Source organism: Paenibacillus sp. GCM10023250, assembly GCF_042653205.1.
In the GTDB taxonomy this organism is placed as follows: domain Bacteria; phylum Bacillota; class Bacilli; order Paenibacillales; family Paenibacillaceae; genus Paenibacillus_Z.
In genome coordinates, this window is sequence record NZ_JBHSHY010000012.1 from 56,640 (window position 1) to 145,910 (window position 89,271).

The 89,271-nt window shown below is 62.3% G+C and carries 80 protein-coding genes and 4 tRNA genes (1 of these 84 cut by a window edge); 12 read left to right on the forward strand and 72 right to left on the reverse strand.

What is annotated here, in order from left to right; genetic code table 11:
• The 7 genes from thrS to ACFPB1_RS12085 form a co-directional block, all read right to left on the reverse strand.
• Nucleotides 1–1,120 carry the 5' portion of a threonine--tRNA ligase gene (gene thrS, locus ACFPB1_RS12055; RefSeq protein WP_379225453.1) on the reverse strand. The gene continues 800 nt to the left of window position 1, outside the view, so 1,120 of the gene's 1,920 nt are visible here — the first part of the coding sequence; the start codon lies at nucleotides 1,118–1,120; its stop codon lies beyond the left edge, outside the window.
• Between the two features lie 476 nt (nucleotides 1,121–1,596).
• Nucleotides 1,597–3,594 carry a glycoside hydrolase family 15 protein gene (locus ACFPB1_RS12060; protein ID WP_379225455.1) on the reverse strand — a complete coding sequence of 666 codons (1,998 nt, stop codon included), beginning with the start codon at nucleotides 3,592–3,594 and terminating at the stop codon, nucleotides 1,597–1,599.
• Nucleotides 3,576–5,039, reverse strand: a complete 1,464-nt coding sequence (glgA, locus tag ACFPB1_RS12065) for a glycogen synthase GlgA (protein ID WP_379225458.1) — start codon at nucleotides 5,037–5,039, stop codon at nucleotides 3,576–3,578. Before glgA ends, ACFPB1_RS12060 begins: the two co-directional genes overlap by 19 nt.
• A gap of 63 nt (nucleotides 5,040–5,102) precedes the next feature.
• Complete coding sequence (glgD, locus tag ACFPB1_RS12070) at nucleotides 5,103–6,215, reverse strand: glucose-1-phosphate adenylyltransferase subunit GlgD (protein ID WP_379225460.1); 1,113 nt, start codon at nucleotides 6,213–6,215, stop codon at nucleotides 5,103–5,105.
• Nucleotides 6,212–7,378, reverse strand: coding sequence for a glucose-1-phosphate adenylyltransferase (locus ACFPB1_RS12075; protein ID WP_379225462.1), 1,167 nt, complete (start codon nucleotides 7,376–7,378; stop codon nucleotides 6,212–6,214). The genes glgD and ACFPB1_RS12075 overlap by 4 nt, the downstream gene beginning before the upstream one ends.
• A 53-nt stretch (nucleotides 7,379–7,431) precedes the next feature.
• Complete coding sequence (gene glgB / locus ACFPB1_RS12080) at nucleotides 7,432–9,381, reverse strand: 1,4-alpha-glucan branching protein GlgB (protein WP_379225464.1); 1,950 nt, start codon at nucleotides 9,379–9,381, stop codon at nucleotides 7,432–7,434.
• Between the two features lie 149 nt (nucleotides 9,382–9,530).
• Nucleotides 9,531–10,004: a MarR family winged helix-turn-helix transcriptional regulator gene (locus ACFPB1_RS12085; RefSeq protein WP_379225466.1), complete on the reverse strand. Its 474-nt coding sequence runs from the start codon at nucleotides 10,002–10,004 to the stop codon at nucleotides 9,531–9,533.
• Between the two features lie 222 nt (nucleotides 10,005–10,226).
• On the opposite strand from ACFPB1_RS12085, the gene ACFPB1_RS12090 reads away from it, so the two are divergent.
• Nucleotides 10,227–11,393: an iron-containing alcohol dehydrogenase gene (locus tag ACFPB1_RS12090; protein ID WP_379225468.1), complete on the forward strand. Its 1,167-nt coding sequence runs from the start codon at nucleotides 10,227–10,229 to the stop codon at nucleotides 11,391–11,393.
• 233 nt (nucleotides 11,394–11,626) lie between these two features.
• Here ACFPB1_RS12090 and ACFPB1_RS12095 read toward each other — a convergent pair whose 3' ends face one another.
• A complete protein-coding gene (locus ACFPB1_RS12095) occupies nucleotides 11,627–12,520 on the reverse strand; it encodes a helix-turn-helix transcriptional regulator (RefSeq protein WP_379225470.1) in 894 nt (297 codons plus the stop codon).
• A gap of 252 nt (nucleotides 12,521–12,772) precedes the next feature.
• Between ACFPB1_RS12095 and cysC the strand changes: the two genes are divergently transcribed.
• The gene (cysC, locus tag ACFPB1_RS12100) at nucleotides 12,773–13,384 is read left to right on the forward strand and encodes an adenylyl-sulfate kinase (protein ID WP_379225472.1); all 612 of its coding nucleotides are present in this window, start codon (nucleotides 12,773–12,775) and stop codon (nucleotides 13,382–13,384) included.
• Nucleotides 13,385–13,491: 107 nt separating this feature from the next.
• On the opposite strand, the gene ACFPB1_RS12105 is transcribed toward cysC, so the two are convergent.
• The 34 genes from ACFPB1_RS12105 to ACFPB1_RS12270 form a co-directional block, all read right to left on the reverse strand.
• Nucleotides 13,492–15,294 carry an ABC transporter ATP-binding protein gene (locus tag ACFPB1_RS12105; protein ID WP_379225475.1) on the reverse strand — a complete coding sequence of 601 codons (1,803 nt, stop codon included), beginning with the start codon at nucleotides 15,292–15,294 and terminating at the stop codon, nucleotides 13,492–13,494.
• Nucleotides 15,295–15,310: 16 nt separating this feature from the next.
• Nucleotides 15,311–16,249 carry an aldolase gene (locus tag ACFPB1_RS12110; protein ID WP_379225477.1) on the reverse strand — a complete coding sequence of 313 codons (939 nt, stop codon included), beginning with the start codon at nucleotides 16,247–16,249 and terminating at the stop codon, nucleotides 15,311–15,313.
• Nucleotides 16,250–16,351: 102 nt separating this feature from the next.
• On the reverse strand, nucleotides 16,352–16,489 hold the full coding sequence (locus ACFPB1_RS12115) for a paeninodin family lasso peptide (protein WP_379225479.1): 138 nt from the start codon (nucleotides 16,487–16,489) through the stop codon (nucleotides 16,352–16,354).
• Nucleotides 16,490–16,520: 31 nt separating this feature from the next.
• Nucleotides 16,521–18,461 (reverse strand): asparagine synthase-related protein, encoded by a 1,941-nt coding sequence (locus tag ACFPB1_RS12120; protein ID WP_379225481.1) that lies wholly within the window; start codon nucleotides 18,459–18,461, stop codon nucleotides 16,521–16,523.
• Nucleotides 18,462–18,701: 240 nt separating this feature from the next.
• Nucleotides 18,702–19,814 (reverse strand): nucleotidyltransferase family protein, encoded by a 1,113-nt coding sequence (locus tag ACFPB1_RS12125; protein ID WP_379225483.1) that lies wholly within the window; start codon nucleotides 19,812–19,814, stop codon nucleotides 18,702–18,704.
• Between the two features lie 55 nt (nucleotides 19,815–19,869).
• Nucleotides 19,870–20,307, reverse strand: a complete 438-nt coding sequence (locus tag ACFPB1_RS12130) for a lasso peptide biosynthesis B2 protein (protein WP_379225617.1) — start codon at nucleotides 20,305–20,307, stop codon at nucleotides 19,870–19,872.
• Nucleotides 20,308–20,326: 19 nt separating this feature from the next.
• Entirely contained in the window at nucleotides 20,327–20,623 is a 297-nt protein-coding gene (locus ACFPB1_RS12135) for a lasso peptide biosynthesis PqqD family chaperone (protein ID WP_379225485.1), read from the reverse strand.
• The gene (locus ACFPB1_RS12140; RefSeq protein ID WP_379225487.1) at nucleotides 20,620–21,576 is read right to left on the reverse strand and encodes an aldolase; all 957 of its coding nucleotides are present in this window, start codon (nucleotides 21,574–21,576) and stop codon (nucleotides 20,620–20,622) included. Before ACFPB1_RS12140 ends, ACFPB1_RS12135 begins: the two co-directional genes overlap by 4 nt.
• A gap of 104 nt (nucleotides 21,577–21,680) precedes the next feature.
• Nucleotides 21,681–21,809: a paeninodin family lasso peptide gene (locus tag ACFPB1_RS12145; RefSeq protein WP_143088857.1), complete on the reverse strand. Its 129-nt coding sequence runs from the start codon at nucleotides 21,807–21,809 to the stop codon at nucleotides 21,681–21,683.
• Between the two features lie 29 nt (nucleotides 21,810–21,838).
• Entirely contained in the window at nucleotides 21,839–23,779 is a 1,941-nt protein-coding gene (locus ACFPB1_RS12150) for an asparagine synthase-related protein (protein ID WP_379225490.1), read from the reverse strand.
• Nucleotides 23,776–25,023 carry a sulfotransferase family protein gene (locus ACFPB1_RS12155; RefSeq protein ID WP_379225492.1) on the reverse strand — a complete coding sequence of 416 codons (1,248 nt, stop codon included), beginning with the start codon at nucleotides 25,021–25,023 and terminating at the stop codon, nucleotides 23,776–23,778. Before ACFPB1_RS12155 ends, ACFPB1_RS12150 begins: the two co-directional genes overlap by 4 nt.
• 6 nt (nucleotides 25,024–25,029) lie before the next feature.
• Nucleotides 25,030–27,963 carry a chitobiase/beta-hexosaminidase C-terminal domain-containing protein gene (locus tag ACFPB1_RS12160; RefSeq protein ID WP_379225494.1) on the reverse strand — a complete coding sequence of 978 codons (2,934 nt, stop codon included), beginning with the start codon at nucleotides 27,961–27,963 and terminating at the stop codon, nucleotides 25,030–25,032.
• Between the two features lie 28 nt (nucleotides 27,964–27,991).
• On the reverse strand, nucleotides 27,992–29,332 hold the full coding sequence (locus ACFPB1_RS12165) for a UDP-glucose dehydrogenase family protein (protein WP_379225496.1): 1,341 nt from the start codon (nucleotides 29,330–29,332) through the stop codon (nucleotides 27,992–27,994).
• 139 nt (nucleotides 29,333–29,471) lie between these two features.
• The gene (locus ACFPB1_RS12170) at nucleotides 29,472–30,842 is read right to left on the reverse strand and encodes a sugar phosphate nucleotidyltransferase (RefSeq protein WP_379225498.1); all 1,371 of its coding nucleotides are present in this window, start codon (nucleotides 30,840–30,842) and stop codon (nucleotides 29,472–29,474) included.
• A gap of 17 nt (nucleotides 30,843–30,859) precedes the next feature.
• On the reverse strand, nucleotides 30,860–31,816 hold the full coding sequence (locus ACFPB1_RS12175; protein WP_379225500.1) for a polysaccharide pyruvyl transferase family protein: 957 nt from the start codon (nucleotides 31,814–31,816) through the stop codon (nucleotides 30,860–30,862).
• A gap of 55 nt (nucleotides 31,817–31,871) precedes the next feature.
• Entirely contained in the window at nucleotides 31,872–32,429 is a 558-nt protein-coding gene (locus tag ACFPB1_RS12180) for an acyltransferase (RefSeq protein ID WP_379225502.1), read from the reverse strand.
• Nucleotides 32,430–32,460: 31 nt separating this feature from the next.
• On the reverse strand, nucleotides 32,461–33,804 hold the full coding sequence (locus tag ACFPB1_RS12185) for an oligosaccharide flippase family protein (protein ID WP_379225504.1): 1,344 nt from the start codon (nucleotides 33,802–33,804) through the stop codon (nucleotides 32,461–32,463).
• 30 nt (nucleotides 33,805–33,834) lie between these two features.
• Entirely contained in the window at nucleotides 33,835–34,722 is an 888-nt protein-coding gene (locus ACFPB1_RS12190) for a glycosyltransferase (protein ID WP_379225506.1), read from the reverse strand.
• The gene (locus ACFPB1_RS12195; protein WP_379225508.1) at nucleotides 34,719–35,762 is read right to left on the reverse strand and encodes a glycosyltransferase family 4 protein; all 1,044 of its coding nucleotides are present in this window, start codon (nucleotides 35,760–35,762) and stop codon (nucleotides 34,719–34,721) included. Before ACFPB1_RS12195 ends, ACFPB1_RS12190 begins: the two co-directional genes overlap by 4 nt.
• Nucleotides 35,763–35,768: 6 nt before the next feature.
• The gene (locus ACFPB1_RS12200) at nucleotides 35,769–36,986 is read right to left on the reverse strand and encodes a glycosyltransferase family 4 protein (protein ID WP_379225510.1); all 1,218 of its coding nucleotides are present in this window, start codon (nucleotides 36,984–36,986) and stop codon (nucleotides 35,769–35,771) included.
• Nucleotides 36,983–38,293 carry an O-antigen ligase family protein gene (locus tag ACFPB1_RS12205; RefSeq protein WP_379225512.1) on the reverse strand — a complete coding sequence of 437 codons (1,311 nt, stop codon included), beginning with the start codon at nucleotides 38,291–38,293 and terminating at the stop codon, nucleotides 36,983–36,985. The genes ACFPB1_RS12200 and ACFPB1_RS12205 overlap by 4 nt, the downstream gene beginning before the upstream one ends.
• 32 nt (nucleotides 38,294–38,325) lie before the next feature.
• Nucleotides 38,326–39,582, reverse strand: a complete 1,257-nt coding sequence (locus ACFPB1_RS12210; RefSeq protein WP_379225514.1) for a glycosyltransferase — start codon at nucleotides 39,580–39,582, stop codon at nucleotides 38,326–38,328.
• Between the two features lie 21 nt (nucleotides 39,583–39,603).
• Entirely contained in the window at nucleotides 39,604–40,287 is a 684-nt protein-coding gene (locus ACFPB1_RS12215; RefSeq protein WP_379225516.1) for a sugar transferase, read from the reverse strand.
• Entirely contained in the window at nucleotides 40,271–41,170 is a 900-nt protein-coding gene (gene galU, locus ACFPB1_RS12220; RefSeq protein WP_379225518.1) for a UTP--glucose-1-phosphate uridylyltransferase GalU, read from the reverse strand. The genes ACFPB1_RS12215 and galU overlap by 17 nt, the downstream gene beginning before the upstream one ends.
• 271 nt (nucleotides 41,171–41,441) lie before the next feature.
• Complete coding sequence (locus tag ACFPB1_RS12225) at nucleotides 41,442–42,086, reverse strand: CpsD/CapB family tyrosine-protein kinase (RefSeq protein WP_379225521.1); 645 nt, start codon at nucleotides 42,084–42,086, stop codon at nucleotides 41,442–41,444.
• The gene (locus ACFPB1_RS12230; protein ID WP_379225523.1) at nucleotides 42,067–42,822 is read right to left on the reverse strand and encodes a YveK family protein; all 756 of its coding nucleotides are present in this window, start codon (nucleotides 42,820–42,822) and stop codon (nucleotides 42,067–42,069) included. The genes ACFPB1_RS12225 and ACFPB1_RS12230 overlap by 20 nt, the downstream gene beginning before the upstream one ends.
• Nucleotides 42,823–43,075: 253 nt before the next feature.
• A complete protein-coding gene (locus ACFPB1_RS12235; RefSeq protein WP_379225525.1) occupies nucleotides 43,076–43,744 on the reverse strand; it encodes a response regulator in 669 nt (222 codons plus the stop codon).
• A 5-nt stretch (nucleotides 43,745–43,749) separates the two neighbouring features.
• Nucleotides 43,750–44,445, reverse strand: coding sequence for a sensor histidine kinase (locus tag ACFPB1_RS12240; RefSeq protein WP_379225527.1), 696 nt, complete (start codon nucleotides 44,443–44,445; stop codon nucleotides 43,750–43,752).
• 747 nt (nucleotides 44,446–45,192) lie between these two features.
• Complete coding sequence (locus ACFPB1_RS12245; protein WP_379225529.1) at nucleotides 45,193–45,738, reverse strand: acyltransferase; 546 nt, start codon at nucleotides 45,736–45,738, stop codon at nucleotides 45,193–45,195.
• Nucleotides 45,739–46,139: 401 nt separating this feature from the next.
• Complete coding sequence (gene lplT, locus ACFPB1_RS12250) at nucleotides 46,140–47,360, reverse strand: lysophospholipid transporter LplT (RefSeq protein WP_379225531.1); 1,221 nt, start codon at nucleotides 47,358–47,360, stop codon at nucleotides 46,140–46,142.
• A 192-nt stretch (nucleotides 47,361–47,552) separates the two neighbouring features.
• Nucleotides 47,553–48,290 (reverse strand): DUF4247 domain-containing protein, encoded by a 738-nt coding sequence (locus ACFPB1_RS12255; RefSeq protein WP_379225533.1) that lies wholly within the window; start codon nucleotides 48,288–48,290, stop codon nucleotides 47,553–47,555.
• Between the two features lie 15 nt (nucleotides 48,291–48,305).
• Nucleotides 48,306–48,812, reverse strand: coding sequence for a DUF4178 domain-containing protein (locus ACFPB1_RS12260; RefSeq protein WP_379225535.1), 507 nt, complete (start codon nucleotides 48,810–48,812; stop codon nucleotides 48,306–48,308).
• A gap of 26 nt (nucleotides 48,813–48,838) precedes the next feature.
• Nucleotides 48,839–49,243, reverse strand: a complete 405-nt coding sequence (locus tag ACFPB1_RS12265; protein WP_379225537.1) for a DUF350 domain-containing protein — start codon at nucleotides 49,241–49,243, stop codon at nucleotides 48,839–48,841.
• A gap of 158 nt (nucleotides 49,244–49,401) precedes the next feature.
• Nucleotides 49,402–50,073: a PspA/IM30 family protein gene (locus tag ACFPB1_RS12270; RefSeq protein ID WP_379225539.1), complete on the reverse strand. Its 672-nt coding sequence runs from the start codon at nucleotides 50,071–50,073 to the stop codon at nucleotides 49,402–49,404.
• 416 nt (nucleotides 50,074–50,489) lie between these two features.
• Between ACFPB1_RS12270 and ACFPB1_RS12275 the strand changes: the two genes are divergently transcribed.
• The 3 genes from ACFPB1_RS12275 (at nucleotide 50,490) to rbsK (ending at nucleotide 52,300) form a co-directional block, all read left to right on the forward strand.
• Complete coding sequence (locus ACFPB1_RS12275; protein ID WP_379225541.1) at nucleotides 50,490–51,023, forward strand: hypothetical protein; 534 nt, start codon at nucleotides 50,490–50,492, stop codon at nucleotides 51,021–51,023.
• A gap of 61 nt (nucleotides 51,024–51,084) precedes the next feature.
• A tRNA-Pro gene (locus ACFPB1_RS12280) sits at nucleotides 51,085–51,161 on the forward strand.
• Nucleotides 51,162–51,385: 224 nt separating this feature from the next.
• On the forward strand, nucleotides 51,386–52,300 hold the full coding sequence (gene rbsK, locus ACFPB1_RS12285) for a ribokinase (RefSeq protein WP_379225543.1): 915 nt from the start codon (nucleotides 51,386–51,388) through the stop codon (nucleotides 52,298–52,300).
• Nucleotides 52,301–52,563: 263 nt separating this feature from the next.
• Here rbsK and ACFPB1_RS12290 read toward each other — a convergent pair whose 3' ends face one another.
• Nucleotides 52,564–53,964 carry a HEAT repeat domain-containing protein gene (locus ACFPB1_RS12290; protein ID WP_379225545.1) on the reverse strand — a complete coding sequence of 467 codons (1,401 nt, stop codon included), beginning with the start codon at nucleotides 53,962–53,964 and terminating at the stop codon, nucleotides 52,564–52,566.
• A gap of 180 nt (nucleotides 53,965–54,144) precedes the next feature.
• On the opposite strand from ACFPB1_RS12290, the gene ACFPB1_RS12295 reads away from it, so the two are divergent.
• On the forward strand, nucleotides 54,145–54,990 hold the full coding sequence (locus tag ACFPB1_RS12295; protein ID WP_379225547.1) for an AraC family transcriptional regulator: 846 nt from the start codon (nucleotides 54,145–54,147) through the stop codon (nucleotides 54,988–54,990).
• 107 nt (nucleotides 54,991–55,097) lie between these two features.
• On the opposite strand, the gene ACFPB1_RS12300 is transcribed toward ACFPB1_RS12295, so the two are convergent.
• From ACFPB1_RS12300 to ACFPB1_RS12330, 7 genes are all read right to left on the reverse strand, one after another.
• On the reverse strand, nucleotides 55,098–56,249 hold the full coding sequence (locus ACFPB1_RS12300; protein ID WP_379225549.1) for a stalk domain-containing protein: 1,152 nt from the start codon (nucleotides 56,247–56,249) through the stop codon (nucleotides 55,098–55,100).
• A 166-nt stretch (nucleotides 56,250–56,415) separates the two neighbouring features.
• Nucleotides 56,416–57,276 carry a cation diffusion facilitator family transporter gene (locus ACFPB1_RS12305; RefSeq protein ID WP_379225619.1) on the reverse strand — a complete coding sequence of 287 codons (861 nt, stop codon included), beginning with the start codon at nucleotides 57,274–57,276 and terminating at the stop codon, nucleotides 56,416–56,418.
• A 279-nt stretch (nucleotides 57,277–57,555) separates the two neighbouring features.
• Nucleotides 57,556–57,978 carry a DUF1284 domain-containing protein gene (locus tag ACFPB1_RS12310; protein ID WP_379225551.1) on the reverse strand — a complete coding sequence of 141 codons (423 nt, stop codon included), beginning with the start codon at nucleotides 57,976–57,978 and terminating at the stop codon, nucleotides 57,556–57,558.
• A 50-nt stretch (nucleotides 57,979–58,028) separates the two neighbouring features.
• On the reverse strand, nucleotides 58,029–58,796 hold the full coding sequence (locus tag ACFPB1_RS12315) for a GNAT family N-acetyltransferase (RefSeq protein ID WP_379225553.1): 768 nt from the start codon (nucleotides 58,794–58,796) through the stop codon (nucleotides 58,029–58,031).
• A 115-nt stretch (nucleotides 58,797–58,911) separates the two neighbouring features.
• Nucleotides 58,912–60,174: an alkaline phosphatase gene (locus tag ACFPB1_RS12320; protein WP_379225555.1), complete on the reverse strand. Its 1,263-nt coding sequence runs from the start codon at nucleotides 60,172–60,174 to the stop codon at nucleotides 58,912–58,914.
• A gap of 125 nt (nucleotides 60,175–60,299) precedes the next feature.
• Complete coding sequence (locus tag ACFPB1_RS12325; protein WP_379225557.1) at nucleotides 60,300–60,824, reverse strand: hypothetical protein; 525 nt, start codon at nucleotides 60,822–60,824, stop codon at nucleotides 60,300–60,302.
• Between the two features lie 131 nt (nucleotides 60,825–60,955).
• Nucleotides 60,956–61,723, reverse strand: coding sequence for a hypothetical protein (locus ACFPB1_RS12330; RefSeq protein ID WP_379225559.1), 768 nt, complete (start codon nucleotides 61,721–61,723; stop codon nucleotides 60,956–60,958).
• A 360-nt stretch (nucleotides 61,724–62,083) separates the two neighbouring features.
• Between ACFPB1_RS12330 and ACFPB1_RS12335 the strand changes: the two genes are divergently transcribed.
• The 3 genes from ACFPB1_RS12335 to ACFPB1_RS12345 all read left to right on the forward strand — a co-directional run bounded on the left by ACFPB1_RS12335 (nucleotide 62,084) and on the right by ACFPB1_RS12345 (nucleotide 65,918).
• Nucleotides 62,084–63,916, forward strand: a complete 1,833-nt coding sequence (locus tag ACFPB1_RS12335) for a DEAD/DEAH box helicase (protein ID WP_379225561.1) — start codon at nucleotides 62,084–62,086, stop codon at nucleotides 63,914–63,916.
• A complete protein-coding gene (locus ACFPB1_RS12340) occupies nucleotides 63,913–64,848 on the forward strand; it encodes a YqhG family protein (protein ID WP_379225563.1) in 936 nt (311 codons plus the stop codon). Before ACFPB1_RS12335 ends, ACFPB1_RS12340 begins: the two co-directional genes overlap by 4 nt.
• Before the next feature lie 149 nt (nucleotides 64,849–64,997).
• On the forward strand, nucleotides 64,998–65,918 hold the full coding sequence (locus ACFPB1_RS12345) for a hypothetical protein (RefSeq protein ID WP_379225565.1): 921 nt from the start codon (nucleotides 64,998–65,000) through the stop codon (nucleotides 65,916–65,918).
• 35 nt (nucleotides 65,919–65,953) lie between these two features.
• Here ACFPB1_RS12345 and ACFPB1_RS12350 read toward each other — a convergent pair whose 3' ends face one another.
• The gene (locus ACFPB1_RS12350) at nucleotides 65,954–66,142 is read right to left on the reverse strand and encodes a YqzE family protein (protein ID WP_379225567.1); all 189 of its coding nucleotides are present in this window, start codon (nucleotides 66,140–66,142) and stop codon (nucleotides 65,954–65,956) included.
• 137 nt (nucleotides 66,143–66,279) lie between these two features.
• Here ACFPB1_RS12350 and ACFPB1_RS12355 point away from each other — a divergent pair, with 137 nt between their 5' ends.
• Entirely contained in the window at nucleotides 66,280–67,047 is a 768-nt protein-coding gene (locus tag ACFPB1_RS12355) for an N-acetylmuramoyl-L-alanine amidase family protein (protein WP_379225569.1), read from the forward strand.
• Here the strand turns inward: ACFPB1_RS12355 and ACFPB1_RS12360 are convergent.
• From ACFPB1_RS12360 to ACFPB1_RS12455, 20 genes are all read right to left on the reverse strand, one after another.
• Nucleotides 67,015–67,830 carry a divergent polysaccharide deacetylase family protein gene (locus ACFPB1_RS12360; protein ID WP_379225571.1) on the reverse strand — a complete coding sequence of 272 codons (816 nt, stop codon included), beginning with the start codon at nucleotides 67,828–67,830 and terminating at the stop codon, nucleotides 67,015–67,017. The genes ACFPB1_RS12355 and ACFPB1_RS12360 overlap by 33 nt on opposite strands.
• Before the next feature lie 153 nt (nucleotides 67,831–67,983).
• The gene (locus ACFPB1_RS12365; RefSeq protein WP_379225573.1) at nucleotides 67,984–68,400 is read right to left on the reverse strand and encodes an exosporium protein C; all 417 of its coding nucleotides are present in this window, start codon (nucleotides 68,398–68,400) and stop codon (nucleotides 67,984–67,986) included.
• Between the two features lie 158 nt (nucleotides 68,401–68,558).
• Nucleotides 68,559–69,113: an HAD family hydrolase gene (locus ACFPB1_RS12370; protein ID WP_379225575.1), complete on the reverse strand. Its 555-nt coding sequence runs from the start codon at nucleotides 69,111–69,113 to the stop codon at nucleotides 68,559–68,561.
• A gap of 122 nt (nucleotides 69,114–69,235) precedes the next feature.
• Complete coding sequence (locus ACFPB1_RS12375) at nucleotides 69,236–71,038, reverse strand: right-handed parallel beta-helix repeat-containing protein (protein WP_379225577.1); 1,803 nt, start codon at nucleotides 71,036–71,038, stop codon at nucleotides 69,236–69,238.
• A gap of 281 nt (nucleotides 71,039–71,319) precedes the next feature.
• Nucleotides 71,320–71,406, reverse strand: a tRNA-Leu gene (locus ACFPB1_RS12380).
• A 106-nt stretch (nucleotides 71,407–71,512) separates the two neighbouring features.
• Nucleotides 71,513–72,649 carry an efflux RND transporter periplasmic adaptor subunit gene (locus ACFPB1_RS12385; RefSeq protein ID WP_379225579.1) on the reverse strand — a complete coding sequence of 379 codons (1,137 nt, stop codon included), beginning with the start codon at nucleotides 72,647–72,649 and terminating at the stop codon, nucleotides 71,513–71,515.
• A gap of 17 nt (nucleotides 72,650–72,666) precedes the next feature.
• Nucleotides 72,667–73,545, reverse strand: coding sequence for a carbohydrate ABC transporter permease (locus ACFPB1_RS12390; RefSeq protein WP_379225581.1), 879 nt, complete (start codon nucleotides 73,543–73,545; stop codon nucleotides 72,667–72,669).
• A 24-nt stretch (nucleotides 73,546–73,569) separates the two neighbouring features.
• Nucleotides 73,570–74,448, reverse strand: coding sequence for a carbohydrate ABC transporter permease (locus tag ACFPB1_RS12395; protein ID WP_379225583.1), 879 nt, complete (start codon nucleotides 74,446–74,448; stop codon nucleotides 73,570–73,572).
• Nucleotides 74,441–75,877 (reverse strand): ABC transporter substrate-binding protein, encoded by a 1,437-nt coding sequence (locus ACFPB1_RS12400; RefSeq protein ID WP_379225585.1) that lies wholly within the window; start codon nucleotides 75,875–75,877, stop codon nucleotides 74,441–74,443. Before ACFPB1_RS12400 ends, ACFPB1_RS12395 begins: the two co-directional genes overlap by 8 nt.
• Nucleotides 75,878–75,906: 29 nt before the next feature.
• Entirely contained in the window at nucleotides 75,907–77,367 is a 1,461-nt protein-coding gene (locus tag ACFPB1_RS12405) for an ABC transporter substrate-binding protein (RefSeq protein ID WP_379225587.1), read from the reverse strand.
• A gap of 238 nt (nucleotides 77,368–77,605) precedes the next feature.
• Nucleotides 77,606–78,820 carry a hypothetical protein gene (locus tag ACFPB1_RS12410; RefSeq protein ID WP_379225589.1) on the reverse strand — a complete coding sequence of 405 codons (1,215 nt, stop codon included), beginning with the start codon at nucleotides 78,818–78,820 and terminating at the stop codon, nucleotides 77,606–77,608.
• Nucleotides 78,817–80,280, reverse strand: a complete 1,464-nt coding sequence (locus ACFPB1_RS12415; protein ID WP_379225592.1) for an ATP-binding protein — start codon at nucleotides 80,278–80,280, stop codon at nucleotides 78,817–78,819. The genes ACFPB1_RS12410 and ACFPB1_RS12415 overlap by 4 nt, the downstream gene beginning before the upstream one ends.
• Before the next feature lie 4 nt (nucleotides 80,281–80,284).
• Entirely contained in the window at nucleotides 80,285–80,980 is a 696-nt protein-coding gene (locus tag ACFPB1_RS12420; RefSeq protein WP_379225594.1) for a response regulator transcription factor, read from the reverse strand.
• Nucleotides 80,981–81,109: 129 nt separating this feature from the next.
• On the reverse strand, nucleotides 81,110–81,850 hold the full coding sequence (locus ACFPB1_RS12425) for an N-acetylmuramoyl-L-alanine amidase family protein (protein ID WP_379225596.1): 741 nt from the start codon (nucleotides 81,848–81,850) through the stop codon (nucleotides 81,110–81,112).
• 253 nt (nucleotides 81,851–82,103) lie between these two features.
• Nucleotides 82,104–83,312 carry a cytochrome P450 gene (locus ACFPB1_RS12430; RefSeq protein ID WP_379225598.1) on the reverse strand — a complete coding sequence of 403 codons (1,209 nt, stop codon included), beginning with the start codon at nucleotides 83,310–83,312 and terminating at the stop codon, nucleotides 82,104–82,106.
• A gap of 241 nt (nucleotides 83,313–83,553) precedes the next feature.
• Nucleotides 83,554–83,640: transfer RNA gene (locus ACFPB1_RS12435), tRNA-Leu, on the reverse strand.
• A gap of 277 nt (nucleotides 83,641–83,917) precedes the next feature.
• Nucleotides 83,918–84,004 (reverse strand) — tRNA-Leu (locus tag ACFPB1_RS12440).
• Nucleotides 84,005–84,203: 199 nt separating this feature from the next.
• Nucleotides 84,204–84,413 (reverse strand): hypothetical protein, encoded by a 210-nt coding sequence (locus ACFPB1_RS12445; protein ID WP_379225601.1) that lies wholly within the window; start codon nucleotides 84,411–84,413, stop codon nucleotides 84,204–84,206.
• 131 nt (nucleotides 84,414–84,544) lie between these two features.
• Complete coding sequence (locus tag ACFPB1_RS12450) at nucleotides 84,545–84,865, reverse strand: hypothetical protein (RefSeq protein ID WP_379225603.1); 321 nt, start codon at nucleotides 84,863–84,865, stop codon at nucleotides 84,545–84,547.
• Nucleotides 84,866–84,942: 77 nt separating this feature from the next.
• A complete protein-coding gene (locus tag ACFPB1_RS12455) occupies nucleotides 84,943–85,515 on the reverse strand; it encodes a xanthine phosphoribosyltransferase (protein WP_379225605.1) in 573 nt (190 codons plus the stop codon).
• A 177-nt stretch (nucleotides 85,516–85,692) separates the two neighbouring features.
• Between ACFPB1_RS12455 and ACFPB1_RS12460 the strand changes: the two genes are divergently transcribed.
• Together ACFPB1_RS12460 and ACFPB1_RS12465 are read left to right on the forward strand one after the other, a co-directional pair.
• Entirely contained in the window at nucleotides 85,693–86,403 is a 711-nt protein-coding gene (locus ACFPB1_RS12460) for a hypothetical protein (RefSeq protein ID WP_379225607.1), read from the forward strand.
• Nucleotides 86,404–86,716: 313 nt separating this feature from the next.
• On the forward strand, nucleotides 86,717–87,760 hold the full coding sequence (locus ACFPB1_RS12465) for a hypothetical protein (RefSeq protein ID WP_379225609.1): 1,044 nt from the start codon (nucleotides 86,717–86,719) through the stop codon (nucleotides 87,758–87,760).
• 247 nt (nucleotides 87,761–88,007) lie between these two features.
• Here ACFPB1_RS12465 and ACFPB1_RS12470 read toward each other — a convergent pair.
• A partial coding sequence (locus ACFPB1_RS12470; RefSeq protein WP_379225611.1) for an ATP-binding protein occupies nucleotides 88,008–89,271 on the reverse strand: 1,264 nt, incomplete at its 5' end.

Consider the following 89,271-nt stretch of genomic DNA (forward strand, 5'->3'; position numbering starts at 1 on the left):
GCCCGCCGGAATATTCGTGGCGGTGCACTTGGCCGAACTCCGCGTAGCGGATCGGCAGCTCGCGGTACGAACGCCGCCGGCTGCCGTACAACAGGATATGGCCCGGGCAGTTCATCGGCTTCAGCGCGTATTCCGCATCGTCCACCTTCGCGAAATAAATGTTGTCCTTATAATGGTCCCAATGGCCGGATTGCTCCCAGAGCCGCCGGTTCATCATGAGGGGCGTGCGGACCTCCTCGTAGCCCCGCTTCCGCCAGAACGACCGCGAGAAAGTTTCCAGCGCCGTCCGGATGGCCATGCCCTTCGGCAGATAGAACGGCATCCCGGGCGCTTCCTCGGAAAACAGGAAGAGCTCGAGCTCCCGGCCGAGCTTGCGATGGTCGCGCTTTTTCGCTTCCTCGAGCAGCGCCAGATGGCGGTCTAGGCGCGATTTCTTCAGAAACGCCGCGCCGTGCACGCGCTGGAGGACCGCCCCGTCCGCGGCGCCCCGCCAATAAGCGCCCGAGACGCCGAGCAGCTTGAACGCCTTGATGCGGCCCGTCGACGGCAGCAGCGGACCGTCGCACAGGCCCGCGAATTCGCCCAGCTCGTAAATCGCGGCGTCCGCGTCTTCCGGAAGCTCGCGAAGCCGCTCCAGCAGAAACGGCTCGCCGCGGCGCTCGAACGATGCAATCGCCTCGTCCCGGCCGAGCGGCCGCCGGACGATGGGCAGATTCTCGCGCGCGATCGCGTCCATCTCCTTCTCGACGGCGCGCAGGATAGCGGGCGTCAGCGGCTCGTCGGCCTGCACGTCGCAGCGGAAGCCGTCTTCCGTCTCGCGGCATTCGCCGAGCCGGACCTTATCCGCGCCGAGCACCCGCTTGACGGCCTGCGCGGCTAGCATCGCCGCGCTCCGGCGGTAAATCGCCAGTCCCGCCTCGCTGTCGAGCGGGACGAATTCGAGCGCGCAGTCGCCGAGCAGCGCGTGACTCAAATCGACCAGCCGCCCGTTGACGCGAGCGGCGGCGGCGCTCTTGCGCAGCGACGGACCGATGTCGTCCGCGAGGGTCGCGGCCGCGATTCCTTTCCCGCAGCTTCGTTCCGAGCCGTCCGCCAGTTTCACGATCATCTTCTGTTCCATGAGCCTTCTTCCTCCGTTCGGTTGATGGTCGGCCGAAACGCGAGTCCCTCCCAGGCGAAGGGGCCGTTTCAAACCGCGTGAACGCAAAAAAAACGCAGCTCGCCCGGAAAGGGACGAGTGCGTTCGGCTCGTGGTTCCACCCTGATTCGACCTTGCCCCGCGCCGCTCGCGCTGGTGAAAACAAGGTCCTTATTGGCATCCGGTAACGGGGATGATCCGGTTCCGTTTACAGCCGCGACACCGAGTCGGCAGGTTCAACGTGACGGCTGCAAAGTGGTAATTCGCACCGCGGGACGGAAGGGATTCGCAGCAATCATCCCTCTCTCTGGGCAGCCCGCCGGTGGGAACCATGTCTTTGGTTCTCGCCGGGTATGAAGCTTTGGTTCCCTATTATAAGGAGGTCGTGGCGAAAGCGCAAGAGGGCCGGCGCCTATTTTCGGCTGGCCGGGCGCTGCATCTGCACGCAGGCGGACACGCTATTCCGCCGCCGCGCCGCTGTCCGCCCCTTCGCCCGCCTTCGCAAGCGCGTCGTACTTCTCCGCATAGCGGGTCACCGTCTGCACGTACGTCGCGTGCGACCACGTCAGCGGCGCGACCGACAGCGGGCTGCCGTCGTTCGGATGCAGCTGCTCGGGCAGCGCCCCGCTGGCCAGCGCCGTCTCGACGACCCACTCCAGCGTCTCCCGCGGCGCGGCCAGGTCGGCCAACGACTGCGCCGACTCGATCTCGAAATTCGCGACCCACAGCGTGCAGATGACCCACGGGTTGCCGGGCACGTTCTCGATATCGCCCGACTGCTGGAAGTAGTAGTCGTTCGTGTACCGCGCCACGCCGCCGACGCGGGTCTTGACCGTCAACCCGTCGCGGATCGCGCGCATCGTGCTGACGACGCGCTCGTCTTCGACCGGGAGGACGCCGAATTCCCAGATGCCGAACAGGCTGCTTTCGAGCGTCATGTCCTTCACCCAGCGATTGTCCTTCTGGATCAAGCCCCGGGCGAAGCGTCCCGCCTCTTCGTCCCACAGATGCGTCAGGATGCCCTGCTTGATGCCCTCGGCGGTGTTGCGGAGATGATCGCTCCGCTCGTAATCGCCGAACAGCTCCGTGAAGAACGCCGCCGCCATCAGGCCCCCGTAGACGGAAGACGCCGTGTACGTCCAGATGCCGTAACGTTCCTCCCACAGGTCGTAGCTCGGCTTCGGCAGGGAGAGCGCGTGCTCGATGTACTGGCTCAGAAACAGCGCGCCCTTGCGGATGAGATTGTTATAGAGCGCCTGCGGCAGCTCGATGACCTGGTTGCGCGTGTAATCCTTCCAGAGCGCGAACAGCACGAGCGCGGTTTCGTCCTCCTGAATCGGCAGGCGCCGGCTGCCCTGAACGATGTACGGATGCCAGCTGGAGCCGACCGTGCCGTCCGGGTTGTACTTATGGAACAGATAGCCGTCCGGCGACAGCGCCTGCGCGCAGAAGTGGAAGAACGGCGCGATGACGCTCTGGAAGCCGGCGGCCGACATGGCGTCCGCGATCAGCGCGCCGTCCCGCGGCCACATGTAGCTGTAATGGTCGCGGTTGTACTGCAAAATATCGGTGTCGTTCGCGGCGATGATCGCGCCGCGCTCGTCGGTCTGCGTCCGGACGATCAGCAGGCTGAGGCGGTATAGATTAATGACCTCCGCCGGCAGGTCGCCGAGGTTCTGCTTCGCCCGCTGCAGCCAATGATTCCAGTAAATGACGATCCGGCTGAGCAGCTTCTCCGGATGGCTGTCCTGGACGTACTGGTTGAGCGACTTGACCTCTTCGAGGTTTTTGCCGATCGACATCCAGTAATAGACCGTCTGGTCGCCTCCCGGCGGCACGACGGTACGGAAGCTGATCGTGCTGTCGACCGAGCCCTGCGCGATGGAATTGCCCATCAGGTTGCCGTCCTCGGCGTCGCGCCATGTGCCCTCCGCGGATTGGAACCGCTTGATGCCCGTCGTGTACTGCATCATGCCGCCTTCGTCGGAGAAACCGTTGAACATGAAGTACGAGGAGCGCTTGTAATGAAAGAGCGTATGGTTCTCGGGATAATACGCCGCCGTATCGCCGACCTCTGAGCCGTCGATCATCAGGTCGTGGTGGAAGAACAGCCGGCACTCCCGCGCCTCCGTCCCCAGGTTGCGGACGAGGATGCGCTTGATGTAAATGCTCTCGCGCTGGTGGATGCCGTCGTTCATGTGCAGCTCGATGCCGAGCCGGTCGTTGCGGGCGATGACGTTCGTGACGAGCGAATCCGCCACGTACGACAGCTTGAACTGCCATTCCGGATCCTCCAGCCACGAGAACTGGCCGCCGGCCCACAGCCCGAGCCGGCAATATTGGCCGCCGACGTGGTTCAGCTGCCCCACGAACGGATAGTAAATATCCCGTATGTAGCAGTTGCGGTCCAGATTCATCAATATTTTGCCGTTCCCGATTACGAGGTGACGGGCCATGCGGCACGCTCCTCTCGCTGCGGAACGATCGCCGCGTAGAGCACCAGATATGCCTTCGCCGAACGGGTCCAGCTATAATCGTCCTTCGCGCCGTTCGTCACGATGCGCTGCCACGTCTCCGGATCGCGGTACAGCCGGATGGCCCGCCGGACCGTATAGAGCAGGTCGTGCGCGTTGTAGTTCGTGAAGCTGAAGCCGTTGCCTTCGCCGGTGTATTCGTTGTACGAGCGGACCGTATCCCGCAGGCCGCCCGTTTCCCGCACGATCGGCACGGACTTGTAGCGCAGCGCGAGCAGCTGGCTCAGCCCGCACGGCTCGAACTGCGACGGCATCAGATACAGGTCGCTGCCCGCGTAGATGCGGCGGGCCAGCCCGTCGTTGAAGCCGAACCAGGTCGCCACCTGGCCGGGACGGTTCGCTTCCGCGCGGCGGAACATCTGCTCGTAGTGCCAGTCGCCGGAGCCGAGCACGACGAGCTGGACGTCCTCCGACAGGATCTGCTCCAGCACCGCCTCGATCAGATCGAGGCCCTTCTGGCTGACCAGCCGCGAGACGATGCCGATGAGCGGCGTATCCTCGGACTCCGTCAAGCCGAGCTCGCGCTGAAGCGCCAGCTTGTTCTTGCGTTTGCGCAGCAGCGAGCCGCGGTACGGCACGGCCAGCGCGGGATCGTTCATCGGATCGAACAGGCTCGTGTCGATGCCGTTTACGATGCCGCTCAGGTCGCCCGCGCGCCAGCGCAGGAGGCCGTCGAGCTTCTCGCCGTAATATTCCGTCTGAATCTCCTGCGCGTAGGACGGGCTGACCGTCGTCAGCTTGTCGGCGTACCGCAGGCCGCCGAGCATGCAGTTGCCCGCCCCGTAGAAATCGATGCCCTCCGAGCCGAACAGCTCCTCGCCCGAGCCCAGCAGATCCATCAGCAGCTGGCGCCCGAAGACGCCCTGGTAACGCAAATTATGAATGGTATAGACCGACTTCATGTCGCGGGTGCCCGGCTCGTACCGGTAGCGCGTCTTCAGCAGGAACGGAATCAGGCCGGTCTGCCAGTCATGGCAGTGGATGATATCGGGCACGAAATCGGAATGGAACAGCGATTCGACGACGGCGTGGCAGAAGAAGACGAACCGCTCCGCGTCGTCGTCGTAGCCGTACAAGCCGCTCCGCTTGAAGTACTGCTCGTTGTCGATCAAATAGTAGACGACGCCGTCAAGCTCGGCCTTGAGCAGGCCGCAGTACTGGCTCCGCCAGCCCAAGCGTACCTGGAACGCCGCGACGGGTTCGAACTTCTCCGCCAGCTCATGCGGAATCGTCCCGTACTTGGGCAGGATGACGCGGACGTCGGCCCCCTTCTCGCGGAGCGCTTTCGGCAGCGCGCCCGCCACGTCGGCGAGGCCGCCCGTTTTGACAAGCGGCACCGCTTCGGAAGCAGCAAATAGGATTTTCATCGCTTCTTTCACCTCGAATGCGGCCTTGGTTTCGCCCAAGCAGCCGTTTATTGCGGAGTCGGATCAGATGACTCTCCGTTTCATCGCGATGAACGGCGACGCTTCCGCGCCGTACAGCTCGCGGCTGCGCCCCACTGTCACATCTTTGTCCAGAATGACGTGGTTGACGGAACCGTTCTCGCCGATGACGCCGTTCTGCATGACGATGCTGTTGCGCACGACCGCCCCTTTACGGACGTGGACGCCCCGGAACAAAATGCTGTTGATGACCGTGCCTTCGATGATGCAGCCGTTCGCGACAAGCGAATTGATCGCCTTCGCTCCTTCCGCGTAGCGCGCCGGCGGTTCGTCCTTGACCTTCGTGAAGACCGGACCCGGCTCGTAGAACAGACTCTTCCATACTTCCGGCCGCAGCAGCTGCATGCTGTTCTGGTAGTAGCTGTTCAGCGTGTTGACGACGCCGAGGTAGCCTTCGAACGCGTAGCATTGGATGTGCAGCTTGTCGACGCGGGACATGATCGCGTGGCGGACCAGATGGTCCTGGCCCTGGGCCAGCGACGTGTCGACCAGCTCGAGCAGCAGCTCCTTGCGCATCAGGTACATCTCCATCGAGACGAGGTCGCTCTCGAGCCGGCCGAAATGATCCTGCATGGCCGTGACGCGTCCCCGCTCGTCGACCTGCACCTTGCGCGCCCGGCCGCCGAACAGCTCCGTCTGCTCCTTGCAGATGACGGTAATGTCGGCGCCGCTCGCCTTATGCGAAGCCAGCACCCCTTCGAAATCGAGGTTGCAGATCATGTGGCTGCGCGTGATGAGCACGTATTCGTGCGTGCTGCGCGCGAAGAAATCGCGGTGCTGGTAGAAATGGTAGAGATCGCCCCGCCGCACCTCGTTGACGTCGTCCGTCACCGGCGGCATGATGAACAATCCGCTCTGGCGGTGATGCAGGTCCCAATGCTTGCCGGAGCCGAGATGGTCCATCAGCGAACGGTATTTCGTCTGCGCGAAGACGCCGACCTTGTTGATGCCGGAATTGACCATGCTCGACAGCGCGAAGTCGATCAGCCGGAAGCGTGCCCCGAACGGCACCGTGGCCAGGCAGCGGCTAGCGGTCAGCGTTTCCATCTCGTCCGATTCGTGAATGAGGTTGATGACGCCCAGAATCGCGGAGTTCATGTGTGCTCTACCTCCTGCAGTGTATGGTTGGCGGCGACGTACTCGTCGCTGGCGATGACGGTGACGCTCTCGCCGTCCGGGCTGCCGATGACGGCCCCGTCCGCGATGATCGCGCCTTCCCCGATGATGGATTTATAAATGCGGGCGCCTTTGCCGATCTTGACGTTCGGCATAACGACGGATTCGCGGATCTCGCTGCCGACGGCGCACTGCACGCCGTGGAACAGCACGGAGCGCTGGACGAGGCCTTCGACGAAGCACCCTTCCGTTACGAGGGAGTCGGCGATTTCGGCCGTCGCCGCCGCGTAATGCGCAGGACGGTTCGGATTGACGGAATAGATCCGCCAGTCGCGGTCGTGCAGATCGAGCGCCGGCTGCTCGGACAATAGGTCCATGTTCGCTTCCCACAGGCTCTCGAGCGTGCCGACATCCTTCCAATAGCCGCCGAACGTATACGATTGCAGACGCACGCCGTCGTGCAGCATGGCCGGGATGATGTCCTTGCCGAAGTCGTTGCCGGAATGCTTGTTCGCTTCGTCGCGGATCAGATACTGCTGCAGCACCGGCCAGGAAAAAATATAAACGCCCATTGACGCCAGATTGCTCGTCGGCACCTTCGGCTTCTCTTCGAAATTGACGATCGCGCCGTCGTCGTCCACGTGCATGATGCCGAAGCGGCTCGCTTCCTTCCAGGCGACCTCGATGCAGGCGATCGTCACGTCGGCGCCCTTCTCTTCGTGCTCGCGCAGCATGAGGTCGTAATCCATCTTATAGATGTGATCGCCGGAAATGACGAGCACGTAATCCGGATCGTAGCGGTCGATGAAGCCCATGTTCTGGTAAATGGCGTTCGCCGTGCCCTTGTACCACATGCCGCCCTTCGACTTGACGTACGGCGGGAGAATCGCCATGCCGCCGTCGCGGCGGTCCAATCCCCACGGACTGCCGATGCCCAGGTACGTATTGAGCACGAGCGGCTGGTACTGCGTCAGCACCCCGATCGTGTCGATGCCCGAATGCGCGCAGTTGCTTAACGTGAAATCGATGATGCGGTATTTCCCGCCGAAATGAACCGCGGGTTTGGCCAGATCTTTCGTCAGCACGCCGAGACGCTTGCCCTCTCCCCCGGCTAGCAGCATGGCGATCATTCTTTTTCTGCCCATGGACACCTTCTCCTTCTCGGCTGTCAGCTGCCCGCTGCAGCGCAAATTATGCCTTACGTCCTTCCATGCAAAGCGGAAAAGCGTTCGCTGCGGCCATGTTCCCCTGGGGCAAACACGAACAATTGAAACGAAAGCGGCGGAAGATCGAGCAGCAGGCTGCACGGCCTTCCATGCCAGGCTGTCTTGGAGCTGTATAGGACTTCCGGCGCGTGCGCCAAGGCACCGCCGAAAGCTGCCGCCTCACTGTGCAAAGCCGCCCGATAAGGACCGGGCTCCGGAACGCCGATGCGGAATTCGGGGTAGTGGTTGGACGAGAAGTTGCAGACGACGACCGAGAAGTCGTCCGCCGCGTGCCCGCGCCGCATGAACACGATGACGCTCTGGGCGGCGTTGTGGACGTCGATCCACTCGAAGCCGCCGGGATCGCAGTCCCGCTCCCACAGCGAAGGCTCCTCGCCGTAGGCCCGGTTCAGCGCCTTGACGTAGGCGTGCATGGCCGCGTGCTTCGGGTACAGCAGCAGCTTCCAGTCGAGCGCCTCATCGTACTTCCATTCGTCGAACTGGCCGTATTCGCCGCCCATGAAGAGCAGCTTCTTGCCGGGATGCGTCATCCAATACCCGTAGAACAGCCGCAGCTGCGCGAAGCGCTGGTCGTACGGGCCGGACATTTTGTTGAGCAGCGACCGTTTGCCGTGCACGACTTCGTCGTGGGACAGCGGCAGCACGTAATTTTCTGAGAATGCGTAGAGCAGTGAGAAGGTGATCAAATTGTGGTGGCGCATCCGGTCGTGCGGATCGAGCGCCATATAGCGGAGCATGTCGTTCATCCAGCCCATGTTCCACTTGAAATTGAAGCCGAGTCCGCCCATGTACGTCGGGGACGTGACGGCCGGCCAGGAAGAGGAATCCTCCGCGATCATGAGCGCGTCGGGATAGTAGCGAAACACCGTTTCGTTAAGCCGCTTCAGGAAGCGGATGGCGTCGATGTTCTCGTTGCCGCCGAAGGCGTTGAACGTGAACATTTCGGGGGGTTTGTCGAAGTGAAGGTCGATCATGCTGGCGACGGCGTCCACGCGAAGGCCGTCGATATGGTAAACGTCCATCCAGAAGATGGCGTTCGAAATCAGGAAGCTCTGGACTTCCGTCCGGCCGAAATCGAAGGCCAGCGTGCCCCACAGCGGCTTCTCGGCCCGCTTCGCGTCCGCGCCCTCGTAGATCGGCGTGCCGTCGAACAGGCGAAGCCCGTGATCGTCCTTGCAGAAATGGCCGGGCACCCAATCCAGGATCACGCCGATGCCTTTCTGATGGCACTTGTCGATCAGGTACATGAGCTGCTTCGGCGTGCCGAACCGGCTCGTGGCGGAATAGTAGCCGATGACCTGGTAGCCCCAGGACATGTCGAGGGGATGCTCGGTAACCGGAAGCAGCTCGATATGCGTGTAGCCCGTTTCGGCCACGTAGTCGACAAGTTCGTCCGCGATCTCCTCGTACGTCCAGAACTGCTCCTTGCCCCAGCTGCGCCAGGAAGACAAATGAACCTCGTACACGAGCATCGCTTCGTGGTAGGGACTAACCTCCTGCTTGCGCTTCTGCCAGTCGGCGTCCTTCCACGCGTAATCGAACACCTCGGTTACGACCGACGCGGTGTTCGGCCGCAGCTCGGCCTGGAACGCGTAGGGGTCGGACTTCAGCCGTATCGCGCCGTCCTGCGTATGAATCTCGTACTTGTAGACCGTACCGGGTCCCAAATTGGGAACGAAGAGGCTCCAAACGCCGGTGTCGCCGATCGGCTCCATCGCGTGGCGCTTGCCGTCCCAGCCGTTGAAGCTGCCTGCGACCCGCACGGCTCGGGCGTTCGGCGCCCATACCGTGAAGCGTACGCCCTGCTCGTCGGCCAGACGGATGGGATGCGCACCGAATGTGCGGTAGCTGTGATAGAGATCGCCATTATTGAAGAGATACAAATCGCGCAAAGAGATTCCGATCGTTGCCGCGTTCGCCATATAGTGCCATCCACCCCCTTAATGTAACGTCTTTGTAAAGGTTCTGTCAAAAATGCTGACGTGGTGTGACCATGGTTCCATTATACACGCCCAAACCGCTCTTGGCACTTGTTTTCAGAAAATTCTTGTAGTTTGAAAAAACCATGCCGTTAGACCCGTTCCATGTCGATCTCGTACGCCTCGAGCGCGTCCAAAATCCGTCTGTGCCCGTCCAGCATCGCCCCGATCTGCCCCTCGTCCATCCCCTCCAGCGCGGCCGCCATCGCCCGGTACGAGAACGCCTGCCGGATCGACCGCCGCGCGAGCTCCTCGCCCTTCGGCGTCAGCCTGACGTTGATCTCCCGGCGGTTCCCTTCCGCCTGCGTCCGTTCCGCGACGCCTGCCTGCACGAGCCCTTCGACGCTGACGCTGAGCGTGCTCTTGGAGGCATGCAGCCGCTCGGTCAGCTCCTTCAGCGTCAGGCCCGGGTCGCGGTGCAGCGTGTTGACGACGGCCATGCCCTGCAGGGTGAGTCCGAGGCTCTCCGCGTTGCGGCGGGTAAACTCCGAAGCCGTCCGTGTCACATCCATGAACGATTGCAGCACGTCGGCGGCTTGTTTTACTTTCGGATCGGAAAAGTCCAATCGCACTCTCTCCTTCGTTCGACACCGATTTTACATAGTTCGACAAAGAACTGTTCGTATATGAACTATTATAAAAGGATCGCGGCCATCCCGTCAAGCGCCTTTCGCGGGTTCCGGCTTCCGCCGCTCCGGGCCGGCGCGCGCCCCGTATCCCGTCCGCTTGACTTCGCGTTTTTGGAATCGCTAAGATATAGAGGTTCGATAATATTTTGGAGGTGCAGCATGCACAATTTCGTTTTTCAGAATCCGACCAAAATCGTATTCGGCAAAGGAACCGTGTCGCAGCTCAGCGGCCTGGTCGCGCCTTTCGGGAAGACGGTTTTACTTGTATATGGATCCGGCAGCATAAAAAGAACCGGCCTGTATGACGAAGTCATGGACCAGCTCCGGTCCGTCGGCGCCAAGGTCGTGGAATTATCCGGCATCGAGCCGAATCCGCGGCTGACGTCCGTCAACCGCGGGATCGAGCTGTGCCGCGCCGAGGGCGTCGATTTCATTCTTGCCGTCGGCGGCGGCAGCGTGCTGGACGCTTCCAAGGCGATCGCGGCGGGCGCGCGCTACGACGGCGACGTCTGGGATTTCTTCATGCACAAGGCGACGATCGCGGACGCGCTGCCGATGGGCTCCATCCTGACACTGTCGGCCACCGGCTCGGAGATGAACGGCAGCGCCGTCGTGTCGAACTGGGAGACGAAGCAGAAGCGTGCGTTCGGCAGCATCCATACTTACCCCCGTTTCTCCATTCTTGACCCAACGCTGACGTTCACCGTGCCGCGCGACCAGACGGTCAACGGCGTCGTCGACATCATGTCGCACGTGTTCGAGCAGTACTTCTCGCTGACGACGGACGTGCCGCTGCAGGAACGGCTGTGCGAATCGATTCTGCTCACGGTCATCGAGAACGCCGAGAAGGCGCTCGAGAAGCCGGACGACTACGCAGCGCGCGCCAACCTCATGCTGTGCGGCACGATGGCGCTGAACGGCGGCCTGATCAGCGTCGGCATGGCCAATGACTGGGCCTCCCACGGCATCGAGCACGAGATCAGCGCGATCTACGACATTCCGCACGGCGCCGGCCTGTCCATCGTGTTCCCGAACTGGATGCGCTACGTGTACGATTCGCGGATCAACCGCTTCGTGCAGTACGCGGAACGGGTCTGGGGGATCGAGCGCGGCGGGAAGTCCGACGAAGACATGGCGCTCGCCGGCATCAACGCGACGCGCGCGTTCTTCACCCGGATCGGCGCGCCGGCGACGCTATCCTTCTACGACATCGGCGAAGAGAACTTGGACGTCATGGCGCGGGAAGCGGTGCTGTTCGGGCCGATCGGCAGCTTCAAGAAGCTGAACGAGGCGGACGTGAAGGAAATTTTGACGCTGGCGCTGTAAGCCGGACGGGCTGGCGGCGGCGTTCGGAGCATGGCCGGTGCCGCTGCTAGCGCTCGTTGCCGAATAAACGCAAAAAGAGTCGCCCCTCCGCTTACGGACGGGAGACTCTTTTTGCATGCGCGTTCGGCGGCGCACGTCAGGTGCGCCGGCGGCCGCCAGGCAGCGCAAAGAAGCACGGACGAGGCGTCCGTGCTTCTTGTGCCGTCGGCGTCCGCGCGTGCGGACCGCCCGGCCTATTCGCCTTCTTCGTCCGGCCGGTTCACCCGGGACAGCGACGTTCCGGTGAACCGCTTCCGGTACGAGAGCGGCGTGATGCCGACATGCTCCGCGAACGAGCGGGAGAAATGCGGCGTCTGCTTGAAACCGGTCTCGTCGGCGATCCGCGAGATCGGCCAGTTCGTCTTCATCAGCATAAGCTTCGCCTGATCCATCCGGTACGCCAGCAAATACTGCTGCGGCGTGCAGTCGAACACCTCGCCCATGCAGCGCGCGATGTAGTTGGGGTGCAGCCCCATGACCTCGCCGAGCTTGCTGTTCGTCACGGTCGTGCGAAAATTCATTTTCAAGTAGGCGGCCGCTTCCTCGGCGACGGAGATCGGCGCTTTCGCCGCGTCGCTCCGCCAGCCTTCGTCGAACAGCTGCAGCAGGTGCAGGAACCACTGCTGGCGCTGCCAGAAGGCGGCATGCGAAGTGCCGAGCGCCGCGTCGTGCAGCTTGCCGAAGAGCGAGATCGCTTCCTCCGGGTACGACACCGTCATCGTCTTTGGAAGCCGGATGGCGTAGGAATAATAATCGCCCCGAAGCGAGCCGCAGCCGTTCCCGTCATGCTCCTCCCAAGGACCGGCCGTCTGGAAGTGGACCCAGTCGAACACCGTTTCCTCCTCGCAGGGCTTGGTCGGGTAATGCCACAGGTCCGGACGAAGAATCAGCATCTGGCCGGGGCCGATCGCCCATGTATTGGACTCCTCGCCGATGTGCAGCGTGCCGCTGTGAACGAACAGCAGGTCAAACACGCCGATGTTCCGGCGATTCGGATGTTCGCCGCCTTTCGAATACGTTCCGCGATTGGACTCGATGAAATACGGCAGCGGCGGCGAAAGAAAGGTAAACAGCGGTGCGGACGACAAGCCGGAAGCCCCCCAGTAGCGATGTGCGTGAATAGTCGTGTTGCCCGTATATTTTAGCAGACATCGCCGGCGCGAGGAATACAAAAACGGAAAAAATGGCGCCGCATCCCGAAAAAATTCGGGCGGCAGCCAATTAGTGCCTTCCGGACCCGGTGCGGAAGCCTCATTCTTGCGCGCGGACGGCAACTTCCGCCCCGCGCTGTGCTAGAATAGGAACGTGAGCGGCTAACCGTATACGGAGGAGATGACAGCATGGAACAGAAGAGCAGCAACATTACCTGGCAGCCGTCCATGGTGACGCGGCAGGACCGCAATCGAAGAAACGGCCATGGCAGCCTCGCGCTATGGTTCACCGGCCTATCCGGCGCCGGCAAGTCGACGCTCGCGCTGACGCTCGAGAAGGCGCTGCACGAGCGGGGCATCGGGTCGTACGTGCTCGACGGCGACAACATCCGGCACGGGCTTAACCGCGACCTCGGCTTCTCGGAGGAAGACCGCAAGGAAAACCTGCGGCGGATCGGGGAAGTGTCGAAGCTGTTCGCGGACGCCGGCCTCGTGGTGCTGTCGGCGTTCATCTCGCCGGACGAGCAGGACCGCCGGATGGTCCGGGAGCTGTTCGCGCCTGGCGATTTCGTGGAAGTCTACGTAAAATGCTCGATCGAGGAATGCGAGAAGCGGGATCCGAAGGGCTTGTACAAGAAGGCGCGCAGCGGCCAGATTCGCAACTTCACGGGCATCGATGCCAAATACGACGTACCGGGCAGCCCGGAGCTGGTCATCGATACGGAACGTATGCCGGTGGACGAAGCGGTGGAGCTGCTGCTCGGTTATTTGGAGGAACGGAGCGTCCTCGCGAAGGATTGAGCGCGGATGCGCTCAGCCTGCCGAAGACGCCGTCCGAGAAGATATCGCCGAGAATTTATCATTTAAGGAAATTCTCCGAATAGCAGGAAACGCAAAAAAAGCCGGGGCTACGCATTCGCCCCGGCTTGAAATTCCAGCAATTTGCCGAACGCGCCTCTGGCGTCCGCGGACAGCTGCTGGTAGCCGCCCCGCTGGATGACACGTCCTTTGTCGAGCACGAGCACTTGATCCGCGCCGCGGATCGTGGACAGCCGGTGGGCGATGACGATGATCGTCGTTTTGCCCTTCAGCCGGTCCAGCGCTTGCTGAACCTTCGCTTCGTTCTCGCTGTCCAAGGCGCTCGTCGCCTCGTCCAGAATGAGCATCGCCGGCTTGCGCAGAATCGCGCGCGCCAGCACAATCCGCTGCCTCTCCCCGCCCGACAGCCGCACTCCGCGGTCTCCGAGCACCGTATCGAGCCCCTGCGGCAGCGCCCGCACGAATTCGTCCGACGCCGAGAATTCCAAGGCTTCCCACATTTGCGCTTCGCTGGCGTCCGGCGCCGCGATCAGCAGGTTTTCCCGAATGCTCGCGTGGAACAGGAACGGATCCTGCGAGACGTAGCTGACGGAACGCCGCAGCGAGAAGCCGTCCTCCTGCCCCAGCCGCTTGCCGTCCACGAGCACTTCGCCTTCCTGCGGCTTGATGAGCCCGATCAGCAGGTCGATCAAGGTGCTCTTGCCCGCGCCGGACTTGCCGACGATCGCCGTCATGCTGTTCACCGGAATAGACAGGCTGACGTCCTCGAGGGCATACCCCGCGCCGCCGCTCTCGTACTTATAATGAATGCCGCGGCATTCGATGCCCTCGTTCATGCGCAGCGGCTTGGCCTCCGGCGCGGCGTCCACGTTATCCAGCTCCTTCGCGAGCAAGCATTCCCGCTCCAGGTCCGCCAAGCTCTTGAAGGCCGGCAGCGACTGGGCGATCTGCTCCCAGTTGGCCTGCAGCGCCGAAAATTTCGGCCACAGCCGGGAGAAGATGACGATGATCAGCACGAGGCTTTCGGCCGGCACCTTGAACGCTTCGAGCGACAGGAACACGAACAGCGAGATCAGCACGACGGAGGCGACCTTGTAGACGAACTGCGAGGCCGACTGCGTGCGGCCGAAATGCACGAGGTTATGCTCCATCCGGCTGCAGAGCGCGCGGAACCACGACATATGCTGCGCTTCCGTCATATTGCTCTTGATGTCCTTCATGCCGTTGAAGTGATCGGTCATGCCCCCGATATACTGCTGCGCGAGCTCCGTCGTCTCATCCCCGATCGTCTTCGAACGCTTGATGAACTTGCTGGAATAGACCGCGACCGCAAGGCCGCAGACCAGCACCATGGCCGTGAGCTTGGCCGACAGCCAAAATGCGAAGCCGATCTGCACGGCGGTGAACAGCAGCGTCGTCGTCAGGCGCAGCGCCAGGTAGGTGCTCATGCTGACGCGCAGCAGCTCGTTCGTCATGACGTGCGTGAAGTCGGAACGGCGGTTCTTCAGGTAGAACGGCCATCCGGCCTGCAGCAACCCGCGGTACAGGTCCTCGCGCAGGTAGCGGATGAAGCCGTGCTGGATTTCCAGGTTCAAGTTCGACTGCTTGCGCTGCATGAGCGCCTGCCCCGTGATGAGTACGATAAACCCGCCCAGCAGCACGGCGAGCCGCGTCTTCTCCGGAATCGCCTTCAGCGGCTCCACGAGCCCGGACACGAACGGAATGCCGCTCGTGTTCAGCGAGAAGATCCCGATCAGGCCGAGCGCGGGGACGAGCATGAAGATGCCGATGCCCTCGAGGAAGCTGATCAGCGTCATGCCGATCAGATTCACGTAGAGCTTGTAGCCGGCGTACCGGCGAAGCTTGTCGATATAATGAAACAAATGCTTCATGGTCTGTTCTCCCTCCTTATCCGTGCGAGATTCCCGCGCCGTCGCCGGCCGCCTCCAGCACGAGCGCGACCAGCTCGTCCGCGCTGAAGCCGTTCTCCGGCCGGCGGAGCTGGTACATCGCGATGCGGTCGACGACGGAGACGGACGTCGAGAAATGGCGGTGGTCCAGACCGAGCCGGGATATCAGAAATTGGCGGTACGTATGATAGCGGACGGTCGGCAGCCGCTCGAGTCCGCGCAGGCGGCGCAGCTCCGCGCGGCTGCCGTCCGTCTTCACGAGCTCGAAGACGCCCGCGAGCGGAACGGGCTCGCTGCAGAACCGCTGCGCGACCGGAATCCCGAACTTCGTCGCGTACAGCGGGACATAGCGGCCATCCCGCATGCCGAGCCGGTCGATGCTTTCCTGCCACAGCTTCTGCTGCGGGTAGGCGGGAATGACGTACGGGACGCGGTCGCGCGTCAGCGTGACGGCGACGACGTCGTCGGTCAGCAGCGGATAGCCGCGCTGCAGCAGGGCGGCGGCGAGCGTCGACTTGCCCGCGCCGGAATCGCCGACGAACGCGTACGCCTTGCCGCCGATGACGACGGCGCTGCCGTGCAGCGGCAGCAGCTGGCGCTGGAACAGCAGCGCGCCCATGCAGGTGCCGAGCAGGTACAAGCGGACGGCTGTCTCCGAGGCGCCCTCCGCCGGCGTGACGGCGATCTCCCTGCCGTCTCGGACCCGGTAGATCCCCGTGCCTTCGATGCGCAGCATGAATTCGCCGTCGCCGAATGCGTAGCAGCCGCCCTCCTCCCCTGCCCGTTCTTCCCATATCGCCGTCAACGCTTCTCTGCGGATGCATACGTCCGCTTCGCCGTCCGCTTCCGCGTCCGCAAGCAGTTCCGGCAGGTCGATCTCGCTCGCGATTGCGAGCCCGAACGCCCGGTACCGCATGCGCTGTGCCGCTACCTTCATCTTCCTCACCTTTTCTTCCTTGTCATGTCCCGATCTATGATGAAAAGCCCTTATACGCCTAGCGCGCATAAGAGCCTAAGGTTAAACGCGTACCGCTTCCGATTAGGATTCGTTGTCGTGAGCGTGGCCGTTGTTGCCGCCTTTGCCGTTCTTATCCGGGAAAACGCCGTTCGGTCCGCCCATCGTCGCGCTGACGTCCAGAATCTCCAGCGTCAGTTCCTGCCAAGCTTTCCGTTCCATTTGCTTCACCTCCCTTCAAAGCAGCCCGCGCCTACGCCAGGCTCCGCAAAAACCGCCACGCGATCAGCGCCCGCATGAGCAGCCGCGCATCCGGATCGTACGCGTACTCCGGACGGGGCTCCGGCCCGATCCGCTCCAGCGACGCTTGGATCTGGGCCACGTTCAAATAGCCAGCGGCGGCGGAATCGCGGCAGAGCAGCCGCAGCTCTTCGACGAAGCGCGGCCACGCCGGCCGCATCCGGTGCAGCCAATCCGCGCCCTGCACGCCGCGCACGCGCTGGTTCAACCGCACGTCGTCCGGCAAGTACGAGGCCGTCGCCCGGCGGATGAGCGCGCGGTCCATACCGTGCCGGACGTACTGCTCGTCCGGCACCGACAGGCAGAAGCGGATGACACGCGGATCGGCCGTCGGGTCCCGCTCCCAGACGCCGTAGCGCAGGGAGAACTTGGTGATGGACGTGCCCTGGTGGTTGGAATACGCTAGGTTGCCGAATTGGTAGTCCCGCGCCGCGAACTCGTCGAAGTCCGCACCTTCGAGGCCGACGTCGTGGCCCGCCAGCCGGGCGTAGACGTCCGTTCTGGCGGCCAGATCCGGATGGATGAGCCGTGGCTCCGGGGCCGTCCGCGGGCGGCGGGACGCGATGCTCGCCGCGAACGGAAACGCCTGCTTCCCGATGGCCGGCAGCAGCCGCGACCGGCCGACGTTGACGCGCTGGCCGTACTGCTTGAGCTCGCGGTACAGCCGGACCCAGCGCAGCCTGCGCAGCAGCCGGGCGTAATAATCCATGGCCGGTCCCCAGGAGACGGAATAGTTCCCCCGCGCTCCCGTCAGCAGCACGCCGACGCCGTCGGCCTGCGCCCGTTCGAGGATGCCTTTGATCCAGAACGAATTCTCGAAGAACTTATAAGGGCCTTCCAGAAGTCCGATCAGATCCTCGATCTCGCCGTAGGGGTCCCGCCCCGCGAAGTCGAGGCCGCTGTACGCCATGTTGCCCACGTGCCCGACCGTCGAGCGAATGTACGGGCTCTCGTCGGCCGCGAGCCTTCTAGGTGTCCAATCCGCGAAATCCGGAGCCGGCACGTAGCTATACGCTTGCAGCGTCTTGCCCGCCGCCTGCAGCGGCCCGGCGGCGAAGCCGACGACCGCGCCGGAATCCAAGCCGCCGCTCAGGCTCGCGCCGACCTGCCGGAACGTGCGCAGCTTCGAGGCGACCGCATCGCGGAACACGTCGCGGAACGCCTCCTCGTACTCGCCGTCCGACCGCAGCTGCAGCCGCTCCTGCGGCGCGTCCAGCGTGTCGTACTGTCCGAGCGTCAGCCGTCCGTCCTCGACCGCCAGCCAATGCGCCGGCGGCAGCTGCTCGATCGAGCGGTACACCGTGCCGCGCACGTCGACGGCGTCGAGAATGACCGGAATCGCGAGAAACTCCGCGAGCCACGACTCGTTGACTTCCGTTCGCGCGCCGGGCAGCGCCAGCAAGGGACGCGCGGCCGTGCAGAACGCGAATCGCTTCGCGTCCCGGCGGTAATGCAGCGTACGGCTTCCCAGCAGATCGCGGGCGCCGAACAGCAGCCGCTTCCGCTCGTCCCACAGGACGAAGGCGTAATCGCCGATCAGCCGGCGGGGCGCTTCCTTGCCCCACTTCAGGTAGGCCGCCGCGATCAGCTCGGCGTCGCCCATCCGGCTTCCGCGCCCGGGCTCGATGCCCAGCAGGCCGAAGAGCTCCTCCCGGTTGTCGAGAATCGCGTCCGCGGCGACGGCTACCCGGGTTCGTTCGTCGTAATGCGGCAGGCGTTCGCCGACGGACTCCGGCGTGATCCATTGGACATGGCAGCCGAGGAAGACGGGGCCGCCCCGCCAGACGCGCGCGTCGTCGGCCGGGTAACGCCGCAGCGCCTCCATCAGCCGGCCGCCGTCTTCCTCCGGGACCGGTCCGCCGTCGTAGTTGATAATACCGGCAATTGCGCTCATGCTGTCCTCCGGTGCTTCCGGCCCTTCGCCGCGGCGCGACCCCGAGGTCCCGAATGCGGCGGCGGCCTTTCCGTACTCGTGTATGGTTCGTGTATGGTTCGAGTATAGTGAGTCTTTATTCATTTAGCGCGTTATCGCTGTGTTCCCCTATACCATTCGACGAATCCCGCCATTTTACGGGGGTCATGCCCCGATTCACGCTATCCGGGGAATAATGGGATTTCGCCCGGATCCTGCTTATCATGCTCCCTGCTTCACCTGCCGCCACAGCCAGACGAACGGGCGCAGGGGGAAATACAGGAAGTGCAGCGGCTTCGGCAGCGGCAGCGCCTCCGTGTCCCGAAAGCTCGGGTACAGCTGGCTGATCAGGTAGACCGACTTCTGCCGCTTCGTCTTCAGGGCGAACAAGTACCGCTTGTACACGCGGTTCAGCTCCTTGTCGGCCGGCGCGAACGAGACCATGTCCCGAATGAAATAGAGCGAGCGCTCCGCCAGCTCGCACCGGTGACCGCCCGCGAGCATCGGGGCCGCATCGGGCGGAACCGGCGTGCCGAGCATCGCGGCGGCGAGCGTCAGCGCCTGGCCGCCGAGCTGCAGGCAGCCGTAACGGCGCATCATCGCGGCGAGCATGCCCCAATCGAGGCCGAGGCGCGCGAGCCGGTCGATGTCGGCCAGCCAGCGCAGCCGGAACCAGCCGTGGCGGGCGCCGTGCGAGACGAGGTACATGAACAGATCCTCGCCGCCGAGCAGATGCACATCCCGCTTCGACAGCGGACTGCGCCGGCTCCGGCGCCACAGCTCCTCGAACGGCGGCTCCTTGCCCATGTCGGAATTGAGCCGCCAATGGAGCTCCACCTGGACGCGCGTCTCCGGATGCGTGAAGGAGATATGATGCACCTTCCACTTCCAGTTGAAGACGCGCGGCACGCCGCCGTCGCTCCTGTAGCCGAGCCGCAGCAGCCGCTCCTCGGCGGCTTCGACTTCCTCCATCGGCACGAGGACGTCGAGGTCCTTGGACGTGCGCAGCGAGAGGTCGCCGTACAGCTCCTTTGCGAGCACCGGCCCTTTCAGCACGATCGGCCGGATGCCGGATTCCTGCAGCTCGGCACAGACGCGCTCCATTTCCCCGCTCAGCCTAAGCATTTGAAACGCATTGCGCATGAAATCGCCTTGAAGGGCTTGCAGCACATCGGCCGGAATCAATTGGCTGGTCTTCAGCCGGGCGTACAGCTGGGGGTACACCCGATGATGCCGGACAAGCGCCAGGAATTGATTCCAATCGATGTGCGGCACCGATGGCCCGTCCGATCGCCGCTCCCGCGCTTCGTCATCCGACCGCATGAAAGCCAGCATGATGTGTAGTTCCTCCGGAAAAGCGCTCAAATCCAGCGTACAATCGTGTTCCATATCAGGCACCTTCCATCCTCTCCGCGCGCGTTGCCGTTCCGAACGAGGCCACGGCCGTGAAATTTCGCATTTCCTCGGCGCCGGTCACGTAGAAGGGTCCGCTGCGCAGCCAAGCGTGCGCAATCATCTTCCCTCCGGCGTCCCGCGCCGTTCCCAAATACAGCGTGCTCGCGATGCTCCGCCGCTCCAGCATCTTCTTGGCGGCGATCGCCCGCACCAGGCATTGGCTTTCCCAGAACGTGTGGCGGCTCATCGTCTGAATCGCCTGCGCCACGCGCCGGATCGCCGCCTCTTCGGCCGGCTCGAGCACGTACGGCGTCTCCTGCATGCGGCGCCCGAGAGAGGGCGCGATGCGCGCGAAGGGCAGCGCCTTCAGAACGCGCGCGAGACCCAGGTACAGCATCGCTTCCGCCATCAGCCGCTTCTTCCCGAGCGGCATCGACCAGAATTTCGCCAGCTTACCCTTCACCTTTCTGCACCTCGATGAGCGCTTCCTCATGCAGGTTTTTCAGAAATGCCGTCACCTGCTCCTCGCAAGCCGCGCGGTCGATGTCGTATTCCGCCACGAGCTCGTCGACGAGCCGCTTGACCGGAATCGGCGTGGCCATCAGCTCCCATACCCGTCCGCCGACCGCACCGAGATTGTAATATTTGCCGGAGTTCACGCTGAACATGACCTTCTCGCCGCTCATGTCGCTGACCACGCTGCCCGCCGACTGTACCACCGTTTGTTCTACCAAAGTTAAATGCGTCATTGCCGTCGCTCTCCTTCTCGTATCGTGTGTATGATCGCTTCCGCAAGCCGCCGGGCCGTGAACCCTTCGACCGGCCTGCTCAGCTGATGCAAGTCCGTATGGTTGGCGATCTCCGCCGCCGTCTTGAAATGCCACTGCGCCAGCCCCAGCCGGTGAATGAGCCGGTTGCGGTACGTATGGAGCAGCAGGACGCGAAGCCGTTCGAGATTCGGCAGCGGGCGGATCGCGATCTCGCCGACCTGCGCCGGCAGCAGCTCGAACACGCCGCCGAGCGGCAGCGAAGCGTCGCAGAACCGCGCGGCCGCCGGGACGGCGAACTTCGTCGTTTCCCGGTAAATCGGCTGCAGCCGCTCCTGCTCGGCGTTCAGGCCAAGCCGCTCGAGGCTCTCCCGCCACAGCTTCTGCTGCGGATAAGCCGGCGCCACGACGGGATAGCCGTCCGCTCCTGCCGGCGTCACCGCGATGACGTCGTCGCTCACGAGCCGGTACCCTTCTTCGCCGAACACCGCCGCGAGCGTTGACTTGCCCGCGCCGGAATCGCCGACGAACGCGTACGCTTTGCCGTCGATCTCGACCGCGCTTCCGTGCAGCGGCAGCGTGCCGCGCAGCAGCAGCAGCGCGCCCATGCACGTGCCGAGCAGATAGACGCGCACTTTCTCGGGCTCCGCGCCGGGCAGCGGGGACACCGTGATGGTCCTGCCGTCCTCGATGCAGTAGAACGCCGTCTCCGGAATCAAGAAGAGAAAGCGGTTGCCGATGCGCGAGAAATTGCTGCTCGCCGCGTCGAGCTCCTCTTCCAGCCGGTCAGTGGCGCCGTAAACGATCGTAACGTCCGCTTGCTCCCGTTCGCCGCCGTCCGCGGCCGCGGAAAGCTCGGGAAGCGGAATCTCGCTCGCGAGACGCAGGCCGAACGCCGTATACGCGTAAGCCGTTTGCCGCAATGCCGGTATCATGCCGTTCAGCTCCTTTTCGCCCGAATGAAGAAGATGTCCTTACATAACCCGGAACCGGATTATATAAGGACATGCCTCGACATTCTTTAAGTATGATGCGGGTATTAGCTCGGGTTGTAGATGTCCATGTCGTCCGTCGTTACGTAGTCGATCGTCGTGTTGCCTTTGCCATACATCGTCTCGCTAACTTCGAGGGATTCCAGCGTAGGAATCGTCCATTCTTTCTTTGCCATTCGTCTCACCTCCCTTCATGTAGTATGGATCATGAGAACCGCTTCAGGAACCGGTAGATGATGAGGCTGCGCATCAGCATCCGCAGCTCCGGCCGGAACGCGTGCTCCGGGCGCGGCGCGCCGCCGAGTGCGGCAAGCGTCTCGCGGATCCGCCCGGTGTGCAGGTACGCTTCCGCCGCGGGATCCGCGCACAGCTGCTGCAGCTCGCGCTCGAGCATCGTCCAGGCGGGCAGGATTCGGTGGACCCAATCCGCGCCCTGGACGCCCCGCACCCGCTGATTCAGCCGCACCTCGTCGGGCAAGTAGTGCTTCGTCGCCCGGCGGATGAGCGCGCGGTCGAGGCCGCCCTTCGCGTACTGCTCGACCGGCACCGAGAAGCAGAACCGGACGACCCGGGGATCGCTGGTCGGGTCGCGCTCCCATACGCCGTAGCGCAGGGACAGCTTCGTCGCCGAGGCGCCGTTCTTGTTGCCGACCGGCAGGCTCTTCAGCTTCTCCTTCCGGACTTCCACCGGATCGTCGATCAGCGTGCCGTTCGGGCCGATCCGCTGGTCCCGCAGCTTGGCGAACACGCGGGTCCGCGCGGCGAAGTCGGGATGGATCAGCAGCTCCGGAATGCCGGGGCCGGCTTCGCCGCCGCCGCGCTTGCCCAGCGCCGGGAACGCCTCGCGGCAGATGAAGGACAGCAGGCGGGAACCGCCGATGCCTTTGTTAGCGCGGTATAGCTGGAATTCCCGCATCAGCCGCACCCACTTCATCTCCCGGAGCAGCCGGGCGTAGACGTAGACCGCGGGGCCCCACGATACCGTGAAATTGCCTCTGGCCCCGGTCAGCAGCACGCCCGCGTCTTGCCCGGCCGCCTGCTCGTGCACGCCCTTCAGCCAGAACGAGTTCTCGAAGAACTTGTACGGCGTCTCCAGGATGTCGAGCCATTCGTCGATCTGGGCCATCGGACTGACGCCGTCGAAATCCAGGTACCGGTCCGAGATATTCCCGACGTGGCGCGCCGTCGCCTTCATGTAAAGGCTCTCGTCTGCCGTCGCGCTCGCGGGCGTCCAATCTTCGAAGCCGCCCGCCGGCACGTAGCTGTACGTGTGCAGCGTCTTCCCCTCGTCCCGCAGCGCGCGGGCCGCGAAGCTCGCGACTGCGCCGGAATCGAGGCCGCCGCTCAGCGTCGCCGCCACCTGGCGGTGCGTGCGGAGCCGGGACTTCACCGCTTCCCGGAACACGTCCCGGAACGCCTCCTCGTACTCGCCGTCCGACTTCAGACGGAGCATCTCCTTCGGCTCGAGCGAGCCATAGCCGAGGAGCGACACCCGGCCGTCCGCGACGACGATGGCGTGCGCCGGCGGCACCTGGTGCACGTTCCGGTACGGCGTGGCGCCGACGTCCGTGGACTCGTACATCTCCGGGATGGCCATGAACTCCGCGAGCCACGCTTCGTTCAGCGCCTTCGCCGCCCCCGGCATCGCGAGCAGCGGCGCCATCGCCGTGGCGAAGGCGAACCGCTCCCCGCTCTGGCTGTAGTACAGGCAGCGGTGGCCGAGCAGGTCCCGCGCGCCGAAGAGCAGCCGGTTCGTCTCGTCCCAGATGACGAAGGCGAAGTCGCCGATCAAGTAGTCCGGCGCGGAGCGGCCCCACTTCCGGTAGGCGAGCAGGATCAGCTCGCCGTCCGGCATCCCCGCGCGCAGCCCCTGCGGCACGTCCAGCAGGCGAAACAGCTCCCGGCGGTTGTCGAGCATCGCGTCGGACACGATCGCGAGCCCGTTCGCCGGGTCATGGAAGGGCAGCCGCTCGCCGACCGATTCCGGCGTGATCCACTTGGCGCGGCAGCCGAGGAAGACGGGGCCGTCCGTCCACGTCCGGACGTCGTCGGCTTCGTACCGCTCCATGGCCGCCATCATCGCGGCGCCGTCCTCGTAGCCGGCCGGCTGGCCGTCCAGCCGCAGCACCCCGGCGATCGCGCTCATTTCTTGCCTCCGCCGCCCAGGTACGCGGACGCCAGGGACGAGAGCCGGCTGCCGAACGGGATGATCGCCTTAAGCCGATTGATCTTGCGGCTCGTCGCCTCGAGCTGCGCCTTCAGGCGCTGCTGCTCCATCGCGCCGAGCTGCAGCCGCTGCTCGAGGGCGCGCACCCGCATCTGCAGCCGGACCGTCTCCGCCCGGCTCGCGTCCGCTTCCTTCGCGGCCGGCTGGCGCGGCACGGCCGCCGAACCGCTGGCCAGCGGTTCGGCCTTCAGCGCGTAGCCCGGCGTCCAGACGCAGCCCGTCGCTTCCGTCAGCCGCCCTGTTCGCAGCGCCAGCAGCTCCGCGTCCGGCTCGTCCTCGAAGCGTGCGCCGGTCAGCTTCTCCGCTTCCTCGAGCTCCGCCTCGTAGCCCAGCTCGCGGAAGATCCGGGCGCCGAGGGCGCGGCCGTACAGCTCGATTTCGCGCTTGTCCAGCACGTCTTTCCAGAGGTCCACGGAATCCCGGTTCGGCGCTTGATGCTCCGCGACGAACGGGTCTCCGACGCCCATGCTGAAGTACAGCTCGGACTTGGCGGTGTGCATGTAATCGCCGTACCGCTCCATGCCTTCCTCGTAGTCCAGGCCGAGGAAGCGGCAGGTCTCCGCCAGCTGCCCCCGCGGATCGGTCACTAGCCGTTCGTAGTGCAGCCGGTGCGCGTACGGATGCGCATTGGCGAAATAATCGCGGTAGCGGAACAGGCCGACGGTCAGATCGACGATCTTCATCTCCAGCGCCGGCTGCCGCAGCGCCTCCGCGAAATCGAACGCGCCGCCGCGCTGCTGGCCGACCTTCTTGTTCGAGGCGAGCACCGCGAACGGATTGCGGATCAGCCAGATCCGCTTCGACTGCGGGAACAGCTTGTCGAGAAATTCCAGGACATAGTAATATCGGGGCGACTTGTCGATGACCAGCTCCGCTCCCTCGCTGCTCTGCAGCAAGCCGTTGTACGCCTCCAGCGCGAAAGCCCGGCACGCGTCCTCGAACGCGTCCTGCGGCAGCACGCCGTTGAAGAATTGGCTGATGATGCCCGTGCCGCCGTACGCCCGGCGCTGCGGCGCCTGCAAGTCGCGGAGGCTCATCAGAAACCACATTTCCTGCGTGGCGAACATTTTGCTATGATTTTGCAGCATCACCGTCGCCAAGGAGCTTCCGCTTCTCGGCGTGCAGAGCAGAAAGACGAGATTGTTGCCGTTCGAATCGACCATTGCAGCTCACCCTTTGTTGAAATCGTAGTAGAATTTCGGCCGCTCTCCGAGCATGACTTTATAGATATCGTCGTTCGACACCTTGACGCCCGCCAAATAATCCTTGTACGGACGGTCCGCGACGTTGACGAGCCCGGAGTTGTAATGCTCGCCCCATTCGTCCTGCCAATAGCGGCCGAGGCCGGCCTGGTCCACGTAATTGAACAGGTGCGTGCCGACGATGTAAGGCAGCGTCACGACGCCTTCCACGTAATTGCGGTAACGCATCCCGCGCTGGAACTGGTTGAACGCCGAGTTCGGCAGCAGCGGCTGCAGCCCCTGCTCGCCCGTGCCGTAGCCGAATTCGCTGAGCAGGATCGGCTTGCCGCCGGATTCCTCGTAGACGTCCTTCAGCAGATCGGTCTCGATCTTGTAGCTGTAATAGTTGATGCTGAGGACGTCCACGTACTTCCCTTCCGTCTCCGCGAGCGGCGTCCGGAACTTCGCGTTATGGAACGTCGTCGTGATCCACCGGTCCCCGAGCAGCAGATGGTTCGGGTCGTGCTTGCGGTAGATCCGCGAGACGGTGCCGAAGAACGTATCGAGGTAGTACGCGTAGAAGTCGTCCATGTCGGCCCACGACGCCGACGTCTTGACCGTCAGCGCGGCTTCCCGCGCGTCGGCGAACGACTGGAAGCTCGTACCCCACGCCGCGTTGAACTTCTCCACCGTCCCGTACTTGTCCGCCAGCCGCTGCACCAGCTTCCCTTTGATGGCGGCGCTGCTCGCCTTCAGCTTCGGCACGTCCGAATAGAACTTGTGGAAGTCGTATTCGTTGTCGATGAAATAGCCGATCAGCATGGGGTCGTCCTTATGCGGCGTCAGCGTTTTGCTGAACGCGTCGTCGAGCTTCGCTTCCGCGTTCGGCGCGAAGATATCGAAGATCGAGATGCCCTTCAGCTTGGCCCAGTTCATCGTGCTGAGCGGCAGCATTCGCACATACGGCATGTTGCCGTCTTCGCCATACTTCTCGGGCGAGTAGTTGCCGACGCCGTTGAAGCCCCACTTCTTCAGCCGGTCGACCGCGGTCATGTAGACGGAATGCTCGGTCGGGAACGTGCCGGTCTTGCGGAAGACGTTGGCCATGTAGAAGGAGAAGTTGGCATTCCCGAGATACGCGTTCTTGAATTTGCTCTCGTACGGCGGGATGGCTTCGAACTTCTGCTCCCGGCCCTTCACCTTCGTGTACGTCTCGTTCGGCGTCACGCCGTTCACCGCGAGGCTGAAGTACAGGTCGCCGTTCGGCGCGGTCATGACCTTGCGCCCGTTCAGCTCTTGGATGGCGAAAAACCCTTTCGCCTGCAGTCCGTATTTGGCCGCGCTGCCGGCCAAGCCGCCATAGCTGTCGCGGTCGTTCGGCGCCTGAAGGTTCCCGTAATAGGCCTCGTCGGTTTTCGCGTCTTCGGTCAGCTGGCTGTCGCTGGTCACCTTGCCGGAGAAGTTGGCTTTCTTCATCTGCCCGTACTTGTCGACCTCGACTTCGCTGCTCGCGTTCACCGTATACTTGCGGATCGGGCTCGGCACGTAGCCGTCCTTGACCGCGTACGTCTCGATGATGTTATAGTCCGCGAGGTCGAGCGGCGACGTGTAGGGCACGAAATCGGATCCCTTGTTCAGCCGGTAATAGATGCGCGCATCCGCCGTCTTCGAGGACAGCTCAACCTTGGCCGTTCCATCGGACACCGCCGACGCCAGCTGGACCGACGCCGTGTTGCGGTTCAGCACGACCTTCGTTACTTGCGGCGACCAGTTGTTTGCCGCCCCGGTCAGCATGATCTTCACATACCGCGTACCCGGAGGCAGCGCCGTCGCCTCGTAGGCGTACGGCTGCCAATTGCTCTGCGGGTACCCGGCCGCCATATCTTCCGCCTGCACCTCGGTGTAGGTCTTGCCGTCCGCCGAGGCATAGAACCGCTGGTCCTCGAGCGGCACGCCCGTGAAGTAGCTGCCGTACACCGTGAAGGACGTAATGTCGTACTCCGTGCGGTAGACGATGAAGCCGTCGCCCGCGCTGGTGCGCGCGATCCGGCCGGCGTCGTTGTCGAAGTAGCCGGGATCGTTCTTCGCAATGTACAGGTTGGAGCGTCCGGCGCTCTGCTTGAAGCCGGTGAGCTCATCGATCAGCCCGACGGGCTCTTCGTCCGGGACCGTCACTTCATACTGGTAGGTCGACACCTGGCCGGCGGCCGACTTGCCCGTGCCGGAATGCTTCACGGCCGTCGTCTTCAGCGTCATGCTGCCGAGCACCGGAATCGGCGAAAAATAGTGCTTCCGGGTCTTCGAGCTGCGGGGATCGCTGCCGTCGGTCGTGTAGTAGACCGTCTCGCCCGCCTCCGACCGGTTCAGCATGATCATCCGGCCGTAAGACACTTTCCCCGAGGGAACGCTGGCGCCGACGCTGAACGGACCGTTCAGCACGACCTTCCCGATCGCGGGCAATCCTTCCGTACCGCCCGGGAAGGTGATCTTTATAAACCGCGTGCTGCCCGAGAACGCCCGCGACTCGTACACGACGGCGCCGCCGCCGTGGTCGTGAATGTCCGGCGTGACCGTTTTATACGCCTTCCCGTCGCTCGAGATCGAGATGACCGGATGGACGCGCTCGCCGCCTTCGCCGAAGAAGGCGTAGATCGAGAAGGAGCGAAGATAGCTCTTCTCCTTCGTGCGGTAGGTCATATACTCGCCGGCTGCGCCGCTCGGCGCGACGCGCGTCGTGTCCCGGGCGTCGCCCGGAACGTTCAGCAGCTTGAGCGACGGCGAGTGGTCGTAGACCGCGTTCCAGTTCTGCAACGCATCGACTTCGATTTCATAGGCGGGCGGGACGGCGTCTCCGAGCACATGCGCCGGGATCATACCGGCGAGGAGGCCAAGCGCCGCCAGGCACACCAACTTTTTTTTCACGATCGGTTCTCCTTTATTCAAGGGCCCATTAGGTCAAGAGGGCCGACAATTCCTCCTTAACGCCTTGGTTCAAACGCGGGCGGCCGATGGAGTAATAAATGAAGGAGGTATTCGCCACATCCGCTTCCTTGAACACGTTCCGTCCGTCGATCAGAATCGGCTTGCGCAATAACGTCTGCAGCTGGCCGAGGTCCGTCCGGACGAATTCTTCCCATTCCGTCAGCAGGCAGAGCGCGTCCGCGCCCGTCGCGGCTTCGAGGGCATCATCGCACCACATGACGCCGTTGTCGCCGTACATAGTCCGGAAGTTCTGCATCGCGATCGGGTCGTACGCCTTGACGTGCGCGCCGCTGCGGATCAAGTATTGAATGATTTCGAGCGCCGGCGATTCCCGGACGTCGTCGGTGTTCGGCTTGAACGCCACGCCCCAGATCGCGATCGTCTTCCCCTGCAGCTCGCCGTCGAAGATCGACTCGAGCTTGCGGATGACGCTCATCCGCTGATCCTGGTTCACTTCGACGACCGCGCGCAGCAGCTTGAATTCGTAGTCGACGTTGCCGGCGATCTGGATGAGCGCCCGCGTGTCCTTCGGGAAGCAGGAGCCGCCGTAGCCGATGCCCGCTTTCAGGAACGCGTGGCCGATCCGCTTGTCGAATCCCATCCCTTCCGCGACGCGGGTCACGTCGGCGCCGACTTTCTCGCAGATGTTCGCGATTTCGTTAATGAACGAAATCTTCGTCGCGAGGAACGCGTTCGACGCGTACTTCAGCATCTCCGCGCTGCGGATGTCCGTGACGACGATGTTGTCGGTCAGCGGCCGGTGCAGCTGCACGAGCGTCTCCGCGGCGGCGTCGGAATCGGCGCCGATCACGATCCGGTCCGGATGCATCGTATCCTGGACGGCCGAACCCTCGCGGAGAAATTCCGGCAGCGAGATGCTGTCGAACCGTTCCGCCGTCCGGCTGCGAATCAGCCGCGCGACGCGCTCGTTCGTGCCGACGGGCACGGTGCTCTTGACCGCGATGATCTTGTATCCGTTCATCGCTTCGCCGATCTCGGCCGCCGCCCCGTCGATGTAAGCGAGGTTCGCCTCCCCGTTCGGGAGCGAAGGCGTGCCGACCGCGATGATGACGAACTCCGCCTGGCCGACCGCTTCGCGCAGGTCGCTCGTGAAGCTCAGCCGTCCGGCCGCCATGTTCTTGACCGACAGCTCCTGCAGGCCCGGCTCGTAAATCGGGATGCCCCCGTTTTGCAGCGTCTCGACCTTCGCGAGGTCCTTATCGACGCAGATGACCCGGTGTCCGAGCTCGGCGTAGCAGATGCCCGAGACGAGCCCGACGTAGCCGGTGCCGATGACTGTGATGTTCATGGACTGATCACTCCTAAGGCGTTTTCTTTAGAAAACGCATCTTCGTAAGCGTAGGCTGGCGTTTTCTTAGAAAACGCGACTTCGTAAGCATAAGCTGGCGTTTTCCGAAGAAAACGCATCTTCGTAAGGCTTTATTCCGCTACACGCGGCACAGCTGCACGATATCGCTCCAGTCGAGCTCGAGCCGCACGATATCTTCTTCGATCAGCTGCGAGCCGGTCTGCACTTCGATGATCTCGATGTCCGACTCCGCCCGCAGGCTGTGCTTGTTTTCCTTCGGAATCGAGATGACGTCGCCTTCCTTGACGGAGAAGCGCTTCTCGTTCAGAATCATGTCCCCGCTGCCGGAGACGACCGTCCACACCTCGTCGCGGAGGCTGTGGTACTGGTAGCTCAAGTTTTTGCCCGCCGAGATGAAGATCCGCTTCGTCAGCACTTCGCGGCCGTCCGGGTAGCGGATGTAATCCAATACGCGGTAACGTCCCCAGCGCCGCTCTTCGTACATCGGACGCTGATCGGAATGCTTCATCACTTCCTTGATCTGCGGGCTCGCCGCCTTGTCGGCGACCAGAATGCCATCCGGGCTCGCCGCCACGATGACGTCGGAGAGGCCCATCAGCGTAATCGGCAGATCCAGCTCGTTGATGACGTGCGTGTTGATCGAGCCTTCCGTGATGATGCCCTTGCCGATCAGCGACGTCTCGATCTCCTCGGTCAGCGTGTTCCACGTGCCGAGGTCCTTCCACGGACCGTCGTATTGAATGGCAGCGACGCGGTTGGCCCGCTCCACGACTTCGTAGTCGAAGCTGATCTTCGGCATGCTGCCGTAGCGCTTCAGCATCTCTTCGTATTGGATCGGCAGCTCGTTCGCGATCAGAATCGTGATGAGGAAATCGAGCTTGAAGGCGAACACGCCGCAGTTCCAGAGCGCATGCTGCCGGATCATCTCCTCGGCGTCTTCCTTGCGCGGCTTCTCGCGGAAGCTCAGCACGTCGACGAACGGCTGCTCGGCGCCGATCTCGCCGTTCGGCATGATATAACCGTACTTCTCCGACGGGTACGTCGGCTTCACGCCCATGAGCGCCAGGTCGGCGTCCGAGTGGTCGAGCACGTGCTCGAGCCGCTTAAGCGACTCGAAGAAGGAATCCTCGACGTACGGGTCGACCGGCATGACGACGATCGTCTCGTTCAGCGACACGCCTTCGATCGCGTACAGGTACGTCGCCGCCAGCGCGATCGCCGGGAACGTGTCCCTGCGCTCCGGCTCGACGATGAGGTTAATGTCGTTGCCAAGCTGGCTGTAGATCATCTCGACTTGCGGCTTGCTCGTCGCCACGTAGGCGTCACGCTGCAGGCCAACCTTCTCCAGCTGCCCCCAGACCCGCTGGATCATCGATTCCAGCTTGCCGTCGCCGTTCTTCAGGATTTTCAGAAACTGCTTGGAACGGGAGTCGTTCGACAGCGGCCATAGCCTTTTGCCCGATCCGCCCGAAAGAAGTACGATTTTCATACGATTCTTCCTCCATTCTATTTGCCCGCGGGATCCGCCATCAGCGTCGCCGAGGCGATTCCGCCGGTCCACGTGCGGTAGTAGCTGGCGTTCTTGCCGTACGAGTTGTCCAGCAGCACGTTCGGCTTGTCCATGAGGCACGAGAGGATATGGCCGTGGAGCCGGGACGTCTGCACCGTCTTATAGTTGCTGAATCGGCTGACCGCTTTGTTCACGAGATAATCCGTGTACTTGCCCCAGAACGCGCTGAGCGGTAGCTTGCCGCTGCCCTTCTGCAGCATCTTATTGAACACGCGGATGGACTTGTGCTCCACCGTGTTGAAGAGCGTGCCCCAGTCCAAGTAATCGCCCTTGCCGGAAGCCTCCAGCTGCTCCTGCTCCGCCGTCTTCTCGATGTCGGTGCGCAGGAAGCAGAGCAGCTCCTTGGCCGGCGCGGACTTGCTGCGGATCGGCCACAGCTGGTGGGCCATGTCCGGCGACAGGTGAACCTGGCACGTCTTGAACCGCGCCTTCGCCATCTCCAGCGACAGCGTGTCGCGGACGTACAGATGCAGATCCTTGTGGCGGTTGAACACCGCGGCCGTCTTGTCGAACTCGGCCTGGCTCTTGTAGAAGATCGTCTGCGGCAGCATCACCACCCGGTGCCCGGGGTAATCGGCCACGATCTTCTCGCGCAGCTTCTGGTGCGCCGGATACAAGTCTCCGAAATTGCCGCCGCCGTGCAGCACGAGGATATGGTCCTTCGGAATCGCGAGGCCGTCCGGGAAGTCCAGCACGCTGTACCGCGCCTGAACGTGGATGCGGTGATCCCTGAAAAACGCTTCGGTTCCTTTCATGATGAGCAGATCGCCGCCGTTGCCGTGCACCGGATAATCGAGGTAATAAATCTTCGAGTGCGGCGGAATCACGTTCAAAATGTGGCGAAGCCGATTTTTGAGCTCATCCATCGGATGAGCGAACTGTACGGTGTCCATCAATCCGTCTCCTTCTCCATTGGGCGTATCTTCTCTCTACCGGGACCATGCCCGTTCATATCTCCCAGCTGACGTTCTCCCGGATGGGTTTCGCCGGCACCCCCGCGACGAGCGCGTAGGGCGCCACGTCCTTCGACACGAGCGAGCCCGCTGCCACGACGGCGCCTTCGCCGATCGTCACGCCCTTCAGGATGGTCGCCTTGCTGCCGATCCACACGTGGTCGCCGATGACGGTCGGCTTCGTTTCCGACATGCCTTCGATGCGGTGCGTATCGGTATCCATGATTGCGACATCCCATGAGATGGCGCAGTGGCTGCCGATTTTGACGTGCTTCTTGCAGATGATTTCGGTTCTGCGATTAATGAACGTATGGTCGCCGATTTCGATGACGGCTTCGCTCGAATCCAGGTAAAAGCCGGTGTTCCGGAACAGCAGCACGTTGTCGCCGATGATGAGCTGGGCGTTCCTGGCCTTCGAGACCGTCACGCCGCCCGCGACCCGCAGCAGCCGTCCGCAGCGATCGACCTTCCGCCGAAACAGCAGGCCGAGCGCGAGGCGATACCCGTATTTCGCGTAATCCTTGACGCTTCGCTTCCGTTTATTCGTTGCCATCCTTTTTTTCACATCGATTCCTTCCGTTCTTCTAGTTTGGCATGCTGCGCGAGAATCGCTTGAAGAGAAAACGGAGATCGTCTTTGTCGAACAAAATTGCAGCGATTCTCACCTTGAACACGACCCGCATGGCCGCGATCGTAATGACGATCCGGATGACCGCGCCGAGCAGCAGCGCGAACGCGATGCCGTTCAGGCCGTACAGCGGCGTGAAGACGAAGAACAAGCCGACCGTAATCGCAAGCGCGACGGCTTGCCGGATCACCACCAAGCCGGGACGGCCCATGGCGTTGAAGGACGAGGCGAGAATCCATGAGCCGCCGCCGAGGATGCACTCGAGCGACAGCAGGTAGAACGCGGTGCCCGCTTCGAGAAACTGCGAGCCGAACAGCAGGCCGAGCATGAAGCGGCCGATGATCATACCTGGGACGACAGCCGCGGTCATGAGCAGGAACGAGAGCCGGAACGCCCGGCCGACGGTGGCGATGATCTTGTCCTTGTCCATGCCGGTCACCTTCGGGAAGATGACGTTCGAGATCGCCATCTGCACGACGTTGAATACCCGCGACAGCGTGTAGACGACCGTGTACAGTCCGAAGTCCCTCGGCGTCAGCAGCGACAGGATGATGAGCTTGTCGCACTGGCCGTACAGCGTCCCGAGCAGCTCGACGCCGAACACCCGGCCCCCGTAGCCGAACAGCCCCTTGAAGACCAGCTTATCCTTGAACCGCTTGAACCAGTTGAAAGTCAGCTCGCGCCGCAGCCGGAAGAGCGCCCAGAAGATGACCATCAGGCTCGTCGCACAATACGCGGCCGATGCGTAGGGGATCGTCAGCTTGCCGATCGCCCACAGGACCAGCAGGCCGGCCAGATTGGAGAGCGGCACGTACAGGCGCAGCCCGTTGTACAAGGTGAACTTGTCCAGGCTTTGCGTCAGCGCGGCCAGCAAATTGACGGCCAGCAGCATCGGCAGCGTCAGCACGGTGTACCATCTGGCGGTCGCCACGATGGCGTCCGAGTAATTGCCGAGCCATACCGGCAGGAAGATCCAGGCGACGATGCCGACGACGATGCTGACGGGAATCTGGAACAGGAACCCGGCCCGTACGAACTCGGGCGCCAGGCGCTTGTCCGTCCGCATGTTGAAGATCAGCGAGGTCGGCAGCCCGAAGCTGACGAGACCGGACAGCAGCGTCGGCCAGAACAGGATGGCCGAGAATTCGCCTTTCCCCACGACGTCGAACAGGCGCGCGGTGACGATCGAGGTCAGCGTGCTCAGGACCATGATGAACAGATTGGCGGCGCTGGTGTGCAGAATCGCTTTGAACGATCCGCGTCCGGCGAGCCGCTTCAGGACGGCTTGCATTTTACCCATGGCTTCGACTTCCTTCTTGCGCGTATCGCATCATTGGTGCAGCTTCAGCACGCCTCTGAGCAATCCGTTGTTGTAAAATAATTTGCTGACGTTGCGGAAGATCTTCCGCTTGTCGTAGGCGAATACGATCGTGAGCACGGCGAACACCGGCAGCCGAATCAGCGAGTGCAGGACGAGCCCGCTCTTCTTGTTCGACGAGACCGCCCGGCTGACGCCCTGCCAGTAGATGCGCCGCAGCAGCCACTTCCGGCTGATCCGGCTGCGCGGAATCTTGTGCAGCACCGACGCGTGCGGCGTGTAGAATACGGTGTACTTCTCGCGGATCCGCTCGATGAGCTCGGACTCCTCGCTCGACAGCAGATTGCTGCCGACCCGGCCGAGATCCTCCCGGAACGGAGCCATCTCGTCGAACACCGACATGCGGAACGCGACGTTCGCGCCGAACGGAATGTGCGGCTTCTTCATCTCCACGATTTCGTCCGCGTAATCCAGAATCGTGTACAGCGTCCGGTTCTCCTCCGGCAGCCACTGCGGCTCGCTGCCTTCCCACGCCGGATCGATCTTGCCGCCGGCGACGCCGATGCGCGGGTCGAGCTCGAACAGCGCCACGATGCAGCGGATCCAGTCCGGGGACGCGACCGCGTCGTCGTCCAGGAACAAAATGTACTCGCCCTTCGCTTCGCGGATCGCGCGGTTGCGGGCGACCGACAAGCCGAGCCGCTCTTCATACACGTAGACGACCGGAATGTCGACCAGCTTGCGGAACTCCTCAACGATCTCCCGCGTATTGTCGGTCGACCGGTTGTCGATGACGAGAACCTCGAAAGGTCCGTCGAAATTTTGCTTCATCAGGCTGACGAGCGCTTCCTTCACGTCCGCCGCCCGGTTATGCGTGCAAATGGCTATGCTTGCTTTCATGCGTTCACCTCGTACCTCTTCGTGCCGGTATACACCTGGATCATTTTGCCGGCGATCCGGCCCCAGTCCAATTCCCGGAGCTTCGCCGCGATGTGCAGCTCCGTCTCCTTCGCGTCCATCGCCATCGAGGCGCGCAGCGCGTGCCGCAGGCCGTCCGGATCGTCCGGATCGTACAGGATGCCGCAGCCGTCGGAGACGTATTCGCCGAGCGCGCCGAGCCTCGGCGCGATGACCGGCTTTTTATAGGACAGCGCGAGAATCGCGCTGCCGGAGGTCGAGATTTGCTTGTACGGCAGCACGATCACATTCGCCGCCGCCAAGTAGTCGGCCAGCTCGTGGTCATCCACGAACTGCGGGTAGACATGAATGCGTCCGTCGTTCACCCGGTCGATGAAGTCGAGGCTGTAGCCTTTGTCGACTTTGCCGGCGATCAGGAGCTCGCTGTTCGCGTCTCCGAGCGCCGCGAACGCGTCGACGAGCTTATCGACGCCCTTGTACGGGTTGATCCGCCCGATGAACAGATACAGATACGAATCGGGCGCGATGCCGAATCGCTTGCGAATGTCCGTGCCCTTGCTGGCGTAAGCATCGACGTAATGGCCGTGCGGCGTAACCACGAGCTTGCCCGGCGATACGTCGAACGTCTCCGCGACCTCCGCCTTCACCGCTTCGCTCAGGACGAAGCCCTTCTGGCAGACGGACAGGATGAACTTCCGCATCACCCGGTCCCAGCGCGTCTTGCCGCTGTGCGGCCAGACGTTGTGCACCGTCCAGAACAGCCGGATGCCGCTTACCCGATAAAACAGCAGCAGCAGGGCGAAGAACGCCGATTTCACGATCGTCAGCGGCAAGGCCGACGCCGTATACGAGTTGCTCGGCCAGTGCATGTGGACGATATCGCCCCTGCGCGGCTTGAACGCCGCCTTCTGGTCGTAATGCTCGACCCGAAGGCCGTTCCGCTCGATCGAGCGGGTGAGCAGCTCGCTGTATTTGTTGTCCGGGCTGTGCTTGGGCCACATGTACACGGTTGGATTGCCCATCCTCGCCTACCTCCCGTCCGCGGCCGCGAGGGCGAACGCCCTGCCGCTCTGCTTGGCGAGACCCGCGTACAGGCCGAGATGCTTCTCGAGCAGCGACGCCTTCGTGAAGCCGCCGCAGTGCTGCAGGCATTCCGCCTGCACGCGGCGCTTCTCCTCGCCCGTCAGCGCGTGGTACTCGAGGATCTTCGCCTTGATCGCCTCTGCGCTGCCCGGCTTAAACAGGAACGAAGCCGGGTTCCAGACGGCATCGGGAATGCCGCCGACGTCCGAGGCGTACACCGGCGTGCCGACCTGGTACGACTCGATGATGACCCGGCCGAACGGCTCCTCCCAGACCGACGGCACGAACGTGACGTCGACCTTGCCCATGAACGCGCGCGCCTCCTTCGGCGTCACCTTGCCGGTGAACTGGAAGCGATCGTCGCCGCCGCACAGCTCCGCGAGCTTCTCGCGGAAGCCGCCTTCGCCGCAGATCACGACGCGTTCCACGATGTCGCGCGGCAGCGCCAGCACCGCTTCGGCCAGCTCGCGCACGCCCTTCTCCGGCTCGATCCGGCCGAAGTAGCCGAGGCGGAGCGGCTTGCGGTCGAAATCCTTCGCCTGGCCGGCGATCTCGCCGTCCACGACGTTCGGGATGACCAGCCGCGCGGCGTTCGGGAACAATCCGGCGTCGGTATGGCGCCGCAGGATGTGCGACGAGATGCCCACGGCCGCAGACACCCGCTTGCTGACGCCGCGGGAGCTCGCTTGGTACGTCCGCGCCAGCGCCGGATTCGAGATCGGCGAGCTGACCGGCGAGAGCAGCGAGTAATCGCGGAGCGTGTGCACGATCGGCACGTCCGGCTTCGCCGCCGTCCAGATCGCCGCGCCGAAGCCCGACAGGTTCTGCGTGTGGATCAGATTGGGGCCGAGCTGATCCAGCAGCCGCCGCACCGCCCGGATTTGGACCGGATTGTACAGGTCGATCAGCCGGCGCACCGTCTTCTTCAGCGTTCCGGCGCCGGCGCCTTGGCCGATCCAATACAGATTGTTGTACGGGAGCCGGTGCACGTTGACGCCGTTGATGACCTCCGTCTCGGTCCCCGCTTGTTTCCGCTGCGGGCCGACGGTCAGCACGTGAACCTCCGCCGCCGCCGTGAGCGTCTCCGCCAGGATTTGCGTCGAGATTTCCGCGCCGCCGATGATGTGCGGCGTGTACAGACTGTTAACGATGACGATTTTCATGCGATCCGTTTCATTCCCTTCATGCTCTGCATATCCGTCGCGGCCGCTGGGACGGCCGGCTGTTCCTGGAAGAACCCGCCGCGGATGAACCCGATGAGCAGCCAGAAGTTCACGAAGGAATAGGAATCGAAATTCATGACGAGCGCGACGCACAGCGCGAACGCGAACTTGGCGTACGGACTCCGTCCGGCACTCTTCAGGATTGTAGCCATGAAGCCGCCGAACAGCACCGCGCCGATCAATCCTTCCTCCGCGAATATTTTGGACAGCAGGTTCCGCGACGTCGCCATGTCCGGCCGGTCGAATACGAGATCGGCCACTTCCTTGAACTTCAGCCCGTCGCTGAAATGCCGGAGCAGCAGGTCCGCGAATTCCCGGTAATAGAACCCGCCGCCGACGCCGAATACGGGATGCTGCGCAAACTCGATGAACCCGATCGCCGGAAAATAAACCCGAATGAACATGGAGTTGTCCGTCTTGATCAAGTGATTGAAGTTGAACTTAAACCGCTCCGTGAAATAGCCGCTGACGTGGAACGTCTCGAGCAGATACGGCACGCCGACGGCGACGATCAGCACGCAGACGCCCAGCACGAGCAGCATCTTGCCGCGGTTCTTGTTCGCGATGAGCACGTAGATGAGCATCGCGGTCAGCAGCACGCTGTAGGCGTACGCCGAGAACGACAGCATGAGCAGCACGGCGGTGCCGATCAGGAGCGGCAGCTGCTTGCGGAAGCCGCGTTTGTACAGGAAGAACATCAGCAGGCCGCCGCTCAGCATGTGGATGGCGCCCCAGGACGGTTCGCCCGACAGCAGCTGGATCCGGCCCTTGTACACTTTCTCCGAGAACAGGCCGGTGAACGGCCTGGAGAAGCCGCTGTGCAGGATCAGCGAGTCCATCAGCTGCAGGAAGCCGGCGAAGAGCGGCGGGATGAACGCCACCAGCATGCTTTTGGCAATCCAGCCGATCAGCGCGGGATCTTCCTTCGTCTGCTCGGCTATATAAACCGACGTGCGGTACATACTTAGCCCGAACAGAAGCGTAACGACGTGCTTGAAGCTGCTTCCCGTGTCTCCGTACCCTACGGATACGATGAGCGAATGGCCGACGCTGTACATTGCGAAGGCGACGAGGAAATAATCGCCCGTTTTGAACCGGTAGCCGGTAAACAGCAGCAGAAACGAGGCGGCGAACATCGAAAACATCGAAAGCGGCCGGTAGACCGAAAAGTGGAAATACGGCAAGCTATCGTACGAGATGACGGCAATCGAGAAGAGAAACAGCACGATGATGAGCTTTCGAACCATGTCGGCTTTCGCTCTGCTGGCAATGAACGGCATTATGATAAGATCAGCTCCATGTTTTTGCGCGTCGCGGAGCTGCTGAAGTTGCTGGCCACGTAACGCACCGAGTTGCGCGATACCTTCTCGTTCAGTTCGTCGTTGTTCAGCAGCAGCAGCACGCTGCGCACGATGTCGTCGTCCGAATCGCAAACGAACAAGTCCTCGCCGTGATTCGCGTTGATCCCTTCGATGCCGATGTGGTTCGTGACGACCGGCACGCCCCAGGACATCGCCTCGACGATCTTCGTCTTGATGCCCGTCCCGAACAGCATCGGCGCGATCATGAGCGCCGAGTCGCCGACGACCCGCTTCACGTCATCCACTTCTCCGGTCACGACGACGCCCGGATAGGTCTCCTGCAGCCGCAGCACTTGCGGGGTCGGATTTTTCCCGACGATGTAGAACGTCGTGTCCGGCGCCTGCCGCTTGATGCTCGGCCATACCCGTTCGCAGAAGTATACGACGGCGGAGCTGTTATGCGGGATGTCCATCTTTCCGACGAACACGAGCTTGTTGCGGTCGTACCGCCGCGGTCCTTTGCCCCGCGTATGGTCCGGCTCGAACTTCATCGGAATGCCGTAGCACGATTCGTGTTGGGTCGTCTTCCGGAAATTCTCCGCTTCGACCGGCGACGTGAAGACGAGGTGATCGAACCGCGGCGCTACCTTCTTCTCGTACTTATCCAGCAGCCGGCTCTCGAACTCGATCAGCCACTTCTGCACGAACTTCATGTCCGCGAGCTTCTTCATGCTGCCCGGCAGCTTGTTGGCGAAGCCGCCGAAGATCGACGGAATGTACTGGAACCACTCCAGCTGCCGCTTGTAGCGAAGCGACAGCAGATCGTCGTAGCTCATGACGTGCTGCCCGCCGCTGTGCGTCGCGTATTCCGCGACCCGCACCATGTCGTACAGGATGACTTCCGGCTTCTCGGCCTTCACGATCTCCTTGACCTTGCGGTGCGTCTTGCGGGAATAATAAACGGACACTTGGAGCGGCCATTTGCGCAGCAGCAGCGAATACACCGCGATGTTGAACAGCTTCTCCGGCAATCCCGGCAGCTCGATGCAGACGAGCTCGTCGATTTCCTCCGGCCGGTCCTTCAAGTACTTCACGTCGTCGACGAAGGAGAGATTCACGAGCTGGCTGCCCGGATGAAGCTCCTTCATCTGGCGGATGTACTGCAGCAGCATGTTCTTCCGTCCATCCGTGTTCGGGAATGGCAGCCGGTTCGTAATAAACATGATTTTTTTCATGATAACTCCCGTCCCATTCGTTTAAAAAGCGTCCTTCGCTCCGATGAGGAGCTTAAACGTCTTAAATATAATCTTCAAATCCCCCGCAATGCTGCGATTTTGAATGTACTTCAGGTCAAGCTCGACCATTTGCTCGAAGCTGAGGTCGTTGCGCCCGCTCACCTGCCAGAGGCCGGTGCAGCCGCCCGTTACCGTCAGACGCAGCTTGTCGTATTCCGTGTACTCCGCGACTTCGCGCTTCAGCGGCGGCCGCGGGCCGACGAGAGACATCTCGCCGCGCAGCACGTTGATCAGCTGCGGCAGCTCGTCAATGCTCGTTTTGCGAATGAATTTGCCGACCTTCGTGATCCGCGGGTCGTCCTTCATCTTGAACATCGCGCCTTGAATTTCGTTCTTGGCGAGCAATTCCTTCAGTCGCTCCTCCGCGTTCGAGACCATGGAACGGAACTTGAACATGCGGAAAGGCTTCTCGCCCTTGCCGATCCGGGTCTGGTAGAAGAACACCGAACCCTTCGGATCCTCCAGCTTGATGCAGAGGGCGACGAGCAGGAAGAGCGGCAGGAAGAATACAAGCCCGAACAACGCACCCGCGATGTCGATGATGCGTTTGACCACGAGGTAGGACAGATCGTTCTGTTTCGTCAGCGCAAGCCGAAGCGAATCGGAATCGGTCACGACCGCCTCCCGGTCATACCGTTGGGCCATGTTGCTCACTCACTTTCTCGCGTTCGAGGATTTCCTCCAATTCTTCGATGAGGGGGTAGCGGAGCTCGCTGTTGCGCAGGGCGAACTCGATCGTCGTCTTGATGAAGCCGAGCTTCTCGCCGACGTCGTAGCGAATGCCTTCGAAATCGTACGCGTAAACACCCATGTCTTCGTTCAACTTTTGAATGGCGTCGGTCAGCTGAATCTCGCCGCCCGATCCGGTCTCGTGCCGGCCCAGGTAATCAAAGATTTCAGGGGTCAATACATACCGGCCCATGATCGCCAGGTTCGACGGTTCTTGACCCTTCGGCGGCTTCTCCACGAAGCGGTTCACCTTGTAGAGCCGTTCGAATTTGTCCGTCGGATCCACGATCCCGTAGCGGTCCGTCTGATCCGGCCCGACCGTCTGGACGCCGATGACCGATCTTCCCGTTTGCTCGTATTGCTCGATAAGCTGCCTCGTGCAAGGTATGTCGGACTGCACGATGTCGTCGCCGAGCAATACCGCAAACGGCTCGTCGCCGATGAAGTTCCGCGCGCACCATACGGCATGCCCCAGTCCTTTCGCTTCTTTCTGACGGATATAGTGGAGCTCCACATTCGAGGATTGCTGAACCTTCTTCAGAATGTCCAGCTTTCCTTTTTCCAGCAGCGACTGTTCGAGCTCGAAGGCAATGTCAAAGTGATCTTCGATAGCCCGTTTCCCTTTGCCCGTGACGACGATAATGTCCTCGATGCCGGACGCGATGGCCTCTTCCACGATGTACTGGATGGTCGGCTTGTCGACGATCGGCAGCATCTCTTTCGGCATTGCTTTGGTTGCGGGCAGGAACCGTGTGCCGAGTCCGGCCGCAGGGATAATCGCTTTTCTCACTTTTTTCATATGTCTCACCCTATCCGTTTTTTTCTATGTGTTCTATGTGTTTTGTCTATCATGGTGCTAAAAACACGAGCTATGTTTTCTCTTGGAACGAGTAAACATAGCTCGTACTTTTAGATCGATCATAGAGCACCGGGCATTCAACCCGTCCTCACGTCATACCCTTGACGATGTACGTCTAAGGTCGGTTGACCCACAGCATGACCGAGTGCCTCCGATGATAAAGGAACAGGAGACATTTCCTGATAGCCGGCAGGGCGCGGCGCGCCTTCGGTTATCGATTGACGTTCGTCAGGACGGCGCCGATGATTTTGGCTTTGCCGTAATCGAGCGCAGCCTTCGCTTTCAGCGCCGTTTCGTTCTTCACTCTGCCCGATTTCATGACCAGGACGACGCCGTCGCAGCGGCTTGCCACGACCAGCCCGTCCGACAGATCGGTCACCGGCGGCGTGTCGACGATGATGATGTCAAATTGCTCCTTCGCCGCCTGCAGCAGCGCCGAGAAGGCGTCCGAATCGAGCATATCCGACGGATTCGGCGGGATCGGTCCGGCCGTCACCGCGCTGAGATTCGGTATGTTCGTCCGCTGGATGACTTCCTCCAGCTTGCCGTGCTTCATGAGTGCATTGCTGAGGCCGAGCCGGTTCGGCAGGCCGAACAGTTCGTGCTGCGCCGGCTTGCGCAGGTCCGCGTCGACGATCAGAACGCGGCGGCTCGCCTGGGCATACGTGACGGCCAAGTTGGCTGCCGTCGTGCTCTTGCCTTCGCCGCGCAGGGAGGACGTGACCGAGACGGTTCTGTACTCTTCGCCGCCGCCCGAGAATTCCAGGTTCGTCCGCAGGCCGCGGAACGCTTCGGAGATCGCGGAGCCCGGATGCGTTTGGACGATCAGGGTGCGATTAAGCGTCGAACGAGACATTTTCTTTCCCTCCCAAATTCGTCATCTGCGACTTCGGCCGGCGGTCGGCCAAATTGTGGCGCTTCGCTTTCGGAATAGCCGCGAGCGCGGTTACGCCGAGCAGCTCCGCGACGTCTTCCTCGGTCTTCACCGTGTTGTCGAGCTGATCGAGCACGAAGGCGGCGGCGATGCCGACAAGCGCGGAGACGATAAACGCGACCATGATGTTCGTCGTCGGGTGCGGGGAGAGCGGACTGGGATGCTTCGTCGTATCGGCCGGGTTCAGGATCGACACGTTGTCGAGCTTCATCAGCGTCTTGACTTCCTGCTGGAACACCGTCGAGACCGCGTTCGCCATCTTGGCGGCCCGCGTGTAGTTCGTGTCCATCGCGGAGATCGTCATGACCTGCGTGTCGCTGATAGAGCCGACGGAGACCCTCGCGATCAGCTCGTCCGCGCTGGCGTGCAGATCGGGATACCGCTCCGCGACCTTCGTCATGATGCGGGGCGTGCGGACGATCGCTTTGTACGTTTTGATCAGCGCGATGTTGGTGTTGATGGCGCCGATGTCGACGTTCGAGGCGTTCGCGTTCGGATCCGTCAGCTGGCCGCTCACGATCAGCTGGGCGGTAGCCTGATACTGAGGCTGCAGGAAGTGGTTCGTGTAGTAGCCGACGGCGGTGCAGCTGACGATGACGATCAGGGCGATCAGCCACAGCCTTTTCTTAATAAAGCGCCAATATCGCAGCAGTTCCAAGGTGCATCCTCCATACCGATTCTGTTCGCGTGGTACGAACAGAATGTAAATTTTTTCTGAATATTCCGACTTATAAAGGTACTTCAATTCCTCGTTTTTCGCTTACGGCCGCCTGTTATTCCTCAAATTCCTGCAAGTTTCTTGCGCTGTTTTCATTCTATAGCGACATTGCCTGACTAGACTATTACGCGGCAGGATGATTTTAAATCTACTCCCGTCGTAGATCATCCTGCCACTATCGACCCTGCGCTTGTTACACTTTCGTACCAGCCGGGTCCAACTTCTCTTCCTTCCGGTCCTCCGGCGGCGAATACGCCGTCATGCCTCGCGACTGCGCGTACAGCGCGGCCTGGGTGCGGTCGTTCAGGTTTAGTTTTTGAAAGATCCGGCTGACGTGTTTCTTGACCGTGAACTCGCTGATCGTCAGTTTTTTCGCCATGGCGCCGTTCGACAGCCCTTCGCCGAGCGCGATCAGCACTTCCCGCTCCTTCGGCGTCAGCTTCTCGAGCGGATCGTCCGCTTCCTTCCGGATCAGCACTTCCATCAATCCTTGATCGAAATACTTGCGGCCCCGGTCGACCATCTTGATCGCGAGCAGAAGCTCTTCCGGCATCGAATCCTTCAGCACGTAGCCGAAGGCGCCGCTCTCTTCCGCCCTTCGCACGTCGAACTCCGCCGCGGACGAGGTCAGCATGATGAACCGGCACGGCATGTCGCCGAAATGCTCCACCAATTCGAATCCGGTCCGCTCCCCGAGCCGGATATCGACGATGGCGAGATCAGGTTCCGTTTGCGCGAGGACCACCATGGCGTCCTCGACGGACTCCGCTACGCCTACGACTTCGATTTCCTTTTCGCTTTCAAGTACGGCAATCAGTCCTTTGCGGACCAATGGATGATCGTCAACGATAACGACCCGCATGCCTATCACCCGCTTTTCGTAGTTTGAGTTGTTCCTTCGTTTACGCCGGCAATGTCGGCGAGCGGCAGCCAAATTTCGATCCGCGTTCCGATTCCTATCTTGCTTTCGATATCAAAGGTGCCCCCGAGCGATACGGCGAGCGCGCGCATATTGGATAACCCGAAGCCGGAGCCGGTCTTGACCGTCTTCGCCCGGACGTCGAAGCCTCTTCCGTCGTCTTCGATCGTCAGCCGGACGGCGCCCTGCTTGACGGTAAGCTCGATCGTGACGCATTGGCTGGAGCCGTGGCGAATCGCGTTCCCCACGCCTTCTAGGATGATGCGGTACAGCGCCTTTTGCTGGTTCAGGGCCAGCTGTCCGACGGACTGCGGAGCGTTGAACGCGATGTTGACGCCGCTCAGCTTGGCCTGGTTGGCCAAGTGCGAGCGGACGATGCCGATCCAGGAGCCGTTCCCGCCCTTGGACGAGCTCAAGCTGTGGATCGTGGCGCGCAGCTCGCCGGAAGCCGTCGAGGCCGCCTGCTGGATTTCCTTCAGCTGCTCCAGCTTTTGCTGATCCGTCAGGTCTTTCCAACCGCACGTCATCGAATGAATCGCGTAAATGATGCCGAACAAATGCTGGGAAACACGGTCGTGAAGCTCTTCGGCGATCCGGTTGCGTTCCTCGACTAGTTGCCGTTTCGACTCGATCTGAATTGCCATCGCTATCATCACCTTTCTTGCCCTCGTTCAACACAATAGCCGGTCATGCGATCAGCGCGACAGTTGACCCGATCCGTTTCCGCGACCTGACGCTTTGCGGAAAGTATGAGAAATCCCTAATGTTTTCGCCATTTATCCTCAAATTCGGACAGCGCTCTATATTCCCAACATACCGCGAAGAAATGGACATGGACATACATCAGGAGTACTGAATTTATTCCTTGGTCGGCCGCGTTTTAACAGTGACCTTGGTCTCAATTCGTCAACGGAGATTTTGTCGATCGGCATCTCTTTTCGCTGCTCTCGTGCTCGTGCGGAGCCGAAACGAAAAACGCCCGAAATGCCGGATCTGAAAGAAATCTGTAAGAATTGAAAGCGTTTCAGAACATCCCTTTTTCATTGTGACGGAATGTGTCAGGACCACGGGCCTCTCTACCCAGGCGGCATCCCGGTTTTTCGGGGGCAAGTCGCAGCGTTGGACAACGCCTGTCGACGCCGGCAGCCTTTTCCATTCACAATTTGGACACAACTATGGAACAAACAAGCTAATGGAACCCGTCATTTTTCTTCTAACGATTAGAAAACAACCCTAAATCTACCAATCACTACTCTGATTGCGGTATTGCCCGTGGTCCATTCGCGCAATAATACGGGGGCTCTATGAGATTTCTGAGAGGCCCGAACGTTCGGTTTTCGCCCGTCCGGGCAGTGCAGCGGGCATCGTTCCAACGGACAGCCCGTCCATCGTTACTCCCGAATCCATCCATCCGGAATATCGAGCTCGCGGATGACGCGGGCCGGCGTTCCGGCGACGAGTGCATTCTTCGGCACATCCTTGTTGACGAGGCTGCCTGCGGCCACGACCGCATTCTCGCCGATCGTCACGCCCGGTAGAATCGTGCAGCGCGTGCCGATCCAGACATTGTCGCCAATGACGATCGGCTTGCTCGCGCCGGCGGAATCGTTCGCGTCCAGCTGATGGTACATGCTGTCCAGAATGCTCGTGCGCGGCCCGATCTTCACGTCCCGCCCGATCGTCACGCGGTTGCGGGATGCGATTCCGACGCCGGCGTTGATGAACGTGCGGTCGCCGATCTCCAGCACCGCTCCTTTCTCGACGGTTAGCTGCGACGCCCAAGGCTTGCCGACGAACCGGACCCGGTTTCCCACGCGGAGCGTTCCTCCTTGATTGACGTACAGCTTCCCTTTGATCCACGGAAGCTCGCGCAGCGGGCGGCCTCCTTTGCCGTGCCGAAGCATCCACTTCAACCTTCGAAACGTGTTGACCACCATGAATGATTGCCCTCCAAACCCAGTTTGGTATCCGGCAATCATTTTACCCTCGCGGCTGCGCGAATGAAACAGCTAGGATGCTTAAAAAAAGTTAATCTAGCAAAAAAACCCTTTCGCCGCGTCCGTGAAGACGCTTTCGCGAAAGGATCTTTTAGATAATTTTTTAGTGAAAATTTATATTTGCACCGCAGTCGGCAAGCGTACGCGCAGAGATCCGCGCTTCGAGATCACGGTTCTCCCGGCAATCGAAGCCCCTTGACGAACGCCGGCTCCATCTCCGCGCCTTAAGCCCTCCTCGATTCCGCTTGCCGGTTCCCGCACCCGTTCCCGCGTCCGCTGCACCGTGTTTCTACTATTAATAATAACGCAACAATCCGATTGCCGTTCGAATGCCGTCAGACTTACTCCGAGGTCTGCCCGTTCTCCTCCGTCCGCTCCTGCCGCTTCGTCCCCGCGATCGTGCGGAGCTGCGTGGCGAGAAACAAGATGAACGCCAGGAGCACCAGGCCGATACCGATAACCGAGCCGTTCACGGAGACGTGCAGCTGGCTCAAGGTTAAGTAGATGAGCAGTCCGGTCACGGTCAGTACGTTCTCGCTGAAATTTTGCACCGCGATCGTTTTGCCGGCGCCGATCGTCGACTTGCCCTCCTCCTGCAGCATCGTGTTGAGCGGGATGACGAAGATGCCGCCGAACACCCCGATCAGGAACAGCAGCGCGATCGTCAGCCAGAGCACGTAGGTCATCGTGGCCAGCATGACCGCCGCGACCATGAAGAGGCCGTAGAAGAAGGCGCGGTGCAGCTTGCCCGCGGGCACCAGCTTCGGCGTCAGAAACGCGCTAGCGACGACGCCGATCGCCGTGATTCCGATCATCATGGACTGCTGGTCCGTATCCGTAATGCCGAGGTTCAGTGGCAGCCAGGCGATCAAGGCGATGCGCAGCACGGCGGCCGTCAGCCAAAAGGAACCGGTGCCGACGAGGGAGAACCTCGCGCGCGGATTGCGGAACATGGTGCCGAAGTCGCGGAGGAACTGCATCGCTTCCTTCCCGTAGCGCAGGTCCGCATTCCCGGGCTTGGCCGGAATAAGGAACGTCATCAACAGCGACAGCACGTACACGGCGAGGCAGGCGATGATGGCCGGCAAGTCGGAACGCTGCGCCAGGAAGCCGCCCGCGACCGTCCCGAGCAGAATCGCCAAGATTGTGGAGCCCTCCACCTTCGCGTTCGCCCGCAGCAGCTCGCTCTCCGTCGCCGTCAGCTCCGTCAAGATGCCGTATTTGCCCGGCGAATACACGACCGCCCCGATGCCGACGAAAACATAGCAGAGCGCCGGCGGCAGACCGAACAGCAGCATGGCGATGCCCACAGCCTTCAGCGCGTTGCCGAGCAGCAGCACGTTCGACTTCGCCTTCTTGTCGGCGTATGCGCCGACGATCGGCGCGAGCACGATGTAAGCAGCCAGAAAGGCGATCTGGATATAGTTGACCGCGATGTCCGGATTGGCCGCCCCTTGGCGCTTCACCATGCCCACAATCAGAAAAAAGTTCAAATTATCCGCGAATGCGCTTAAAAACTGCGTAAGCACGACCATATTCAGCGGCGACAGCAAACGTTTCATTCCGGTACCCCTTCCAAGCTTGTGCAATCTTCAACCATAACCTACCTATCATACCGCATGGGGACTTCCGCCGGAAGAGCTTGAAGCCAACAAAAAAAAGAACGGAGACGAGCCCGCCAGGCTCGATCATCCGTTCCTTCTTCGTTTCTTGCCGTCTTTCGTACCGGCAGCTTTCTTGCGCGCGGCATCGCGTCAATGCCTTCGGCTGATCCTCCCGAAGCCGACCCGCGTCTTCGGCTTGGTCGATTTGCGCGGCGTCAGCCAGCTGCCCGATTTCTTGCCGCCGCCGGTATCCCGCGTGATCTTGCCTTTCGACGGATGGCTCGTCACGCCGCCTCCGCCCGACGTGCTCGTCGTATCGGCGTTCTTCGAGCGCTTGAAGATCGAACCCGTTCGCGTGACCGTCATTGGCGGAACGGCTTTCTTCTCCTGCGCCGACGGCGCATGGTAGCTGCCGCCGGTCGGCTTATACGTCCCGCGGTCGTCGTAGCCGCGATACGAACCGTGGCCGTAACGGCCGTTGTCGAACAGGTTGCCCAGGAAGCTCGCCAGCAGGTAGCCCTCCAGGAAGCTCGAGCTGTAGTTCTGACGAACGTATTCCTGGGAATCGACTTCGATCAGCGTATCTTCCGGCTTCTCCGTATCCTGCTGCAGGTGGATGATCCGGTCGTTGTAGACGAGGAACATGTGATCCTTCGCCTCGGCCGATTCCTGCTGCGGCTTCTGCTGGTCGGCAAGCGCCTTCGCGACCTCCGGCACACTTACGCCGGCCGCGCGGTAGACGTACGACGTGCTGGCGCCGCTGCCGTTCACCGATTCGAGCGGATACTGCTCCTCGATCTTCTGATTGACGCCGCAGGCGGCGAGCAGCGGGAAGACGAGCGTGAAGACCAGCAGGAGTTTAAGTAAATAAGAGCCTTTGCTGCGCATCCTCCTCATCCTCTCCTAGGTCCCGCGGAGCACGCGGACATCGGCGGGAAGCACGCTATCGCCTTCGTACAGCATGAACCGGCCATCCTGCCACTCGACGCGGAGCAGCTTCTGGTCGTCGGACTGGTATTGCCACACGTACTGCTCGCCGCCCTGGACGAACGGCGTCTTGCCGACGGCGGCGACGAAGCCGGAGTACTGTTCTTCGAGATGGTAGGTCCGGTCGTCCAATTCGAGCTCCGTCGGAACTTCCTCCACGGAATCGAGCCGGCCGTCGATCGGTTCGTACAGCGCGTAGACGGTCCGTTCGCGTTCCTCGATCGTCAAGTAGCGGATGGACGAACCGTCGCGCAGCGTCAGTACGATCAGGTTGCGCTGGCGGTTCTGCAGGCGGCCGATCACCTCGTAGGTCACGAGCGACACCTCGCAGACGTCGCCAGGCCCGATCGTCAGCATGCTCTTCTCCGCGCGGGGCGGCTCAGGCTTCGCGATAATGTTTTTGATACGTGAGAATATGCCCATGGCGATCGCTCCTTACGATATCTTGGTTACAGGCAGGCTCCAATGATCAGGGCACCGGCCACATGCAGCGAACCCGTAAAAAGCGCCGAGGCGATCTGGTTCTGCCGCGTTCCTTCCGTCAGGTCCAGTCCCGCCATCGCTCGGAGCGCGAACTCGATCAAGCTCTCGATGAGCAGCAGGATCACGAACGAGATGGCCGACACGACCAGCGCTTCCCAGAGGTCGTCCGACGTCGCGATGGAGCGCGAGAGAATAAAGGCTTGCGCGAGCAGCTTCATGATGAAGCGGGTCGTGACCGCCACGTTGCCGTTCTTGATTTCTTCCAAGTCCTTGTACCGGGTAAACAGCGAGTCGATCGCCATCAGCACGATCAGCAGCACCGCGCCGGCTCCGGTCCATACGAGAATGCCGAGCATCTGATCAAGTGTCATTCGTCAAGAGCCTCCATCGTCTATTTTGCCGCAGCGACCGCGAGACCAAAGAAAAAACGTCCTCGCGGATGGAAGCGCGCGAAGCTTGCGGTCCATGCCGGCAGACGTTCTTTCCATGAGCTGGCTACTGCGGTACTTACTTGTAGTATACTACGAGCTTATTCTTTTTTCTCGTATTGCTTCATGAGCGCGGCCAGCTCGTCGTCGACGGCTTTGTTCCGGCCGAGCGATTCGAACTCGTCGTCGAGCGACTTGGCTTTGCTGCTCATTTCGTTGCTCGCCTCGGCTTGCGCTTCCGCCTGCAGCATTTTCTCTTCCATCCGCTTCAGGCCGGACATCGCCGAGTCGGAGCTGAAGCCTGCCATCGACTTGTTGATGTCGGCTTGCGCTTTCGCCGCTTTGTAGCGGGCCACGAGCGTTTCGCGCTTGTTTTTCATTTCCGTCAGCTGGTCGCGCATCTCGCTCAGCTTCGCGCGGAGATTGTCCGCGGATGCTTTGTTGGAATCGTAGCTGAGCTTGTATTCATCGCGCTTCTGCTCAGCAGCTTTCTTCTCTTCCAGCGCGCGGCGCGCGAGCTCGACGTTCTGCATGGACGCCGCCGTGTGCGCTTGCTCGGTGCGCTTCTGCACGAGCGCGTCCTGTTCCTCGTACAACTGCTTGAACCGTTTCTCGATCGCGATTTGCGCGGCGACCGCCTTCTCGGCGTCTTCGAGGTCGTCCTGCATGTCGCGGATATATTGGTCCGTCAGTTTGATCGGATCTTCGGCTTTTTCGATCAGGGCGTATACGTTCGACAACGTAAGGTCGCGCAGGCGTTTGAATACAGACATGGTTCTTTTTCCTCCTTGGGGTGTGCTGTTCGTCAGCGTTTATGTTACCTATTACGGCTGCGGGAGACGATTCGTTTCAAAAAATTAATCGCGAACGGGGGCTTCCTCCGCCATTAGTTACCCTTAATTTACCATACGGAACCGAAACAAGAAAGGAGCTTTTCGAGGCGATTCCCGCGAATAGTCCCTCATACGTCCCGGAACGCGGGCCTTAAGCCGGATTCGTAAGGACCCGGAATGCGGCGTTGGCCGGAATGCCGCACTAGTCCTTCCTGCCCGCCTCTATATACACGATACAATCTATATATGTATGGAAACGGTTGCGCGCGGCGGCGGGCTGGCGTCATGAGCCGCCGCCCGCGGGAATAAACTGTACAAACGGCGGCCGCCCTGCCACGGCCCAAGGAGGAACTCCGATGGAAGACGCTTTCGTCGAGCAGCAGCTCGAGCTGCTCCGCGCCGAGCGGTGCGCCGTGCACCGCGTCGCCGCGGCGCAGTCGGGCGACGCGGTCATTCTCTATTCGCCGCCAGAGAGGCTCGATATCCATGCGCGCATCGTCTACGAGACCGGGATCGCCACCAAGCGCCATCTCACCGATCCGGCCTTGCACGTGACGCCGGCCGGCGGGACTGACAACGTTTGGACGCTGCAATATATCCGCATTCTAGGCGACAAGATCGGCCGCGGCTACGGCTCCCTAATGATGAAGCAGCTGCTGGCGCTCGCGGAACGCGGGAACGTCGCCCGCATCGAAGGCCGGATGCAGCAGGCCGGGCACAAAGACCACGCGGAGCGGCTGCGGCACTTTTACAGCAAATTCGGCTTCGTCATCGAAGCGGATTCTAGACTCAGGTGGGACAATCCTACGTACCGGATTGCGCCCCCGGAACATCCCTCCGCACCGAAGCCGGGATTCCGGTTTCGTTACGCGAAGCGAACCGAAAAATAGGACTTGCATCCTTTTTGGAGATTATGATAATATTCCTCTTGTGCTTAACACTTCTACTTAACGGGACGTAGCTCAGCTTGGTAGAGCGCCTGGTTCGGGTCCAGGAGGTCGCATGTTCAAATCGTGTCGTCCCGACCATTTCTTTAGCGCAATTCTTGTTGAACAACACGCATTCTAATCATCGCTAGACCAATTGCGATCAACTAACGCTCGGGCGCCGCCCGGGCTTTTTTTATTGCCGATTCGGGCTGCGGATCGCGCTGGAATTGACGGTCGTTTTCGGGCCGTGCTATAGTCGCGGTAGATCGCTTGCAAATGGTACCAGACGCGGTGCCGAAATTCAAAGCCAAAGGATGATTCGGATGGCGCGGAAGCCGAAAATCGCCGTTGTCGGCAGCTTGAACATGGACTTGGTCCTCTCGATGGAGCGCATGCCCCGGATGGGCGAAACGATTCAAGGGGACAGCATTCACTATATTTCCGGCGGGAAGGGCGCGAACCAGGCGGTAGGCTGCGCGCGTCTCGGCGCGGACGTCGTCATGATCGGTGCCGTCGGCGGCGACGCGTTCGGCTCTCAAATCCTGGCGCGGATGCGGGGCTTCGGCGTCGATACGGCGGCGATCGCGGAATTGAAGGACGCCGCGACCGGCACCGCCGCCATCCTCCATACCGAAGGCGACAACTGCATCGTCATCGTGCCCGGAGCCAACGGCCGCTGCACGCCGGAGATGATCGAGACGCACCGGGCATACATCGCGGGCGCCGACGCGCTGATCGTGCAGCTCGAGATCCCGCTGCCCGCGGTAGAGACCGCGCTGCGGATCGCCCGCGAGGCCGGCGTGCGCACGATCCTCAATCCCGCGCCGGCCGCGGCCTTGACGGACGAGCAGATCGCGCTCGGCGACTATTTCACGCCGAACGAGACGGAATTCGATTACTACTACGGCAGCTCTGCCGCGAACGAGGATGAGCTGTTCGCCCGGATGCGGTCATGGCGCGAGCGCCATCCGCGACAAACGCTGATCGTGACGCGCGGCAAGCACGGCATCTCGTGCCTCGCGCCAAGCGGCGGCGATATCGTGACGGTCCCCGCGCCGATCGTGGACGTCGTCGACACGACGGGCGCGGGCGACGCGTTCAACGCGGCGCTCTGCTACGGCCTCGCCGCCGGCCGGCGCCTAGAGGACGCGCTGCAGCTGGCCGTCAAGGCCGCGTCCCATTCCGTCACCGTGTTCGGGGCGCAGGACGGCATGCCGGCGATGGCGGAGCTCGACTAGGACGCACGGTTTTCGCGGCGTCCGCGGCGGTTGGGTCTGCGCCGCCCCGGCACTCCGCTCGCGACGTGCACGATATGCCCCGCCGCGGGGTAAGCGGGCGCTGCCTCGCGACGCGGGCGCTGTGCCGCTCGCGCCGAGGCGCGTTTGCGAGCGGCCGGCGCCGGCCCGCGGCGGCCGCAAGAGGCGCGCACGGCAAAGAGGCGATGCATCCGCATCGCCTCTTTGCGTTGCCGCGGCTTGGCCGAGCGTCCAGCCGCCTCGCGTCAGAACGTGCTCGCCGGCGTCGTGTCGGAGCACCAGCGCGTGTTGAACAGCTCGTGCATCAGCACCTCGTGCGCCTCCGGCGTGCCGATCGCGCGCAGCGCCTCCAGCGCGTGGCCGCGCACGTAGCGGTTCGCGTCCTCGAGCGCGCCCGCCAGCGCCGGCACGGCAGCCGCCGCGCCGGGGCCGACGCGCACGAGCGACAGGCCCGCCGTGAAGCGCACCTGCGTGTCGGCATCCGAGAGCGCCTTGATCAGCGCCGGGACGACGGCTGGCGCATCGGCGCTCATGATGCCGAGCGCATCCACGGCCGTGCGCCGCACCTCCACGGCCGAATGATCGAGCAGCGCCGCGACGCGCGGCACGGCGCCGTCGACGAAGCCGCGCAGCTCGGAGAGCGCGAAGACGGCGTTGTTCACGGCCGTCTCGTCCTCGCTGCCGAGCAGGGCCGTCAAGCCCGGCACGGCCTCGGCGCCGGCCGTGGAGAGCCCGTACGCCGCGATGCGCGCACGCTTCTTGTAGCCGCCGCTCAGCGCGGCTAGCAGCGCTTCAATGCCGGCCGGTCCGCTTGCCGCCAGGTCGTACGCCGCCGCGAGGGCGTCCGGCTCCTTCGACTCCTTCAGGCGCGCCGCCAGCGCTTCGACCGACGCCGCGTCGCCAGGCTTTGTGCCCGCGCGGGACGCTACGCGGCCGGACAGCCAATTCCAGACCTCCTCGGCGATCTCGCGATGAGTCGACGGTTCGCCTCCGGCTACCTGAGCGAAATCCGCCGTCCGGTTATCCCAGGACGGGGCCGTCGGCGCTTGCGTCCGCATGAATTCGAATTTCAGCATGAAGCGCGGGCTGCCGAGCAGGTTCGGCGTGGAGCGGTGCCAGATGTCGTAATGAATGAGTGCGAATGTGCCCGCTTCCCCTCTCGCCGTCGCTTCCTCCTCCATCTCGTCCGACGCGAAGTTGCGGCCATCCTCGTACTGCGTGCCCGGTAGCACGCCCGTCGGGCCGAGCTCCTGCGGCGTGTCCTGCGGGAAGTACATGATCATCGCCCACCACGGATGATGGTTGCGAAGCCGGTCGTAGCCCCAGTAGCTGTCCTTATGCCACGCCCCCGGCTTCGGCACGGCGTTGTAGTGGCCGTGGCGGTGCGTGTGGAGCAAGTAGTCCGGTCCCAGCACGCTCGTCAGCGCGCCGGTCACGACGGGGTGCTCGAACACCCGCTGCAGGTCTCGGATCCGCGGCAAAATATTATTGCCCGGGTTGCCTTCCTTGTCGTAAATCTCGTTCAGCTGCCCGACGAGCCGTTCATGGAATTCCTTCGGAAAATCCGTCTTCAAAATCAAAAAGCCGTTCACGATAAACGATTTCATCTGTTCGTCAGTCAGCAAAAGCGGCTGGCGCTGCGTCATGGCCATCGTCCTCCTCGGTTCTCTATTCCTCCCCATTATAGGATCCGGCCAAGCGCATTCAAATGGCCAAGGCTAAGAATGAAGGTGCCAAAGTTAAGGTATCCGTTTTCACGGCCGCCCAAATCGTCTATGATGAATCCATAAGATTCCGAACGACGCCGTCAGTGAGGAGATTCCCGCATGAGCATGAGCATGAACATGAAACGCGAGCACGGCGCCCTGACCGACCTGCTGCATTCGCTGCAAATCGATCTGCAGGTCGCGTACCGGACGCAAGTAACCCACGAGTGGCAGGACTACGACTTCGTGCCCGAATACAATAAGCTCTACTATATCCTCGAAGGGGAAGGCTGGGTCAAGTCCGGCGATACGGAGCTGCGGCCGGTCCAGGGCGATCTGTGCCTGCTCCCCGCTTACGTCACCCAGTCCTACGCGACGCTGAAGAACCGCCCCCCCTACTTGAAATACTGGTGCCATTTCACGGCTTCGATCGGTCCGTTCGACCTGTTCCAATGGATCGGCGTGCCGCTCGCGATTTCCGTGGCCGACCGCGAGGAAATGACCGCGCTGTTCAAGCTGCTCGTCGGCTCGTACGGGAACGCCTCCGTCGTGGCGCGGCTGCGCGAGAAGTCCGTGCTGCTCGAGATTCTCTCCCGCTACCTGGAGCACGTGCCGATCGCGATCCTGCAGCACCGCTCGGAGGATCTGAAGCGGATCCAGTTCATTCAATCGTACATTGACGCCCATATGGAAAGCGGGCTCAAGGTCGAGGACATGGCGAAGGCCGCCCACCTCCACCCGAACTATTTCATCGCGTATTTCAAAAAGCAGTTCGGCGTCCCGCCGCTCAAGTACATCAGCCGCCGCCGGGCGGACAAGGCGAAAATCCTGCTGTCGACCACCTCGCTCAGCATCAAGGACGTCGCGGATCAGACCGGCTTCAAGGAAACGAATCATTTCGCGAAGTTTTTCCGCAAGGAGACGGGGCAAAGCCCGTCCGAATACCGCGCGCTGCACGGAAGATGACTGCCGCCCGCCACGGCGGACGATAGGAACGACGGATCCGGCAGCCCCGGCGACGCGCAAAAAAACGCCCCCGGCTTATGCCAGGGGCGTGGGGGCGTTCGCGATGCTTATCGGCGCACGTTGTAGCCGATGAACGTTTTGCTTTCCAAGTCGAATACGACCGTCAGCGGTCCGAGCAGCTGATCTTGGTCGGTCTGGTACGTAACCGTCACCAGCTTGCCGCCTTTATCCTTCGCGGCTTGCAGCAGCTTCTTCGCTTCGTCGGTCGTTGCCAGCACGCCGGATTCGGACGCGTTCACGAGCTCAACGGACGCTTCGTCTCTCTTCGTCGTCACGTGGGACGCTTGGCCTTCAGGCAGCTTGCTCCACGCGAGCTTTTGGAATTCGGTCACTTGAGCGGGCGACAGCGTGTCTTGGGCCGGCTTGTCGGTCAGCGCGACGAGGTAGTGCAACGGGCTGATCGGCGGGAGGCTCTTCGTCATTTCCGGTCCGTAGTACGCGACGACTTTCGTGCCCGGCTTCAGGCTTTCCCATTCGATCGACGAACCTTGGGCGTTCATGAGCTTCGTTTCTTTGCCGGCGTTCAGCACGACTTGCGACAGACCGGCGCCGTGCTTCGCTTGACCGATCGTCACCTGCCAGCCGTCATCCGTATGCTTGACGCCGGTGATGACGTCTTCCTTCACGAGGCGCTGGCTGCCGACCGTGACTTTCACGGCGTGGGATTGCCCCGGGAAGCTCATCGTCATGACCGGACCGTATTCGGCGACGATCTCCGTGCCGGCTTTCAGGTCTTTGACGTTGACATTCTTGCCGCTTGCGTTCGTCAGCTTCGTATCCTTGTCGACGGTCAGCAGCACCCAGCTGTTCTGGCCGCGGCCGACGACGTCGAGACGATACGCGCCGTTGTCGAGCCGGCTCACGCTCCGCACGACGCCGGACAGCATCATCAATTGCGCCTCCTCGCCGCCGTTTCCGCCATCGTTGCCTTGATCGCGGGACGTCAGCGTCAGGCTTCTGTCTCTCGGATTATACTTGACGTCGTACCCGAGCGCATTCGCTTCGCTCTTCGCCGGCAGGTAAGCTTGGCCGTTAATAAAGACCGGTTTCATGGACGTCTTCTCGCCGTCGACGATGACCTTGATGTCGCTGCGCACGAAGCCGCTGACCTTTTGGAAAAAACTTGATGCCTCCGCGGCGACTGCCGAACCCATCAGGCCGACGAGCGTTGCCGCGATAATGATTTTCTTCTTGTTCATAATCTGCTGCTCCTTCCAAATTGTCATGATGTAGTGTTGCAAGACCTTACATGCCCCTTGACGGCAGGATTTCGAAAAAGGTTGCAGCCCCGGCGTATTTGCGACCATAGACCTAGCCCCGGGCATGCAAAGGCCGGCAAGGCTGCCCCTGCCGGCCGGTCCCGCATTACTCGTTCTCGTACCATGGATTCAGATGCACGAGCACTTCGTCCACCTCGGGATGCGCGTCCTGCACCTTCCGCTTGATCTTGCGGATGATGTCATGCCCCTCCTGGATGGTCAGCGTGCCGAGGACGGCCACCCGCGCGTCCACCAGCACGTAATGCCCGTGCTCCCGCGCCCGGAGCCGGTCGATCCGCTTCACTTCCTTCACCTCGCGCAGATGCTCGAGGATGTCTTCGATCTTGTCGGGGCTGAGGCTTTTGTCCATCAGCACGTCGACGGTCTCGCGCGCCATCTCGAAGCCGAGCCGCAGCACGAGGAACGAGACGATCACGCCCGCGGCGGGGTCCCCGTAGCTGAGCCAAGCGATGTCCGCGCGCTCGCCGATCCACGCGAGGAAGATCCCGACCGACGCCGCGAGCGACGCGTAGACGTCCGCCAAGTGGTCGTACGCCGTGGCCATGAGCGCTTTGCTGTTGATCGACTGGCCGACCCGCTTGGTATAGAGGTACAAGACCTGCTTCACGATGAGCGAAACGATGGCCGCGAAGAGCGCGATCAGGTGCGCTTCGCCCGGCGGATGGAAGAAGGCCAGCACGGCTTGGCAGCCCATGTACAGCGCCGCGAGCACGAGGATGAACGCGACGATGCCGGCGCCCAGCACCTCCGCTTTGCCGTGCCCGTACGGATGGTCTTCGTCGGGCGGCTTGCCGGACACCCGCATGGAGCTGTAGGCGGTGGCCGTGGCGATGATATCACCCGCGTTATGGATGCCGTCCGCGACGAGGACCTGGCTGCCGAATACGATGCCGACGATCAGTTTGATGCCCGTCAAACACACGTTGCTGAGCAGCGAGATCCACATCGCGACGACCGATGCACGATTTTCCAAGAAGTCTCTCCTCATCTCCTTCTGCCCGGCGCATTTCTCGTAGAGGCATCTTACCATTCCAGCCCATGGAAAATCAAATGGCCGGCTTCGCCCGCCGGCAACAAAAATCAGGCCCGGCCGCCATGCGGGGCCAGGCCTGATTAGCATACGCGCGTCTCGCCGGCGACGTTCGGGGCCGCTGCCTTGGGGGCGGGGCGGAGCGTGAACGGATTTGCCGGTTGAATGGGAGAATCCGCGCGGCGGTCAAGCCGCTCACTCCGGAAGCGGCGGCAGCCAGCCGCCTTCCTTGATCGTGCGCACGCCGGCTTCGCAGACGCCGTAGGACCGCCACTGGCATGTATGGCAGAGCGTCCCGATATCTTCCGGCGCCACGCCGGCGCGCACATGCTCGATCACGGCCGACCACGGCAGCGTCGAGCCGACGCGCAAATTCAGCTTGGCGAGGGCGCCGCCATCGAGCCGGGCGACGGACGCGTTCTCGCAGTGCGGTTCCGCGTCCGCGGGAAAGCAGGCGCACAGCTCGTCGGGACCGGCGACGATCGTCACCGGCGTGCCGGGTTCGTCCCTCAGCTGGTTGTAGACGCGGGCCATATTGGCGGCATACGCCGCCGAGTAGCCCATGCCCCGGAAACCGAGCAGGCAGAGTAAATGATGACCGCGAAGCCGGATCGTCATAGACGGGCATCCCCTTTTTCATTAATATTGGTGATTGCGCAGCCTGGCGGTCAGCGATTCGGTCGCTTCTTGACCCGGTACCAGTACGGATACAGCTCCTCGAACGACAGCCGCGCGTAGAGCCGGTTCGCCGGTCCGTTGCTCTGCGCGACCTGGAGGTAGCTCCGCGTGGCGCCGCTCCGGGCCGCCCACTGCAGCATGCGGCGGATCAGGCGTTCGCCCAGCCCTTGACCGCGGAAAGCCGGAGCCGTCGCGATGTCGTACAGGCCGACATGCTTACCTTCGAGAACCCCGAGGCCGCATGCAGCGGGCTCACCGCCGACATACAGCGTAAAAAAGCCCGTCTTCATCGTGATCGCGTGCATGATCCGCGCGGCGGCACCTTCGTGGCAGGACGCAATCCCGCTGAAAGCGCACATGTGGTCCAGCCAAGAGTAGGAGAGCCGGTCCTCGCATTCGATCGTCACGTCGGACCGTTCGCGGGGCGGCTTGCCAAGGCGCGCAAAGTCCGTTAACAGCATAACACGGGACGGCGATTCCAGCACGTAACCGCGCGCTTCCAGCAGAAGATCGAGTCCGGCCGGGGCGAAAGGCGTCAGCTTGAAGATCGTATCCTGGCCGGCGCGGCAGTAGAAGGCTTCGCAGGCTTCGATTTTCCGCTTCAGTGCCGCTTCCGATTCGTCGCCCGCATAGAACGGATGAACGGAATTCGCGCGTTTGGTATAACCCTCCGCCAAGCGAAGCAGCCAGCCGCCATGCACCACCGTCTGCTGCGCGGGCCATGCGTTCATCGTCAACTCTTCAATGGGAACTGCCAAGAGCCAAGCCTCCTCTCCCGGATTTTTATGTATTAATATACACATATTAGTATGATAATTCAATAAAAAAAACTGCCTCCGCATGCGGAGACAGTTTGTTTCGCGCTGATTGTTGTTACTTCGGCAGCTTGATGCCCATCGCTTGCGCGAGCCGCGTGAAGATGCCCGTGTTCTCGTAGACGCCCGAGAACAGCTCCGAGCCCGTGCCCATCGCCGTTACCGGAATGTCGACCGCCGTATGGCCGGACGTCGTCCAGTCAACGACGAAGTTTCTCTTCGACTTCGCGATTTGGAACGGACCGTCTTCTTTGGAAATCGTGTCGCCCGACTCGTCGTTCGCGTCGACTTCTTCGATCGAGAAGCCGCCCGTTTCGTGGTCGGCCAGGACAAGCACCAGCGTATCCGGATGCGATTTTGCGAAGTTCTTCGCGACTTGAACCGACTTATCCAGCTCTTGGCCGGCTTTGATCGTCAGCTTCGCGTTGTTGTTGTGCGCCATTTCGTCCGTCGCTTCTTCTTCGACCATCAGGAAGAAGCCTTTTTTATTCGCGGACAGAGTGTCAAGCGCTTTTTTCGTCATGTCCGGCAGCGGAACGATCGGATTGTAAAGGTCGCCTTCGCCTTCCGGGCGTTGCTGGAACATTTCTTCGTTCGCGAACAGGCCGAGCAGCTTGCCGCCTTTCGCCTTCTCCATGTCGGCTTTCGTTTTCACGTAGGTGTAGCCGAGCGATTTCGCCTTGTCGACGAGGTTGCCCTGCGTGCCTTTGCTCTTCTCGGACGGATCTTCGACAGGCTCGTCCTTGAACGCGCCGGCTTGACCGGCCGGGAACCAGAAGTCTTCGCCGCCGCCGAGCAGAACGTCGACTTTGGTTTTCGTCAGGTACTGCAGCGCGATGTCGCTCTGCTTCGAGCGGTCTTCGACATGCGAAGCGAACGCGGCAGGCGTGGCGTCCGTGACTTGGCTCGTCGTAACGAGACCCGTGGATTTGCCCGCGGATTTTGCATATTCAAAAATCGTTTTTACGCTTTTTTTGTTGGCGTCCACGCCGATGGCGCCGTTGTACGTTTTTACGCCGCTGGCGTAAGCCGTCGCGGAAGCCGCGGAGTCCGTAACCGGAACCGTGGAGCCCGTATGAACCAAACCGACGTAAGGCATCGCGTCCATGGCCAGCTGGCCCTTTTCGCCGACCGTTGCCAGGCGGATCGCGTCGCGCTGAGCCGTGCCCATGCCGTCGCCGACGAAGAGAATGACGTTCTTCGCTTGTTTCGATGAGGCGGATACTTCATTCTTGCTTTGCGCCGCGATGAAGCTCGTCACGACGAGCGCCGCTGCCGTAATACCGATGACCGAAGACTTCCATCCCATATTGGCTTTCATGTCTACGCCTCCTAATCTCTTTTCTCTAGCATGATAGATCGAGATTATTAAGCGGATGTCTGAGCGATGTTAAGTTCCGGTTAATTTTGGCAAAACGAAGCGAAATCGCGACCTTGATGACGTACTCAAGGCTCAGCACGTTCGCGGAGCCATGTGCGCAAACCTTCGTAGAATCGTGCGTCAGCACGATAAATTTTGCCTCTGCTATTGATTGCGCCATGCTCGTTTACATCTAGCTCGTAATTGCGATGATCCGTCAAGACAACCGTCAGCAGCAGCGTTTCGCCGTCGTTTCGGACGTTTTGGCCGCCGATGCGGCGGCGAAACGTCGATGTACGGAACAGCGCCCCCAGCTCGAACCGCTCCGTCTCGCTAAAGCCGGAGACACGGCTCCGTTCCACGGCCCCGTCCTTGATGCGATCGATGTATATGGATTCGATCGAATCGGAAGACGGCAGAACGGCAGACGCCGGGAGCGGAATCAGGAAATAGGCGGCAAGCAAGACTGCCAACGCGAGTGGCGGCAGCAGAATGGCAAACCATCGTTTCCGGCGCCTATGTCCCTTGCCGCTCCCCGGCGATCCGCCATCGGTGCCTGTCGCCCTTTGCGCTCGAACAGCGGCAGCGCCAATGCCGTTAGCTTTTTTCATAAGGCCATTCTCGCCGCAGCCGTTCGACGGACAGTTCTCGCACCCGGGCGAACGCGAGCTCGAGCGTGCCGCATTCCGGCAGCGCCTAGCATGCCTAGCTTCATCGTATTACCTCCGTGCGGCCGCGCGGCCTAGTCGAATTGAATCGAAGCGGTTCCGTAGACGGTCAACGCTTGCTCGATGACCTGCCGGTCCATTCCCGTATGCCGATGAATGCGCTCCACCCGATCCGCGAGCGAGCGCATCGGCTCTTCCTCGGTCCGTCCCCGCTTCCCGCTGAGGTAGCTCGCGTCGTCGCCGAGCTCCCAGTGCAGCACCTCGGTCTCCGTATAGATCCGCCGTTCGACGAGCGGCTTGCGCAGCAGCCGCTGCGAGTATTCGCCTGCCGCCAGCAGCGCGTCCGGCGCGATCGGACGCAGGTCGTACGTCTGCTCGCTCCGCTTGCCGTTCGGCCGCAAATAGACGACGTGCAGCCAGCTGTCCCGGACGGACAGCGCGACGCGCGCGCCCGACACGAACCCGGCGAGCGGTTCCTCCGTGAAGTCGCCGCTTCCGGCATCGATCAGTATCGGCTCGATCCATTGGTCGCCGAGATCGCACAGATAGGCGCGTCCCCGCCCGTCCAGCGCCGCAACTGCGACGTGCGCGTTCGGCGTCAGCAGGTCGTGGCCGACGGCGTACGCCGATATCCCCTCGCGCCGAAACGCGTCGATCAGCCACAGCGCGAGGTCGAAGCAATTGCCCGACGAGCCGTACCGCTCGCGGTGCAGCCGCATCAGCTCCACGCTGCGCTGCTTGGGCTCGTTCCCCGACCGGTAATGCCAAGCTTTCGTCAATGTTTCCATCGGAAAATCGTCGAAAGCGTGCCAAACCGCTAAGATCTCGGATGCGGCTCTCATCGGCGCTGCCTCCCGTCTATCGACGCATCGTACTTCCGCTGCTTCATATGGATGCATCCTCCCCTTCGATTCTCGAGCGGTTCGCTAGGGCGCTCATTCCCTACCCTGCGTGCCTATTTCGCGCCCGGGCGGCCAAAACCCTTTTCCTTCGCCGCGCTTCGTCGCCGCCCGGCCACCATTCCGGATCCGCCTTCGCCGAACGATAGCTGAACTAGCATCGCGCCGCGCGCGCGGTCTGCAAGAAACCGCCGCTCCTTTTCGCGCCCCCGCCTTATGAATTCGTGATTCGAGGGCCATACTAGCGACATACAGTTTCCGTTAATTTTGTCGGGATCTCACATGAAAGGAGCCCCTCCCTCCATGCAACCGGGTAACGATTCTGCCAAAACCGAACCGCAGCCCGCTTCCGCCGCGAGCGTCACGGCGAGGCGCAAGCTGCATCCCAGCGTCGACCTGCATTTTGACCGCACCTGGCTCCACCAGCTTCAGGACCGGGTCGACCGCAACGGCCCGTGGGACGACTGGACGCTCTACCAGTTGGCTGTCGAAGCGGAGCAGTCCAAGCTGATCGGCAGCTTCGACGATCTGCAGTGCCTGCGCAGCCTGCCGGCGTTCGAGCCGATGCCTCACCAGATCAGCACCGCCCGCAAGGTGCTGCACGAAATGAGCGGCCGGGCGATATTGGCCGACGAGGTCGGCCTCGGGAAGACGATCGAAGCCGGGCTCGTGCTCAAGGAATACATGGTCCGCGGGCTCGTCAAGCGCGCGCTCGTGCTCGTGCCGGCCTCGCTCGTCCTGCAGTGGGTGCGGGAGCTGAACGCGAAGTTCGGCATCGCCGCGGTCGCTCAGAAGAAGGAGCATTCCTGGGGCTACGACGTCGTCGTCGCGTCCATGGACACGGCCAAGCGCGACCCGCACCGCGAGCGGCTGCTGAACCAGGATTACGACATGCTCATCATCGACGAGGCGCATAAGCTGAAAAACAAGAAGACGACCAACTACCAGTTCGTCAACGCGATGCGCAAAAAATATTGCCTGCTGCTGACGGCGACGCCCGTGCAGAACGACCTGGACGAGCTCTACAACCTGATCACGCTGCTGAAGCCGGGCCAGCTGGGCGGCCAGAGCGAATTCGCGGCGAACTTCGTCGTGGACAAGCGGCTGCCGAAGAACGAGGACCAGCTGCAGGAAGCGCTTCAGGCCGTCATGATCCGCAACCGCCGCGGGGATGGCGGGATCCACTTCACGAAGCGGATCGTTAAGAACATCCCGCTGCAGCTGTCGGCCGAGGAACAGGCGCTCTACGACGCCGTGACCGCGTTTGTGAAGGAACGCTACGAGGAGAATCAAGGCGACTGGACGAGCATGCTGTCGCTCGTGACGCTGCAGCGCGAGGTGTGCAGCAGCCGGGACGCGGTCTTCCTGACTCTCGTGAACATGTTCAAGAAGACGGCGGAGGATTCCCCGATTCGCGCAAAGATCTGGCAGCTCGTCGAGGTCATCCGCGGCATTACCGCCAACTCGAAGGCCGAGAAAGCATTGGAGCTCGTCCGCGCGATGAAGGAGAACGACAAGGTCATCATCTTCACGGAATACCGGGCGACGCAGGAGTATTTGCTGCAATATTTCCGGTCCCACAACATGGTGGCCGTCCCCTATCGCGGCGGCATGAACCGCGGCAAGAAGGATTGGATGATGGACCTGTTCCGCGGGCGCGCGCAGGTGCTCATCGCCACCGAAGCCGGCGGCGAAGGCATCAACCTGCAGTTCTGCCACCACATGATCAATTTCGACCTGCCGTGGAATCCGATGCGCGTCGAGCAGCGGATCGGCCGCGTGCATCGGCTCGGGCAGACGCACGACGTGCACATCTACAACCTGTGCACCGTCGGCACGATCGAGGAGCATATCGTCAGCTTGCTGCACGAGAAGATCAACCTGTTCGAGCTCGTCATCGGCGAGCTGGACCATATTCTCGAGCGGTTCGAGCAGAATGAGACGCTGGAGCAGCGGCTGGCCCGGCTCGTGATGGAGTCGGGCACGAACAAGGACGTGCTGCGGCGCGGCATCGACGAGCTCGGCGATTCGCTCAGCCGGATCCGGGACGAGGTCGAGTCGGAGGAGACCGACGGACTGGGTGCGGTCGATACCGTCCTGAACGCCGTCGGCCAAACAATCGAGGTGAGACCATGAACGAGCGCCAAATCCACAAATTCGTCCAGCGGTACCTGGAAGCGACCGAATGCCGGATCGTCGAGAAGTCGCCGGCGCACTTCCAGGTCAAGCTCTCGCCGCGTGCAGACCGCGACTTGACGAACCGGTCCTACTATTGGAGCTTCGTCGACCGCACCGGCGCCGAGCCCGAAACGATGTCCATGCTGCTCGTGACGGACAAGAACAAGTACGACGAGTTCTCGGCTGCGCCGGCGCCGAAGCCCGCATCGCAGCAAACGTCTGCCGTCGACGCCGCGCTCGGCCGCTCCCTCGGCTACGTGCACGGCTCGCTTAACGCGAACGTGCGCGTGCCGCGGGAGGATCTGTATTTCGGCTCGCGCCGGCTGGAGCAGCTGTTCGTGTCTTCGCGGCAGAGCGGCAGCTACCTGTGCCTGTTCCAAGAACCGGATAAGCGCAGCAGCCACCCTCTCCAGTCGACTGCTTACAGCGCTTGGCTGGGGGTTAATATGAAGGTAGAGTTCCTGTGCGACATGAAGCGGGAGGAGATTCATTCCTTCGGCGTCTCGCTCGCGACGGGCCAATGCATGGAGCAGTTCAACGACCGGCTGCTGCAGCACCGGATGACGCCGAAGCTGCCGCCAAACGTACACACGGCCAAAAACGCCTTCACACTCGCCAAGGCGGCCTCGATCGCGGAGCAGACGCTGGAGCGGAAGCTTCGGGGCTACGATTACGGCTGGGCCGACGCGGCCAACAAGCGGCTGGATGACGAGCTCGCCACGATCCGGCATTATTACGAGCCGCTGATCGAAGGCGCCGACGAAGAGACGCGGCCGGCCGCCCAGGAGCAGTACGAACGGCGGCAGGCGGAGATTCGCTGGCAGTACGAGCCGCGCGTCCAGGTCTCCGCCATAAACTGCGGCGTTTTTTATTTGCAGGGCATCGGTTAGCGAAATTCCGGCAAAATTAGAAGCCGGCTTGTCCCGTTTTCCTGACAGGAACCAACACCTTCTCCGCACGCATTGCGCTACAATTGGCGTTGTCAAGTACTGTCAGCCCTTCGTCAACCATTCTACGGAAACTGCAGGTGATGCCGTTAATGAACAAATGGACCGCGATGTTCGCTGCCGTCTTGGCGGCCGTGCTGGCGCTCGGCGCCGGCATTCCCGGCCGCGCGGCCTCTGCCGCCGCGATGGCTCCCGCGGCGTCCGCGCCGGCCGAATCGGCGCTGCAGCAGCATGTCCGGACATGGACCGACGCGCTGTCGAAGCAGCCCGCCTTTCGGGCGTGGACGTCCGCCGAACGGACGATTGCCCCGCTCGGCCCAGGCACGCACGGCTGGCTCGTGACCTTCGCCGCCGGGAGCAAGCCGCTCGGCTACATGATCGTGAACGCCACGCCCGAAGGCGGGTACCGGCTCGGCGAATACGGGGTCGGCGCGCACCCCGCTTTCTATCCCATTACACTGTATAACGCGCTGATCCGGCAGGGCCTGGTCGGCAGCTACGCCGAAATCGCCAAAAAGCCGCTCCGGCTGGAACGGCTTTATCTGTCTCCGATGCTGGCGGCCTGGAAATGGTCGTCGGCCGGCGGCGAGACGTATTATTTGGATGCCTGGACCGGCGAAGCGCTGCCCGTGGACGACGCGGCGTGGCAGAAGCAGTCCAAGCGGACGCCGGGCGTCCTGAAGGCGGCCGCCGGATCCGGCGCCGCGGAACTCGGCCAGCTGACCGCCGTTCGTTCGAACCGCGCCTTCGATCCGTTCGAGCGCATGCCCTGGCTGACGAGCACCCCGCTGTCCGCAAATCAGGTGCAAGGGCTCGCCGGCATGCTGGACAAGCTTCTGCAGATCCGGTACACCGCCGAGCTGTTCAATGCTTCCGTGCTGCAGGTACTGCCCGCGGTCGGTTATCACGGCTGGAACGGCGGCCCGCTCTACGTCGCGTTCGATCAGGCCTTCCCCGGCACCCGCTACATTCCCGTGGACGCGCTCAATCGCGAAGGCCATTTTTATCGTTGACCTCGGCGGCAAGTCTCGTCCGGTTCTCGGCTGCGTTAGTCGCGGGACGAACGCATCCATTGCGATAGCGCGAGCCCGCCCATGCCGAACCAGCGCGCCAGCCAAGGCTCTTTTTGGGCTTTGGCTTTTTTGCGGTTCTCCTTGCGCTGCGCCTGCGGCGTCTCCATGAAATCGACCACGCGGTCGGTCATGTACCGAATATATTCCTCCGTCCGTTTCTCCATGCTGTCAGATCTCCCCTTCGCTCGAATTGATAAGCTTCCATCCTCAGTCTCCCCGCGAACGATGCCTTTCAAACATGAATGACTTGCCTTGGTCCGAGCCACGCTAAGGATGATCAAGTTGGCATAGGAGGATGACGATGCGCGAACGATTTTTTGGGTGTCGCCCGATTCGCATGGGGATGACGCTATTGGCGGGGGCCGTGTGGCTGTATTGCTGCAGCGCGAAAACGTCCTCGGCGGCACCGGCGGAGCCATGGGGGGAGGCCCCTTCGGCGCACTCCCTGCTCGAAGGCCAACTGCCGACCGATTACAGCCGCGCCCTTCCGACGGCGCAGGTGCTGATCGACGTCGGCCACGGCGGCATCGACGGCGGCGCCCACCACGAGCAGATCCTGGAGAAAGACATCAACCTGGCCGTCGCGAAGAAGGTGTATACCATGCTGCGGTCGCAAGGCATCCGGACCGTCTTGAACCGGAACGGCGACTACGCGCTCAGCGACGACAACCGCTGGAATCCGGGAGCATCACGGCATCGCCGGGATTTGTCCCAGCGCAGCCAGCTGACGAAAGAAATCAGCACGCAAATCTTGGTCAGCATTCACGTCAATTGGGCGCCGGACCGGACGGAGCACGGACCGCTCGTCCTGCATCAGAACGAAGGCGAGAGCGCCCTGCTCGCCTTCTGCATCCAGGATGCCCTAAACCGAGGGCAGAACACGCGCGGGCTTCCCCGCGTCGGCAAGCCGTTCTACCTGCTCAACGTCGTCAGACAACCGGCCGTCATCGTGGAAATGGGCTTCATCAGCCATGAAGGCGACAGGCGCATGCTGACGGACGCCGCCAAGCAGACCGAGCTCGCCGCCGCCATCGCGTCAGGGGTGCGGAATTACATCCTGCTCCGCTGACGAGATGAGCATGTCGCTCAGCCGGACGAACTGCGCGCTGTCCTGCAGCCGCGGGATCGCGTCCTTCAGCGCGGCGGCGGTCAGCTTGCCGGGCGGGCCGACGTGGCCGATCGTCACGCAGCTGTCGTTGCTCTCCAGATGCTTGCGCAGCAAGCCGATCTGCTTCATGATATGGTTCATCGAGTAGACGTCGTCGAGAAACACATCGTTGGACAACAGCGGCACGCCGAGCTCCGCGGCAACCTTAGGGACCACCGTCTTATACGACGTCCGGCTGTCGAGGAAGAACAACCCGCGCTCCTTCACGACGGTCAGCACGACGCGCATGACCCGCTCATCCGCCGTTGCTTTGGAGCCCATGTGATTATTCATGCCCACCGCATAGGGCACGTCGTCGATCGCCGCTTCCACCCGCTTGCGGATCTCGGCGTCGTCCATCGCCGTCGTGATGGCACCGGGGCCGAGCCATTCGGGCTTGCCCCTCATCGGCTCCATCGGCATGTGCACGATGACGTCGTCGCCCAGCTTGTGCGCGAGCTTCGCGTCCCGCTTCGTCGTCGGCATGAACGGCATGATCGCCGTCGTGAACGGCACGGGCAGCTGCATCATCTCCGGCGTCCCCGTCATTCCGTTGCCGAAATCATCGATGACGATCGCGACCTGGCGCTGGCCGGCCGGCTCGTCCGCTCCTTCCGCGGAAGCGCGCATAGGCGCGTTCCACGGGCTAAGCGCGATGGCCAGCGCCGCCGCCGCGAGCGCCCGCCGGCTGCGTATCTTCTTCATCGCTTATCCCTTCTTTCCGCTTTTGGCTGCATCGGTTACATTGTTTGTGGAAAGAGGAATAATTATGTACGAACAGGACGAGCAGCGGGGCTGCTCGTCCTGTCGGCGTGTTTGCGGCACTAAGCCGTCATGCTGTGATTCGCGAACGATCGGTCAGACCGCGAAAACGGCCGCGCTGACGTTCATCGGACCGATGATTCGGCCCGTCGAGCCCGGCTCCAGGTTTTCCACGTAGAACGTGTACGCATGCGCGCCGGCCGAAACGTTGATATCGATGACTTGGAACGTGGCGATGCCGAAATGCTCGAATCCGGACTCGAAGGGTTGCTGGATATAATAGATTTCCTGGTTATCGCGGAATACGCGGAACAGGAATCTCGGAATCTCCGACGTGCCTTCTCCGCCGAACGTCGCGACCAATTGGACGCGGTTGTTAAGCGCGTACTGCGGCAAGACGAAGATGCCGAGCTGCGACAGGATCACTTTGTTCGGCGTTTGCGGAACCTCGATCGCGACTTGGTCCGTGACGACGGCGGGAACGCTGACGTTGTAGTCGATTAGTTGCGCCATGGCGATAGTCAACTCCTTTCCTAACGGATGCTTCCATTCTATGAAAACGGAAATGCGTTGGTATGGACGAGTCTTCTATCCCATGGCGGACTTTTTACAGCTAACTGCGGCCACGTATGGATGGCAGCAGCATGCGGCAGAGACGATTCACGCGCGTATTAATAAAATGGCACGTTGCCGGCACGCAGCCGCTCTTCCAGCTGCTCCGCGAGCTCGAGAAATTCCAGCGGATCGCGGATCGTATACATCGGAATCTCGCTCTCGTCGGCCGGCTCGTGCGGATAACGCGTCGTCCAGCTTTGGAAGACGCTGACGATGCCGAGCGCGTTCGCCCCTTTGACGTCGCGGCTCAGGTTGTTCCCGACCATGACGATGCGGCCGAAATCGGCTTCGTTCAGCTCCAGCGCGCCAGCCGCCGCCCGGAACATGCGCGGGCTCGGCTTGACGGCCTTGATCGTCTCCGAATAGATCATCGTCGTGAAGTAATCGTACAAGCCGAGCCGCTTGTACATGTTCTTGAACGACTGCGCGTCGCCGTCGGCGACAAGCGCCAGCGTGTAGCCCCGCTCGTACAGTGTCTTCACCATGACGTCCGCGCCGGGAATGACCTCGGCGGTGACGACGATGCCCTCCTCGTCGCGAATTTCCGTGGATTCGTCGATAATCGTATCCCCGCTGTCGAGGAAAATAATCAGCTTGCGTTCGCTCTTCATCCTTGCGCTCCTCTTTCCTGTTACGTGATCTGATCGCTTGCCTCTCACTTACGCTTCTTAAATGATTCGGCTGATCGCGCTCGCGGCCTGCTCGCTTCTTGCTCACGCGGTTCCCCCGCCGTTTAGTCCCGTACCTCGACGCGCAGCCGCTGGCCCTCGCCGACCCGCAGGCCGTCCGGCGCCATCCGCTTCACCGCGGCGACGCTCGCCGGCAAGCCGTCTTCGGCGAAGGCGTTGCCATTGACGGTCACGCCGCTGCAGGCGTCGAGCCGGATGAGGCTCGCGGCCGCGGGCGCGCCGTCCTCCGCGGCCCCTTCCGCCGGTACGACCGCGTTGTTCGCGAAGCGCAAGCCCCGGACGCTCTTCGCGTCCAGCGCCGCCGCCAAGCTCGTCTCGATCCGGTTGCCCTCGATGACGATGCCTTCGTGCACCGGCGAGGCGGCGTCTGCGACGCGGTTCTCCGGCGCGACGCAGATGACGGGATGCTCCGCGCTGCCGCAGCCGGCGAACCGGTTGCCCCGGATCGTCAGATCGCGGACCGGACCGGACTCGAACCAGCTCTCCGCGTCGTCGGCGACGAGCACGCCGCTCATCGTCGTGCCGTCGAAGACGTTGCCTTCGATGACCGCCTTGCGCCGGGTCGTCACGAGCACGCCCCGCGTCGGAATGCGGGCGAAATAATTGCCGTGCACGTGCAGCTCCGGGTTCCACGTGACGTTCTCGACCGCGTCTCCGGGTTCGGCGCCCGCCGGCGCATCCGCCTCCAGCGTCAGCAGCCAGTCGCGCGGGCTGACCGCTTGGACGGCGCGCACCCGGCCCGAGCCGTACGGCAGCAGCGTCGCGCTCTTGACGAACGCCGCCTCGTCGCCGGGAAAGAACGGCTGGAAGCCGTATGTCTGCGGATGCATGAAGCGCAGCAGCACCCGGTTCGGCTCCGGCATGCCGACGAGCCGCAGATGCGTGCCGTGCACGTTGACCGGATCGTCATGGCCGCCGATGAACCGGCAGCCTTCGATCTCCACCCGGCCGCGGCAGCCGGAGACATGGATGAAGTCGGCGAACGCCGTCACCGTCCGGCCCGTCTCCGGCCGCGGCGAGAGGTCCAGCTCCGAGAAGCGCAGGTCTTCGCTGTACTGGCACACGATGCCGAGGCCGTGCATGAAGTGAATGCCGCCGCCGGTCAGCCGGATGTTCCGGCTGCGGTGAATGAAGACGCCGACCTGGTCGCGCAGGCCGTCGCGCACTTGCAGGACGCGGCCGGCGGGTTCGCCGGACGCCCCGTCCAGATGGAAGCGAAGCCGCCCCGGCGCCAGCTCCTCGGCGCGCGCCGCTTCTCCGAGATTGTCGATGCGCCAGGTCCGGTTGCGGACGGGGTCGAACGCCTGCATCGGGCCGGCGTTGAAGCGCCAGCCGTCGCCGGTCCAATAGACCTTCCCGTCCTGCAGCTCGTACCGGGAGTCGGGATGCACCTCGACGTCCATGTAACCGGTCCCGGCGGCCGTCACCGTCATCTCGGCCACCGTCGGACGGACGTAATCGAGATGGAGATCGCGGATCTCGACGTCGTCGCAGCCGTCCAGCGCGAGCATGGTCACCCGCCCGTGGAACAGGAAGAGCGAGCCGTTCCCGTCCAGCGTCAACCGCCCGATCCCCTTCAGCAGGATCGCGATCGTCTTCGTGACGTCGGGGTTCTCCTCCTCGCTCGCCGTGTTCGTGATGTAATACGGCGCCCGGGCAGCCTCGCCGGGATAAAAATCGTACCGCCCCGGCGGGCATTCCAGCACCGCCGGCCCGGCATGCCTCTCCGCCGCTTCAATCGCCCGCCGCATAGCGGGCAGCGCGTCGCGGCCCGAATCCGGCACCGCGCCGTAATCCGTCAGCCGGATGCGCGCGACGCCTCCCGTAACCTCGTATGCGGTCTCCATCGTCTTCCTCCTCACCGGTTAGCGCGCCAAGATAGGTTAAGCGCTTAACCTACGATACAACGAAACGGCTGCCGGTTCAATATCGAATTGCGCCAACGAATGCAAGAAAGGCGGCTGAGCGCCGCCTTTCCTATTCGCCGTTCCGCCGTGGAAGCCCTTCTCGCGCCCATCACCTGCAGAATTGCCGGATGGCGCATACGATCGGCCGTATCCACTGCCCTAATCGGGCATATAAACAGCAAAAAGGCCTTGCTGTCGCAAGGCTTGTTCATTGTAGAAGTTGGTGCGGTCGAGAGGACTTGAACCTCCACGGCTGTTACACCACTAGAACCTGAATCTAGCGCGTCTGCCAATTCCGCCACGACCGCACATTCGGCAGAAGTCGCTTCGCTTTCGAGAAGCGGCAAGAAGTAATATACCACAGCCGAATTCAGAAAGTCAACCCTTGATTTTTAGACTGCCGCCGGCAGGCAGCTACCGTCTCACGCGCGTGCCGTCCATGAGGAAACCGGTGGCGTTCACCACCACCTCCTGCTGCTCGAACAGCCCGTCGGCGACCGCCGTGACGTACGCGTTGGCGTCCGCGATCTTGATCGGCGTCTCCACGACGTAATAGGCGCTGCCGAGCGGACCTTCGTCGGCCCGCAGCGTGTAGACGTACGCGCCGCGCGCATCGCGATGGACGGCTTCGTTCGGCACCGTCACGGTCTGCTCGCCGCCTTGCTTCGCGATCTTCACCTTCACCCGCTCCCCGCCTTTCAGCGCGCCGCCCTTGAGCGCGACGGTGACGCGGCTCGGCGGCGCCGCGGGCGAAATGCCGCCGGAATCGTCCGTTGGCGGCGGGTCGCCCGCACCCGCTTCGTCGTCGATGGCCGCGATCGTGCCGGTCAGCTGCCGCTCGTCCTTGCCCGTCAGCGTGATCCCATCCAGCTGTTCGCCAGGCTCGAGCAGCGCGGCGACGTCGCCCGGCACGAGCAGCCGAATCTCGTACCCTTTGGCGGCATCGGCCAGCACGACGTCGGGCGCGCCGCCGGGTCCGAGACCCTCGGTCGCGCCGACCTGCGTGACGACGCCGTCGAACGGCGCCGAGACCGACCGGCCTTCGGCGATGCTCTTCTGCAGATTGTGCATATGCTGCTGCTGCGTCGCGATGTCGAGCTCGGCCGATTCGATCGCCGTCTTCGCGGCGGCCTTCGCGCCCTCGTCTCCGCCGCTAGCCGCGACGATGTAATTCGCGTGCAGCTGGTCCATCGACATATTCAGCTTCTTCAGCTCCGCCTCCATGTCGGCCAGCTGCTGCTGCGCCTCGCTATCGTCGTATTCGACCAGCGCTTGGCCGCGGCTTACCCGGTCGCCCGGATGGACGAACACTTTCTTCACCTTCCACCCCGCCGGATTCGCAATGTCCCGCGTCTGCCCCGGCTGTACCGTCGCGCTGCCTTCGTACTCGTGCGCGATCGCGCCCTTCGCCGCGACCGCGATCGCCACCTTTGGCATCGACAGGCCGCGCAGCGTGTTGCCCGCCAGCGTGCAGACCGCGAGCAGGACGAGGAACGCGCCCGCCGCGAGATGCAGCTTTCGTTTGCCGGATCGGGACGTCCGTTCTTCCATGACGATCACTCCTGAATTTATCCTTTGATGCCCGATTGCTGGATGCCCTCCACGAAGTACGACTCCGCGTACAGGAACAGCAGCACCATCGGGGCCATGTACAGCGCGGAAGCGGCGAAGCCGATCCCCCGCGCCGAGCGGTTGATTTGGGCCAAGTAGAGCGACAACGGCTGCTTGGCCGCGTCCTGCAGGAAGATGAGCGGCTGCTCGATCATGTTCCAGTAATCGACGAACAGCAGCACGGTCAGCGCCGCCAGGCCCGGTTTGGCCAGCGGCAGGACGACCCTCGCGAAGATCGTCCACTGCCCGGCGCCGTCGATTTTGGCGGCTTCATTCAGCGCGTACGGGATATGCGCCATGAACTGGCGCATCATGAAGACGCCGAAGGCCCCGAAGATGCCGGGCAGCACGATCGCCGCCGAACGGTTCATCAAACCGAGCATGTCGATGACGAGGTAGTTCGGGACGAGCGTCACCTGGAACGGCATCAGCATCGTCATCAGATAGACGAGGAACAGTTTGTCCCGCCCCCGGAACCGCAGCCTGGCGAACGCGTAGGCGGCCAGCGAGCCGACGAGCGTCTGGCCCGCGACGATCGGCGCGACGAGCCCGGCCGAATTCCAGAACATCTGCAGAAATTTCGGGCTCAGGATCAATACCTGCGCGTACTGCCCGAACGTCAGCCAGTCCGGCAGCAGCTTCAGGTTCACGAACGCGTCCTTGCCGCCGCTCGCCGCGTCGACCATTTTCCCGATCAAGTCGTAGTTCCGCCCGATCTCCGCTTCCGACATGAGCGAATCGGCCAGCGTCAATCCGATCGGAAACAGCATGGCGGCCGCGAACGCGCCGAGCAGCGCCGTCAGCGCCAGCCCGGACAGCCGCGAACGATTGCGCATGCGCATGGTCTCCCTCCTTTCTCTCTACTCCGTGTATTCCCGAAACCGGCGTTCGGCGCGGAGCAGTCCGGAAGTCAGCACGACGATGCAGCCGACCATGAGGGTCGCCGCGGCCGTCAGCTTCTGGACGTCCAGCTCGAAGAACATATTGTTCATGTAATGCTGCAGCATGTACAGCCGGTCGTACGGGTAATCGCCGGCCAGCAGGTACGTCTCCCGGAACACCTTGAACGAATTGATGATCGAGATGAGCAGCACGAAGAACAAGGTCGGCGTCAGATACACGAGCGTAATATGGCGAAACTGATGGAACCGGCCCGCTCCTTCGAGGGAAGCCGTCTCGTAATAATCCTTCGGGATCGACTGCAGGCCGGCCAGCAGCAGAATCATGTCGTAGCCGATGTTTTTCCAGACGTACATGACGGCGACGATGCTCATCGACCAGTTCGACTGCATCCAATCGATCCGCGCCATCCCGAACGCGTGCAGCCAGGCGTTCAGCGCCCCGTTCCAGTCGAAGAAGATCTGCCACACCGTCACGACGGACGCGACGGGCACGACGAGCGGCAGCATGATGGACGTTCGGATCGAACCGCGCAGGAAGAGCGGCCGGTTCAGCAGCACCGCGAGCGTCAAGGAAAGCGCGACGAGCAGCGGCACGCCCGCGCCCGTGAAGAGCAGCGAATTGCCCGCCGCCTTGCGGAACGAGGCGCTCCGGAGCAGCTCCGCGTAGTTGCTCAAGCCGACGAACCGCCCGCCGAGCGCGCCGTCCGTGAACGACTCGTAAAAGCCGAGCGCGAACGGAATGAGGTAGAACACGGCGAAGCCGGTCAGGCTCGGCGCCAGGAAGAGCATCGCCGCCGCGGCGTCGCCGCGCGGCCGCGGCAGGCGAAAGCTACTCATGCAGGACCGTCGTCGCTTTGTTTTGGATCAGCTTCGCGACGTCCTCTGCGGATTTCTGCCCGGCGAAGAAGGCTGCCGAATCAGCCGCGATGATATCCAGCACCTTGCCGGAATCGCTCTTCTTGCGGGCAGCGCCCTCCGCGAAGTCTTCGAGCCGGTCGAGCTGGACGCCGTCGACCTTGAACGGCTTCCCTTGCAGCGGGCCGAGCGTGTCGGGCGTGATCGTGCCCTGCTGCTTCAGCGACGCGACGGCATCCCGGAAACGTTCCTTGTTGATCGGCAGGCCGATCTTCGTATGGTCCATCATGTAGTGCAGGAAATCCCACGCCGCGTCCTTCGCCTTGGAGCCGGCGTTGATCCCGATCTGCGAACCCGTCTCGAAGGAAGCGCCCTTCCCGGAACCGTCCGCGTGCGGCTTCACGTAGAACGCCGTGTCGTCGCCGAACACCCGCAGGCTGGTCAAATAATCGGTCGGCGACTGGATCGTCACGTTCGTGAAGTAACCCCTGCCCGCGGAGCCGACGACGCCTTCGTCGATCATGGCCTTGATCTGCTTCAGCAGTCCCGTGAATGCGGGCGAATCGAAGCTGGCCTTGCGGCCGGCTTCGTCCACGAACGAGCCGTAGTTGTCGGCGACGACGCTGCGCACGAAATAATCCGGTCCGCCAACCATCAAGCCTTCCCCGCTGACGATGGCGGAATCATACTTGCCCTTCGCCGCGACGAGCTGCCGTCCCGCCGTCATAAAGTCATCCCACGTCCATGCGCCGTCGTCGATCTTCACGCCGGTCGCGGCGATCGCGGCCCGGTCGCCGACCATTCCGCTCAGAGTGAAGGTCAGCGGAATGCTGAACGGGCCGGTTCCGCTTTGTCCGGCGCCAAGCACGTTCGCGAAATAATCGGACTTCCGGAACGACTTGTCCCCGTCCATCCGCGCACCCAGATCTTCCAATAAATGATGCCGTTCGTAATCCTCGGCGGCCAAGTACCGCAGGTCGAGCAGGTCGGGCCCTTTGCCGGCCAGCATCGCCGCGTTCGTGGCCGTCGTGAATTTCTCGATGTCGGCATCCGTTTGCTCGCCGTTCCCATCGTCGTTGCTGTACGGATGGCTGAGCCCGTACTTCAGCTGAATATCGATATTCGGATGAGCGGCTTCGTAGGTCTTGACCGCCTCCTCGTACTCTTTGTTCGGCCAGAAGACCGAGAAGACAATCGTCTGTTTGCCGCCGGAGGACGGTGTGTCTCCGCCCGCGTTCGCGTCCGACGTTCCGCCTGGGCCGTTCGCCCCGCCGGCCTCTTGATTCGAGCCCGCCAAGCCCGGGCTTCCGGCGCCGCCGTTGCTCGCGCCGCTGCCGCCATTGCCGCCGCAAGCCGCCAAGGACAATGCCATCAGCGTCACCGTCAGCAGTGTAAGTCCGATTGATTTCATAACGATCCAGCTCCTTTAAACGTCGTATGTTACTCGTTGAGAAAGGTCGTCGCTTTGTTCTGAATCAGACTCGCGACCGCCTCCGCGGACTTCTGTCCGGCGAAGAAGGCCTTGGACTCCGCGACGACCAGGTTCCATATCTGATCGGATTTGTTATCCTGGGAAGGATGAATCGCGCCGTTCACGTACGCGTCCAGTCCGTCCAGCATCGCGCCGTCTGCTTGAATCGCCGCCCCTTGCAGCGGTCCTTCCGCGAAGGACGGGAACGATCCCTGCTTCTTCAGCGCCTCGACTTGCTTCGCGTAAGCCGTCTTGTTGATCGGGAAGCCCGTCGTCGTCGCGGGCGCCTGCATCTCCTCGGACATCAGGAACTTCACGAAATCCCACGCCGCCGCTTTGACCTTCGAATTGGCCGCGATCGCGACGCTCCGGTACGTCTTGAAATAGCCGCCGGCCGCCGTGTCCTGCGCATGCGGCTTCGCGTACAACTTCACGTGGTCGCCCGCCGTCTGGTCGGTCATCTTCGCGCTGAGGCTGAAGCCCGCCATCGATTCCAGGTAATCCTTCGGCGAATTGATCTGGATGCTGTTGAAATACGCGTTGACGCCGCGGCCGGCCTTGGAGACAACGCCGTCGTCGAACATCGTCTTCACCTGCTTCATCAGCCCCGTGAACGAAGCCGAATCGAAATGCGCCTCGCGCCCGCCGGCATCCAGGAACAGCCCGTAATTGTCGCTCACCATCTCGCCCAGCAAATATTCGGGCCCTTCGTACGACAGCGCCGTCCGCAGTCCGCCGCTCGCCGTCATCGCTTCCGCCGTCTGCGTGAAATCGCTCCACGACCACGACAGATCGTCGAACGCGACGCCCGTCTTGGCGATGGCGCCTTCGTCCCCGGCGAGACCCATCAGGAAGAAGGAAAGCGGCATCGCGTACAGCGCATCGCCGACGCGGACGTTGTCCAGCACGTTCGTGAAATAATCGCTCCGCTTGAATGCCTTATCCTGCGCCATCATCGGGCTTAGATCAGCCAGCAGGCCGTGCTTGACGTAGCTGTCGGCCGGCACCAGGTCCATGTCGATCAGATCAGGTCCCTTGCCCGACAGGAGCGCCGCGTTCGCGGCCGTCACGTACTTCTCGATATCCGTTTCCAGCGTCTCGTTCGTGTAGTCGACGTCCTCCAGCTTGATCTCGACGTCCGGATGGAGCGCTTCGTACGCTTTCTTCGCCGCTTGGTATTTGGGATCGTGCCAGAAGGTCGAGAAGACGATCATCGTCTTGCCGGTTCCCGAGGACGGGCCGCCGGCTTCCGCTGCGTTGTCTCCGGTGTCTCCTCCGGCGGAGCCGCCGGCGTTCGCGCCCGGCGCGGCTTCGTCTCCCGCGTCGCTCCAGGAGACCGCGTTCCCGCCGGTTCCGCCGCCGGCATCGCAGCCGGCCAATGCCGCGGCGAGCAGGCAGCCCGCGGCAAGGCCAAATCCGTATTTGTTCATGCCTCGTTCTCCTTCGCGCGTTCGCTTCGATTGTCCGGCCGGTTGACCGGGCTCTTCCACACTATAAAGAGGAGATGTCTCCAAACCTTCATCCGGATGTCAACAAAATGTCTCCGAAATCCGAATAAAAAAGCGGCAAGCCGGACGAAATTCGTCCGGCCTGCCGCCGTTTGGCGCCTGTTTTCCTATTCCTATTCCTATTCCTATTCCTTCTGCGCTTCCGCGCAGTTGTTCGGCGTTATTGGAACCGAATGACGAACGTCTGCTGCCTGCCGTCGACGGCCGCGGCCGACGGCGCGGTCTCCTGCGCCGTCGTGCTCGCGTACGGCTTGCCGCCGTCGATCAGCAGAGCTGTGCCGCTCGGGCTCCACGCCATGAGATACGGGATGACGCCTTGGAATATGGCCGATTGGGACAGCACGTTGTTCCCCTGCAGCTTTCCGGCGTAGACGGACACGTCGTCCGGGTCGCTTCGCGTGTAAGCGATCGCCTTCCGGTCCGGCGACAAGCTGAAATACGCGACCTTCTCCAGCAGAACGGACAGTTCGCCGCTTCGGCCGTCGTATTGGAACAGCGTGCCGTCCGCGCCGAGAAATGCGAACCGGTCGTCGTCCACCCAAACGCCGGCGCCGATGCCCGACGGGTGATCGTACTTTACCTCGAAGCGGTCGCCAGCCCGCTTGGCCATGGCGATCGTCTTCCCATCTTCGATCAGCGCGCCGCTGCCGTCGTCCGTCAATACGACGGTGGCGTTGCTGCCGTATTTCTGCAGCCCCGCGAGCGGCAGCTCCCCGAGCGTGCCGCTCTTCGCATCGTACGCCGCGATGCGCAGCTCCCCCCGGGCTTCGCCGTACGCCAAATAGGATAAGAACCGGCCGTTGCCCGACCATCGCAGCGCGGGCGAATACAGCTGCTTCTGCGTCGTTTCGGGCACCCGCTTGACCTGGCCGCCGTCCACGGTTACGAGCGTCAGCCCGATGCCCTTCGCAGTCTTCGCGAGTACCGCGATCGTCTTCCCGTCCGGCGACAGCGCGCCGAAGTCATCCATCAAGAGATTCCCCGCACCCGCGAGCGGCTTTGGCTGTTCGTACGGCGGGTCGAGCTGCTGCAGGCCGCGAATTTCCGCCGTGCCGGGCGCGGTGCCCGCGGCGAAATAGCCGATGAGCGCATCCCCATCCGCCCAGCCGAGTACGGGCAGTTTATACTTCTCCTCAACCGGTAGCGGATAAATCGTCTTCACCCGGAATGGCGTGCCGGAGCCCGCTTCGCCGGCCGGCCCTTCATCCTCCGTGCCCGGAATGACGATCGTCTCGGAGCGGGGATCGTCCATGCAGCCGGCGAGCGCCAGGAGCAGCAGCATGCACGCGAGCGCGGCGGCCAAGACGCGAAGCGTCGTCCGGGACTTGATCGTCGGCCGCGGCAGCGCGTGCGTCTTCGCAGACGGCATCCTCATGCGTCTACCTCCCTTCCCGCCGCGGGGAGAGCCGCGTGCACGGTCGTCCGCCCGGCGCCGCACGTCATGCGGATCGTCCCGCCGTGGTCGTCTACGATTGCCTTCACGATGCTGAGTCCGAGCCCGACGCTCCCTTCCTCCTTGAACGTCCGGTCGCCCGAATAGAACGGCTCGAACACCTGGTCCACCTGATCGGGCGATAGCGTCACGCCCGGATTGGCGAACGCGAAGCGGACGATGCCCGCCGCCCGGTCCGTCTCCGCAGCGACCGCGATCTCCGCTTGCGGCGTGCTGTACTTGATGGCGTTGTCGAGCAGATTAATGAACAGCTGGCGAAGCCTGTCCGGCTGGCCGAGCACGTACAGCCCGTCCTCCGCGTCCAGCGCGATCCGCTTCTTGTACCGTTTCGCCCGCAGCTCCATCGCGTCGATCACGTCGCGCAGCAGCGCGCCCGCGTCGACGGGCGCGGCCTCGTCCATGGCGGCGCTGCGCCGAGACACCTCGAGCAGATTGAGCACCATGCCGTGCAGGCGCCGGCTCTCGTCCACGATATGCGCCATCCCTTTATCGAAGAACGCCCGGTCGGACTCACCGTTCTCCCGGATGATCTCGGCATAGCCGAGAATCGACGTGAGCGGCGTCTTCAGCTCGTGCGTGACGTTGTCGAAGAAGCGCTTCTCCTGCTCGTGCAGCGCCTTCAGGCGGTCGCGGTCGCGGCCGATCGTCGCGATCTGGCTGGCAATCCGGCCAATCATGTCGTTGAAGTTGGCCGCGAGCCGCCCGATCTCGTCCTTGCGCCGGACGCCGATGCGGACATCGAGATTGCCCCGGATGACCTCCGTGGACGCGCGGGTCAGCTTGACGAGCGGAATCGTGATATGCCGCGACAGCATGTACGAGAACAGGAACGCCGCCGCGAAGATCGCGAGCGCGAGGTAGAAGAGAATGTTGAGGATTCGCCCGGTCTGCTCGTAGAGCGAGGAGAAATCCTTGGCGAAGCGCAGGATGCCGACCTTTACGCCGTCGATGACGACCGGATACGAATACAGCACGGACCCCGCGTTTCCCTTATAGGTGATCGTATATGCGGTCTTGCCTTCGAGCGCCAGCTTCAGATCGGACGTCGGGCGGCCTGCGAATTTCGTCTGATCGGACGAATAGAGCAGGATGCCGTCGACCGTGTAGGCGCTCACGTCGCTGGAGGTGGCGCGGCGCAGGTCGCCGACCATCTCCTCGGCCATTTGCCCGAAATATAAGTCGTTGTTCGTGAAGTGATTGATCAGGAATGCCTGGCGGACGTAGACATTGCCGTTGTTCTTGAGCTCGACGAGATCCGACGTGATGATGTTCCGGTTGCTGGAACGGATGTATTCCTTCAGCGTGACGTTCAGCAGGAGGAACGACAGGCAGAAGATCAGCAGGAAGCCGAAGGCGAATTTAGCCCGAATCGTCCGCAGCACGCCGTCAGTCCGTCCGCTTCTCGAATTTGTAGCCGACGCCGAAGACGGTCGTGATCAGATCCGCCGCGTCGAGCTTCTTGCGCAGCCGTTGGATGTGCGTGTCGACCGTCCGCGTGTCGCCGGGAAAGTCGTAGCCCCAGACGAAATCGAGCAGCTCCGTGCGCGTGAAGATTTTGCCCCGGGCGCCAAGCAGCGCGAGCAGCAGGTCGAATTCCTTCGGCGTTAGCTCGACCGGCGTTCCGTCTTTCGTTACGAGCCGCTCGTCGGGCGACACGGCGATATTGCTGAAGCGAATCGACGGCTGCGCGGTCTCCTCCGGGGCCGGCTGGGCCTGCGCCAAGCGCCGGAGGATGGTCCGGATGCGGGCTACGACCTCCCGCAAGTCGAACGGCTTCGTAATATAATCGTCCGCGCCGACCTCGAGGCCGAGAATTTTATCCGTGATGTCGGATCTCGCCGTGACCATGAGGATCGGCAGGTTATAGCGCGCGGTCACCTGCTTGCATAGATCGAGGCCGCTCCGGTCCGGCAGCATCCAATCCAGCACGAGCAGGTCCGGGCGGAAGCGCTCCAGCTCCTTCCAGCCGTCCGCCCCATTTCCCGCCGTCCGCGTCTCGAAGCCTTCCCGGCCCAAGCCGTAGGCCAGCAGATCGGCGATCGCTTCTTCGTCCTCAATGATGAGGATTTTCGTTTTGTCCATGCTGGTCTCCAATCTATCCGAGTTCGTATCTGCGGTCTTGCCTATGGTGATCGTAGCATAAATGAGGGTCCGACATAAAATGGCGGCCGAACGGCTTGTCCGTTGTTGTCGCGCGCGAAGGCGCAGCGCCTAGCGCGAGCCGGCCGGCGCCGCGTCGGCACCGGCGAAATAAGCCCGAAGCCCGTCCGCGATCGCCTCCGCTTCGATCCGCTGGCCGTCCGCGCCGAGCATGAAGGCTTCCTCCGCCGCGTTCGTCAAATAGCCGGGCTCGACCAGCACCGCCGGCATCTCGCTGAGCGACAGCACCTTTAGCTTCTCCTCCTTCACGCCGCGGTCGGGAAAGCCGAGCGCCGCGACGACCTTCCCGTGAATCGCTTCCGCCAGCCCCATGCTGCCCGGATGCGTGTAATACGTCTCCGTGCCGGCCACCGACGAATCCTCGAAGGCGTTGCCGTGGATCGAGATCAGGGCATCCGCGCCCCAGCCGTCGGCTGCCTGCGCCCGGTCGGCCAGCTCGACGAACGTATCGTCGGACCGGGTCAGCCGGGGCTCGAACAACGGGTCGTCCTTCAGCAGCTCGTACAGCTTCAAGGCAAGCGCGAGATTGTTGTCCTTCTCCCACTGTCCGCTCGCCCCTTCCGAGCCGGGATCCTTGCCGCCGTGGCCCGGGTCGATGACGATTTTGTACCGTCCTCCGGGCGCCTCGTTCCCCGCCGGCGCTCCCGCCTCGCCGCGCGGGGAGCCGGTCAGCGATTTGGCGCCGTCCGGCTCCCCGCCGATCTGCGAGAGCAGCGAGCGCCCCGCCGTCAGCAGAATGATCAATGCGGCGATAAAGCCGATAATATATTTTAATCTCATGTTTGTCGTCATGGTGTCCTCCCGGTTGTGATGCCTGCTTGCGCCATTCAAATGTACCGCGCGCGTGTTACGGGAACGTGTAGAAGTTGTCAACAGATTGTATCCGATCGTGCCGGAGGTGCGTCAAGGGGGGAAATGCAGGAATTGCGGCAATCACGGATGCGGATTTCATATGATAAGCCGTCGTCGCTGCCGGCGTACGAAGCGCGAAAAGCCCTTCCGCGGGGAAGGGCCGTGATGCGCGGCAACGCGGAAAGGAGCGCCGTCAGCGCGCCTCGAACGTCACCGGATAATTTTTGACCCCGAACACGAACGAGCTCATGATCGGCGTCAACTCGTGATCCGGCAGCGCGCGGATGTCGCCGGTGCGCGCAAGCAGCGCGCCGAGGGCGAGCTTCGCCTCCAGCCGGGCGAGCGGCGCTCCGAGGCAGAAGTGGATGCCGAAGCCGAAGGACATGTGCGCGTTCGGCTTCCGTCCGAGGACGAACGATTCGGGATCGTCGAATTTCGCCGGATCGCGGTTGGCCGCGCCGACCCAGGCGATGATCTGGTCGCCCGCCTTGACGGCGGCGTCCCCGATCGCCGTATCCTCCTTGGCGACGCGCCCCACGGCGACAATCGGCGGGTAGTACCGCAGCGTCTCCTCGACGAAGTCGGGCAGCGCCTCGGGCTGCCGGCGCAGCTCGCGCTGCAGCTCGGGCCGTTCGGTCAGCAGACGGACGCCGTTCGTAATGAGGTTCGTCGTCGTCTCGTTGCCGGCGGCGAGCAGCAGGATGCAGAAGCTGATCAACTCCGGCGGGGTCAGCCGCTCGCCGTCGATCTCGGCCGCGAGCAGCAGGGAGATCAGATCCTCCTGCGGCTGTTTGGCCCGCTCCCTCAGCAAGGCCGCGAAATAATCGGTTAGCTCGGCGATCGCCAGCTGCCGGCGCTCGACGACGGCGCGAAACGCCTCGTCGGAATCGTCCGCCGCGCTCTCGACGAGCACGTCCGACCAGCGCTTGAACCGCTCGCGGTCTTCCTTCGGCGCGCCGAGCATCTCGGCGATGATGATGACGGGCAGCGGCGTCGCGAATTCGTGCACGAGGTCCATGCTGCCTCCGCGCGCCCGGTCGAGCAGGTCGGCAGCGATCGCTTCGATGCGCGGCGCGAACGCTTGAATCTCGCGCGGCGTGAACGCCTTATTGACGAGATCGCGAAGCTGGGCATGCTTGGGCGGATCCGTATAAAGCATGCTGGTGCCGGCGCTCGCGCCGCGAACGGACGAGAACACGGCATAATCCTTCAGCACGCGATGGACGTTGTCGTAGCCGAACACGTCCCAGCAGTTGCGGACCTCATCATACCGCACGGGCGTTTCGTCGCGCAGACGGGATAATATCTTGAACGGCAGCAGCCGTTTCGAGACCGTGTCGAGCTCGGGCATCGGAAGCATGTTGGCGTATTTGGCTTTGTTCAACCCAGTTTCCTCCTTCATCGTGTCAAGGCATGCGGGATCGCGAATGAGACCGCCTCCATTCACTGTAACCCGTTCGCGGTACAGGCATGAAGAGTCTTACGTCTGAATTTTCTGGACACAAAGGGCCGAAAGGAAATGAAGCCCGGCAGCGCCCTCGGGACTTCCCGATGGGTAGGATTCGCGCGGGTTCCGGGATTCATGCAAGCTCGAAAAGCAAAAAAGAAGCCTTGATCGACAAGGCTTCTTGCATTTGTGAGTTTGGTGCGGTCGAGAGGACTTGAACCTCCACGGCTGTTACACCACTAGAACCTGAATCTAGCGCGTCTGCCAATTCCGCCACGACCGCATCTGGCAGGTGCCGCTCCCGTATGTCAGGAGCAACGTTTAATAAGATACCATGAAGCTTACGGGCATGTCAACATTTTCTTTTTCATTTCGTTACATGAACACCGCCTCAGCCCCGTGTTCAATAAGTACGCCCCCGGCATACGTCCGCAAATATACCGCTCGCCGATTCAGGCCGATGATACGTTCAAAGCAGGGGGCCCTGCGAACTTCGGGACAAATCAAAACGGAACAAATCAAAAACCCCTTCCGAAGGGAAGGGGTTCGTCATGTAAGGTTGGTGCGGTCGAGAGGACTTGAACCTCCACGGCTGTTACACCACTAGAACCTGAATCTAGCGCGTCTGCCAATTCCGCCACGACCGCATCTGGCAGATCGACCGCGGCTTGCGCCGCAATCACGTTTCTTATACTAGCATCCGCGCCAAGCGAAGTCAAGGAATACGGCAATGTTCAAATTTTCAAACAATATCCGCGTGCATCTAGCTTTTGACCGGATCCGCTATATGCCGCCTCGGGGTTTCGCCGCGCGCTTCCGAACGCAGCCTGCCCTCTGCCGCGGCGGTCAAACTTCGCTCCGCGGCGCGCCGACCGGCTCGTAGACGTAGCCGCGGCTCAGCTTCACGACCCTCCGGTTCCGTTTCCTGATGACGACGCTCTCCGCGTCCCAGGCGACTACGATCCCGAACACGTCGTTCACTTCCATGTTGTCGCGGACGACCCGCAGCGGCGTGCCTTCGACCCGGTAACGGTCCAGTTCTTCTTCCGTGATCATGCGTTGCTCCCCCTTCCCGCCGCGCCTTCCGCTTCCCGCCGGCGCGCCCTTAATTGGCCTTCATACTTAAAGAACCCCAACGCCGCGTTCAAACGCGGCATTGAGGTTCCGTTTCCGTATCGTTCGCGCGGTTAACCGACGTGTTCCTTGGAATCGTTCGTCTCGTACCATTCGTCGAGGACGCGCGAGGACATCACGCGGCTCGTCACGTACTCTGCCTGCTTCTCGGTGAACTGGTTCTTCCAGTCGATCTCGAGCTCCTCCGACAGCTTGACGAGCGTCAGCAGCTCCGACCACGCCACGTACCGTTTGTACCAAAAGAATTGGGGATGTTCGATCATATAAGGATACAAGTCGTCAAACTCCGTATGCTTGCAGTCGAGCGCACGTTCAAAATGGTTTTTCGCGTCCGTCAACTTGGTTAAGAGATACTCCGCAGATAGATTCGCCATATTTAGTGCCTCCCCCTTCCGTACTTAGGAACATTATAAGTCAAAAAGCCGGCCCCGAAAAGATGCTGATTCTGGCACTAGGATTCGAAGACGATCCGGCCTTCCTCGAGCGAGGCGATCTTGACGAGCGATTCCACCCGGATGCCCTGTTCGCGGATTGTCCGCGCGCCGGCCTGGAACGATTTCTCCACGACGATTCCGAGCCCGGCCAGCTTCGCGCCCGAGCGTTCGATGATCTTGATCAAGCCCCGCGCCGCGTCGCCGTTCGCGATGATATCGTCGATGAACAGCACCGTGTCGTCCGGCGACAGAAATTGACGGGAAACCATGATGTCCGTTACAATGCCTTTGGTAAACGACGGCACCCGCTCGGAATACGCGTCGGAGTCCGCGATCAGCGTCTTTTTGCGCCTCGCGAACACCAGCGGAACGTTCAGCGCCATCGCGGTCGCGAACGCGACGGGAATGCCGGAGGATTCGACGGTAATGACTTTCGTAATCGGCGTCTCCGCGTACAGGCGAGCGAATTCCTTGCCCATCTCCAGCGTCAGCTGCGGATCGACCTGATGGTTTAGCAGCGCGTCCAGCTTCAGGACGTCTTGATTAATAATCGTAGCCTCGCGCAGGATGCGTTCTTTAAGCCGTTCCATTCGCGTTCCCTCCACCAAAAAACCTTTTTCCGTTAAAGGTACCATATGGAAGGGGAGTCGCGCAACAGGAGGAATTATATTCCAGAAATCCGGCCGATGCCCGCAACTTTTCGTCTTCGCGGCGTGTCTATATAGTAACAAAGCACTTATAACCATTCCAGACGGAGGTGCCGCGACATGAACACCGGCTACCCCTTACGAGCAGCGGGCGCGACTGCGCTCATGCTGCTCGCCGTGACCCTCGCGGGCTGCCAATTGCGCGCCGCCGATCTGCCGGCCGGCGGCGATAACGCGGGCGGACAAGCCGCGCCGCAAAACGCACATCCAAGCTTAACGGACAGCCCGCAGAAGGCATACGACAACAAAAGCAGAAACGTCGGCGCGCCCGTGACCGGCGGCCTGACCGGCGGCAAGGGCGCGGATCCGGACTCCGTGACGGAATCGTCGGCCGGCGGCAAAACCGTGCCTTCGGCCAAAACCGAGGAAACCTGGAACGCCAAGGCGCCCAAGCTGTTCGGCATCGCAATCGGCGAAGCCGAAGCGTCCGCCTCCGCAAAGCTGGGCAAGCCAAGCGAAGCTTACCCGCTCGACGACGAAGGCGGCACGCTGTCCGTGAAGGAATACGCGGCCTGCTCCGTCGGCTTCTCGCCCGACAAGAAGGTCAAGTTCGTGGAGGTCTTCGGCCGATCGGCCGCCACGGGACTCGGCGGACTGCGCGTCGGCGACACGGCGAGCGCCGCGGTCAAGAAGCTGGGCGAACCGGATACGCATACGGGCAGCGTGCTTGCCTACGACGCGGATGGCGCGCTGCTGAAGCTGGATCTGGATCCGGAGAACGAACGCATTTTATCGATCAAGCTGTTTGCTTCCGCGGAGAACCGGACGTAAGCGAAGACGAGGGATAACCGGAATATCCGGCGAGGCTTCGAAGGATCGTCGCCGTGCCTCGGAGCCGGGCATGAATCCGGAAACGAGAGGCGGCACGTAAGGACGAAACGAAAGACGGCATGAAAGGACGAAACGCGGTACGCGCGCGCAGCGCGGCCGGCTTTCGTCCTTTTTTCGTTCGGCCGCATCGCCGACGCCGGCCACGGTTCCGCCGCGATTCCGGCGCCGGCGCGCGGATTGTAGTCATGCCTGTCCCCGCTCGGACATACCTTCTAGAAGAGGCCGTCCACGAAAGGCAGGGATTGATCGATCCATGAGACGATTCACCACAGTCATTCAAATCGCGTTTACCTATATGGGAACCGTAGTCGGCGCCGGATTCGCGACGGGCCAAGAAATCCTGCAGTTCTTCACCCGCTTCGGCGTCGTCGGCGTCCTGACGATCCTGCTCGCCACCGCGATGTTCGTCTGGCTCGGCGCCAAAATGATGCTCATCTCGAACAACGTGCGGGCCAAATCGTACGAAGACGTCAACAAGGTGCTGTTCGGCGACCGATTCGGCCGGTGGATCAGCCATTTCATGCAGTTGGTGCTGTTCGGCGTCTGCTCTGTCATGCTCGCGGGCGCGGGCGCGATTTTCTCCGAAAATTGGAACTTCTCCTACCAATCCGGCCTCCTGATCACGATCTTCGGCTGCTTCCTGCTGCTTCGCAAAGGGATGAACGCGATCTTGACGGTCAATTCGATCGTCGTGCCGGTCATGCTGCTGTTCACGGTGCTGATCATCATCGATACCGTCCAAACGCCGGGATCGAACCGGTGGATGATGCTCACGAGCGATTTCTCGCCAGTCGCAGTATGGGCGTCCCCGTTCCTGTACGCCGCGTTCAACCTGTCCATGGCGCAGGCCGTCCTCGTCCCGCTGGGCGGCGAAATCGAGGACCGCAAAGCAATCATCTACGGCTCCTGGGCCGGCGGCATCGGCATCGGGTTCATGCTCATCGCCGGCCACATTGCCCTCTCGGTGTACATGCCCGGCATCCAGCAGTTCGCCATCCCGATGGGCGGCATCGCCCGCGAGCTCGGTCACGGCATCCAATGGATATACATCTTCCTGATCTTCGCCGAAATCTTCACGACGCTCATCGCGGACATCTACGGGCTGACGCTGCAGCTGCAGGAACGGGTGAAGCTGTCTCGCACGCTGCTTACGACGCTGACGCTCGCCGCCTGCTACGTGGCCAGTCAGATCGGCTTCGGCACGCTGCTCTCCACCCTTTACCCTCTATTCGGCCTTATCAGCCTAGGCTGGCTGATCCTGCTGATCCGTCACAAAACGCCGATGCGGAATAATTGACGGTGAGTGAGCGAGGGCGGCTCGGTTTGACTGGGAGCGTCGGCGCTCCATATGATCTTCATCGTTCCGGCACGCTTTCGCCGTTTTGCCGCTGTTCATCGGACAATCGGAAAAGCGGGATAGCGGATAATTGGAACATCGGAAAAGAGGAAAATCGGGTAATAATAAAGCCCCCATTCCAGGCAATGTCATTCAGTTACCTTAATGACATTGCCATTCCAGGGGGCTTTTCAGCGTCATGACGCGGCTATTCCCGCGCCAGCTCCACAAGCTTGGCAGCTGGAATCCGTTCCATCACAAGCTCGCGTATATGGGCGTGGCAGGTGAAGAAGACGATTTGCCGGCGTTCGGCCAACTCGCCCAGTACGTCCGCCGCCGCCCGCTGGCGGTCGCGGTCGAAATTGACGAACGGGTCGTCGAGCAGCAGCGGCAGCGCATGGGCGGCCGCCGCTTCGTCGGCGAGCGCGAACCGCATCGCGAGGTACAACTGCTCCGCCGTCCCGCGGCTGAGGAATCCGCTCTCCACCAAGCACCCGTCCGCGGCTTCGAGCGCGATCGCGCCTTCGCCTTCGCGCAGCAATATCCGCTTGTACCGCCCGTCCGTAAGCCGTCCCATCAGCCGGGACGCCTCGCGCAGCACGGCGGGCTGGCGCTGCTCCTCCATGATCCGCTTTGTCCGCCGGATCATCGTCATGCTCATCGCCAGCACCGCATACCGGTCGATGAGCGCCTCCAGCGCGGCGGAGACGGCTTCGCGTTCGCCGATCAGGCGCTGCCGGTCGCCATCGCGCAGCAGCTGCTCCAGCCGCTGCCTGGCACGGCCGAGCAGCTCCAAGAGCCGGCCGCGCTCCGCCTCGGCTTCCCGCCATGCGCGCTCAGCGCCGGCCGATTCCGCGCGGAGCGCGGCTTCGTCCAGCTCCGTCAGCCAAGCGTCCAGCTGCGCCTGCTCCGCCTCCGACAAACCCGCGGTCACCGTCGCGTTCAGCAGAAACAGCTCTTCCTCGATCCCCGCGAGCCGCTCCGACCGCTCCAAGGCGGCCAGCCAGGCCAATTCGTCGGCGGCGCCGCCCGCCGCGAACCACCGCGCCTGACGTTCCTCCAGCTCTTCGATCGACCGGCCCAGTCCCGCCAGGCTCACGTCCAGCTCCGCCTGCTTCTCCAGCAGCGCTTCGCGTTCCGCGCGGCGCGCGGCATGGCCGTCGGCTTCCGCCTGCAGCAGCCGAAGCGCGCCCGCGGCATCGCCGCGCGCCCGCGCCGCCGTCTCCGGGAACGCGGCCGCGAGCTCGGCGGCCGACCGCTCGAAGGCGGCGACGGCGCCGCGCAGCCGCGCGGCCTTGCCCGCTGCGCGTTCCCGCGCTTCCACGCGGAGCCGCGCCTGCTCGGCGAGGTCGAGCGTCTCCAGCGCGGCCTCCGGCGACAGCGTCGGCGGCAGCGCGCGCGCCGTCAGCCAGTCGCGCCATGCGGCCGCGGCGGCATCGGCCGCTTGCGCCGCCGCGTCCGCCGAGGAAGTC

What these genes read in the sequence shown, in the direction of transcription:
- ACFPB1_RS12425 (WP_379225596.1), bottom strand. Translation starts at nt 81,850, where the DNA reads ATGACGACAAACATGAGATTAAAATATATTATCGGCTTTATCGCCGCA.
- ACFPB1_RS12295 (WP_379225547.1), top strand. Translation starts at nt 54,145, where the DNA reads ATGAGCATGAGCATGAACATGAAACGCGAGCACGGCGCCCTGACCGAC.
- ACFPB1_RS12445 (WP_379225601.1), bottom strand. Translation starts at nt 84,413, where the DNA reads ATGATCACGGAAGAAGAACTGGACCGTTACCGGGTCGAAGGCACGCCG.
- ACFPB1_RS12170 (WP_379225498.1), bottom strand. Translation starts at nt 30,842, where the DNA reads ATGAAAATCGTACTTCTTTCGGGCGGATCGGGCAAAAGGCTATGGCCG.
- ACFPB1_RS12400 (WP_379225585.1), bottom strand. Translation starts at nt 75,877, where the DNA reads ATGAAATCAATCGGACTTACACTGCTGACGGTGACGCTGATGGCATTG.
- ACFPB1_RS12155 (WP_379225492.1), bottom strand. Translation starts at nt 25,023, where the DNA reads ATGGTCGATTCGAACGGCAACAATCTCGTCTTTCTGCTCTGCACGCCG.
- ACFPB1_RS12105 (WP_379225475.1), bottom strand. Translation starts at nt 15,294, where the DNA reads ATGAAGCATTTGTTTCATTATATCGACAAGCTTCGCCGGTACGCCGGC.
- ACFPB1_RS12420 (WP_379225594.1), bottom strand. Translation starts at nt 80,980, where the DNA reads ATGGACAAAACGAAAATCCTCATCATTGAGGACGAAGAAGCGATCGCC.
- ACFPB1_RS12410 (WP_379225589.1), bottom strand. Translation starts at nt 78,820, where the DNA reads ATGAGGATGCCGTCTGCGAAGACGCACGCGCTGCCGCGGCCGACGATC.
- ACFPB1_RS12375 (WP_379225577.1), bottom strand. Translation starts at nt 71,038, where the DNA reads ATGGAGACCGCATACGAGGTTACGGGAGGCGTCGCGCGCATCCGGCTG.
- ACFPB1_RS12325 (WP_379225557.1), bottom strand. Translation starts at nt 60,824, where the DNA reads ATGAAAAAAGCTAACGGCATTGGCGCTGCCGCTGTTCGAGCGCAAAGG.
- ACFPB1_RS12245 (WP_379225529.1), bottom strand. Translation starts at nt 45,738, where the DNA reads ATGGTGGTCAACACGTTTCGAAGGTTGAAGTGGATGCTTCGGCACGGC.
- ACFPB1_RS12260 (WP_379225535.1), bottom strand. Translation starts at nt 48,812, where the DNA reads ATGGGCATATTCTCACGTATCAAAAACATTATCGCGAAGCCTGAGCCG.
- ACFPB1_RS12370 (WP_379225575.1), bottom strand. Translation starts at nt 69,113, where the DNA reads ATGAAGAGCGAACGCAAGCTGATTATTTTCCTCGACAGCGGGGATACG.
- ACFPB1_RS12405 (WP_379225587.1), bottom strand. Translation starts at nt 77,367, where the DNA reads ATGAACAAATACGGATTTGGCCTTGCCGCGGGCTGCCTGCTCGCCGCG.
- ACFPB1_RS12180 (WP_379225502.1), bottom strand. Translation starts at nt 32,429, where the DNA reads ATGGCAACGAATAAACGGAAGCGAAGCGTCAAGGATTACGCGAAATAC.
- ACFPB1_RS12115 (WP_379225479.1), bottom strand. Translation starts at nt 16,489, where the DNA reads ATGGAACGGAAAGCTTGGCAGGAACTGACGCTGGAGATTCTGGACGTC.
- ACFPB1_RS12300 (WP_379225549.1), bottom strand. Translation starts at nt 56,249, where the DNA reads ATGAACAAGAAGAAAATCATTATCGCGGCAACGCTCGTCGGCCTGATG.
- ACFPB1_RS12235 (WP_379225525.1), bottom strand. Translation starts at nt 43,744, where the DNA reads ATGCGGGTCGTTATCGTTGACGATCATCCATTGGTCCGCAAAGGACTG.
- ACFPB1_RS12385 (WP_379225579.1), bottom strand. Translation starts at nt 72,649, where the DNA reads ATGGAAGAACGGACGTCCCGATCCGGCAAACGAAAGCTGCATCTCGCG.
- ACFPB1_RS12185 (WP_379225504.1), bottom strand. Translation starts at nt 33,804, where the DNA reads ATGGGTAAAATGCAAGCCGTCCTGAAGCGGCTCGCCGGACGCGGATCG.
- ACFPB1_RS12460 (WP_379225607.1), top strand. Translation starts at nt 85,693, where the DNA reads ATGAACACCGGCTACCCCTTACGAGCAGCGGGCGCGACTGCGCTCATG.
- ACFPB1_RS12210 (WP_379225514.1), bottom strand. Translation starts at nt 39,582, where the DNA reads ATGAAAAAAATCATGTTTATTACGAACCGGCTGCCATTCCCGAACACG.
- ACFPB1_RS12195 (WP_379225508.1), bottom strand. Translation starts at nt 35,762, where the DNA reads ATGGGCAATCCAACCGTGTACATGTGGCCCAAGCACAGCCCGGACAAC.
- ACFPB1_RS12455 (WP_379225605.1), bottom strand. Translation starts at nt 85,515, where the DNA reads ATGGAACGGCTTAAAGAACGCATCCTGCGCGAGGCTACGATTATTAAT.
- ACFPB1_RS12430 (WP_379225598.1), bottom strand. Translation starts at nt 83,312, where the DNA reads ATGAAGGAGGAAACTGGGTTGAACAAAGCCAAATACGCCAACATGCTT.
- ACFPB1_RS12265 (WP_379225537.1), bottom strand. Translation starts at nt 49,243, where the DNA reads ATGACACTTGATCAGATGCTCGGCATTCTCGTATGGACCGGAGCCGGC.
- ACFPB1_RS12075 (WP_379225462.1), bottom strand. Translation starts at nt 7,378, where the DNA reads ATGGGCAGAAAAAGAATGATCGCCATGCTGCTAGCCGGGGGAGAGGGC.
- glgA (WP_379225458.1), bottom strand. Translation starts at nt 5,039, where the DNA reads ATGAAAATCCTATTTGCTGCTTCCGAAGCGGTGCCGCTTGTCAAAACG.
- ACFPB1_RS12275 (WP_379225541.1), top strand. Translation starts at nt 50,490, where the DNA reads ATGGAAGACGCTTTCGTCGAGCAGCAGCTCGAGCTGCTCCGCGCCGAG.
- ACFPB1_RS12205 (WP_379225512.1), bottom strand. Translation starts at nt 38,293, where the DNA reads ATGGTTCGAAAGCTCATCATCGTGCTGTTTCTCTTCTCGATTGCCGTC.
- ACFPB1_RS12360 (WP_379225571.1), bottom strand. Translation starts at nt 67,830, where the DNA reads ATGAAGAAGATACGCAGCCGGCGGGCGCTCGCGGCGGCGGCGCTGGCC.
- ACFPB1_RS12215 (WP_379225516.1), bottom strand. Translation starts at nt 40,287, where the DNA reads ATGGCCCAACGGTATGACCGGGAGGCGGTCGTGACCGATTCCGATTCG.
- ACFPB1_RS12200 (WP_379225510.1), bottom strand. Translation starts at nt 36,986, where the DNA reads ATGAAAATCGTCATCGTTAACAGTCTGTACACGCCGCACATCATCGGC.
- glgD (WP_379225460.1), bottom strand. Translation starts at nt 6,215, where the DNA reads ATGAACTCCGCGATTCTGGGCGTCATCAACCTCATTCACGAATCGGAC.
- lplT (WP_379225531.1), bottom strand. Translation starts at nt 47,360, where the DNA reads ATGAAACGTTTGCTGTCGCCGCTGAATATGGTCGTGCTTACGCAGTTT.
- ACFPB1_RS12165 (WP_379225496.1), bottom strand. Translation starts at nt 29,332, where the DNA reads ATGAACATCACAGTCATCGGCACCGGCTACGTCGGGCTCGTCTCGGGC.
- galU (WP_379225518.1), bottom strand. Translation starts at nt 41,170, where the DNA reads ATGAAAAAAGTGAGAAAAGCGATTATCCCTGCGGCCGGACTCGGCACA.
- ACFPB1_RS12060 (WP_379225455.1), bottom strand. Translation starts at nt 3,594, where the DNA reads ATGGCCCGTCACCTCGTAATCGGGAACGGCAAAATATTGATGAATCTG.
- ACFPB1_RS12150 (WP_379225490.1), bottom strand. Translation starts at nt 23,779, where the DNA reads ATGAGCGCGATCGCCGGGGTGCTGCGGCTGGACGGCCAGCCGGCCGGC.
- ACFPB1_RS12305 (WP_379225619.1), bottom strand. Translation starts at nt 57,276, where the DNA reads ATGTGGATCTCGCTGCTCAGCAACGTGTGTTTGACGGGCATCAAACTG.
- ACFPB1_RS12090 (WP_379225468.1), top strand. Translation starts at nt 10,227, where the DNA reads ATGCACAATTTCGTTTTTCAGAATCCGACCAAAATCGTATTCGGCAAA.
- ACFPB1_RS12290 (WP_379225545.1), bottom strand. Translation starts at nt 53,964, where the DNA reads ATGACGCAGCGCCAGCCGCTTTTGCTGACTGACGAACAGATGAAATCG.
- ACFPB1_RS12225 (WP_379225521.1), bottom strand. Translation starts at nt 42,086, where the DNA reads ATGTCTCGTTCGACGCTTAATCGCACCCTGATCGTCCAAACGCATCCG.
- ACFPB1_RS12140 (WP_379225487.1), bottom strand. Translation starts at nt 21,576, where the DNA reads ATGATACCGGCATTGCGGCAAACGGCTTACGCGTATACGGCGTTCGGC.
- ACFPB1_RS12340 (WP_379225563.1), top strand. Translation starts at nt 63,913, where the DNA reads ATGAACGAGCGCCAAATCCACAAATTCGTCCAGCGGTACCTGGAAGCG.
- ACFPB1_RS12145 (WP_143088857.1), bottom strand. Translation starts at nt 21,809, where the DNA reads ATGGCAAAGAAAGAATGGACGATTCCTACGCTGGAATCCCTCGAAGTT.
- ACFPB1_RS12390 (WP_379225581.1), bottom strand. Translation starts at nt 73,545, where the DNA reads ATGCGCAATCGTTCGCGGCTGTCCGGGCTGGCGCTGACGGCGCTGCTC.
- ACFPB1_RS12355 (WP_379225569.1), top strand. Translation starts at nt 66,280, where the DNA reads ATGCGCGAACGATTTTTTGGGTGTCGCCCGATTCGCATGGGGATGACG.
- ACFPB1_RS12335 (WP_379225561.1), top strand. Translation starts at nt 62,084, where the DNA reads ATGCAACCGGGTAACGATTCTGCCAAAACCGAACCGCAGCCCGCTTCC.
- ACFPB1_RS12310 (WP_379225551.1), bottom strand. Translation starts at nt 57,978, where the DNA reads ATGACGATCCGGCTTCGCGGTCATCATTTACTCTGCCTGCTCGGTTTC.
- ACFPB1_RS12110 (WP_379225477.1), bottom strand. Translation starts at nt 16,249, where the DNA reads ATGAAGGTAGCGGCACAGCGCATGCGGTACCGGGCGTTCGGGCTCGCA.
- ACFPB1_RS12130 (WP_379225617.1), bottom strand. Translation starts at nt 20,307, where the DNA reads ATGCCGCTCGGGAAGAAGCGGCTGATGGCGGAAGCGATGCTGTACCTG.
- ACFPB1_RS12175 (WP_379225500.1), bottom strand. Translation starts at nt 31,816, where the DNA reads ATGGACACCGTACAGTTCGCTCATCCGATGGATGAGCTCAAAAATCGG.
- ACFPB1_RS12465 (WP_379225609.1), top strand. Translation starts at nt 86,717, where the DNA reads ATGAGACGATTCACCACAGTCATTCAAATCGCGTTTACCTATATGGGA.
- ACFPB1_RS12450 (WP_379225603.1), bottom strand. Translation starts at nt 84,865, where the DNA reads ATGGCGAATCTATCTGCGGAGTATCTCTTAACCAAGTTGACGGACGCG.
- ACFPB1_RS12330 (WP_379225559.1), bottom strand. Translation starts at nt 61,723, where the DNA reads ATGAGAGCCGCATCCGAGATCTTAGCGGTTTGGCACGCTTTCGACGAT.
- ACFPB1_RS12190 (WP_379225506.1), bottom strand. Translation starts at nt 34,722, where the DNA reads ATGAAAGCAAGCATAGCCATTTGCACGCATAACCGGGCGGCGGACGTG.
- ACFPB1_RS12320 (WP_379225555.1), bottom strand. Translation starts at nt 60,174, where the DNA reads ATGAAAGCCAATATGGGATGGAAGTCTTCGGTCATCGGTATTACGGCA.
- ACFPB1_RS12345 (WP_379225565.1), top strand. Translation starts at nt 64,998, where the DNA reads ATGAACAAATGGACCGCGATGTTCGCTGCCGTCTTGGCGGCCGTGCTG.
- ACFPB1_RS12270 (WP_379225539.1), bottom strand. Translation starts at nt 50,073, where the DNA reads ATGTCTGTATTCAAACGCCTGCGCGACCTTACGTTGTCGAACGTATAC.
- glgB (WP_379225464.1), bottom strand. Translation starts at nt 9,381, where the DNA reads ATGGCGAACGCGGCAACGATCGGAATCTCTTTGCGCGATTTGTATCTC.
- ACFPB1_RS12120 (WP_379225481.1), bottom strand. Translation starts at nt 18,461, where the DNA reads ATGAGCGCAATTGCCGGTATTATCAACTACGACGGCGGACCGGTCCCG.
- ACFPB1_RS12255 (WP_379225533.1), bottom strand. Translation starts at nt 48,290, where the DNA reads ATGCGCAGCAAAGGCTCTTATTTACTTAAACTCCTGCTGGTCTTCACG.
- ACFPB1_RS12240 (WP_379225527.1), bottom strand. Translation starts at nt 44,445, where the DNA reads ATGGCAATTCAGATCGAGTCGAAACGGCAACTAGTCGAGGAACGCAAC.
- ACFPB1_RS12135 (WP_379225485.1), bottom strand. Translation starts at nt 20,623, where the DNA reads ATGACGCATTTAACTTTGGTAGAACAAACGGTGGTACAGTCGGCGGGC.
- cysC (WP_379225472.1), top strand. Translation starts at nt 12,773, where the DNA reads ATGGAACAGAAGAGCAGCAACATTACCTGGCAGCCGTCCATGGTGACG.
- ACFPB1_RS12125 (WP_379225483.1), bottom strand. Translation starts at nt 19,814, where the DNA reads ATGCTGGCTTTCATGCGGTCGGATGACGAAGCGCGGGAGCGGCGATCG.
- ACFPB1_RS12350 (WP_379225567.1), bottom strand. Translation starts at nt 66,142, where the DNA reads ATGGAGAAACGGACGGAGGAATATATTCGGTACATGACCGACCGCGTG.
- rbsK (WP_379225543.1), top strand. Translation starts at nt 51,386, where the DNA reads ATGGCGCGGAAGCCGAAAATCGCCGTTGTCGGCAGCTTGAACATGGAC.
- ACFPB1_RS12365 (WP_379225573.1), bottom strand. Translation starts at nt 68,400, where the DNA reads ATGGCGCAACTAATCGACTACAACGTCAGCGTTCCCGCCGTCGTCACG.
- ACFPB1_RS12395 (WP_379225583.1), bottom strand. Translation starts at nt 74,448, where the DNA reads ATGAGTAGCTTTCGCCTGCCGCGGCCGCGCGGCGACGCCGCGGCGGCG.